General features: G+C 71.7%; 111 protein-coding genes, 1 pseudogene and 1 riboswitch (1 of these 113 only partly in view). Of the genes and pseudogenes, 38 read left to right on the top strand and 74 right to left on the bottom strand.

Translation table 11 applies throughout. The features are described 5' to 3' along the window. Positions 1–179 precede the first annotated feature (179 nt). From C6N31_RS04820 to C6N31_RS04810, 3 genes are all read right to left on the bottom strand, one after another. Entirely contained in the window at positions 180–668 is a 489-nt protein-coding gene (locus C6N31_RS04820; RefSeq protein ID WP_381587654.1) for a DUF2752 domain-containing protein, read from the bottom strand. Between the two features lie 92 nt (positions 669–760). Then, the gene (locus C6N31_RS04815) at positions 761–970 is read right to left on the bottom strand and encodes an HGxxPAAW family protein (RefSeq protein ID WP_138358680.1); all 210 of its coding nucleotides are present in this window, start codon (positions 968–970) and stop codon (positions 761–763) included. A 135-nt stretch (positions 971–1,105) separates the two neighbouring features. Then, positions 1,106–1,849 (bottom strand): TIGR02234 family membrane protein, encoded by a 744-nt coding sequence (locus C6N31_RS04810; protein WP_381587651.1) that lies wholly within the window; start codon positions 1,847–1,849, stop codon positions 1,106–1,108. A 283-nt stretch (positions 1,850–2,132) separates the two neighbouring features. Between C6N31_RS04810 and C6N31_RS04805 the strand changes: the two genes are divergently transcribed. Continuing rightward, positions 2,133–3,440, top strand: a complete 1,308-nt coding sequence (locus C6N31_RS04805) for a S53 family peptidase (protein ID WP_138356916.1) — start codon at positions 2,133–2,135, stop codon at positions 3,438–3,440. A 76-nt stretch (positions 3,441–3,516) separates the two neighbouring features. Here C6N31_RS04805 and C6N31_RS04800 read toward each other — a convergent pair whose 3' ends face one another. From C6N31_RS04800 to hisI, 7 genes are all read right to left on the bottom strand, one after another. Next, a complete protein-coding gene (locus tag C6N31_RS04800; RefSeq protein WP_138356917.1) occupies positions 3,517–5,040 on the bottom strand; it encodes an anthranilate synthase component I in 1,524 nt (507 codons plus the stop codon). A 36-nt stretch (positions 5,041–5,076) separates the two neighbouring features. Further along, positions 5,077–5,760, bottom strand: coding sequence for an enhanced serine sensitivity protein SseB C-terminal domain-containing protein (locus tag C6N31_RS04795; protein ID WP_138356918.1), 684 nt, complete (start codon positions 5,758–5,760; stop codon positions 5,077–5,079). Further along, the gene (locus C6N31_RS04790) at positions 5,757–6,110 is read right to left on the bottom strand and encodes a hypothetical protein (RefSeq protein WP_138356919.1); all 354 of its coding nucleotides are present in this window, start codon (positions 6,108–6,110) and stop codon (positions 5,757–5,759) included. Before C6N31_RS04790 ends, C6N31_RS04795 begins: the two co-directional genes overlap by 4 nt. An 8-nt stretch (positions 6,111–6,118) precedes the next feature. Next, entirely contained in the window at positions 6,119–7,942 is a 1,824-nt protein-coding gene (locus C6N31_RS04785; protein WP_198357164.1) for a putative T7SS-secreted protein, read from the bottom strand. Further along, the gene (locus C6N31_RS04780; protein ID WP_138356921.1) at positions 7,939–8,589 is read right to left on the bottom strand and encodes a hypothetical protein; all 651 of its coding nucleotides are present in this window, start codon (positions 8,587–8,589) and stop codon (positions 7,939–7,941) included. Before C6N31_RS04780 ends, C6N31_RS04785 begins: the two co-directional genes overlap by 4 nt. Continuing rightward, complete coding sequence (locus C6N31_RS04775; RefSeq protein WP_138356922.1) at positions 8,586–8,885, bottom strand: hypothetical protein; 300 nt, start codon at positions 8,883–8,885, stop codon at positions 8,586–8,588. Before C6N31_RS04775 ends, C6N31_RS04780 begins: the two co-directional genes overlap by 4 nt. A gap of 131 nt (positions 8,886–9,016) precedes the next feature. Beyond that, a complete protein-coding gene (gene hisI / locus C6N31_RS04770) occupies positions 9,017–9,400 on the bottom strand; it encodes a phosphoribosyl-AMP cyclohydrolase (RefSeq protein ID WP_138356923.1) in 384 nt (127 codons plus the stop codon). Positions 9,401–9,751: 351 nt separating this feature from the next. Here hisI and C6N31_RS04765 point away from each other — a divergent pair, with 351 nt between their 5' ends. Together C6N31_RS04765 and C6N31_RS04760 are read left to right on the top strand one after the other, a co-directional pair. Then, positions 9,752–10,432 (top strand): hypothetical protein, encoded by a 681-nt coding sequence (locus tag C6N31_RS04765; protein WP_138356924.1) that lies wholly within the window; start codon positions 9,752–9,754, stop codon positions 10,430–10,432. Between the two features lie 33 nt (positions 10,433–10,465). Further along, a complete protein-coding gene (locus C6N31_RS04760; protein ID WP_138356925.1) occupies positions 10,466–11,098 on the top strand; it encodes a TIGR03085 family metal-binding protein in 633 nt (210 codons plus the stop codon). A 40-nt stretch (positions 11,099–11,138) separates the two neighbouring features. Here the strand turns inward: C6N31_RS04760 and C6N31_RS04755 are convergent, their stop codons facing one another. Next, positions 11,139–12,026 carry a LysR family transcriptional regulator gene (locus C6N31_RS04755; protein ID WP_138356926.1) on the bottom strand — a complete coding sequence of 296 codons (888 nt, stop codon included), beginning with the start codon at positions 12,024–12,026 and terminating at the stop codon, positions 11,139–11,141. Positions 12,027–12,120: 94 nt separating this feature from the next. Here C6N31_RS04755 and C6N31_RS04750 point away from each other — a divergent pair, with 94 nt between their 5' ends. Genes C6N31_RS04750 through C6N31_RS04740 form a run of 3 tightly spaced genes read left to right on the top strand, consistent with a single transcriptional unit; the run spans position 12,121 to position 15,513 of the window. Beyond that, positions 12,121–12,825: a succinate dehydrogenase cytochrome b subunit gene (locus C6N31_RS04750; protein ID WP_138356927.1), complete on the top strand. Its 705-nt coding sequence runs from the start codon at positions 12,121–12,123 to the stop codon at positions 12,823–12,825. 1 nt (position 12,826) lies between these two features. Continuing rightward, entirely contained in the window at positions 12,827–14,773 is a 1,947-nt protein-coding gene (locus C6N31_RS04745) for a fumarate reductase/succinate dehydrogenase flavoprotein subunit (RefSeq protein ID WP_138356928.1), read from the top strand. Continuing rightward, on the top strand, positions 14,770–15,513 hold the full coding sequence (locus C6N31_RS04740) for a succinate dehydrogenase/fumarate reductase iron-sulfur subunit (protein ID WP_138356929.1): 744 nt from the start codon (positions 14,770–14,772) through the stop codon (positions 15,511–15,513). Before C6N31_RS04745 ends, C6N31_RS04740 begins: the two co-directional genes overlap by 4 nt. Before the next feature lie 13 nt (positions 15,514–15,526). On the opposite strand, the gene hisF is transcribed toward C6N31_RS04740, so the two are convergent. The 8 genes from hisF to hisD are packed head-to-tail and all read right to left on the bottom strand — an operon-like array spanning position 15,527 to position 21,255. Further along, on the bottom strand, positions 15,527–16,282 hold the full coding sequence (gene hisF, locus C6N31_RS04735; RefSeq protein ID WP_138356930.1) for an imidazole glycerol phosphate synthase subunit HisF: 756 nt from the start codon (positions 16,280–16,282) through the stop codon (positions 15,527–15,529). Beyond that, entirely contained in the window at positions 16,279–16,686 is a 408-nt protein-coding gene (locus C6N31_RS04730) for a RidA family protein (RefSeq protein WP_138356931.1), read from the bottom strand. Before C6N31_RS04730 ends, hisF begins: the two co-directional genes overlap by 4 nt. Next, on the bottom strand, positions 16,683–17,414 hold the full coding sequence (gene priA, locus C6N31_RS04725) for a bifunctional 1-(5-phosphoribosyl)-5-((5-phosphoribosylamino)methylideneamino)imidazole-4-carboxamide isomerase/phosphoribosylanthranilate isomerase PriA (protein WP_138356932.1): 732 nt from the start codon (positions 17,412–17,414) through the stop codon (positions 16,683–16,685). The genes C6N31_RS04730 and priA overlap by 4 nt, the downstream gene beginning before the upstream one ends. Positions 17,415–17,436: 22 nt before the next feature. Beyond that, entirely contained in the window at positions 17,437–18,072 is a 636-nt protein-coding gene (hisH, locus tag C6N31_RS04720) for an imidazole glycerol phosphate synthase subunit HisH (RefSeq protein WP_138356933.1), read from the bottom strand. 9 nt (positions 18,073–18,081) lie between these two features. Then, entirely contained in the window at positions 18,082–18,234 is a 153-nt protein-coding gene (locus C6N31_RS04715) for a CG2302 family histidine operon protein (RefSeq protein ID WP_187144832.1), read from the bottom strand. Beyond that, positions 18,231–18,824 (bottom strand): imidazoleglycerol-phosphate dehydratase HisB, encoded by a 594-nt coding sequence (hisB, locus tag C6N31_RS04710; RefSeq protein WP_138356934.1) that lies wholly within the window; start codon positions 18,822–18,824, stop codon positions 18,231–18,233. The genes C6N31_RS04715 and hisB overlap by 4 nt, the downstream gene beginning before the upstream one ends. Continuing rightward, a complete protein-coding gene (locus tag C6N31_RS04705) occupies positions 18,821–19,942 on the bottom strand; it encodes a histidinol-phosphate transaminase (RefSeq protein WP_244809131.1) in 1,122 nt (373 codons plus the stop codon). Before C6N31_RS04705 ends, hisB begins: the two co-directional genes overlap by 4 nt. After that, positions 19,939–21,255: a histidinol dehydrogenase gene (gene hisD, locus C6N31_RS04700; protein ID WP_138356935.1), complete on the bottom strand. Its 1,317-nt coding sequence runs from the start codon at positions 21,253–21,255 to the stop codon at positions 19,939–19,941. Before hisD ends, C6N31_RS04705 begins: the two co-directional genes overlap by 4 nt. A 132-nt stretch (positions 21,256–21,387) precedes the next feature. Here hisD and C6N31_RS04695 point away from each other — a divergent pair, with 132 nt between their 5' ends. The 3 genes from C6N31_RS04695 (at position 21,388) to ybaK (ending at position 24,367) form a co-directional block, all read left to right on the top strand. After that, positions 21,388–22,956: an oxidoreductase gene (locus C6N31_RS04695; RefSeq protein WP_138356936.1), complete on the top strand. Its 1,569-nt coding sequence runs from the start codon at positions 21,388–21,390 to the stop codon at positions 22,954–22,956. Positions 22,957–23,061: 105 nt separating this feature from the next. Next, positions 23,062–23,784, top strand: a complete 723-nt coding sequence (locus C6N31_RS04690; RefSeq protein WP_138356962.1) for an LON peptidase substrate-binding domain-containing protein — start codon at positions 23,062–23,064, stop codon at positions 23,782–23,784. 76 nt (positions 23,785–23,860) lie between these two features. Then, the gene (gene ybaK / locus C6N31_RS04685) at positions 23,861–24,367 is read left to right on the top strand and encodes a Cys-tRNA(Pro) deacylase (RefSeq protein ID WP_138356937.1); all 507 of its coding nucleotides are present in this window, start codon (positions 23,861–23,863) and stop codon (positions 24,365–24,367) included. 178 nt (positions 24,368–24,545) lie between these two features. Here the strand turns inward: ybaK and C6N31_RS04680 are convergent, their stop codons facing one another. The 4 genes from C6N31_RS04680 to C6N31_RS04665 form a co-directional block, all read right to left on the bottom strand. Beyond that, positions 24,546–25,328 carry a hypothetical protein gene (locus C6N31_RS04680; protein ID WP_307811227.1) on the bottom strand — a complete coding sequence of 261 codons (783 nt, stop codon included), beginning with the start codon at positions 25,326–25,328 and terminating at the stop codon, positions 24,546–24,548. Between the two features lie 69 nt (positions 25,329–25,397). After that, complete coding sequence (locus C6N31_RS04675; protein WP_138356964.1) at positions 25,398–26,222, bottom strand: ABC transporter permease; 825 nt, start codon at positions 26,220–26,222, stop codon at positions 25,398–25,400. 67 nt (positions 26,223–26,289) lie between these two features. Further along, a complete protein-coding gene (locus C6N31_RS04670) occupies positions 26,290–27,315 on the bottom strand; it encodes an ABC transporter ATP-binding protein (RefSeq protein ID WP_187144833.1) in 1,026 nt (341 codons plus the stop codon). Positions 27,316–27,419: 104 nt separating this feature from the next. Then, on the bottom strand, positions 27,420–28,685 hold the full coding sequence (locus tag C6N31_RS04665; protein WP_198357163.1) for an NYN domain-containing protein: 1,266 nt from the start codon (positions 28,683–28,685) through the stop codon (positions 27,420–27,422). Between the two features lie 210 nt (positions 28,686–28,895). On the opposite strand from C6N31_RS04665, the gene C6N31_RS04660 reads away from it, so the two are divergent. The 5 genes from C6N31_RS04660 to C6N31_RS04640 all read left to right on the top strand — a co-directional run bounded on the left by C6N31_RS04660 (position 28,896) and on the right by C6N31_RS04640 (position 33,487). Beyond that, positions 28,896–29,057 carry a hypothetical protein gene (locus tag C6N31_RS04660; protein WP_187144835.1) on the top strand — a complete coding sequence of 54 codons (162 nt, stop codon included), beginning with the start codon at positions 28,896–28,898 and terminating at the stop codon, positions 29,055–29,057. A gap of 329 nt (positions 29,058–29,386) precedes the next feature. Next, positions 29,387–30,703 carry a DUF2252 domain-containing protein gene (locus tag C6N31_RS04655; protein ID WP_138356939.1) on the top strand — a complete coding sequence of 439 codons (1,317 nt, stop codon included), beginning with the start codon at positions 29,387–29,389 and terminating at the stop codon, positions 30,701–30,703. 59 nt (positions 30,704–30,762) lie between these two features. Further along, positions 30,763–31,425: a hypothetical protein gene (locus tag C6N31_RS04650; RefSeq protein ID WP_138356940.1), complete on the top strand. Its 663-nt coding sequence runs from the start codon at positions 30,763–30,765 to the stop codon at positions 31,423–31,425. 48 nt (positions 31,426–31,473) lie between these two features. Continuing rightward, a complete protein-coding gene (locus C6N31_RS04645) occupies positions 31,474–32,274 on the top strand; it encodes a thioredoxin domain-containing protein (RefSeq protein WP_138356941.1) in 801 nt (266 codons plus the stop codon). Positions 32,275–32,482: 208 nt separating this feature from the next. After that, positions 32,483–33,487, top strand: a complete 1,005-nt coding sequence (locus tag C6N31_RS04640) for a zinc metalloprotease (protein WP_138356942.1) — start codon at positions 32,483–32,485, stop codon at positions 33,485–33,487. Between the two features lie 4 nt (positions 33,488–33,491). Here the strand turns inward: C6N31_RS04640 and C6N31_RS04635 are convergent, their stop codons facing one another. Further along, a complete protein-coding gene (locus C6N31_RS04635; RefSeq protein WP_138356943.1) occupies positions 33,492–34,109 on the bottom strand; it encodes a dienelactone hydrolase family protein in 618 nt (205 codons plus the stop codon). Between the two features lie 51 nt (positions 34,110–34,160). Here C6N31_RS04635 and C6N31_RS04630 point away from each other — a divergent pair, with 51 nt between their 5' ends. Next, the gene (locus tag C6N31_RS04630; RefSeq protein WP_138356965.1) at positions 34,161–35,267 is read left to right on the top strand and encodes a mechanosensitive ion channel family protein; all 1,107 of its coding nucleotides are present in this window, start codon (positions 34,161–34,163) and stop codon (positions 35,265–35,267) included. A 16-nt stretch (positions 35,268–35,283) separates the two neighbouring features. On the opposite strand, the gene C6N31_RS04625 is transcribed toward C6N31_RS04630, so the two are convergent. The 5 genes from C6N31_RS04625 to C6N31_RS04605 form a co-directional block, all read right to left on the bottom strand. Continuing rightward, a complete protein-coding gene (locus C6N31_RS04625) occupies positions 35,284–36,864 on the bottom strand; it encodes a Na+/H+ antiporter (RefSeq protein WP_138356944.1) in 1,581 nt (526 codons plus the stop codon). Positions 36,865–36,934: 70 nt separating this feature from the next. After that, positions 36,935–37,384, bottom strand: a complete 450-nt coding sequence (locus tag C6N31_RS04620; RefSeq protein ID WP_138356945.1) for a GNAT family N-acetyltransferase — start codon at positions 37,382–37,384, stop codon at positions 36,935–36,937. Further along, positions 37,384–38,325, bottom strand: coding sequence for an RluA family pseudouridine synthase (locus tag C6N31_RS04615; protein ID WP_138356946.1), 942 nt, complete (start codon positions 38,323–38,325; stop codon positions 37,384–37,386). Before C6N31_RS04615 ends, C6N31_RS04620 begins: the two co-directional genes overlap by 1 nt. 92 nt (positions 38,326–38,417) lie before the next feature. Further along, positions 38,418–38,999, bottom strand: a complete 582-nt coding sequence (lspA, locus tag C6N31_RS04610; RefSeq protein WP_244809133.1) for a signal peptidase II — start codon at positions 38,997–38,999, stop codon at positions 38,418–38,420. 110 nt (positions 39,000–39,109) lie between these two features. Continuing rightward, on the bottom strand, positions 39,110–39,703 hold the full coding sequence (locus C6N31_RS04605) for a TraR/DksA family transcriptional regulator (RefSeq protein ID WP_232484791.1): 594 nt from the start codon (positions 39,701–39,703) through the stop codon (positions 39,110–39,112). Positions 39,704–40,271: 568 nt separating this feature from the next. Between C6N31_RS04605 and ileS the strand changes: the two genes are divergently transcribed. After that, the gene (gene ileS / locus C6N31_RS04600; RefSeq protein WP_138356948.1) at positions 40,272–43,409 is read left to right on the top strand and encodes an isoleucine--tRNA ligase; all 3,138 of its coding nucleotides are present in this window, start codon (positions 40,272–40,274) and stop codon (positions 43,407–43,409) included. Positions 43,410–43,698: 289 nt separating this feature from the next. Here the strand turns inward: ileS and C6N31_RS04595 are convergent, their stop codons facing one another. From C6N31_RS04595 to mraZ, 16 genes are all read right to left on the bottom strand, one after another. After that, positions 43,699–44,871, bottom strand: a complete 1,173-nt coding sequence (locus C6N31_RS04595) for a DivIVA domain-containing protein (protein WP_138356949.1) — start codon at positions 44,869–44,871, stop codon at positions 43,699–43,701. A gap of 49 nt (positions 44,872–44,920) precedes the next feature. Continuing rightward, the gene (locus C6N31_RS04590) at positions 44,921–45,205 is read right to left on the bottom strand and encodes a YggT family protein (protein ID WP_138356950.1); all 285 of its coding nucleotides are present in this window, start codon (positions 45,203–45,205) and stop codon (positions 44,921–44,923) included. 62 nt (positions 45,206–45,267) lie between these two features. Then, positions 45,268–45,864, bottom strand: a complete 597-nt coding sequence (locus tag C6N31_RS04585; protein ID WP_138356951.1) for a cell division protein SepF — start codon at positions 45,862–45,864, stop codon at positions 45,268–45,270. 64 nt (positions 45,865–45,928) lie between these two features. Further along, positions 45,929–46,648 carry a YggS family pyridoxal phosphate-dependent enzyme gene (locus C6N31_RS04580; protein WP_138356952.1) on the bottom strand — a complete coding sequence of 240 codons (720 nt, stop codon included), beginning with the start codon at positions 46,646–46,648 and terminating at the stop codon, positions 45,929–45,931. A 224-nt stretch (positions 46,649–46,872) separates the two neighbouring features. Beyond that, complete coding sequence (ftsZ, locus tag C6N31_RS04575) at positions 46,873–48,093, bottom strand: cell division protein FtsZ (protein WP_198357162.1); 1,221 nt, start codon at positions 48,091–48,093, stop codon at positions 46,873–46,875. A gap of 249 nt (positions 48,094–48,342) precedes the next feature. After that, a complete protein-coding gene (locus tag C6N31_RS04570; protein ID WP_138356954.1) occupies positions 48,343–49,125 on the bottom strand; it encodes a cell division protein FtsQ/DivIB in 783 nt (260 codons plus the stop codon). Positions 49,126–49,217: 92 nt separating this feature from the next. Next, entirely contained in the window at positions 49,218–50,312 is a 1,095-nt protein-coding gene (gene murG, locus C6N31_RS04565) for an undecaprenyldiphospho-muramoylpentapeptide beta-N-acetylglucosaminyltransferase (protein ID WP_138356955.1), read from the bottom strand. A gap of 6 nt (positions 50,313–50,318) precedes the next feature. Continuing rightward, entirely contained in the window at positions 50,319–51,710 is a 1,392-nt protein-coding gene (gene ftsW, locus C6N31_RS04560) for a putative lipid II flippase FtsW (RefSeq protein WP_138356956.1), read from the bottom strand. 59 nt (positions 51,711–51,769) lie between these two features. Further along, positions 51,770–53,197 (bottom strand): UDP-N-acetylmuramoyl-L-alanine--D-glutamate ligase, encoded by a 1,428-nt coding sequence (gene murD / locus C6N31_RS04555; RefSeq protein WP_138356967.1) that lies wholly within the window; start codon positions 53,195–53,197, stop codon positions 51,770–51,772. Positions 53,198–53,211: 14 nt separating this feature from the next. Further along, positions 53,212–54,276, bottom strand: a complete 1,065-nt coding sequence (gene mraY, locus C6N31_RS04550) for a phospho-N-acetylmuramoyl-pentapeptide-transferase (RefSeq protein WP_138356957.1) — start codon at positions 54,274–54,276, stop codon at positions 53,212–53,214. After that, on the bottom strand, positions 54,273–55,685 hold the full coding sequence (locus C6N31_RS04545; protein ID WP_138356958.1) for a UDP-N-acetylmuramoyl-tripeptide--D-alanyl-D-alanine ligase: 1,413 nt from the start codon (positions 55,683–55,685) through the stop codon (positions 54,273–54,275). Before C6N31_RS04545 ends, mraY begins: the two co-directional genes overlap by 4 nt. Then, positions 55,682–57,328 carry a UDP-N-acetylmuramoyl-L-alanyl-D-glutamate--2,6-diaminopimelate ligase gene (locus C6N31_RS04540; protein WP_138356959.1) on the bottom strand — a complete coding sequence of 549 codons (1,647 nt, stop codon included), beginning with the start codon at positions 57,326–57,328 and terminating at the stop codon, positions 55,682–55,684. Before C6N31_RS04540 ends, C6N31_RS04545 begins: the two co-directional genes overlap by 4 nt. Beyond that, positions 57,325–59,343 carry a peptidoglycan D,D-transpeptidase FtsI family protein gene (locus C6N31_RS04535; protein ID WP_198357161.1) on the bottom strand — a complete coding sequence of 673 codons (2,019 nt, stop codon included), beginning with the start codon at positions 59,341–59,343 and terminating at the stop codon, positions 57,325–57,327. Before C6N31_RS04535 ends, C6N31_RS04540 begins: the two co-directional genes overlap by 4 nt. Positions 59,344–59,393: 50 nt before the next feature. After that, positions 59,394–59,870: a cell division protein FtsL gene (gene ftsL / locus C6N31_RS04530; RefSeq protein ID WP_198357160.1), complete on the bottom strand. Its 477-nt coding sequence runs from the start codon at positions 59,868–59,870 to the stop codon at positions 59,394–59,396. Next, complete coding sequence (gene rsmH, locus C6N31_RS04525; RefSeq protein ID WP_187145283.1) at positions 59,867–60,796, bottom strand: 16S rRNA (cytosine(1402)-N(4))-methyltransferase RsmH; 930 nt, start codon at positions 60,794–60,796, stop codon at positions 59,867–59,869. Before rsmH ends, ftsL begins: the two co-directional genes overlap by 4 nt. A gap of 295 nt (positions 60,797–61,091) precedes the next feature. Continuing rightward, on the bottom strand, positions 61,092–61,523 hold the full coding sequence (gene mraZ / locus C6N31_RS04520) for a division/cell wall cluster transcriptional repressor MraZ (protein ID WP_138356148.1): 432 nt from the start codon (positions 61,521–61,523) through the stop codon (positions 61,092–61,094). Positions 61,524–61,821: 298 nt separating this feature from the next. Here mraZ and C6N31_RS04515 point away from each other — a divergent pair, with 298 nt between their 5' ends. The 4 genes from C6N31_RS04515 (at position 61,822) to C6N31_RS04500 (ending at position 67,375) form a co-directional block, all read left to right on the top strand. Then, positions 61,822–62,373 carry a beta-class carbonic anhydrase gene (locus C6N31_RS04515; protein WP_138356149.1) on the top strand — a complete coding sequence of 184 codons (552 nt, stop codon included), beginning with the start codon at positions 61,822–61,824 and terminating at the stop codon, positions 62,371–62,373. A 147-nt stretch (positions 62,374–62,520) separates the two neighbouring features. Continuing rightward, entirely contained in the window at positions 62,521–63,567 is a 1,047-nt protein-coding gene (locus C6N31_RS04510) for an AAA family ATPase (RefSeq protein ID WP_244809135.1), read from the top strand. After that, positions 63,567–64,973, top strand: a complete 1,407-nt coding sequence (locus tag C6N31_RS04505; RefSeq protein ID WP_138356150.1) for a DUF58 domain-containing protein — start codon at positions 63,567–63,569, stop codon at positions 64,971–64,973. Before C6N31_RS04510 ends, C6N31_RS04505 begins: the two co-directional genes overlap by 1 nt. Continuing rightward, positions 64,970–67,375, top strand: coding sequence for a transglutaminase TgpA family protein (locus C6N31_RS04500; RefSeq protein WP_198357159.1), 2,406 nt, complete (start codon positions 64,970–64,972; stop codon positions 67,373–67,375). The genes C6N31_RS04505 and C6N31_RS04500 overlap by 4 nt, the downstream gene beginning before the upstream one ends. A 143-nt stretch (positions 67,376–67,518) precedes the next feature. Here C6N31_RS04500 and C6N31_RS04495 read toward each other — a convergent pair whose 3' ends face one another. The 3 genes from C6N31_RS04495 to C6N31_RS04485 form a co-directional block, all read right to left on the bottom strand. After that, positions 67,519–67,908, bottom strand: coding sequence for an SCO2097 family morphological protein (locus C6N31_RS04495; protein WP_138356152.1), 390 nt, complete (start codon positions 67,906–67,908; stop codon positions 67,519–67,521). A gap of 212 nt (positions 67,909–68,120) precedes the next feature. After that, positions 68,121–68,885, bottom strand: coding sequence for a methyltransferase (locus C6N31_RS04490; protein WP_138356214.1), 765 nt, complete (start codon positions 68,883–68,885; stop codon positions 68,121–68,123). 88 nt (positions 68,886–68,973) lie between these two features. Further along, complete coding sequence (locus C6N31_RS04485) at positions 68,974–69,462, bottom strand: SAV_6107 family HEPN domain-containing protein (RefSeq protein WP_164296269.1); 489 nt, start codon at positions 69,460–69,462, stop codon at positions 68,974–68,976. 176 nt (positions 69,463–69,638) lie between these two features. Here C6N31_RS04485 and C6N31_RS04480 point away from each other — a divergent pair, with 176 nt between their 5' ends. From C6N31_RS04480 to C6N31_RS04460, 5 genes are all read left to right on the top strand, one after another. After that, a complete protein-coding gene (locus tag C6N31_RS04480) occupies positions 69,639–70,403 on the top strand; it encodes an ATP-binding cassette domain-containing protein (RefSeq protein ID WP_198357158.1) in 765 nt (254 codons plus the stop codon). Continuing rightward, the gene (locus tag C6N31_RS04475; RefSeq protein WP_198357157.1) at positions 70,375–72,492 is read left to right on the top strand and encodes a YhgE/Pip domain-containing protein; all 2,118 of its coding nucleotides are present in this window, start codon (positions 70,375–70,377) and stop codon (positions 72,490–72,492) included. Before C6N31_RS04480 ends, C6N31_RS04475 begins: the two co-directional genes overlap by 29 nt. A 34-nt stretch (positions 72,493–72,526) precedes the next feature. Further along, positions 72,527–73,141 (top strand): TetR/AcrR family transcriptional regulator, encoded by a 615-nt coding sequence (locus C6N31_RS04470; RefSeq protein WP_138356155.1) that lies wholly within the window; start codon positions 72,527–72,529, stop codon positions 73,139–73,141. A gap of 293 nt (positions 73,142–73,434) precedes the next feature. Beyond that, on the top strand, positions 73,435–74,034 hold the full coding sequence (locus tag C6N31_RS04465; RefSeq protein WP_138356156.1) for a DUF4126 domain-containing protein: 600 nt from the start codon (positions 73,435–73,437) through the stop codon (positions 74,032–74,034). A gap of 49 nt (positions 74,035–74,083) precedes the next feature. Continuing rightward, positions 74,084–75,550, top strand: a complete 1,467-nt coding sequence (locus C6N31_RS04460; protein ID WP_198357156.1) for a phytoene desaturase family protein — start codon at positions 74,084–74,086, stop codon at positions 75,548–75,550. Between the two features lie 90 nt (positions 75,551–75,640). Here C6N31_RS04460 and C6N31_RS04455 read toward each other — a convergent pair whose 3' ends face one another. The 5 genes from C6N31_RS04455 to C6N31_RS04435 all read right to left on the bottom strand — a co-directional run bounded on the left by C6N31_RS04455 (position 75,641) and on the right by C6N31_RS04435 (position 80,042). After that, entirely contained in the window at positions 75,641–76,447 is an 807-nt protein-coding gene (locus C6N31_RS04455) for a hypothetical protein (RefSeq protein WP_138356158.1), read from the bottom strand. Positions 76,448–76,474: 27 nt separating this feature from the next. Beyond that, positions 76,475–77,392, bottom strand: coding sequence for a methylenetetrahydrofolate reductase [NAD(P)H] (gene metF / locus C6N31_RS04450; RefSeq protein ID WP_138356159.1), 918 nt, complete (start codon positions 77,390–77,392; stop codon positions 76,475–76,477). A gap of 199 nt (positions 77,393–77,591) precedes the next feature. Continuing rightward, positions 77,592–78,251, bottom strand: coding sequence for a thiamine phosphate synthase (thiE, locus tag C6N31_RS04445; protein WP_138356160.1), 660 nt, complete (start codon positions 78,249–78,251; stop codon positions 77,592–77,594). A 69-nt stretch (positions 78,252–78,320) separates the two neighbouring features. After that, entirely contained in the window at positions 78,321–78,686 is a 366-nt protein-coding gene (locus C6N31_RS04440; RefSeq protein ID WP_138356161.1) for an Rv2175c family DNA-binding protein, read from the bottom strand. A 99-nt stretch (positions 78,687–78,785) separates the two neighbouring features. Continuing rightward, positions 78,786–80,042, bottom strand: a complete 1,257-nt coding sequence (locus C6N31_RS04435; RefSeq protein WP_198357155.1) for an NAD(P)/FAD-dependent oxidoreductase — start codon at positions 80,040–80,042, stop codon at positions 78,786–78,788. A 114-nt stretch (positions 80,043–80,156) separates the two neighbouring features. Beyond that, a riboswitch (TPP riboswitch) is annotated at positions 80,157–80,270 on the top strand. On the opposite strand from C6N31_RS04435, the gene thiO reads away from it, so the two are divergent. The 6 genes from thiO (at position 80,267) to C6N31_RS04405 (ending at position 86,085) form a co-directional block, all read left to right on the top strand. Next, positions 80,267–81,427: a glycine oxidase ThiO gene (gene thiO / locus C6N31_RS04430; protein ID WP_138356163.1), complete on the top strand. Its 1,161-nt coding sequence runs from the start codon at positions 80,267–80,269 to the stop codon at positions 81,425–81,427. It overlaps the preceding riboswitch by 4 nt. After that, entirely contained in the window at positions 81,424–81,624 is a 201-nt protein-coding gene (gene thiS, locus C6N31_RS04425; RefSeq protein ID WP_138356164.1) for a sulfur carrier protein ThiS, read from the top strand. The genes thiO and thiS overlap by 4 nt, the downstream gene beginning before the upstream one ends. 4 nt (positions 81,625–81,628) lie before the next feature. Then, positions 81,629–82,459 carry a thiazole synthase gene (locus C6N31_RS04420; RefSeq protein ID WP_138356165.1) on the top strand — a complete coding sequence of 277 codons (831 nt, stop codon included), beginning with the start codon at positions 81,629–81,631 and terminating at the stop codon, positions 82,457–82,459. 174 nt (positions 82,460–82,633) lie between these two features. Further along, positions 82,634–84,622, top strand: coding sequence for a Stk1 family PASTA domain-containing Ser/Thr kinase (gene pknB, locus C6N31_RS04415; protein WP_198357154.1), 1,989 nt, complete (start codon positions 82,634–82,636; stop codon positions 84,620–84,622). After that, a complete protein-coding gene (locus tag C6N31_RS04410; protein ID WP_187144836.1) occupies positions 84,610–85,488 on the top strand; it encodes a deoxyribonuclease IV in 879 nt (292 codons plus the stop codon). The genes pknB and C6N31_RS04410 overlap by 13 nt, the downstream gene beginning before the upstream one ends. An 81-nt stretch (positions 85,489–85,569) precedes the next feature. Continuing rightward, positions 85,570–86,085, top strand: a complete 516-nt coding sequence (locus tag C6N31_RS04405; RefSeq protein WP_138356167.1) for a DUF4396 domain-containing protein — start codon at positions 85,570–85,572, stop codon at positions 86,083–86,085. Positions 86,086–86,093: 8 nt separating this feature from the next. Here the strand turns inward: C6N31_RS04405 and C6N31_RS04400 are convergent, their stop codons facing one another. Next, on the bottom strand, positions 86,094–86,708 hold the full coding sequence (locus C6N31_RS04400) for a sulfite oxidase-like oxidoreductase (protein ID WP_198357153.1): 615 nt from the start codon (positions 86,706–86,708) through the stop codon (positions 86,094–86,096). A 163-nt stretch (positions 86,709–86,871) separates the two neighbouring features. Between C6N31_RS04400 and bfr the strand changes: the two genes are divergently transcribed. After that, positions 86,872–87,351 carry a bacterioferritin gene (bfr, locus tag C6N31_RS04395; RefSeq protein WP_138356169.1) on the top strand — a complete coding sequence of 160 codons (480 nt, stop codon included), beginning with the start codon at positions 86,872–86,874 and terminating at the stop codon, positions 87,349–87,351. Between the two features lie 24 nt (positions 87,352–87,375). On the opposite strand, the gene C6N31_RS04390 is transcribed toward bfr, so the two are convergent. Both C6N31_RS04390 and C6N31_RS04385 read right to left on the bottom strand, forming a co-directional pair. Next, positions 87,376–87,612 carry a (2Fe-2S)-binding protein gene (locus tag C6N31_RS04390; protein WP_138356170.1) on the bottom strand — a complete coding sequence of 79 codons (237 nt, stop codon included), beginning with the start codon at positions 87,610–87,612 and terminating at the stop codon, positions 87,376–87,378. A gap of 126 nt (positions 87,613–87,738) precedes the next feature. Beyond that, complete coding sequence (locus tag C6N31_RS04385; protein WP_138356171.1) at positions 87,739–89,088, bottom strand: class II 3-deoxy-7-phosphoheptulonate synthase; 1,350 nt, start codon at positions 89,086–89,088, stop codon at positions 87,739–87,741. Positions 89,089–89,138: 50 nt separating this feature from the next. On the opposite strand from C6N31_RS04385, the gene C6N31_RS47115 reads away from it, so the two are divergent. Further along, positions 89,139–89,258: a trp operon leader peptide gene (locus C6N31_RS47115; protein WP_498063712.1), complete on the top strand. Its 120-nt coding sequence runs from the start codon at positions 89,139–89,141 to the stop codon at positions 89,256–89,258. Between the two features lie 86 nt (positions 89,259–89,344). Continuing rightward, positions 89,345–91,294 carry an anthranilate synthase family protein gene (locus C6N31_RS04380; protein WP_198357152.1) on the top strand — a complete coding sequence of 650 codons (1,950 nt, stop codon included), beginning with the start codon at positions 89,345–89,347 and terminating at the stop codon, positions 91,292–91,294. Here the strand turns inward: C6N31_RS04380 and C6N31_RS04375 are convergent. The 5 genes from C6N31_RS04375 to C6N31_RS04355 all read right to left on the bottom strand — a co-directional run bounded on the left by C6N31_RS04375 (position 91,278) and on the right by C6N31_RS04355 (position 95,986). Then, the gene (locus C6N31_RS04375) at positions 91,278–91,904 is read right to left on the bottom strand and encodes a uridine kinase family protein (protein WP_138356173.1); all 627 of its coding nucleotides are present in this window, start codon (positions 91,902–91,904) and stop codon (positions 91,278–91,280) included. The two genes, C6N31_RS04380 and C6N31_RS04375, sit on opposite strands and share 17 nt — an antisense overlap. A gap of 121 nt (positions 91,905–92,025) precedes the next feature. Next, positions 92,026–93,054: a 6-phosphofructokinase gene (locus tag C6N31_RS04370; RefSeq protein ID WP_198357151.1), complete on the bottom strand. Its 1,029-nt coding sequence runs from the start codon at positions 93,052–93,054 to the stop codon at positions 92,026–92,028. 102 nt (positions 93,055–93,156) lie between these two features. Continuing rightward, positions 93,157–93,846: a response regulator gene (locus tag C6N31_RS04365; protein ID WP_198357150.1), complete on the bottom strand. Its 690-nt coding sequence runs from the start codon at positions 93,844–93,846 to the stop codon at positions 93,157–93,159. Between the two features lie 69 nt (positions 93,847–93,915). After that, the gene (gene macS / locus C6N31_RS04360; protein WP_138356176.1) at positions 93,916–95,136 is read right to left on the bottom strand and encodes a MacS family sensor histidine kinase; all 1,221 of its coding nucleotides are present in this window, start codon (positions 95,134–95,136) and stop codon (positions 93,916–93,918) included. Positions 95,137–95,203: 67 nt separating this feature from the next. Next, positions 95,204–95,986 (bottom strand): lysophospholipid acyltransferase family protein, encoded by a 783-nt coding sequence (locus C6N31_RS04355; protein ID WP_138356177.1) that lies wholly within the window; start codon positions 95,984–95,986, stop codon positions 95,204–95,206. 150 nt (positions 95,987–96,136) lie between these two features. On the opposite strand from C6N31_RS04355, the gene C6N31_RS04350 reads away from it, so the two are divergent. Beyond that, positions 96,137–96,913, top strand: a complete 777-nt coding sequence (locus C6N31_RS04350; protein WP_138356178.1) for an alpha/beta hydrolase — start codon at positions 96,137–96,139, stop codon at positions 96,911–96,913. Then, entirely contained in the window at positions 96,906–97,478 is a 573-nt protein-coding gene (locus C6N31_RS04345) for a hypothetical protein (protein WP_381588503.1), read from the top strand. The genes C6N31_RS04350 and C6N31_RS04345 overlap by 8 nt, the downstream gene beginning before the upstream one ends. Positions 97,479–97,499: 21 nt before the next feature. Here C6N31_RS04345 and C6N31_RS04340 read toward each other — a convergent pair whose 3' ends face one another. The 6 genes from C6N31_RS04340 to C6N31_RS04315 all read right to left on the bottom strand — a co-directional run bounded on the left by C6N31_RS04340 (position 97,500) and on the right by C6N31_RS04315 (position 102,299). Then, positions 97,500–98,273: an endonuclease/exonuclease/phosphatase family protein gene (locus tag C6N31_RS04340; RefSeq protein WP_381588506.1), complete on the bottom strand. Its 774-nt coding sequence runs from the start codon at positions 98,271–98,273 to the stop codon at positions 97,500–97,502. 5 nt (positions 98,274–98,278) lie between these two features. Further along, on the bottom strand, positions 98,279–99,220 hold the full coding sequence (locus C6N31_RS04335; RefSeq protein WP_138356180.1) for an ROK family glucokinase: 942 nt from the start codon (positions 99,218–99,220) through the stop codon (positions 98,279–98,281). 55 nt (positions 99,221–99,275) lie between these two features. Then, on the bottom strand, positions 99,276–99,707 hold the full coding sequence (locus C6N31_RS04330; protein WP_164296244.1) for a DUF5304 domain-containing protein: 432 nt from the start codon (positions 99,705–99,707) through the stop codon (positions 99,276–99,278). A 64-nt stretch (positions 99,708–99,771) separates the two neighbouring features. Then, positions 99,772–100,962, bottom strand: coding sequence for an ArsA family ATPase (locus C6N31_RS04325; RefSeq protein WP_138356181.1), 1,191 nt, complete (start codon positions 100,960–100,962; stop codon positions 99,772–99,774). 5 nt (positions 100,963–100,967) lie between these two features. Beyond that, a complete protein-coding gene (locus C6N31_RS04320) occupies positions 100,968–101,447 on the bottom strand; it encodes an SRPBCC family protein (protein ID WP_138356182.1) in 480 nt (159 codons plus the stop codon). 90 nt (positions 101,448–101,537) lie between these two features. Then, positions 101,538–102,299, bottom strand: a complete 762-nt coding sequence (locus C6N31_RS04315; RefSeq protein WP_138356183.1) for a metallophosphoesterase family protein — start codon at positions 102,297–102,299, stop codon at positions 101,538–101,540. Between the two features lie 203 nt (positions 102,300–102,502). On the opposite strand from C6N31_RS04315, the gene C6N31_RS04310 reads away from it, so the two are divergent. Continuing rightward, the gene (locus C6N31_RS04310; RefSeq protein ID WP_164608067.1) at positions 102,503–104,299 is read left to right on the top strand and encodes an AMP-dependent synthetase/ligase; all 1,797 of its coding nucleotides are present in this window, start codon (positions 102,503–102,505) and stop codon (positions 104,297–104,299) included. 65 nt (positions 104,300–104,364) lie between these two features. On the opposite strand, the gene C6N31_RS04305 is transcribed toward C6N31_RS04310, so the two are convergent. Next, positions 104,365–105,501 carry a glycosyltransferase family 4 protein gene (locus C6N31_RS04305; RefSeq protein ID WP_138356185.1) on the bottom strand — a complete coding sequence of 379 codons (1,137 nt, stop codon included), beginning with the start codon at positions 105,499–105,501 and terminating at the stop codon, positions 104,365–104,367. A gap of 65 nt (positions 105,502–105,566) precedes the next feature. Continuing rightward, positions 105,567–107,141 carry a DUF2079 domain-containing protein gene (locus tag C6N31_RS04300; RefSeq protein WP_244809137.1) on the bottom strand — a complete coding sequence of 525 codons (1,575 nt, stop codon included), beginning with the start codon at positions 107,139–107,141 and terminating at the stop codon, positions 105,567–105,569. A 97-nt stretch (positions 107,142–107,238) separates the two neighbouring features. Between C6N31_RS04300 and C6N31_RS43575 the strand changes: the two are divergent. Then, positions 107,239–107,628, top strand: a pseudogene (locus tag C6N31_RS43575) (hypothetical protein); the annotation flags it as partial. 62 nt (positions 107,629–107,690) lie between these two features. On the opposite strand, the gene C6N31_RS04295 reads toward C6N31_RS43575, so the two are convergent. The 5 genes from C6N31_RS04295 to C6N31_RS04275 form a co-directional block, all read right to left on the bottom strand. Then, positions 107,691–108,827, bottom strand: coding sequence for a M48 family metallopeptidase (locus tag C6N31_RS04295; RefSeq protein WP_198357149.1), 1,137 nt, complete (start codon positions 108,825–108,827; stop codon positions 107,691–107,693). After that, positions 108,824–110,053, bottom strand: coding sequence for a hypothetical protein (locus C6N31_RS04290; protein WP_138356186.1), 1,230 nt, complete (start codon positions 110,051–110,053; stop codon positions 108,824–108,826). The genes C6N31_RS04295 and C6N31_RS04290 overlap by 4 nt, the downstream gene beginning before the upstream one ends. 62 nt (positions 110,054–110,115) lie before the next feature. Further along, complete coding sequence (locus C6N31_RS04285) at positions 110,116–111,162, bottom strand: C40 family peptidase (protein WP_138356187.1); 1,047 nt, start codon at positions 111,160–111,162, stop codon at positions 110,116–110,118. A 198-nt stretch (positions 111,163–111,360) separates the two neighbouring features. Next, positions 111,361–112,386 carry a C40 family peptidase gene (locus C6N31_RS04280; protein WP_138356188.1) on the bottom strand — a complete coding sequence of 342 codons (1,026 nt, stop codon included), beginning with the start codon at positions 112,384–112,386 and terminating at the stop codon, positions 111,361–111,363. A gap of 308 nt (positions 112,387–112,694) precedes the next feature. Further along, on the bottom strand, positions 112,695–113,933 hold the 3' portion of the coding sequence (locus C6N31_RS04275; RefSeq protein WP_198357148.1) for an NYN domain-containing protein. Its footprint extends 138 nt past the window's final position; the window shows 1,239 of its 1,377 coding nt (coding positions 139–1,377); its start codon lies off the right edge, out of view; it ends in the stop codon at positions 112,695–112,697.

Below are 113,933 nucleotides of genomic sequence, written 5' to 3'. Positions count from 1 at the left end.
AGGGCGGAGGGCGCGCATCCGGTCGATCCCGGTCCCACTACCTGGACAAATGCGGCCACCGGGGGTATCCGTCCGCCCTGCGTGGCACGGTTCCTCCGGCCGCCAGGGGGGCGGACCGGACAGCAGATGGCCGGTTCCTGCCATCACCCGGCGTACCGGGGCGCTGGAGCGCTGGAGCGCTACGGGGCGAGCGCCGATCCGAACGGAAGGTTCCGGGCGACGCTGAAGAACAGCGCCACCGCGCCGATCGCCCACCAGTACGCGGGCCGCATCCGGATCTCGAACGGACGGCCGCGCAGCGTCCGCGACAGCCACACCACCCAGACCACGGCGAAGAGCACATAGGCCGCCACCGCCAGCGCGTTCAGACCGAGAGCCGCGCCGAAGTCACCGTGCGCGACCGCGTGGGCGCTGCGCAGCCCGCCGCACCCGGGGCAGTAGATCCCGGTGTACTTCAGCAGCGGGCAGACCGGGTAGTGGCCGGGGGTGTTCGGGTCGACCGCTCCGACGTACGCGAAGGCGGCGACGACTCCCGCCAGCACCCCCAGCGGGACGGCGGCCCGCCGCAGCCGGCCGGCGGGCGGCGCGGGCTCCGGGGCGGACCACGGCTCGTGATGCGGCGCGGCGGTGCCGGCGGGCGGCGGCACGGCGGTCAGCTTGTCGGTCACGTGCCTGATTGTGCCCCGGGACGTACGAAGGCGCAGCCCCGGATCAGCCGGGGCCGCGCCTGTCGTGCGTGTCGTGCCGTTGGAGCCGGACGTCAGCTGTGGGCGGGCTTCCGGGGCTGGCCCAGGCCCATCGCGCGCATCACGAGGCCGACGACGCCGCCGAGCAGGACCACGACCAGGCCCGCCCAGAATCCGAGCGGCTCGGCCATCACCATGAAGGCACCCGAGACGCAGAATCCGATGAAGGCGATTATGACGCCGGTCCAGGCGGCAGGGGTGTGGCCGTGGTTGGTGCCCGCCATGAGTGCTCCCATTATGTTCTCGGTCGGGGAAGTTGTCCTCGTCCATTCTTGCGCGCTCCCGGAGCGCCTTGTGCACGGGGGTGCGGCGTGGGCCGGCCCCAGGTCGGCCCCACGCCGGCCCCCGGTCAGCCCCGGTCAGCCCCCGGTCGGGTCCTCGCCGCGGTCGAGGGCCTTCCACAGCTCCTCGGGGCGCTCGGGGTCCGGGGCGGGGCGCTGCGCCTTGCGGGACGGCAGGCCGGTGGCCCCGTCCCGGTCGTAGCGGTTGGACATCCCCGGCCAGTGGCGGCCGCGCAGCACGGCCAGCATTCCGGCCGCGAGCAGCAGCGCTCCCCCGGCGGCGGCGGCCCATGGCCATGTGGTGGAACTCTCACCGACGACGGTCGTACTGGCCAGCGTCGTGGCGGCCGTGGCGGCCGCGTCCAGGGCGGAGCCGGGGCCGTCGGTGAGGGCTGCGGTCACGATGCCCGCGCCGCACAGCACGAGCAGTCCCGAGACGACGGCGCGGCCGATCCCGCGGACGGCGAACACGGCGACCAGCGCGGCGAGGCCGACGAGCGCGAGCGCGCCGGGCACGCCGGTGATCTCGCTGCCGGAGACGGTGAGCGCCACCGAGCCCTCGGCGTACTTCGCGGTCCCGTGGGCCCAGGTCTTGCCCGCCGCGAGCAGCGTGAGGGCGGCGCCGGCGACGCCGAGCAGCAGCGCGAGGGCCAGGCTGCGGCGGCCCGCGGCGCGGGTGCGCGCCGGCGGCCCCGTCACCACGGGGTCGGCGGCGGGTTCCGGGGCGGGCGCGGTGGGTTCCGGGGCGGTCCCGGGCGGAACCGGGACGGTCGCGGTGGTCGCGGATTCTTCGGCGGGGCGGGGCTGGGGCACGGCAGTCACGTAGACCACTATCGCGCGTCGGCCCGCGGGCGGCACAGGCGGGGGACCGATCAGGGACAGACCACCACGAGTCGATTTCATGCACCGACCAGCCCATGAGTGAGCAAGTTTTCACCCATGCGATCACTGCCGAAAGCAAAGCGGAGGTAGAGACTCCGTCTGCCGTCTTGTTGACGTGCGCCCGTCACCATACGTTCGCGCCGATCCCCCGTGCGACCACCTCGCTCCAGCGGATCAATTCCCCCCGCACAGCCCCCGGTTTACCGCCACAGGAGGCAGTACGTTGCGCACAACCCTTACTCCGGCGTCGCTTCGGCGCGCCGGACTCTCCCTCACCGCCGTCGCGGCACTGGCCCTGGCGGGCTTCGCCATCGCCCCGTCCGCCGACGCGCAGCCGGTCGCGCGGACCGCCGCGACCGCCCGGAACGTCGCAGTGAACGCGGACCAGGCCGTGCACACCGCGCGCGCCTGTGCCCTGCCCAAGGCGGGCGAGATGGCGTGCAAGGCGCTCCGCGTCACCAGCGGCACGGTGCACACCACCAACGTCCGAGGCACGACGATCACCCCCAATGCGGCCGCCGCCCCCACAGGTTACGGCCCGAGCGATCTTCAGAAGGCCTACGGGCTGACCTCCGCGGCGGCCGCCAACGGCGCCGGGCGGACGATCGCGATCGTCGACGCCTACGACGACCCGAACGCCGAGGCGGACCTCGGCGTCTACCGCGCGCACTACGGACTGCCGGCCTGCACCACGGCCAACGGCTGCTTCAAGAAGGTCAGTCAGACCGGCAGCACCACCGCGCTGCCCACCGCCGACGCCGGCTGGTCGGAGGAGATATCCCTCGACCTCGACATGGCCAGCGCGATCTGCCCCAAGTGCAAGATCCTGCTCGTCGAGGCCAAGACCCCCTCGATGGCGAACCTCGGCACCGCGGTGAACCGTGCCGTCACCCTGGGCGCGAAGTACGTCTCGAACAGCTACGGCGGCGGGGAGTCCTCCTCCGACGCCTCCTACGACAGCAGCTACTTCAACCACCCGGGTGTGGCGATCACGGTCAGCGCCGGTGACTCCGCCTACGGCGCCGAGTACCCCGCCGCCTCCAAGTACGTGACCTCGGTCGGCGGCACCGCCCTCAAGACCGCCTCCAACGCCCGCGGCTGGACCGAGACCGTCTGGTCCACGAACAGCACCGAGGGCACCGGCTCCGGCTGCTCCGCCTACGACGCCAAGCAGTCCTGGCAGCAGGACACCGGCTGCGCCAAGCGGACCATCTCCGACGTCTCGGCGGTCGCCGACCCGGCCACCGGTGTCGCGATCTACGACTCGTACGGGATCGCCGCCGGCTACTACACCTTCGGTGGCACCAGCGCCTCGGCGCCGATCATCGCGGGTGTGTACGCCATCGCCGGCGCCCCGTCGTCCGGTTCGTACCCGACCTCGTTCCCGTACGCCCACACCTCGGCGCTCAACGACGTGACGAGCGGCTCCAACGGCAGCTGCTCGGGCTCGTACCTGTGCACCGCCAAGGCCGGATACGACGGCCCGACGGGACTCGGCACCCCGAACGGCACCTCGGCCTTCACGGGCTGACGGCCCCGTGAAGCACGGCGGGGCGGCCCGATCCGGGCCGCCCCGCCTTCGCGTTTTCCCACCGGCGTTCCCGCGGTCACGCCTGCGCGTCGGTGTGCAGCCGGCTCGCGGTCGCCACCGCGCGCAGCACCGCCGCCGCCTTGTTTCGGCACTCGGTGTCCTCAGCGACCGGGTCCGAGTCGGCGACGACACCGGCGCCCGCCTGGACGTACGCGGTGCCGTCGCGCAGCAGCGCGGTGCGGATGGCGATCGCGGTGTCGGAGTCGCCGGCGAAGTCCAGATAGCCGACGCAGCCGCCGTACAGACCGCGGCGGACCGGCTCCAGCTCGTCGATGATCTGCATCGCGCGCGGCTTGGGGGCGCCCGAGAGGGTGCCGGCCGGGAAGCAGGCCGTCAGCACGTCGAAGGCGGTGCGGCCCTCGGCCACCCGGCCGGTGACGGTCGAGACGATGTGCATGACGTGGCTGTAGCGCTCGACGGACATGAAGTCCACGACCTCGACGCTGCCCGGTTCGCACACCCGCCCCAGGTCGTTGCGGCCCAGGTCCACCAGCATCAGATGCTCGGCACGCTCCTTGGGATCCGCCATCAGTTCCTCCCCGAGCGCCGCGTCCTCCTGCGGGGTCGCACCGCGCGGCCGGGTGCCGGCGATCGGGTGCACCAGCGCCCGGCCGTCCTCGACCTTGACCAGCGCCTCGGGGCTGGAGCCCACGACGTCGAAGCCGTCGAAGCGGAACAGGTACATGTACGGACTCGGGTTGGTCGCCCGCAGCACCCGGTACACGTCCAGCGCGCTCGCCGGACACGGGGTCTCGAACCGCTGCGAGGGCACCACCTGGAACGCCTCGCCCGCCCGGATCCGCTCCTTGATGTCCTCGACGGCCGCCTGGTAGGCCGCCGATCCCCAGCGCCCGGTGAACTCCGGCAGCTCCGAGGCGGGCAGCTCGACGGCGGCCGACCCGGCCGGCCGGGCCAGGTCCGCGGCCATCGCGTCCAGCCGGGCGACGGCGTCGGCGTACGCCTCGTCGATGCCGGTGGCCAGGTCGTTGTGGTTGATCGCGTTCGCGATCAGCAGCACGCTGCCGTCCCAGTGGTCCAGCACCGCCAGGTCCGAGGTGAGCAGCATCGTCAGCTCGGGCAGCCGCAGTTCGTCCTCGCCGTGCTCGCCGATCTTCTCCAGGCGGCGCACGATGTCGTAGCCGAGGTAGCCGACCATCCCGCCGGTGAACGGCGGCAGCCCGCCGCCCGCGTGCAGGTCGCGCGGGGTGTGCAGGGTCTCGACCGTGACCCGCAGCGCCTCCAGCGGATCGCCGCCGGTGGGCACGCCCACCGGCGGGGTCCCCTGCCAGTGCGCCTGCCCGTCGCGCTCGGTCAGCGTCGCGGCGCTGCGCACCCCGACGAACGAGTACCGCGACCACGAGCGGCCGTTCTCCGCCGACTCCAGCAGGAACGTCCCAGGACGCTCGCCCGCGAGCTTGCGGTACAGCCCGACCGGGGTGTCGCCGTCCGCCAAAAGCCTCCGGCTGACGGGGATCACCCGGCGGTCCTCCGCCAGCTTGCGGAACGTTTCGAGGTCGGGCGCGACAGTAGCGGTGGTCATAGCGGCAGCGTAATGGGCCTGCGGGCGGGCGCCCGCTCAGCCCCGCAGATCCGGCCGGACGTACGCGGGCTCGACGTCGGCGAGAACGACGGCGCGCAGGTCCTCCGGAACGTCGCCGAGGGCCACGATCTGCATCGGGTCGGCCAGGGCGATGTCGGCCGCGGCGGCCATCACCGCGTCCGCGGCCGCGGTGTCGGCTCCGGGCACCGCGTCGACCTCGTACACCACCAGGATCTTCTCCCGGGCGTCCGCGACCCGGTAGCGCGTGAGGTACAGCCGCCGCACCGCGGCCAGCGCCTCGATCCGCGGCAGTGCGGCGGCCAGCAGCCGGGGCTGCGGGTCCGCGGACGCCTTGACCTTGATGTACGCGCCGGCCGGGAACGGCAGGCCCGCCGCGATCACCACATCGCGCTCCTCGGCGGCCACGTGGATCGGCGAGGCGGCGCGCGGATCGATGATCAGCCCGGCCGCGGGCGGCAGTTGGGCGAGCAGTTCGGGAACGGTGATCTGGAACAGCCGGTAGCCCTCGGGCAGATCGCGCCGGATCTCCTCCGGGTCGGTGTACGCGACTGCGCACAGCGCTCCGGAGACATCCGTGTAGAGCGGTTCCGGGCCGCGGTCGCCCGTCCGCACACCGATCAGCACGACGCTGTCGGCCAGCCGGTAGATCAGCGGGGAGACCTCGATCGGCCGGGGACCCTGTTCGGCGTGCTCGCTCATAGCTCGATCTCCGCGTTGACGGCGGGCAGGTCCTTGGACAGCGGCGCCGAGATCCCGAGCCTGTTCAGGTTGTCGCTCAGGAACATCCTGGCACCGAGGCCGTTCGGCTGCGCCTCGACGGTCATCAGTTGAATGCTGGGGGGAAAGATGAACGTCTCCCTGAGCCGGGCCACGTGGAAGGGCTTGTCAAAGGTGAGTTCCCAGTCCCCGAAGTGCGGGTCGACGACATACCAGTACTTCTTGACCCGGTTTCCCCAGGACACCTCGGCGGCCACCAGCGCGTCCAGGTGCGCCCACTCGGTCCCGCCCGCACTCGAAGCCGCGATACGCAGCCGGGGGTCTTCCGTCATCTCTTCGCTCACCTGCTCGGCTCGGTGATTCTGGCGCCGTGGACCGCTCCTTGGGTGATCCCGCCGACGATGGTGATACCGCCCCGGGCCGTAGCGGCCGTGACGTTGTTGGTCAGGATGGGCGAGCCGGGCACCCGGTCGAAGTTGTTCAGCGGGATGTTCTGCCCGGGACCGACCGTGGCGACACCGTTCGGCGCGACCGGCAGGACGTTGCCGCTGTGGTCGATGACCGAGATGGCGCCGGAGTCGATGTGCGACATCACGTCGGGAACGAAGTACTGCGGCAGGCCGCCTCCTCCGAACTGCGGGTTGGCGTTCGCGTAGGCGCCGGCCGCCGGCACGTCGGAGTTGAACCGCAGGGTGACGCCCTCGGTCCGGTACTCATGCAGGATGAAGCCGCCCTTGTCGGACGGTCCTACTTGAACTCCCTTGCTGATCTCGGTGGAATCCGCGCCCAGTGACGCCATCGTCCCCTCCGGCATCACGAATCCGGTGATGCGCGGGTGCAGCGCCTCCGTGTTGGTGCCTGCCGGGATGACGGTGTCGTGCCACAGGTCGATCCCCGGGTAGCCGCCCGAGCCCTGCCAGGCGCGCGCTCCCTGGGACGGCAGTTCCGACGCCGCCTGGGTGCCGCCGCGCCAGCCCTGGAGACCCTCGGAGAGGCTGGACCGGAACGAGCCGAAGAGCCCCGCCCCGTCACCGAAGCCGGCCCCGAACCCGGTCAGCGCGCCGGAGGCCCCGTACCGCAGCTCGGTGGCCATCGACGTCAGCTTGCCCAGTGCGGTGAACGGCAGGGCGCGCAGCAGTCCCGGGATGGCCGAGCGGCCCTTCCACAGGGCCATCGCGCCGGTGCCGATGCCCTTGATCGCACCCCATCCGGCACCCAGCAGATGGCTGCCCACGCCGAGCAGCCCCTCGGCCGCGAAGGCGCCCTTCAGCGCGCCCAGCGAGGTGAGGCCCTTCGTCATGGGAATGCAGCTCAGCGCCGCGAGGGCCACATCCCACAGGGTCGCTTTCCCCTGGGTGTACTTGGCGATGGTGTCCGCGAGCACCAGCAGTGCCGCCGCGAAGACGATCCACGCGATCGGGCCGCCGATGATGAGCGCGATGATGCCGCCGACCGCGACCACGATCTTCGCGACGACGATGACGCCGTTCCACGCCTTGGCGGCGAGGTCCCCGAGCTTGTGCCAGAACGAGTCCGGCGGGATGCCCGCGTCGGCGGCCTCGTGCAGTGACCTGCTCGCGGTGTCGGCGGCGGTGTTCCGCAGCTCCGCCGCCTGCCCGGCGAGCCGCTTGGCGGCGTCCAGCTGTGCCTGGGGACCGCTGAGCTGCGACTGCAGGGACGTGACCTGGCCCTGGGCGGCGGTGTGCTTGCGGGCCTGCTCCTTGACCTGGTCGGGGTCGGGCGGGGCGACCGCCTTGTCCAGCGTCGTGAGCGAGCCGTTGGCCGTGACGAGCTGCGCGTGCAGGCTCTTCACCTGGTCGTAGACCTGGCGGCCCTGGGAGAGCGCCCGGTCCGCCTGGCTCTGCGCCGAGTCGAGGGACGTCGCGTAGCCGTCGAGTGCGTCGGCGGCCAGGTGGTGGGAGTGCGCGACCTTGTCGAGCTGCCCGGGGAACTTGCCGATCGCCTCTTTGAAGACGTCACCGGCGGCGCCCACCCACGTCATCGTCGCGTGGTCACCGGCGAGGGCCCGGACGTTGCGGGACGCGGCCTCCGCGTCGTCGGCGATCCGGCGGGTGGTGGTGGCGAGTTGGCGGACCCGGAAGACGTCCCCCGGGGTCGGGTCCTCGTGCAGGTCGAGGATGTACCAGTCGGCCGGGCGGCTCACGATGTGGTCTCCACGAGGTCGGCTGCGCGGAACAGGCGGAAGGTGGAGCTGATCGCGTCGAAGACGTCGAGCAGCGCCGGCGCCACCTCCACGGCGGGACTGCTGCACGAGACGATGGCGACGCGGTTCACGTCCCGCAGCGGTACGAAGGTCTGCATGGTGACGACGCGCATCGGGCGGCCCGACTCGTCCTCGATGTCCTCGACCCCGTGGCTGCGGGCGGCGGGCCCGGCGTCCGGGAGTTCGACGGTGGACAGCTCGGTCCAGGTGTCGCCCTCGGCCTTGGCCGTCTTCGCGGTGAGCGGTGCGAGCAGCGGGGACAGCCGGTCCTCGGCGTCGCTGCTCGCGTCGACCGGCCCGGCGACGAAGGAGACGGTGACGCAGGCGGGCAGCAGGCCGTCCGCGACCGATTCCGCCATCACCGCGCAGTAGACCGCGCCGGCGTTCCAGGCGGCCGCCGCCTGGTTGCGCAGCAGCCGGACGATGTCGGAGCGGCGCTCGCGCAGTTCGGGCAGATCGGTGAGGCGCCGGCTGACGAGGTCGGCCGCCGAGGCGGCGCGGGTCGCGGGGCGGACGTCGACCTCGAACCAGCTGCCGGGGACGCGCAGGGTGTAGCCGACGCCCGTGTCGAACCTGGGGCCGCTCACTGCGGTGCCTTGGTGCCGTCGCGCAGCTGCTTGGCGAGGTCCTCGTCGACCTTGGTGTAGGCCTTCACGGCCTCGGTGACCATGGAGGACAGGACGCCGGCCGTGTTCTCGACATGGCCGCGCCCGTCGCGCCAGCGCTTCTCGAAGTGGTGCATCGCGTCGCGGACCCGGCCGTCGCCGTAGTCGGAGTCGAAGGAGTCGATCACCGAGTGGCTGGATTCGAGCCCCTGTTTGATCCGGGTGAGCTGGCCGGTGAACGCGTCCAGTGCCCCCAGGTCGTACCCCAGGTCCGTCATCGAACCCTCCCATCGATCCGCGGACCGACAGCTTGCCACAGTGGCCGATAACGTTTACGGCCAGGCCGGAAGGTCACCGGGATGGTGGGACGGACCGGGACGGACGAGGGCGGACCCCCCGCATCAGGGGGTCAGGGGCCCAGCGGCAGCGGGTCGGCGTCGAAGCAGGTGCGGTCGCCGGTGTGGCAGGCGGCACCGGTCTGGTCGACCTTGACGAGCAGGGTGTCGCCGTCGCAGTCGAGGGCGACGGACCTGACGTGCTGGACGTGCCCCGAGGTGTCGCCCTTGACCCAGTACTCGCCACGGCTGCGGCTCCAGTACGTGCAGCGGCCGGTGGTGAGCGTGCGGTGCAGCGCCTCGTCGTCCATCCAGCCGAGCATGAGCACCTCGCCGGTGTCGTACTGCTGCGCGATGGCGGGGACGAGCCCGTCGGCGGTGCGCTTGAGGCGGGCGGCCACGGCCGGGTCGAGCGGGGAGGACGGGGACGCGGGAGACGGTGCGGCGGTGTCGGGCATGCCTCTATTGTGCCGCCGGTCCTTCCGGCCTTTTGCGCCGCCCAAAAGGTGCGTTCGGTGATGAACGCGGCAGGTTCACCGACCTTGATTCCCTAGTCGCTCGCTGTTGTCACCCGTATGGGGCATCCTTCGTGCATGGGTTTTCCTCCGCCTCCGCCGAACGGTCAGCCGCCACCAGGGCAAGGTGGCGGCTTCGGTCCGCCGCAGAACTTTGGTCCGCCGACACCACCTCCTCCGCCGGGTGACGGCTACGGCTATCCGCAAGGCGGCCAGGGCGGTTACGGATATCCGCAGGGTGGTGGCCAAGGAGGCCAGGGCGGCTACGGCCCGCCCGGTCCTCCCGGACCGCCGGTGCCCCCCGGCGGCTACGGCTATCCGCCGGGTGGCGGCGGCTATCCTCCGCCGCCCGGTGGCGGCAACAACAACGGCCGGAACGCGGCGATCGCGATCGGTGCGGTGGTCGTCGTCGGGGCGATCATCGGCGGCATAGTCCTGGCCAGCAGCGGTGGCGACGACAAGAAGCCGGACGCGCTGACGAGCTCCAGCTCGTCGTCGTCCACCTCCGCGTTCCCGACGCCGACGGTGACGCTGCCGACCGACCTGCCGACGCTCGACATTCCCACCGACCTGCCGACCACCGGCTCCACCAGCAGCAGCCCGACCCCGGACCTGGTGCCGTACGTCGTGCTGAACCCGGGCAAGTGCTTCGACCACCCCGGCCTGGACAGCAGCGTGTCCGTCGTCACGACCCGCTCGTGCAGTTCGCCGCACGACGGCGAGGTCGTCGCGAACGAGACCCTGACCGGCAGCTTCACCACCGAGACCGAGCTCCAGAGCAAGGTGCTGAAGCTGTGCGAGCCGGACGCCAAGAAGCGTCTCGCCCGTATCCCGGCCGACGGCAAGACCTATTACTACTACGCGCTGTACCCGTCGCTCATGACGTACCAGATCCAGAAGAAGGACACGATCTCCTGCTCGCTGACCCTCAGCAACAAGGTCGACGGGAAGAAGCTCACCAAGGCCCTGCCGTAGCCGCGCGGCGAGGAGTGGACCTAACCTGACGTCATGTCGACTCATGCGCAGCGTGAACGTCTGCTCCTCGCCGATCTGCTGGAGAGCGCCGGGGCGGGTGCTCCGACGCTCTGCGACGGCTGGACCGCCCGCGATCTGGCCGCGCACGTCGTCATCCGCGAACGCCGCAGCGACGCCGCCGCCGGGATCGTGATCCCGCAGCTCGCGGCCCGGATGGAGCGCGTCCGGCAGGAGTTCGCGCGGAAGCCGTTCGAGGAGCTGGTGCAGCTCATCCGCACCGGGCCGCCGCGGATGTCGCCGTTCTCCCTCAAGCAGGTCGACGAGGCGGCCAACACCGTCGAGTTCTTCGTCCACGCCGAGGACGTCCGCCGCGCCCAGCCGGAGTGGACTCCCCGCGAGCTGGACAGCGTCTTCTCCGACGCCCTCTGGAAGCGCCTGGAGCGCATGGCCCGGGTCGCGGGCCGCAGGTCCCCGGTCGGGCTGGTCCTGCGCCGCCCCGACGGCCAGACCGCCGTCGCCCACAAGGGCACCCCGGTCGTGACGGTCACCGGTGAACCGGGCGAGCTGACGATCTTCGCCTTCGGCCGCCAGGAGGCCGCGCGGGTCGGGACCGAGGGGGACAAGGCCGCCGTGGCCAAGGTGTACGACACCAAGCTCGGCCTCTAGACCGGGCCCGTCGCGCAGCCGCCGGCGGGCCCGGAAGCAGTCACCGGTCCCGTGTGGCGTCCAGCAGGATGCGGCGCAGTTCGCGGGCGGCGCGGGGCGGGGAGACGTCGCCGCGGTGCGCGACGGAGATGGTGCGGTGCAGGCCCGGGGCGGCGAACGGAGTGATGCGCAGGCCGGAGCGCTCCGCGACCATGCTGGGGACCACGGCGAGGCCCAGGCCGGCCCGGACGAAGCCGAGAACCGCGTCCATCTCACCGCCCTCGACGGAGAAGGACGGCTCGAAGCCGGCCGCCCGGCAGGCCGCGAGGGTGTACTCCCGCAGGTCGTAGCCGCGGCGGAACATCACCATCGGACGGCCGCGCAGGTCCTCGATCCGCAGCTGCTTGCGGCGCACCGGAGCGGGATCGGCCGGCGAAGAGACCGCCACCAGTTCCTCGCGCAGGAGCTCCTCGGTGGCCAGGGCGGGAGCCTGGACGGGGAGCGGGGTGATGATCAGGGCGAGGTCGAGCTCCCCGGCGGCCAGTACCCGCACGAGGTCCTGCGAGCCGTCCTCGTGGACCACCAGGTCGACACCGGGGTACCGCCGGTGGAAGTCCTTCAGGACATCGGGGACCAGGCTGGCGCACAGGCTCGGCGGCGCCCCGAGCCGCACCCGGCCGCGCTGGAGCTGGGCCACCTCCTGGACCTCGCGGCGCGCGGTCTCGGCGTCGGCGAGGATCCGGCGGGCCAGCGGCAGCAGGACCTCCCCCGCGTCGGTGAGGGTGATGTGGCCCCGGGCGCGGTGGAACAGCTCGGCGCCCAGTTCCCGTTCCAGCGCCCGGATCTGCTGCGACAGCGACGGCTGGGCCACATGGACGCTCTCGGCGGCGCGGGTGAAGTGCCGCAGGTCCGCGACGGCGGCGAAGTACTGGAGCTGGTGCAGCTGCATGGTGCCAGCCTAGATCGCCGCATAGGCATTGCCTATCGAAAGCAGCCGCATCATGTCTTGGACGGATGGCGGCGCCCGGCCTAGCGTCCTGTCCATGGCACTGGCGACACGTACGGAACGGCGACCATCCCCCGCGGCGGCCCTGTGGCGTTCGACCGTCGGCAAGAAGGCGGTCATGGCCGTCACCGGGGTGGCGATGCTGCTGTTCCTCGTCGGGCACATGCTCGGCAATCTGAAGATCTTCTTCGGCGCCCCGGAGTTCAACGCCTACGCGGCCTGGCTGCGCACCATCGGCGAGCCCGTGCTGCACTACGGCTGGTTCCTGTGGCTGATGCGGCTGGGCCTGGTGGCGGCCGTCGTGCTGCACGGCGTCGCGGCGTACCAGCTGAGCCGGCGGGACCGGGCCGCCCGGCCCGCGAAGTACGCCCACCGGCGGCAGCGCGCCAGTTACGCCACCCGCACCATGCGCTGGGGCGGCGTGATCCTCGCGCTGTTCATCGTCTGGCACATCCTGGACCTGACGACGCTGACGGTGAATCCGCGCGGCCAGGCGCACCACCCCTACGAGAACATCGTCGCCGACTTCCGCAACTGGTACGCCGATGTCTTCTACATCGTGGCGATGCTCGCCCTCGGCCTGCACATCCGGCACGGCTTCTGGAGCGCCGCGCAGACCCTCGGCGCCAACAACGCCCGGCGGGACCGCGCGCTGAAAGCCCTGGCCAACGCCCTGGCGCTCGTCCTGACCTGCGGATTCATCGCCGTGCCCGTTGCCGTCATGACTGGAGTCGTGAGCTGACATGACCGACTACTCGCGCTGGACCACCGGCGAACCCGTCGTCGACACCAAGGCCCCCGAAGGCCCGATCGCCGAGCGCTGGGACCGCCGCCGCTTCGAGGCGAAGCTGGTGAACCCGGCCAACCGCCGCCGGCACACCGTCATCGTGGTCGGCACCGGGCTGGCCGGCGGCGCGGCCGGCGCCACGCTGGCCGAACAGGGCTACCACGTCGTGCAGTTCTGCTATCAGGACTCGCCGCGCAGGGCGCACTCCATCGCCGCGCAGGGCGGCATCAACGCCGCCAAGAACTACCGCAACGACGGCGACGCGGTGCAGCGGCTGTTCTACGACACCGTCAAGGGCGGTGACTTCCGCGCCCGGGAGTCCAATGTGCACCGCCTCGCGCAGGTGTCGGTGGAGATCATCGACCAGTGCGTCGCCCAGGGCGTCCCGTTCGCCCGCGAGTACGGCGGTCTCCTCGACACCCGCTCGTTCGGCGGCGTCCAGGTGTCGCGGACCTTCTACGCCCGCGGGCAGACCGGCCAGCAGCTGCTGCTCGGCGCGTACCAGGCGCTCACCCGGCAGATCGCGGCCGGCACGGTCGAGATGCACGCGCGGACCGAGATGCTCGATCTGATCGTGGTCGACGGCCGGGCGCGCGGCATCGTCGCCCGCGATCTGGTCACCGGCCGCATCGACACCTACTTCGCGGACGCGGTGGTGCTCGCCTCCGGCGGCTACGGCAACGTCTTCCATCTGTCGACCAACGCCAAGAACTCCAACGCCACCGCCATCTGGCGGGCCCACCGGCGCGGCGCGTACTTCGCCAATCCCTGCTTCACCCAGATCCACCCCACCTGCATCCCGCGCTCCGGCGACCACCAGTCGAAGCTGACGCTGATGAGCGAGTCGCTGCGCAACGACGGCCGGATCTGGGTCCCGAAGGTGCGGGGCGACGAACGTCCGCCGAACGCGATCCCGGAGGAGGAGCGGGACTACTACCTGGAGCGGCTCTACCCGGCGTTCGGCAACCTGGTGCCCCGCGACATCGCCTCGCGCGCCGCCAAGAACGTGTGCGACGAGGGGCGCGGCGTCGGACCCGGCGGGCAGGGCGTCTATCTGGACTTCGCCGACGCCATCGCCAGGACCGGCCGCGCCGCGGTGGAGGAGAAGTACGGCAACCTCTTCGAGATGTACGCGCGGATCACCGCCGAGGACCCGTATGCGGCGCCGATGCGGATCTATCCCGCGATCCACTACACGATGGGCGGCCTGTGGGTCGACTACGACCTGCAGACCACGGTGCCCGGTCTCTTCGCCATCGGCGAGGCCAACTTCTCCGACCACGGCGCCAACCGGCTCGGCGCCAGCGCCCTCATGCAGGGCCTGGCCGACGGCTACTTCGTCCTGCCGGCCACCCTCAACGACTATCTGGCCCGGCACCCGCACGACACCGTGGACCCCGCGCATCCGGCGGTCGCCGAGGCCGTCGCCGACACCGAGGACCGGCTCAACCTGCTGCTCGCCGTCAACGGCGACCGCACCCCCGAGTCCTTCCACCGCGAACTGGGCGAGCTGCTCTGGGACGAGTGCGGCATGGCCCGCACCGAGACCGGGCTGCGCAAGGCCCTGAACCGCATCCCGCAGTTGCGCGACGAGTTCTGGCGCCGGGTCAGGGTGCCCGGCTCCGGCGCCGACCTCAACCAGTCGCTGGAGCAGGCCAACCGCATCGCCGACCATCTGGAACTCGCCGAGCTGATGTGCCTGGACGCCCTGCACCGCGCCGAGTCGTGCGGCGGCCACTTCCGCGAGGAGAGCCAGACCCCGGACGGCGAGGCCGCCCGCGACGACGAGTCCTTCGCGTACGCCGCGGCCTGGGAGTTCACCGGTATCGGCCGCGCCCCCGTCCTGCACCGAGAAGACCTGGTCTTCGAGCACGTCCACCCCACCCAGCGGAGCTACGCGTGAAACTGACCCTGCGCATCTGGCGGCAGACCGGCCCCGACGAGCCGGGCCGGATGACCACCTACGACGTCACCGGCATCTCCCCCGACATGTCGTTCCTGGAGATGCTGGACCATCTGAACGAGGAGCTGATCCTCGCCGGTGACGAGCCCGTCGCGTTCGACCACGACTGCCGCGAGGGCATCTGCGGCGCCTGCGGCATGGTCATCAACGGCCGGGCGCACGGCCCCGAGCGGACCACCACCTGCCAGCTGCACATGCGGCACTTCACCGACGGCGACACCATCGACGTCGAGCCGTGGCGCGCCGCCGCCTTCCCGGTGGTCAAGGACCTCGTCGTCGACCGGTCCGCGTTCGACCGCATCATCGGCTCCGGCGGCTACATCACCGCGCCCACCGGTGCCGCCCCGGAGGCGCACGCCACCGCGGTGCCCAAGCCGGTCGCCGACACCGCCTTCGAGCACGCCGAGTGCATCGGCTGCGGCGCCTGCGTGGCGGCCTGCCCGAACGGCTCGGCGATGCTCTTCACCTCGGCGAAGGTCGTCCACCTCAACGTGCTGCCGCAGGGGGCGCCCGAGCGCGAGTCCCGCGTGCTGGACATGGTCGGGGCCATGGACGCCGAGGGCTTCGGCGGCTGCACCAACACCGGTGAATGCGCCACGGCCTGCCCGAAGGGCATCCCGCTGCCGTCCATCGCGGCGATGAACCGCGAGTACCTGCGGGCGCTGAGCAAGGGCAGGTGAACGGACGGACTCCTCAGCGGACGGGGTGACCGGCCTCGCGCAGCGCGTTCTTGACGTCCCCGATGCGCAGGTCCCCGAAGTGGAAGACCGATGCCGCCAGCACCGCGTCGGCGCCGACCGCCACCGCGGGGGCGAAGTCGGCGAGCTTGCCGGCGCCGCCGGAGGCGATGACGGGGACGGTGACGTGCTTGCGGACGGCCTCGATCATGGCGAGGTCGTAGCCGTCCTTGGTGCCGTCGGCGTCCATCGAGTTCAGCAGGATCTCCCCGGCGCCCAGTTCCGCGGCCCGGTGCGCCCATTCGACGGCGTCGATACCGGTGCCCTGCCGGCCGCCGTGCGTGGTGACCTCGAACCCGCCGGACGCGTTCCGCCGGGCGTCGACGGAGAGCACGAGCACCTGTCGGCCGAAGCGCTCGGCGATCTCCCGGATCAGGTCCGGGCGGGCGATGGCGGCGGTGTTGACGCCGACCTTGTCCGCTCCGGCGCGCAGCAGCTTGTCGACGTCGTCCGTGGTGCGGACGCCACCGCCGACGGTGAGCGGGATGAAGACCTGTTCCGCGGTACGGCGCACCACGTCGTAGGTGGTCTCGCGGTCGCCCGAGGAGGCGGTGATGTCGAGGAACGTCAGCTCGTCCGCGCCTTCGGCGTCATAGAGCTTCGCCATCTCGACGGGGTCGCCCGCGTCCCGCAGGTTCTGGAAGTTGACACCCTTGACGACCCGGCCGTTGTCCACGTCCAGGCAGGGGATGACTCGGACCGCGAGGGTCATTCAGGGGCTCCTCGATACGCTTCGACCTCGACCTCGACCAGCACCCGCGAGTCGACGAAGCCGTTGACGACGACCATCGTCGCGGCCGGCCGTACATCGCCGAACAGTTCCTTGTGGGCGCGGCCGACATCCTCCGCGTCCCGGGCGTGGCTGAGGTACATCCGGGTGCGGATGACGCTGTCGGCCCCGAGGCCGAACGGCTCCAGCGCGGCGATCGCGTTGCCGAAGGCGAGCAGCGTCTGCTCGTACGGGCTTCCCTCGCCCCGCACCACACCGCCGACCAGTGGCATGGTGCCCGCGACGATGACCCGGTCCCCGGCCGCGACGGCACGGGCGAAGCCCATGGTCTCCTCCCAGGGGCTGTGGTCGGACTGCACGCGGCGAACTGCGGGGGATTCGGTCATCGTGAAACGGCCTCCAACGCCTCTTCCAAGGTGAACGCCTTGGCGTAAAGGGCCTTGCCCACGATGGCGCCTTCGACACCTTCGGGTACCAACGTGGCGATCGCGCGCAGATCGTCGAGCGACGAGACGCCACCGGACGCGACGACGGGCTTGTCGGTGGCGGCGCACACGTTCTTCAGCAGTTCCAGGTTGGGTCCCTGGAGGGTGCCGTCCTTGGCGATGTCGGTGACGACGTACCGGGCGCACCCTTCGGAGTCCAGCCGGGCGAGCGTCTCGAACAGGTCGCCGCCGTCGCGGGTCCAGCCGCGGCCGCGCAGGGTGGTGCCGCGGACGTCCAGGCCGACCGCGATCCGGTCGCCGTACTCGGCGATGACCTTGGCGACCCACTCGGGCGTCTCCAGGGCGGCGGTGCCGAGGTTGACGCGGGTGCAGCCGGTGGCCAGTGCCGCCGCGAGCGACGCGTCGTCGCGGATGCCGCCGGACAGCTCGACCTTGATGTCCATCGATCCCGCGACCTCGGCGATCCGCGCCCGGTTGTCACCGGTGCCGAAGGCCGCGTCCAGGTCCACCAGGTGCAGCCACTCGGCGCCCGCCTGCTGCCAGGCGAGGGCGGCGGCCAGCGGGTCGCCGTAGGACGTCTCGGAGCCGGACTCGCCATGGACGAGGCGGACGGCCTGGCCGTCGCGGACGTCGACGGCGGGAAGGAGTTCGAGGCGGTTCGTAGCCATAGGAAGTGACGTCCTAGAGGTTCTAGAGGTGGTCGAGCCAGTTGGTCAGCAGCTGGGCACCGGCGTCGCCGGACTTCTCGGGGTGGAACTGGGTGGCCCACAGCGGGCCGTTCTCCACGGCGGCGACGAACGGTTCGCCGTGCGTGGCCCAGGTGACCTTCGGGGAGCGGATATGGGGGTTGGTGACCTCCAGCTCCCACTCCCGCACCGCGTACGAGTGCACGAAGTAGAAGCGGGCGTCGGCGTCGAGACCGGCGAACTGCCGGGTGTCCTCGGGCGCCTTGACCGTGTTCCAGCCCATGTGCGGGACGATCGGGGCCTGCAACGGCTCGACCGTGCCGGGCCACTCGTCGCAGCCCTCGGTCTCGGTGCCGTGCTCCACCCCGCGCGCGAACAGGATCTGCATCCCGACGCAGATCCCCATCACGGGCCGGCCGCCGGACAGCCGCCGGCCGATGATCCACTCACCGCGGACCGACTTCAGCCCGGCCATGCAGGCGGCGAACGCCCCGACGCCGGGCACCAGCAGCCCGTCGGCGTTCATGGCCCGGTCGAAGTCACTGGTGATCTCGACGTCGGCGCCGACGTGCGCCAGCGCGCGCTCGGCCGAGCGGACGTTGCCGAATCCGTAGTCGAGGACAACCACGCTCTTGCTCATGGCGGCCCCCTACAGCGACATCAGGCCGGCACCGAACGCCATGAGCGCACCGATGCCGAGCAGGACGATGACGCCCGTCGGAAGCTTCTGCTTCCAGAAGGAGTAGACGCCGCCGGCGAGGAAGAGCCCGAGGACGATGTAGACGGTCGATGCGGTGTTCACAGTGCGCCCTTGGTCGAGGGGAGGATGCCGGCCGCGCGCGGGTCACGCTCGGAGGCGTACCGCAGGGCGCGGGCCAGGGCCTTGAACTGGCACTCCACGATGTGGTGCGCGTTGCGGCCGTACGGGACGTGGACGTGCAGCGCGATCTGCGCCTGCGCGACGAAGGACTCCAGGATGTGCCGGGTCATCGTCGTGTCGTACGAGCCGATCATGGGAGCCATGTTCTCGGGCTCGGTGTGCACCAGGTAGGGACGGCCCGACAGGTCCACGGTGACCTGGGCGAGCGACTCGTCCAGCGGCACCGTGCAGTTGCCGAAGCGGTAGATCCCGACCTTGTCGCCGAGCGCCTGCCGGAAGGCGGCGCCGAGCGCGAGGGCGGTGTCCTCGATGGTGTGGTGGGTGTCGATGTGCAGGTCGCCCTCGGTCTTGACCGACAGGTCGAAGAGTCCGTGGCGGCCGAGCTGGTCGAGCATGTGGTCGTAGAAGCCGACACCGGTGGATACGGAGACGTCGCCCCTGCCGTCCAGGTCGATCTCGACGACGACGGACGTTTCCTTGGTGGTGCGTTCCACACGGCCCACGCGGGTCATACGGTCTCCTTCTGCATTGCGCGAACCGCGTCCAGGAACGCGTCGTTCTCCTCCGGGGTGCCCGCGGTGACCCGCAGCCATCCCGGTACACCGTTGTCGCGGACGAGCACGCCGCGGTCGAGGATCGCCTGCCAGGCGGCGTGGCTGTCCGCGAAGCGGCCGAACTGCACGAAGTTCGCGTCCGAGTCCGTGACCTCGCAGCCCAGGGCGCGCAATTCGGTGACCAGTCGGTCCCGCTCGGCCTTGAGCTGCTCGACGTACCCCAGCAGCGTATCGGTGTGCTCCAGCGCCGCGAGCGCGGTGGCCTGCGTGACGGCCGACAGGTGGTACGGCAGGCGCACCAGCTGGACGGCGTCGACGACGGCCGGGTCCGCGGCGAGGTAGCCGAGCCGCAGCCCTGCCGCGCCGAACGCCTTCGACATGGTGCGGCTGACGACCAGGTTCGGCCGGCCCTCGATGAGCGACAGCAGCGACGGCCGGTGCGAGAACTCGACGTACGCCTCGTCGACGACGACCAGCGACGGCCGGGCGGCCTGCGCCGCCTCGTACAGCGCCAGTACGGTGTCGGCTTCGACGGCCGTGCCGGTGGGGTTGTTCGGCGAGCAGATGAAGACGACGTCCGGCCGGCGCGCGGCGATCTCCGCCACGGCGGCGTCCACGTCGATGGTGAAGTCCGCGCGGCGCGGCCCGGAGATCCACCCGGTGCCGGTGCCGCGCGAGATCAGCGCGTGCATCGAGTACGAGGGCTCGAAGCCGATCGCGCTGCGCCCGGGTCCGCCGAAGGTCTGCAGCAACTGCTGGATGACCTCGTTCGAACCGTTGGCCGCCCACACCTGCTCTTTGGTGACCCCGTGGCCGGCGGTGCGGCTGAGGTACGCGGCCAGCTCGGTGCGCAGCTCCACCGCGTCCCGGTCCGGGTAGCGGTTCAGCGCCCTGGCGGCCTCGGTGACCCGCTCGCCGATCCGCCGCACGAGGGCCTCGGGCAGCGGGTACGGGTTCTCGTTGGTGTTCAGCCGCACCGGGACGTCGAGCTGCGGCGCGCCGTAGGGGGTCAGGCCGCGCAGCTCGTCACGGATGGGCAGATCGTCGATGCCGATGCCGGAGCCCGTGCGGGTCACTGGGGCACCTGCCAGTCGAAGCGGGCCCGGAGCGCGGCGCCGTGCGCGGGCAGGTCCTCGGCGTCGGCGAGCGTCACCACGTGGTGGGTGACCTCGGCGAGCGCGTCGCGGCTGTAGTCCACGACGTGGATGCCGCGCAGGAACGATTGCACGGACAGGCCCGAGGAGTGGCAGGCGCAGCCGCCGGTGGGCAGTACGTGGTTCGAGCCGGCGCAGTAGTCGCCGAGCGAGACCGGGGCGTACGCGCCGACGAAGATCGCGCCGGCGTTGCGGACCCGGGCGGCGACGGCGGCGGCGTCCGCGGTCTGGATCTCCAGGTGCTCCGCGCCGTAGGCGTCGACGACGGCGAGGCCCTGGTCGATCGTGTCGACCAGCACCACGGCCGACTGCCGGCCGGCCAGCGCGGCCAGGATGCGCTCGCTGTGCTTGGTGACACCGACCTGCGCCGCCAGCTCCATCTCGACCCGCTCGGCCAGCTCCACCGAGGTGGTGACCAGCACGGCCGCCGCCAGGGTGTCGTGCTCGGCCTGGCTGATCAGGTCGGCGGCGACGTGCACCGGGTCAGCGGTGGCGTCGGCGAGGACGGCGATCTCGGTCGGACCGGCCTCGGCGTCGATCCCGATCCGGCCCTTGAGCAGCCGCTTGGCCGACGCGACGTAGATGTTGCCGGGACCGGTGACCAGGTTGACCGGACGGCACTCCTCGGTGCCGTACGCGAACATCGCGATGGCCTGGGCGCCGCCGGCGGCGTAGACCTCGTCCACGCCGAGCAGCGCGCAGGCGGCGAGGATCGTCGGGTTGGGCAGGCCGCCGAAGTCCTTCTGCGGGGGCGACGAGACGGCGATGCCCTCGACGCCGGCCTCCTGGGCCGGGACCACGTTCATGACGACGGACGACGCGTAGGCGGCCAGTCCGCCCGGCACGTACAGCCCGACGCGCTCGACCGGCACCCAGCGCTCGGTGACCGTGCCACCGGGCACCACCTGCACCGTCGTGTCGGTGCGGCGCTGCTCGTGGTGCACGATCCTGGCCCGCCGGATCGACTCCTCCAGGGCGGCGCGGATCTTCGGGTCCAGCTCCTCCAGGGCGGTCGCCAGTGCCACCGCGGGCACCCGGACGCGCTCCAGGGTGACGCCGTCGAACTTCCGCGCGTAGTCGATCAGCGCCGCGGTCCCACGATGGCGTACGTCCTCGCAGATGGGCCGCACCTGGTCCAGGGCGGCTTCCACGTCGAACTCGGCTCGGGGCAGCAGGTCGCGGTCGATGCCGTCCTCCGGGAAGGCGGCACCACGCAGATCGATTCGGGAGATCACCCTGTCAAGTGTAGAGAACGCTGTTCTCAGCCGTTCTCCGGTTCCACTCCCTGATACGTCCCCGGCCGGTGATCACGCCGGGCTACGGTTCCGTGTGTCGCACGGTGCGACACGGAACCGGGAGGGGACGCGGTGACCGAGCCGTCGGGGATCAGGGCGCCGGGTGACTGGACCGAGCCGGAGAAGGATCTGTGGACCGCCTTCCGCCGGGGTGTGGTGCACGATCTGCGCACCGGCATCCCCGAGCGGGACGACCCGGCCACCGACCGGGCCTGGGGCCCGGAGCGGACGGTACGCGCCGAGGTGATCGCCACGCTCCTGCTGGACGGACCGCCCGCCGAGCCCGGCCGGGTCGCGTGCGTCAAGCTCTCCGGGGCCCGCATCAGCGGCCAGCTGAATCTGTCGGGCGGCCAGGTCACCCCGTACGTGGAGATGCACGACTGCCACTTCGACCAGCAGATCCTGCTGCCCGAGTGCCAGTTCACGACGCTGCGCATGGTGCACTGCTCGATCCCCCGCCTGGAGGCGGCCCGCCTCACCACCACCGGTGATCTGCATCTGCCGCAGTGCTCCATCGAGGGCGGCATACGGCTCACCGACGCGCACATCGGCACCGATCTGCTGCTCAACCAGCTCACGGTGGGCCGCGACCGGCACGGCCGGGCGATCGCCGCCGACGGGCTCAGCGTCGCCCAGGACGTCGAGGCCGAGCTGATGGACGTGACCGGCGAGATCAGCCTGCGCAGCGCCCGCATCGGCGGGCGGCTGAGCCTGCGCGGCAGCCTGCTGCACAACCCCTACGGCCGTTACGCGCTGAACGCCGCGCGGGTCACCGTCGAGCACACCCTCTATCTGAGCGCCGGCTGGATGGCCACCGGCGGGGACAGCGGCGGCACCCCGCCGGCCGGGGTGCGGACCCGCAACTTCAGCTGCGAGGGCGCGGTCCGGCTGGACGACGGCCGGTTCGGCAACGCGGTGATCATCACCCGGGCGCGGTTCCGGCTCACCGGCTCCCAGCAGCTGTCGCTGCGGCGGATCCAGACACCGGAACTGCGCTTCACGCTCAGCCAGCCGCCGACCGGCACCGTCTCACTGGCCGGCGCCCGGGTGGGCAACCTCACCGACACCCGGCAGAGCTGGCCGGAGTCCGGCGGCCTGGACCTGGCGGGCTTCAGCTACACCACGCTCAGCCCGGCGGGGGCGTTCCCGCTGCGCGACCGCATCGCCTGGCTGGCCGCCGCCACCCCCGAGTACAGCCCGGAGCCGTACGAGCACCTCGCCGCGGCGCTGCGGGCCGGCGGTGAGGACTCCGACGCGCGCGAGGTGCTGCTCGCCAAGCAGCGGCGCCGCCGTGAGGCGCTGCCGCTGGCCGGCACGCTGTGGGGGTATCTCCAGGACATCACCGTCGGCTACGGGTACCGGCCGGGCCGGGCCGCCGTGTGGATGGCGGTGCTGTGGGCGATCGGCGCCACCTTCTTCAGCCTTCACGCGCCGCCGGCGCTGAAACCGGACGAGGCCCCGCACTGGAGCGCCCCGCTGTACGCCCTGGACCTGCTGCTGCCGGTCATCGACCTGGGCCAGGACAGCGCGTGGAAACCGTCCGGCGGCGCGCAGTGGGCGGCCACCGTCCTCGTCCTGCTGGGCTGGATCCTGGCCACCACCGTCGCGGCGGGCGCCTCCCGGCTGCTGCGCAGGGGCTGACCGGGGCCCGGGCGTGTCGTTACGGGGACGATACGGAGCGACCCGGTGAAGCTTGCGCGGCGAAAGCACCCCGTCCGGCGACCGGAGCAGCACGTACGCTGTCCGATTGTGACCGCTCGCCTTCCGCTCTTCCCGCTGAACTCGGCTCTTTTCCCGGGTCTCGTTCTGCCCCTGCACATCTTCGAGGAGCGGTACCGCGCGCTCGTGGGCGATCTGCTCGCGCTGCCCGAGGACGCCCCGCGCCGCTTCGCCGTGGTCGCCATCAAGGACGGGAACGAGGTGGCACCGACCGGCCCGGACGGGGTGGACACCACCGCCGGGGCCGGGCTCGGCCCCGATCCGGCCAAGTCGCTGTTCCAGGTCGGGTGCATCGCGGAGGCCGCCACCATCGGGGAGCGCGAGGACGGCGGCTTCGAAGTGGTCGCCACCGGCACCACCCGCTTCCGGCTGCTGTCGGTCGACGCGTCAGGTCCGTATCTGACCGCCGAGGTGGAGGAGCTGCCGGAGGAGCCGGGCGAGGGCGCGGGCACGCTGGCCGCCGGTGTCGCCAGGGCCTTCCGCACCTATCAGAAGCGGCTCGCCGGAGCGCAGGACCGCACCCTGGTCGCGGTGCAGGAACTGCCCGACGACCCGTCCGTGCTGTCCTATCTGGTGGCCGCCGCGACGATCTTCGAGACCTCGGCCAAGCAGCTGCTGCTGGAGGCGCCGGACACCGCGGCCCGGCTGGCGGCCGAACTGCCGCTGCTGCGCCGCGAGGCCGCCGTCATCGGCAAGCTCCCCTCGCTGCCCGCCGTCGACCTGACCCGTCAGCCGGCCAGCCTCAACTGACCGCGGGGCCGTCCGGAGCAACCGGCAGGGACCGGCAGGGACCACCGACAGGACCATGGATCGGAGACGGCACGTCATGGCCAGGAAGTCCAAGGCGACCACCGGCGGCACCCCCGCCACCGTCGCGCTGGAGCAGGACGGCGCCGCCTTCACCGTCCACGCCTATGCCCACGACCCGGCGGCCGCCTCGTACGGCGGCGAGGCCGCCGAGGCGCTGGGCACGGCTCCCGAGCGGGTGTTCAAGACACTGGTCGCCGATGTCGACGGGGCGCTGACCGTCGCCGTGGTCCCGGTCGCCGGCTCGCTCGACCTCAAGGCGCTCGCGTCCGCGGTCGGCGGCAAGCGCGCCGCGATGGCCGACCCCGCGGCGGCCGAACGCACCACGGGTTACGTGCTGGGCGGCATCTCCCCGCTGGGCCAGCGCAAGCGGCTGCGCACGGTCGTGGACGTCTCCGCCCTGACCCACACCACGGTGTTCGTCTCGGCCGGCAAGCGCGGCCTGGAGGTCGAACTCGCCCCGCAGGACCTGGTCCGGCTCACCACCGCGATCACCGCGCCGGTCGCCCGGATCCAGCCGATTTAGCGGAACCCCGTAGTCCTTCTGGACGATTGCGCCCGATGCGCGCACGGTGTCCCGGACGGAGCACCCGCGACGAGGGGAGCCGACACCATGTCCCGACGCACCCGCATGCGGAAATGGCGGATCAGGAAGCGCCGCGCCAACCACGGCCGGCGCCCGGCCTAGGGCCAGACGACAGGCCCTAGAACGCAGGGCCCCCGCGTTCAGGGCTCCCGTGCTCAGGACCCCGTTGCCAGGGATCCTGCTCGCCGGATCCCTGGACGGGCGGGTTCCGGTCGGCCGGGTTCCGGTCGGCCGGCGGCGCGAACGGTCCCTGGCCCGGAGCGGGGTGGGGCGCCGGGTGCGGTGCCGGATAGGACGTGTCCCACGACTGCGGCTGCTGCGGTTCCCGCGGCCCGAAGGCGGACGTCAGACAGAGGTGTACGAGCATGGCCGCGGCCGGCCAGGCGACGAGGGCGCCCTTGGCGCGCAGCCGCAGCGGGCCGTCGAAGACGACCTTCGGGCCGACCTCCTTGGCATGGGCGATCAGATCGCTCGTCGGGCCCAGCCAGACCCCGAGGCGCCAGGCGAGCACCGAGCCGAGCAGCCCGCCGACCGCCAGGCCGAGAACGACCCCGATACCGCCGCGCCGCCGGCGCCAGAAGACCAGGGCCGCCGTCACCGCGCCCATGGCGAGTCCCAGCAGCACGAAGGTGCCGTCCGCTCCGACCGCTTCCTCGCCCTCGCTGTCCCTGAGGTAGATGGCCTTGCCGTCGGAGACCATCGGGATGAGGGGCGCGAGCCACAGCCACAGCAGCCCGAGCACGACCCCGGTCACCGCCACCGCGACGGCGACCAGCGCGCCTTCCCGCAGTTCGGCGGTGAAGGCCGCACGTCCATCCTTCGATACGTCGCCGGAGAACGCCGCGCCCGGGTACTGCGGCAGGGGCGGCGGCTGGTCGTGCGGCGTCAGGGGTGCGGTCACCCGCCCATCGTGCCAGGTCATGTGTTCGCCCGCTTCACCGCGGGCTCGCCGACGGGTCCACCGGCGGGTTCACCGGCAGGCGGCCCGGCGGTACGCCCAGGTCGCGGCGGCCAGCGACACCACGCCGACGGCCGCGCACACCGACAGATCCGCGCCCACCATGACCCAGTCCGGATGCGGGTCGAAGGTCCGGGCGAAGGCCTCCACGCCGTACGTGGACGGCAGCAGGTCCCGGACGAGACCGATCGGCGCGGGCATGTTCCCGGCCGGCAGCACGCCCAGCAGCAGCGCCGCCGACATACCCAGCTGACCGAAGAGCGTGGCCAGTTCCTGCTTGGGCGCCAGCAGCCCCAGCGCCGCGCCGAGTCCGGCGAGCGCGGCCCCGGCGAGCGGGATGACCGCCGCCAGCACCCACAGGTTCACCAGCGGCAGCTGGAAGAGCACGCATCCGGTGACCGCCGTGGCGATCGTGCCGGGCACCGTGAACGAGGCGTACGCACCCGCCGCGCCCAGCACCACCGCCGCGGGCGGCACCGGCAGCGTCGCGTAGTGGTCGAGGCCGCCGGAGGCGCGCAGCTGGCCGAAGTACTGGGCGAGCAGGTTGAGCGCGACGAAGGCCACCACCAGCACGCTGGACCCGGCGACCACCGCGCGCGCCGCCTCGGCGTCGCCGCCGTCGACGACCCCGCGCAGCATCACCATGATGCCGACCGATTGGAACGTCGCCACGAACAGCAGCGGGATCCGCGCCACCCGGGCGCGCGACAGCTGCGCCCGGTACACGGCGCCCAGCGCGGGCAGCAGCCGGGCGCGCGGCGCGAGCGGCGCGGCGGCCGGGTCCGCGCGGACGGCCGGGACGGTGCCGGGCGTGGCGCCGGTCGTGCCCGGGACCACGGGCGCGGCCGCGCTCACCGGGCGCCCCGGGGCGTACGGCGGTGCGGAAGCCCGTCGCAGGCAGACGTCATGCCTTGACCAGTCCCTTCTGACGGCCGCCGAGGGCCAGGTACACGTCTTCGAGGCTCGGGGTGGCGAGCGTGAAGTCGTCGAGTGCGGCGAAGGCCTGGCCGCCGGTGATCTCGGCGATCACGGCCCGGGCCCGCGCCTGCGGAAGCCGGAGCGTCCAGCGGCGGCCGGAGATCTGGGCGGCGGGGCGCAGCGCGGCCACCTCGGGCAGGTGCAGTGGCGGCTCGTCGCGCCACACGAGGTCGAGCCTGACCTCGTCCGCGACGAGCACCTTGAGCCCGGCCGGGGTGTCACACGCGATGACCCGCCCGTTGTCCATCACCGCGACCCGGTCGAGCACGGTCTCGGCCTCGATGACGTTGTGGGTGACCAGCACGACCGTGGCCCCGTGCTCGGCGCGGCGGCGGTCGACCGCGGCCCACACCGCCCGCCGGGCGACCGGGTCCATGCCGGTGGTCGGCTCGTCCAGGACCAGCACCTGCCGCTCCCCCACCAGCGTCGCGGCGAAGCACGCCAGCCGCCGCTGGCCGCCGGAGAGCCGCTTGATGGCCCGTCCCGCCAGCTCGGTGAGGCCCAGTTCCGCCAGCACGGCGTCGCGCTCGGCCCGCGCGGTGCGCGCGTCCAGGCCGCGCAGCCGGCCGGTGGTCTCGGCGGCCAGTGAGACGGTCAGCTCGTCCAGGGCGGTGGATTCCTGCCCGAGGTAGCCGATCAGCCGGGAGGCGCGTTCCGGGTGGCGTACGAGGTCGTGCCCGAGCATGCCGATGGCGCCGGAGTCCGGCCGCAGCAGCCCGGTGAGCTGGCGGACGAGGGTGGACTTCCCGGCGCCGTTGGGTCCGAGCAGACCGAAGATCTCGCCGCGCCGGATGTCGAGGTCGATGCCGTCGCTCGCGCGGACAGCAGGGGTCGCGGCGCCTCGCCGGCCACGTCCGGCCGGGTAGGTCTTGACCAGCCCGCGTACGGCGATCACCGCATCGCGGGCGGTGGCGGCTGTGCTGGGCGCCGCCTGCTCCGTGCCCGTACTCACGAGGATCGAGAGTACGCGTCGCGGCGCCCGGTCCGCGCCTCGGGTCCGGTTCTGCCCTCAAATGCCGGACCGGCACGCACCGGTCCCGACCCCGTGTTTACGCCCTAATCACCCGCGGGGGCGTGTTCGGCGACCGTGCGGGCGTCGACCTCGCGCCAGAAGCCCGCCCGGATGGCGTACCGGTCGTGCTCGTCGATCTGGTCGTCCTTGTGCGCGAGCAGTCCGAAGCGCGCGGCGTAGCGCAGCAGCTCGCCGTCGATGCGGTGCGGCACCCGCGGGTAGTGCGTGGACAGGGCCTGCAGGTGGGCGGCGTCGGTGAGGCGGGCGATCCAGCGGCGGGCGAAGACCTGGCCGACCTCGAAGGGGTCGCCGCTGACGGCGGTGATGTCGGCCTCGCGGTCCGCCCAGCGCTGTTCCGCGCTGGTGAGCTGGGCGAGCGTCGGCAGGCCGCTGGTGTCGGGTACGTCAGGGCCGTTGCCGGGGCCGCGTTCCGACCAGGTCTTGTCGGATGACCACCGGAGCGTGGCGTTGGGGACGGGGTGCGGGACCGGTGCCTGCTGGACGCGGCCGAGCCCCGCGAGGTCCTTGGGGGTGGGCACCCCCTTGGCGGCGGCGGCAGCGGCGGCCGCGTCGGGGTGCTCGGTGCCGGCGGGTGCCGGGGCCGAGCCGTTCTTCGCCGGGTGGGAGCCGGGGCGGGCCTCGGGGTGGGCGTCCGGGTGTCCGGTGCCGGCGCCCGCGGAGCCCGAGGGCTCGGGCAGCGGCGCGGACAGGATCGCCTGGATCTCGGGGCGCGGGGTGGGCGGGGCGCAGACGCCGGCGACCTCGCGGGCCCGGATCGCCCGGGTGATCCACTCGCGGTCCAGCACCCGGCGCTCGTCGGCCTCGGCCACCAGGTCCTCGGACTGGTTGTAGTCCCCGTCGGCGGCCTGCACGGCCCACAGGTGGACGGCGACGCCGTGTTCCTTCGCGGACATCATGCCGGGCAGCAGATCGCCGTCACCGGTCACCAGCACCACGTCGGAGCAGGCCCGGTTGCGGGCGAGCTCGGAGAGCTCCGCGTGCATGGCGGCGTCGACGCCCTTCTGCGCCCAGCGGCCGTCGGTCCGGGTCAGCGCGCCCAGCCGGACGGTGACGCGCGGCATGACGCGCAGCCGCCGGTGCTCCGGCTGCGGGACCCGGTCGGGGGCACCGTCGAACCAGTAGATCCGCAGCAGCGGCTGCCCGGTCTCCAGCTCCGCGCGTTCGCGGAGGCCGGCGACCACGGCGGCGTGGTCGACGGTGATTCGCGACCGGGAAGGTTCACCGGCCAGAAGGCTCGCCGCGGCGCCCAGGAGATATCCGGCGTCCACCAGGACAACGCAGCGGTCCATGTTGCACCTCTTCCGGTCGTCCCCCGGCACGGATTTTCCCCGAGTCTGCCCCAATATCGGGACGTTATAAGCCGGAACTCGATCATCGGCGTGGCGGTTTCCGAAATTAAGGGGGTCCTCCCCCACCACCTGCCCGAAATGCGCGCTTCGTACTCGCGTGCAAGCCTGATAGCGGTTCAACGTCCGAGATCCCCTATAGGAGGGACGATCGTGGGTAAGAACAAGAATCGCGAGCGCAAGGCCCAGGAGCAGGAACGCAGCCAGGCTGCGGAGGCCCAGGAGCAGGCGAAGAGCACCGCCGCCCAGGAGCAGGTACTTCCGACCTCGGGGCAGGTCTCCCGCCGCCAGCAGAAGAGGTTCGGTCACAACTGATCACAGGCCGGTCGCACGCGACCGGCCCGGAGCGGTGGCACCCCCGGGCCCTGGGGTACCACCGCTCCTCCTGGTTCTCCGGCCGGCTCCGCGATCGGCACCGCGGCCCGCCCTTCAGGGAACGCACGATCGAATTCCCTTCCCCCGGCATATTCGATGCCGGTATGCGCCACGTATCGCGATATCCGGTCCCGGGTATTTGCGGACGGGTAATTCCCCTCCACCGCCGCCTCTCCCGGTGTGCCGTCCCGCCCCCGCCGGCCGTCGGCCCGCCGCGTAGGCTCGCCCGTTGAAAGATCTCCGGCACGAGCCCTGGAGGGGCGGCAGCGATGCCCATCGCACACACCACCGACGAGCAGCGCGGTGCGAAGATCCTCGACGTCTTCGGCACCACTTTCGGCGAGCTGCTGGCCGCCGATCCGGCCGCGTTCCGCGTCAAGTTCCGCAAGATGGCCGCGTCCGCGTTCGCGTTCTACCGGGGCACGGCGTGCCTGTTCTACTCCGATCTGGAGGACGGCAAGGACAGCGGGCCGTATGTGAACCAGCGCACCGGCCGGGTGTGGATCCACGGCGACCTGCACGCCGAGAACTTCGGCACCTACATGGACGCCAACGGCCGGCTGGTCTTCAACGTCAACGACTTCGACGAGGCCTACGTCGGCCCGTTCACCTGGGACCTGAAGCGCTTCGCCGCCTCCGTCGCCCTCATCGGCTACACCAAGGCGCTCGGCGACGACACGATCAGCGCCCTGGTACGCACCTACGCCGCCGCCTACCGCGCCCGCATCCGCGAGCTGTCCAAGGACGAGAGCCTGCCGCCGCTGACCCTGGACAGCGCGCAGGGCCCGCTGCTCGGCGCCCTGCGGCACGCCCGCTCAGAGACCCGCTTCGGACTGCTCGACTCCATGACCGAGGTCCGCGACTGGGACCGCCGCTTCCGGCCCGGCGGCGGCGCCATCGAGCTGGACGAGGCGACGCGCGAGAAGGTGCTCGCCGCCTTCGGCGGGTATCTGGAGACCCTCCCCGAGGCCAGCCTGGTCCGCCCGGACAGCCACCGCGTCAAGGACGTCGTCGGCCGCCGCGGCATCGGCATCGGAAGCGCCGGGCTACCCTCGTACAACCTGCTGCTGGAGGGCACCACCGACGCGCTGGAGAACGACGTCGTGATCTACATGAAGCAGGGGCAGACCCCGGCGGTCTCCCGGCACATCACCGATCCGGCGGTGCGCGGCTACTTCCGGCACGAGGGCCACCGCACGGTGATCTCCCAGCGCGCCCTGCAGGCGCACGCCGACCCGTGGCTGGGCTGGACCGAGCTGGACGGCGTCGGGCAGCTGGTCGCCGAGGTCTCCCCGTACGCGGTGGACCTCGACTGGTCGGACCTCGACGACCCGGCGCAGATCGAGGCCGTCGTCGCCGACCTCGGCCGGGCGACCGCCGCGATGCACGCCGCCGCGGACGACGAGAGCGGCCACTCGCTGGTGCCGTTCTCCACCGAGGACGCCATCAACGAGGCCATCGAAGGGGACGAGGAGGGCTTCACCGCGATGCTGGTGGACTTCGCCCACTCCTACGGCGCCCGGGCCCGCGCCGACCACCAGATCTTCGTCGACCTGTTCCGCAACGGCCGGATCCCGGGCCTTTAGTCACACAGGTTGGGGTCCCTTAGGTCCCACCTACTTATCGGCATGGCACACTCTCCGCCATGAAGGACATACGACCACCGCTGAGGGCGCTGCGTGCTGCGCTCTTCGCGGCGTTGTGCGTCACTCTCTCCTCCACCTCGCACGTACTGATGTCGCACACGCCCCTGCCGCTGGTCACGGTGGCGGGGGCCTACGGCGCCGTCTTCGCGCTGGCCTACGCGCTCGGCGGCCGGGAGCGCGGCTTCTGGCCCATCGCCGGGCTGCTGGTGCCGCTGGAACTGGCGGTGGACACGCTGTTCACCGCAGGTCAGCACACCTGCTACGGCCCCGGCGGCGGACCGGTCACCGGCTCCTGGCGCTCCCTGAACGAGGCGCTGCTGTGTCACGGCGGCCAGGTCGGCAGCCCGCTGGCGGCCGTCCCCGGGGCGCCCGCCGCCACCGATCCGACGACCGGCCCGTGGCTGCTGCTCGCGACACACATCACCGTGGGCCTGCTCGCCTCCTGGTGGCTGCGGCGCGGCGAGGCCGGTCTGCAGCGCGTCGTGCGCGCGATGGCCGCCGCCGCGTTCCGGCCGCTGCTCGCCGCGGTCGCCGCGCTGCGCACCCCGGCCGCCCGGCTGCGGCTGCCCCGCGCCCGGTCCGGCCAGGCCGGCCCCTCGCGGTTCCGGCCGCTGCTGCACTCCCTCGTACGGCGTGGTCCGCCGTCGCTGGTCGCTCTCTGACCACCGGCTCGCCCACCACACACGTATGGACACGGAGACCCCATCACCATGAGCAGCAGAAACAGCCAGGCCAACAAGCAGGCAGCCCGTGAGCGGCTGCGCGCCGAGCGCGAGAAGCACGCGAAGAAGGCCAAGCTCAAGCGCCAGCTGCTGGTCGGCGGCGCCGTCATCGCGGCGATCGCGATAGCCGGCGGCGTGGCCGTGGCCGTCAACGAGATGAACAAGCCCGGCGAGTGGGAGGCCGCGGCGAAGAAGACCCTGGTCAAGCCCGCCAACACCTCGGGCACCGACGGCACGACGGTCGTCATCGGCGACCCCGCCAGCAAGTACAACCTGGACGCCTACGAGGACATGCGCTGCCCGGTCTGCGCCTCCTTCGAGCAGGAGTCCGGCGCGGCCGTCCTGAAGGGCGCCACGGACAAGAAGTACAAGATCACGTACACCATGGGCACCTTCCTCGACGGGAACGGCGGCACGGGTTCCAAGAACGCGCTCAGCGCGCTGGGCGCGGCGCTGAACGTCTCCACCGACGCGTTCACCCAGTACCACACGCTGCTGTACTCCAAGGATGTCCACCCCGAGGAGACCAAGGACGAGTTCGGCAGCGACGACAAGCTGATCGAGCTGGCCCAGAAGGTCCCCGCCCTCAAGGGCAACAAGACCTTCGAGACCGCCGTGAAGAACGGCACCTACGACAAGTGGGCGCTCACCATGAGCGACAAGTTCAACAAGGCCAAGGACGTCACCGGCACCCCGACGGTCAAGCTCAACGGCAAGGCCATCGAGGTCATCGGGCAGCCCTCCGCCACCGTCATGGCCGCCATCGAAAAGGCGATCAGCGGGAAGTGACCCACCCACAGGGACCGGCCGGCAGGACGCGGCCGGTCCCTTGTCATGTCCGGCGAGCGGACAGCCCGGCCCGCTGAGCAGTGACGGTTTTCGGCCAACCGCTCGACGCCCGGGCCGATTCCCGCCCTGATGCGTACATGGAGATCCTCTATAGCCTCCGCTGCAGCGGTTACCAGCCGCACCAGCCGTCGTGAAGTTGAGGAGAACTATGCGCCCCTCCGTCCGACTCGCCGCCCGACTCACCGGTCGTGTCCCACGCCGCCTGATCGGCGCCGCAGCCATCGCGGGAGCCCTCGCGTTCACCCCGGTGGCCGCCTCGGCGGGTACCGTCAGCGCCCACAAAGCCACCGCGAGGACGCCGTCCGCCCAGCAGTGTGCGGAGGGCACTGCTGGGAACGCCGCAGCCCGCGAGATGCCCGGCGCGACCGCCCACGAGCCCAACGCCCTCACCCCGGCGCAGGCCAAGGCGATGGACCGCGACCTGAAGAACCGCACCGCCTCGCTGCGCCGGTCCGGCGTCAACTCCGTCAAGGCGAAGGCGATCTCGATCCCGGTCTACTTCCACGTCATCCACGACGGCGCCACCGGCAAGCTCACGGCAAGCCAGATAGCCGGGCAGATCGATGTCCTGAACAAGGCGTACGCCGGCCAGGGCGACGGCAACACCACCACCCCGTTCACGTTCAAGCTGCTCAAGACCGACTACACGGACAACGCGGCCTGGTACAATGTCGCCCCCGACACGGCCGAGGAAAAGGCCATGAAGTCCAAGCTCCGCAAGGGCGGGGTGAGCAGCCTCAACCTCTACAGCGCCAACCTCGGCGGCGGGCTGCTCGGTTGGGCGACCTTCCCCGAGTGGTACCCGGGCGACCCGAAGGGTGACGGCGTCGTCATCCTCGACCAGTCCATCCCCGGCGGCACCGTCACCAACTACAACGAGGGCGACACCGCCACCCACGAGGTCGGCCACTGGCTCGGCCTCTACCACACCTTCCAGGACGGCTGCACGGAGCCGGGCGACTACGTCGCCGACACCCCGCAGGAAGGCGAGCCGGCCTTCGAGTGCCCGGTCGGCAGCGACACCTGCACCGCCGAGGGCCTGGACCCGATCAAGAACTTCATGGACTACACCTACGACTCCTGCATGACCCAGTTCACGCCGGGTCAGGTACAGCGCATGAAGGACTCCTGGCTGGCCTACCGCGCCAGCTGACGCCTCAGGCTTCGGCGTCGAGGTCCGCGAGGAAGCTCAGGGCGACAGCCCATGTCTGCTCCGCGGCCTCGGCGTCGTAGTCGTGCAGCTCCGGGTCCGTGTAGAGATGGCCCGCACCCCGGTACCGGTGCACCTCAACATCCGCGCCCGCCTTGCCCATCCGCAGGTACCACGCGTTGAGCCAGTCCTCCGACTCGAACGGATCCGGCTCCGCGACATGCAGCTGCACCGGCAGCTGATCCGTCACCGCGTCGTCCGCGATGTCCGACGTGCCGTGCAGGAGCAGCAGCCCGCGGGCCTTCTCGTCGCCCAGCGCGAGGGTCTGGGCGATGGAGCCGCCGAGCGAGAAGCCGGCGTAGACCAGCCCCTGGTCGGAGTGCGGAGCCGCGGCGGCGACCGCCCGCTGGAGGAGTTCCTCGCGGCCGATCGCGTCCTTGATCTTCATGCCCTCCTCGACGGTGTCGGTCGTCCGGCCGTCGTAGAGGTCGGGGACGTACACCTCGTGCCCGGCGGCACGCAGTCGCTCGGCGGCCGCTCGTACGGCGGGCCGGAGCCCATAGGCCGAGTGGAACATCACGATTTTCACGGGGCTGCCTTCACTCGCTGTCGGGTACGCGTCCATGGTGCCAGTTACCGTCGGGGGACAAAGCAACCGGAGGGAGCGCCTGTGGACATGGAGAACGTGCTGCGGCCGGTGATCGTCATCGGGGCGTCGGTGGTGGTGACCCTGGTCGTCGGCTGGGTCGTGGACAAGACGCTCGTCAAGGTCGACGCCCGGCACCCCGAGACCCCGCTGTGGGGCCTGCTGCGCCGCTGCCGGATCCCGTTCCAGCTGGTGCTGTGCACGGCGCTGCTGCGCGCCTCGTACCCGGCGGCGCATCTCGCCAAGGGCCACCGGGCGGCGGTCGGCCAGTGCCTGAGCCTGGTGCTGATCGGCGCGTGCGCCTGGCTGACGGTACGGGTGGCGTCGGCGGTGGTGGACGCGTCCTACGAGCGGTATGCCTCGACGGCCCGCAACACGGCCAGGGTCCGGCGGGTCCGCACCCAGGTGACGCTGATCCAGCGGGTGGTGACCGCCGTCGTGATCGTGGTGGCGATCGCCGCGATGCTGTTCACGTTCCCCGAGATGCGCACCATCGGCGCCTCGATGCTCGCCTCGGCCGGGATCATCGGCATCGTGGCCGGTGTCGCGGCCCAGTCCACGCTCGGCAACATCTTCGCGGGGCTGCAGATCGCCTTCGGCGACATGGTGCGGATCGGCGACACCGTGGTGGTCGACGGGGAGTGGGGCACGGTCGAGGAGATCACCCTCACCTATCTGACGGTGCGGACCTGGGACGAGCGCCGCATCACGATGCCTGTGTCGTATTTCACCAGCAAACCGTTCGAGAACTGGTCGCGCGGCGACCCGATGATGACCGGAACGGTCTTCTTCCATCTGGATCACTCGACGCCCGTCGACCTGATGCGCGAGCAGCTGCACCTGGTGCTCAAGGAGTGCGAGCAGTGGGACCGGCGGGCCTGGGGCCTGGTCGTCATCGACACCACGCCGACCACGATCCTGGTGCGGGCCCTGGTCACCGCCAAGGACGCGGACGACATCTTCACCGTCCGCTGCGTCGTCCGCGAGCAGTTGCTGGAGTGGGTGCGCCGCGAGCACCCGTACGCGCTGCCGCGGCTGAACACCGCGCCCGCGCCGGGGCTGGACGCGGAGCCGCCGCGCCCGCCGGCCGCCCCGCCCACCTCCGACGACATCGGCCCCGGGCCGGGCGCACGATAACGGCGGAGCACGGAGCTCAGCGCACCGAACGCAGGTCCAGCAGGCGCAGCACCCGGTCCACGATCTCCGGGTCGGAGCCCGGCTCGCTGCGGGCGGCCAGCACCTCGTGCCGGGCGGCGGACATCATCTCGGCCTGCACCCGCTGTATGACCCGCAGCCGCTCGGTGCGCTTGGCGTGCGACTCGCGGCGGTCGTCGTCGACGATGTCGGGCGAGATCCGGGCGCCGAGGTCGAAGGCCCGCCGCTGGAGCATCTCCGACACCTCCTCCTGCAGCGGCTCGACCAGCTCGATCTCCCGCAGCCGCTGCTTGGCGGCCTTGGTGGCGCGCAGCGCGAGCCTCCGCTCCAGATCGTGCTCGGCGTCGATGTTGCCGCGCACCCCGAGCCTCCTGACCAGCCAGGGCAGCGTCAGGCCCTGCAGGACCAGGGTGGCCAGGACGACCGCGAAGGCGATGAACAGCAGCTCGTCACGGGCCGGGAAGGGGCCGTCGTCCGAGGTCAGCGGAATGGCGAGGGCCAGGGCGACGGACGCCACGCCGCGCATCCCCGCCCACCACACGACGACGGTCTCCCGCCAGGTCATCGGGATGTCCTCGTCGTGGCGCTTGTCCCGCCACCTGCGGGCCAGCCAGGCGGCCGGCAGCAGCCACACCAGCCGGACGCCGACGACCACGGCGATCACCAGTCCGGCGTGCGAGAGCATCGAGCCCCAACGGCCGGCGCCGACGGCGAACACGTTGTGCAGTTCCAGCCCGATGAGGCCGAAGGCGACGCCGGTGACGAGGGTGTCGACGATCTCCCAGAAGGTGGTGCCGGCCAGCCGGGCCGTCACATCGTCCGCCCCGACGGCGTGCTCGGCCAGGAAGAGCGCGGTGGTGAGCACCGCGAGGACACCGGAGCCGCCCAGTTCCTCGGCGAGGCCGTACGAGGCGAACGGGACCAGCAGCGTCAGCCCGATCTGCAGGGTCGGGTCCCCGACGATGCCCATCAGCTTGTTGGCGGCCCACCCGAGCGCCATGCCGATCGCGATCGCGACCACGGCGGACAGCACCAGCTCGCCGGCCGCGTGCTCGGCGGAGAACTTCCCGGTCACGGCCGCGGCGATCGCCACGTGGTAGAGCACGATCGCGGTGACGTCGTTGAACAGCCCCTCGCCCTCCAGGATGGAGACCATCCGCCGCGGCAGCCCCAGGCTCCCGGCCACCGCCGTCGCGGCCACCGGGTCGGGCGGCGCCACCAGCGCGCCGAGCGCGACCGCGGCGGCGACCGTCACGCCGGGGACGATCGCGTTGGCGACGACCGCGACGGCCGCCGTCGTGACGAAGACCAGGGCGACCGCCAGCAGGAAGATCGCCCGCTTGTTGGCCGCGAACTGCCGCCACGAGGTGCGCTGCACGGACGCGTAGAGGAGCGGCGGCAGGACGATCGGCAGAATCAGATCGGGGTCGATCTGCACGTTCGGGATCTGCGGCACCAGGGCCAGCACGATGCCGAACAGGGTCATCAGGACCGGCGACGGGAGCCCCATCCGGTCGCCCAGCGGCACCATGACGATGGCCGCGAGCATGAGCGAGAAGAACAGGACGAGCTGGTCCACGGCGGGCGGCTCCTGGGACTCCTGGGACTCCTGGGACGGGACGCCTCAGGGTGCCACAGGCAGTGGGGCGTCAGCCCAGGGAGCGCCGCATGGCGCGGTGCGCGATGCCCGCGTCGGGGAATTCCGGCCCGAACGGGGTGTAGCCCAGCCGCTCGTAGAAGGCGATCGCGTGCACCTGGGACTCCAGGTGGACACCCGCGAGTCCGAGCCTGCGGGCCTCGTCCTCGAGTGCGGCGACCAGCCGGGCGCCGACGCCGGTGCCGCGCGCGGGCTTGAGCACGGCGAGCCGGCCGAGTACCGCGGTGTCCGGGTCGCCGCCGTTCTTGGCGGCGGCGTCGGCGCCCAGCAGCAGCCGTCCGGTGCCTGCGTCCGGGGCCAGCACGTGCACGGCACGGTCGTCCTTGCCGTCCCACTCCAGCTCGGCCGGGACGTTCTGCTCGACGACGAAGACCTCGTGACGGATGGCGTGCACGGCCGCCATGCCCTCGGCGTCCTGCGCCGCGACGACCCGGACGTCCATCAGACGCTGTCCTCCCGGACGACGTCCAGGGCGTGCTGGAGATCGTCGGCGTACGCGCTCTCGAACTCCACCCAGCGGCCGTCCGACGGGTGCTCGAAGCCGAGCTTCACCGCGTGCAGCCACTGGCGGCTCAGGCCGAGCCGCTTGGAGAGGGTCGGGTCGGCGCCGTACGTGAGGTCGCCGACGCAGGGGTGGCGGTGGGCGGACATGTGCACCCGGATCTGGTGGGTGCGGCCGGTCTCCAGCTTGATGTCGAGCAGGCTGGCGTGCCGGAACGCCTCGATGAGGTCGTAGTGCGTGACGCTGGGCTTGCCCTCGGCGATCACGGCCCACTTGTAGTCGTGGTTCGGGTGCCGGCCGATCGGGGCGTCGATGGTGCCGCTCATCGGGTCCGGGTGGCCCTGCACCAGCGCGTGGTAGCGCTTGTCGACGACGCGCTCGCGGAACTGCTGCTTGAGCAGCGTGTACGCGCGCTCCGACTTGGCGACCACCATCAGCCCCGAGGTGCCCACGTCGAGACGGTGCACGATGCCCTGGCGCTCGGCGGCACCGGAGGTGGAGATGCGGTAGCCGGCGGCGGCGAGGCCGCCGATGACGGTCGTGCCGGTCCAGCCGGGGCTGGGGTGCGCGGCCACGCCGACCGGCTTGGAGATCACCACGAGATCGTCGTCGTCATGGACGATCACCATGCCCTCGACGGCCTCGGCCACGATCTGCACGGGCTTCGGCGGCGCCGGCATCTCGACCTCCAGCCAGGCTCCGCCGTGCACCCGGTCGGACTTCATCGCGGGGCTGCCGTCGATGGAGACCTTCCCGGAAGCAGCCAGCTCCGCCGCCTTGGTGCGCGAAAAGCCGAACATACGCGCGATGGCGGCGTCGACGCGCTCGCCTTCTAGGCCGTCGGGTACGGGCAGGGTCCGGGTCTCGGGAAGGGTACTCACCTGGTCGAGTATGACGGACGGCGGTGGCAGCTCCGTCCCGGCGGCCCGGACCCGGTGGCCGACCGGCGGCCCGGCCTCGGCTCAGCCGTGGCTCAGTCGCGGTGCAGGGTGCCGTCCGGGTCGAGTCCGCGGAAGGACAGCAGCACGATCAGGATGCCGCCGCAGACGATCGCGGAGTCGGCGAGGTTGAAGACCGCGAAGTGGGCGGGCGCGATGAAGTCCACCACATGCCCCTCCAGGAACCCCGGCGACCGGAAGACCCGGTCGGTGAGGTTGCCGAAGGCCCCGCCGAGCAGCAGCCCGAGCGCGATCGCCCAGGGCAGGCTGTAGAGCTTGCGGGCCAGCCGGGCGATCACCACGATCACCCCGGCCGCGATGATCGTGAAGACGATCGTCATGCCCTGGCCGAAGCCGAAGGCCGCTCCCCCGTTGCGGATCGCCTCGAGCCGCAGCCAGCTGCCGAGCACGTCGATCGGGGTGTCCCGGTGTTCGAGGCTGGTCACCACCCAGAGCTTGGACAGCAGGTCCAGGGCGTACGCCAGCGCCGCCACCGCGAGCAGGAGGGCGATGCGCCGCTTGCCCCTGGGTGCGGTGGGCGGCGCCTCCTCAGGGGCCCCGGCCGCTGCCGTGGCCTCTTCGTCCCGTTCCTCGATGCCGTGCTCCGCTTCCGTCACGTGCGTCCCTCAGCCCTTGTGCAGCTTGTGCCGGCCAGGCCGGATCCTGGCTGTTGACGAGGGTACGTCACACCCGTGCGCGGGGGTCCCCCCGGCCGAGGGCAGGGGGTTCAGCGACGCTCCTGCTTCTGCTTGCAGTCGATGCACAGGGTGGCCCGCGGGAACGCCTGCATCCGCGCCTTGCCGATCGGGTTGCCGCAGGACTCGCAGCGGCCGTAGGTGCCCTCGTCGAGCCGCTCCAGGGCGTGCTCGGACTGGGCGAGCATCTCGCGGGCGGTCGCCGCCAGCGACATCTCGTGCTCCCTGGTGATGTTCTTGGTGCCGGTGTCGGCGTCGTCGTCACCCGCGCCGCCCCCGGAATCGCGCAGCAGCCCCGCCACCGACGCCTCCGAGGACGCGATCTCGGCCCGCAGCCGCTCGGCCTCCGCGAGCAGCTCGGCACGGGCCTCCAGGACCTCGGAGGCGGACCAGCGGTCCTCCCCCGGCCGTACCGGGAGCACGCCGGGCTCCCCGGCCGCCCGGGAGGCGGGAACCGCGGACGTGACCGTACCGGCCACCGTCTTCTTCGCAACCACCTTTTTGGCTCCCGTCTTCTTCGCTGCCGCGGTCTTCTTCGCCACGACCTTTTTCACGGCCTTCTTGGCGGCGGTGGCCGCCTTCTTCGCCGGTGTCGTCTTCTTGGCGGCGGTCTTCTTCACGACCATGGCCGCGACCCCTTCACATTTTGTGATCTTGCTCGCGAATCGTGCCGGAACGGTAAAACGGCTCCGGACCCGCGGCAACGGGGCACGCCGCTTGATCCCCCCGTCGCGCCCGGTGGGCCGACAGGTCTGCATCCTGTGTGCCCAGGTGTTCCACCAGGTATTCCGGTATTCACCGGTAGTGACGCCGGACGGCCGGACTTCGGTTGTCTTCATCCGGCCATTCGGGTCAGCGGGACCCGGCCCGCCGACCCGCGGAACCGGGCCGACACGGCGGCCCCGGCCCCGTACACTGGCCGCAGCGAAAGGCGTGGAAAGGGACGAGTAGCGCCGCACGCAGCCAAGAGCGACCCGGGGACGGTGGAAGCCCGGGGGTGTGCGCGACGCGAAGATCACCCCGGAGCCGCCGGAGGAAAGCCGCAGGGCGAGTAGAACCGGCATCGCGGCCCCAATCAAGGGGGTCCAGGGGGCGCCGCCTCCCGGGCCAAGAAGGGTGGTACCGCGGGAGCCCAGGCTCTCGTCCCTTCGTCGGAACACGGAAACACGTGACAGTCCGCCGGAGGCACCACCGATGACGCCGCAGTACCGCCAGGTACCCGCCCAGGTCGACCTGCCCGCTCTCGAGCACGAGGTGCTCGGCTTCTGGAGCGAGAACAAGATCTTCGCCCGCTCCCTCGACCAGTCCGAGGGGCTGCCCGAGTGGGTGTTCTACGAGGGCCCGCCGACCGCCAACGGCATGCCGGGCGCGCACCACATCGAGGCCCGCGTCTTCAAGGACGTCTTCCCCCGCTTCAAGACCATGCGGGGCCACCATGTGACCCGCAAGGCCGGCTGGGACTGCCACGGCCTGCCCGTCGAGCTGGCCGTCGAGAAGGAACTCGGCTTCACCAGCAAGCAGGACATCGAGGACTACGGCATCGCCGAGTTCAACGCGAAGTGCCGTGAGTCGGTGACCCGCCACACCGACGCCTTCACCGAGCTGACGAACCGCATGGGCTACTGGGTCGACCTGGAGGACGCCTACCGCACCATGGACCCGGAGTACGTGGAGTCCGTGTGGTGGTCGCTGCAGCAGATCTTCGACAAGGGCCTGCTGGTCCAGGACTACCGCGTCGCCCCCTGGTGCCCGAAGGACCAGACGGGCCTGTCCGACCACGAACTGGCGCAGGGCTACGAGACGATCGTCGACCCCTCCGTCTTCGTCCGCTTCCCGCTCACCTCGGGCCCCCTCGCGGGCGAGGCCGCCCTCCTGGTCTGGACGACCACCCCCTGGACCCTGGTCTCCAACACGGCCGTCGCGACCCACCCCACGGTCACCTACGTGGTGGCGACCGACGGCGACGAGAAGCTGGTCGTCGCCGAACCGCTGCTGGAGAAGGCCCTCGGCGAGGGCTGGACCGCCACCGGCGTCAGCTTCACCGGCGCCGAGATGGAGCGCTGGACGTACGAGCGGCCCTTCGACTTCGTCGAGATCCCGGACGCGCACTACATCGTCAACGCCGAGTACGTCACCACCGAGGACGGCACCGGTCTGGTCCACCAGTCCCCCGCCTTCGGCGAGGACGACCTCAAGGTCTGCCGCGCCTACGGCCTCCCCGTGGTGAACCCGGTCCGCCCCGACGGCACCTTCGAGCCGGAGGTCCCGCTCGTCGGCGGCGAGTTCTTCAAGAAGGCGGACGAAAAACTGGTCGCGGAGCTCCAGCGCACCGGCCGCCTCTTCCGTCACGTCCCGTACGAGCACAGCTACCCGCACTGCTGGCGCTGCCACACCGCGCTGCTCTACTACGCGCAGCCGTCCTGGTACATCCGCACCACCGCCGTCAAGGACGCGATGCTGCGCGAGAACGAGAAGACCAACTGGTACCCGGACTCGGTCAAGCAGGGCCGCTTCGGCGACTGGCTGAACAACAACGTCGACTGGGCCCTCTCGCGCAACCGCTACTGGGGCACCCCGCTCCCGATCTGGCGCTGCGAGGAGAACCACCTCACGTGCGTCGGCAGCCTCTCGGACCTCTCCACCCTCACGGGCACCGACCAGAGCGGTCTGGACCCGCACCGCCCGTACATCGACGAGATCACGTTCCCCTGCACCTCCGAAGGCTGCTCGCTGGAATCGGTCCGCGTCCCCGAGGTCATCGACGCCTGGTACGACTCGGGATCGATGCCGTTCGCGCAGTGGGGCTACCCGCACCGCAACAAGGAGATCTTCGAGAAGAGCTACCCGGCGCAGTTCATCTCCGAGGCGATCGACCAGACCCGCGGCTGGTTCTACACGCTGATGGCCGTCGGCACCCTGGTCTTCGACCGGTCCGCCTACGAGAACGTGGTCTGCCTGGGCCACATCCTCGCCGAGGACGGCCGCAAGATGTCCAAGCACCTGGGCAACACCCTGGAGCCCATCGCGCTCATGGACCAGCACGGCGCCGACGCCGTCCGCTGGTTCATGGCGGCCGGCGGCTCGCCCTGGTCCGCCCGCCGGGTCGGCCACGGCACGATCCAGGAAGTGGTCCGCAAGACCCTCCTCACCTACTGGAACACCGTCGCCTTCCAGGCCCTGTACGCCCGTACCGCCGGCTGGACCCCCAGCGCGAGCGACCCGGCCCCGGCCGACCGCCCGCTGCTGGACCGCTGGCTGCTCGGCGAGCTGCACGCTCTCACACGTGACGTCACCGAATCCCTGGAGTCGTACGACACCCAGCGCGCGGGCAAGCTGCTCTCCTCCTTCGTCGACGACCTGTCCAACTGGTACGTCCGCCGCTCGCGCCGCCGCTTCTGGCAGGGCGACGCCGCCGCGCTGCGCACCCTGCACGACGTGGTCGAGACGGTCACCCGCCTGATGGCCCCGCTCACGCCGTTCATCACCGAGCGGGTCTGGCAGGACCTCGTCGTCCCGGTCACCCCGGACGCCCCGGACTCCGTCCACCTCACCTCGTGGCCGGTCGCCGACGAGTCCGCGATCAACCCGACCCTCTCCGAGCAGATGCTGCTCGTCCGCCGGCTGGTGGAGCTGGGCCGCGCGACCCGCGCGGAGTCGGGCGTCAAGACCCGCCAGCCGCTCTCCCGCGCCCTGGTGGCCGTCGCCGGCTTCGACTCCCTCGACCCGGCCCTGCACACGCAGATCACCGAGGAACTCAACGTGCTCTCCCTCGCCTCGCTCTCGGAGGTCGGCGGATCCCTGGTCGACACGACGGCCAAGGCGAACTTCCGGGCGCTCGGCAAGCGCTTCGGCAAGGGCGTCCAGGACGTCGCGAAGGCCGTCGCGGCCGCCGACGCGGCAGCGCTCTCCGCAGCGCTGCGCGACGGCACCGCCACCGTCGAGTTCAACGGCGAGCAGATCCCGCTCTCCCCGGACGAAGTGATCATCACCGAGACCCCGCGCGAGGGCTGGTCGGTGGCGTCCGACTCCGGCGCCACCGTCGCCCTGGACCTGGAGATCACCCCGGAACTCCGCCTGGCGGGCCTGGCCCGCGACGCGATCCGGCTGATCCAGGAGGCCCGCAAGAACTCGGGCCTGGACGTGGCGGACCGCATCGCCGTCCGCTGGCACTCCGCCGACAACGACCTGACCACCGCCCTGACCGAACACGCCACCCTGATCGCGGACGAGGTCCTGGCCACGGACTTCGCCCCCGGCGACCCGGACCGGACCTACGGCCAGCCCTTCACGGACGACCAGCTGGGCCTGACCTTCCACCTGCGCAAGCAGTAGAAACCACGGAGGCCGCCGCCCACCACACCAAGTGGGACGGCGGCCTCCGCCATATCCGGGCTCGAACGCGAGGGGCCGGGACCGCAGGCGTGGAGGGTCCGAAATGCTGCCGAGCTACTTGTGGGCCGCCAGGCCCTCACTAGTCGATTTCGGACTCCCACGCCGGAGGGCCCGGCCCCGCAGCCACCGACGCACCGGACGACGAAAACGGGCCGGGCCCCAAGGGAGAAATCCCCAGGGGCCCGGCCCGATGCCCGCCGCAGGCGCTGACGCGCCGAGCGGCAGGCGACTAGTTGTCGTCCTCGTCGATCAGGAAGCCACGCATCGGCGTAGGCGCCTGCTGCAGCGGCTGCGGGCTCTGCGGCCGCACCGGAGCCATCGGCTGCGTCATGGCCGGAGACATCTGCTGCTGGCCGCCGTACGTCGGGTTCGGGCCGCTGTGGCCCATGCCCTGGTTCCCGTACGACGGGTTCTGGCCGGTGTTGTGACCCATCGCACCGGCACCGGCCGGAGCCATGCCACCGCCCATCGTCCCGCCGCCCATGGAGGACGGAGCGGGCAGCGACGCGGCGGCCGGGGCACGCGGCGGAGCCAGCGAGTCGTCCGCCTGGGTCTCCAGCTGGCGCAGCTGGCTCTCCAGGTAGGACTTCAGACGGGTCCGGTACTCACGCTCGAAGCCGCGCAGGTCTTCGACCTTGCGCTCCAGCGTGGCGCGGGCGGACTCCAGCGAGCCCATCGCTACGCGGTGCTTCTCCTGCGCGTCCCGCTCCAGGGCGTCAGCCTTGGCACGGGCGTCCCGCTCCAGGCCCTCGGCGCGGCTGCGTGCCTCGCCGACGATCTTGTTGGCCTCGGAACGGGCCTCCGCGATCGCCTGGTCGGCGGTCTGCTGCGCCAGCGAAAGAACCCGCGCCGCGCTGTCGCCGCCGGGCGACTGCTGCTGCATGGGGTGGCCCTGCTGCTGCATCGGATGCTGCTGCTGCATGGGGTGCTGCTGCTGCATCGGGTGCTGCTGGCCCATGGAGTTCTGGCCCATCGGACCCTGACCCATTTGGTTCTGGCCCATCGGACCCTGACCCATGGGGCCCTGGCCCATCGGACCGGGACCGTGCTGCTGGGCGCTCGGCCCGGCAGGCAGCTGCAGTGCGCCGGACTGCTGCTGGGGCTGCCCCATCTGCTGGGGCGGACCCATCTGCTGCGGCGGCACGGGCTGCGGTCCGGATATGGCCGCGGGGACCGGACGGTCCTGAGACTCCGGCTTGCGCATGCCCTGCTGCTGGTTCTGGGCGGCGGCTCGGGTGGCCGCGGCCAGTTTGGCCCGCAGGTCCTCGTTTTCTCGTAGGAGCCTGGTCAGCTCTCCCTCGACCTCATCGAGGAAGGCGTCGACCTCGTCCTCGTCATAACCTTCTCGGAGGCGGACGGTCGTGAACTGCTTGTTCCGCACGTCCTCGGGGGTCAGCGGCATCTCTTCACCTCAACGTGATCGTCGACATATCGGGAGTCCGCATCGTTCATCACAGACTCCCGACAACGCGGAGCAGGATGAGCACGATGATCATCAATACGAAGAAGGACAGGTCGAGCGCCACGCCCCCGAGACGCAGCGGCGGAATGAACCGCCGCAGAAGCTTGAGTGGCGGATCGGTGACAGTGTAGGTGGCCTCAAGGACCACCACCATCGGCTTCCCAGGTTGCCACGAGCGCGCGAACTGGAAGACGTAATCCATCACCAACCGGAAGATCAGCACGATCAGGAAGCACATCAGCACGATGTAGAGCACCTGTAGTGCGTAGCTCATCGCGCGTCCCTCTCCCCTGCTCGCCTTCGGCCTGGTGGCCGGATTTCCTCGGTGTGTGGTGCTCAGCTCTGGTTGAAGAACCCGCCCTCGGCGATGCGGGCCTTGTCCTCCGCCGTGACATCGACGTTAGCAGGCGACAGCAGGAACACCTTCTGCGTCACCCGCTCGATGCTGCCGTGCAGGCCGAAGACCAGGCCGGCGGCGAAGTCGACAAGACGCTTTGCGTCCGTGTCGTCCATCTCCGTCAGATTCATGATCACCGGTGTGCCCTCGCGGAAGTGTTCCCCGATGGTACGGGCTTCGTTGTACGTGCGGGGGTGAAGTGTGGTGATCCGGTAGGGCTCACGCTCGGACACGACCTTGGGCATGATCACCGGTGCGTTCTTCTCCATGCTGTGACGTTCGGGTGTGATGGACGCCACTGGGGCGATCCGCGGTTCGCGGGGCGCCGGCGCATGGACGAGTCGTGCCGGTTCGTCCCGTTGTGGCTGGTGCTGGGCGAGCTCATTGTGCTGATTGTGCTGGCTGCGTGGCCTGTGGTTGCGCTCAGGCTCCGGCTCGGGTTCGAACTCGTCGTCGGGATCGAATCCCGGGCCGTCGTACCCGTCGTCCTCCACGAGGCCGAGGTAGACCGCCATCTTGCGCATCGCGCCGGCCATGCTCTGCGTCCTCTCAGCGGGGAAAGACCATATTTATTGCTGTGGTCCGACTTGTTTGGTGACGTTACCGGAGCCCGGGACGGACTCCGAGTACCGCAGTACCGACGCGTACATGTGTCGCTCCCGCCGCCACCGCCTGCTCCAGGTCGGCGCTCATCCCTGCCGAGACCATGGTGGCAGCCGGATGGGCCGCGCGCAGGCCGGATGAGATTTCCGCCAGCCGATCGAAGGCGGCGCGGGGTTGGCCCCGGTACGGGCCGTCGAGCGGAGCGACCGTCATCAGCCCGTCGAGCCGGAGGCCCGGCGCCGCGGCGATCGCGTCGGCGAGGCCGCCGACGACGTCGGGCGCGACTCCGCCCCTGCTGCCCTGGGTTCCTGACTCGGTGTCAAGGGCGACCTGGACCAGACAGCCCACCTCGCGGCCGCGGGCGACCGCCGCGGTGGACAGCGCGCCGACCAGCCGGAGCCGGTCGACGGAGTGCACGACATCGGCGTAACCGACCACGGAACGGACTTTATTGGTCTGCAACTGACCCACGAAATGCCAGGTCAGCGGCAGATCCGCACACGCGGCAGCCTTCGGGGCGGCGTCCTGGTCGCGGTTCTCCGCGACCTGCTGAACACCGAGTTCCGAGAGAAAACGCACATCGCTCGCGGGGTAGGTCTTGGTGACCACCACCAGCGTCACGTCCTTGCGGTCGCGGCCCGCCGCGTCGCACGCGGCGGTGATGCGCTCCTCGACCCGGGCCAGATTCGCGGCCAGTTGGGCCTTGCGATCCGTCACTGCCTCGCTCACGTTCCTTCAGTCGATCCGATGATACGAACATGGGATATCTCACCCATAGCCGTCTCGAATCGGGCGAGTTGGGCGGATACACAGCGAACGGCGCTCATCGCGCCCCTCCGTAAAGAGGGACGAAATGCGCGCCGTTCACCGAGGGGCCGAACCCGGCCACTTCACGAACAAGGGGACAAGAAGGTCACATCACCCAGGGAACTGAGGGAAGCTCACTTCAGGAAATCGGGTACGTCCAGCTCCTCGGCCGCGGAGTCCTGGTACGGACGGGCCGGCGGCACGTGCGGCGGGGTGACCGGGGACGGCGGGACCTCAGCGACCGGCTCCGGCTCCTCGGCACGGACCGGCACACTGCCGAGACCGCCGTAGGAGGTCGGGCGCGGGGCCTCGGCCTGGCTGCCGACCCGGGCAGGTCCGGTGGCGGGAGTCTCCTCGCGACCGCTGTACGCGCCGAGCACCTTGTCGCGGTTGCCCTTGGGCGGCGGCTGGCCGCCGTCGAAGCCGGCCGCGATCACGGTGACCCGGACCTCGTCGCCGAGCGCGTCATCGATGACCGCACCGAAGATGATGTTGGCCTCGGGGTGCGCGGCCTCGCTCACCAGCTGGGCGGACTCGTTGATCTCGAACAGGCCGAGGTCGGAGCCGCCGGAGATGGAGAGCAGCACGCCGCGGGCGCCGTCGATGGACGCTTCGAGCAGCGGCGAGGAGATGGCCATCTCCGCGGCCGCTACCGCGCGGTCGTCGCCACGGGCCGAACCGATGCCCATCAGGGCGGAACCTGCTTCGGACATCACGGACTTCACATCGGCGAAGTCCAGGTTGATCAGACCCGGGGTGGTGATGAGATCGGTGATCCCCTGCACGCCGGACAGCAGCACCTGGTCCGCGGACCGGAACGCGTCGAGCACGCTGACCTGGCGGTCCGAGATGGACAGCAGCCGGTCGTTCGGGATCACGATGAGAGTGTCGACATTTTCGCGGAGACCGGCGATGCCGTCCTCGGCCTGGTTGGCGCGGCGACGTCCCTCGAAGGTGAAGGGCCGGGTGACCACACCGATCGTCAGGGCGCCCAGCGAGCGGGCGATATGCGCGACCACGGGTGCGCCGCCGGTACCGGTGCCGCCGCCCTCGCCCGCGGTGACGAAGACCATGTCTGCGCCCTTGAGCACTTCTTCGATCTCTTCGCGGTGGTCCTCGGCGGCCTTGCGGCCGACATCGGGGTTCGCGCCGGCGCCGAGGCCGCGGGTGAGTTCGCGGCCGACGTCGAGCTTGACGTCGGCGTCGCTCATCAGGAGGGCCTGCGCATCGGTGTTGATCGCGATGAACTCGACGCCCTTGAGACCGACCTCGATCATCCGGTTGATGGCATTGACGCCACCGCCGCCGATTCCGACGACCTTGATGACTGCGAGGTAGTTCTGCGGTGCTGCCACGTCGAAGGCCTCTCGCCTCGAGTTACGTATGCCTGTGGGACGGTCGGTACGTTCGCCGGTGCTGCCCCGAACCCTAACGCTGAGGTTTAGGGTTACCAGTATGCCTGTCCCATGCGTTCCTTGGGACAGGACACTAAGTCGACAAGCGGTGTGCGTTCAACGAACACGCCGAACCTCCCGTTTTTCTTTTGACCCTATGTGATCACGGCCCGGTCGGGCGAACCAGGGGGCGAACCGGGATACTCGGCGTCAACTTCCCGATGCCGCAGGGGCGCTGGGAGCACTTACATCGAATCTGTTCGCGTTTTTCGCCGCCTTCATCAGAGCGATCAGCACCGACGCCTTCTGCTCACCCTCTTCGGAGCTCCCCCACACCACCGTCCGGCCGCCGGAGAGTTCGACGGTGACGCTGTCATAGGACCGCATCCTGATGACACGGGCATCCTTGCGGACGGAATCGGGGAGACTCGCGGAGACTTCGACGGCCGCCCGCAGCAGGCTCTTTGTTCCGAAGTGGAGAAGGCTCGGAGACTGATCCGGAGTCAATTCCACGAGGGGCGCACCGGCCGGCGCGGTGACGACGGTGGCGAAACGTACGCCTTCCGCGTCCACTTCGATGAACTTTTCGCCGCTCTTGAGTACCGCGGACGGCGTTCTCTCGGTCACTTTCAGGCCGATGCCGTGCGGCCAGTCCCGTTCGACGGTCACCTCGGCGATCCGCGGCAGGGCGGCGAGCAGCCGGTGTTCGACGGCGCCGGTGTCGACCGAGGCGAGCGGTCCCCCGAGCGGTACGGCCGCGGCGGCGCGCACCTCGTCGGCGGTGAGCACCTTGGTGCCGCTGACCGTGACGTGCTGCGCCCGCAGCCAGGACGAGCCATAGACCAGCCATGTCCCGGCGGCGGCCAGCACGGTGACGAGGACGAGCAGGATCAGCACGGCGCGGCGCGCGCGCTTGCGGCGGGCGGGCGTGCGACGCGGGGGGGCGGTCGGCTCCGCCTTCCCGCCGCGTTCCGCGGTGGTCGGTCCGGCCATGCATTCGCCCCTTCCTGCGCCCTGGCCGCCCCCGGAACGTGACCGGGGGCCGCCCCTGGGCGGGCTTGCTGTCCAAGCCCGCCGGGGGGCTCCTATCCTGCCCGGCGGGCGGCGATCGCCTCGTACACCATGCCGACCAGCAGGTCGTCGGCGTCGGGGCGGCCGAACTCGGCGGCGTGCCGGGACATCTCGTACAACCGGTGCGGATCGGTCAGCACCGGGAGGACGTTGCCGACGACCCAGTCCGGGGTCACCTCGGCGTCGTCCACCAGCAGCCCGCCGCCCGCCTTGACCAGCGGCTGGGCGTTGAGGCGCTGTTCGCCGTTGCCGATCGGCAGCGGGACGTAGGCGGCCGGCAGGCCGACCGCGGACAGCTCGGCGACGGTCATCGCGCCGGCCCGGCAGAGCATCATGTCGGCGGCCGCGTAGGCGAGATCCATCCGGTCGATGTACGGAACCGGGCGGTAGGGCGGCATTCCGGGCATGTTGTCGGGGACCGGGAGTTCGTTCTTCGGACCGACCGCGTGCAGGATCTGGACGCCGGACTGCTGCAGTCGCGGGGCGACCGTGGCGATCACCTCGTTCAGCCGGCGGGCGCCCTGGGAGCCGCCGGAGACCAGCAGCGTCGGCAGGTTCTGGTCGAGTCCGAAATAGGCCCGTGCCTCGGCGCGCACGGCGGCCCGGTCGAGGGTGGCGATCGTCCGGCGCAGCGGGATGCCGATGTAACGGGCGTTGCGCAGCTTGCTGTCCGGGCTGCTGACGGCGACGCCGTGGGCGTAGCGCGAGCCGATCTTGTTGGCGAGGCCCGGGCGGGCGTTGGCCTCGTGGACGACGATCGGCACACCGAGCCGCTTGGCGGCGAGATAGCCGGGCAGCGCGACGTAGCCGCCGAACCCGACGACCACATCGGCCTTGGTGCGTTCCAGGATCTGCTCCGCGGCCTTGATGGTGCCGCGCAGCCGTCCGGGGACGGTGATCAGTTCGGGCGTGGGGCGGCGTGGCAGCGGAACGGCCGGGATCAGCGCCAGTTCATAACCGCGCTCCGGGACGAGCCTGGTCTCCAGGCCCTTCTCCGTGCCGAGCGCTGTGATTCCTACGGTCGGGTCCTGCCTGCGCAGGGCATCGGCGAGCGCGAGCGCAGGCTCGATGTGGCCGGCGGTCCCCCCACCGGCGAGTACGACATGCACCGAAATTCACCGCTTCCCGGACGGCCGTCCTTTGACGAACCGTCTCATCGTCCGTGACATCACCCCGGGTCCGCGCACGGCCAGTGCCGCTCGCGCCCCGGGCTCACTCCTAGCGAAGGAGATGAGCAACCCGATCGCGAACATCGTCGGCAGGAGGGCCGAACCTCCGTAGGAGAACAGCGGAAGCGGGACTCCGGCGATCGGCAGCAGGCCGAGCACCGCACCAATGTTGATCACGGCCTGAGCCGTGATCCAGGTTGTCACGCCACCCGCTGCGAACCTGACGAAGGGGTCCTCCGTACGACCGGCCACGCGGATACCCGCATAGCCTAGGGCCGCGAAGAGGGCGAGAACCGACAGCGTCCCCGCGAGACCCAGTTCCTCCCCGGTGACGGCGAAGATGAAGTCGGTGTGCGGCTCGGGCAGTTCGCCCCATTTTTCCATACTCGCGCCCAGTCCGGAACCGAACCAGCCACCGGATGCGAGGGCGTAGATCCCGTGCACGGCCTGCCAGCACTGGTCGTTGGTGCCCGGATCGCTGGCGGCGATGCAGCCGAGCCGTGACATCCGGTTGGGGCTGGTCTTGATGGCCAGGAACGCGAGGAAGGCGGCGCCGGAAAGTACTCCCACGAACAACCGGGTGGGGGCGCCGGCCAGCCAGAGCAGGCCGAAGAGAATCGCGGTGAGGATGACCGTGGTGCCCATGTCGCCGCCGAGCATGATCAGGCCGAGCACCATGAATGTCACGGGCACCAGGGGCACCAGCAGGTGCTTCCACTGGATCAGCAGGTTCTTGTCGCTCTTGCGGGCCAGCAGGTCGGCGCCCCACAGGACGAGTGCGAGCTTGCCGAATTCGCTGGGCTGCAGCTGGAAAGGCCCGCCGAGAGAGATCCAGTTGGTATTGCCGTGGACCGTTTCCCCTATTCCCGGCACCTGGACCAGGCACATCAGGAAAACGGCGCCGAGCAGCAGCGGATACGCCAGCGCGCGGTGCAGCTTGACGGGCATACGCGCGGCGGAGATCAGCAGCACGGTGCCGATGGCGGCGGCCAGCAACTGCTTGCGGAAGTAGTACGTGGACGGGTAGCCGTAGCGCAGCGCCTGGATCATCGACGCGGAGTAGACCATCACCAGCCCGAGAACGGTGATGAGCAGGCTTCCGCCGAGGATCAGGTAATACGCGGTGAGCGGCCGGTCCCAGGCCGCCTGGAGGCGGTCGTGGAGCCTGCGTGCGCCCCCCAGGGGGCCGGACCGCCGGGTCCTGGCCTCCTTGCGTGCCGGGGCGGGTACGGCGGGCCTGGCGGGGCCCGCAGCGACGCGCTTGGCGGGCAGCACGCGGGCCGCCCCTTCGCGGGAACGGCGTTCCACGCCGCGGGCGGCGGAACGGTCTGCCGTCATGCGTCCCCTCCAGTGGTACAGCGCCGGGGGTCTACGACTTGGGGAGCGGGGACGCCCGGCTACTTGTCGTGCCCCGCGCTCTCGGGTACCAGGGCCCGCACGGCCTCGGCGAATGCCTCGCCACGCTTGCCGTAGTTGGTGAACATGTCCATGGAGGCGCAGGCCGGTGCCAGCAGAACCGTGTCACCGGGCCGGGAGAGCTCCCTCGCCGCCTCCACCGCCGCGGCCATCGCCCCAGTGTCGGTCCGTTCCAGGTCGGTGACCGGGACCTCAGGGGCGTGTCGCGCGAGCGCTTCGCGGATCAGCGCGCGGTCGGCGCCCATCAGCACCGCGCCGCGCAGCCGCGGGGCGGACCTGATGACCAACTCGTCGAACGTGGCGCCCTTGGCGAGGCCGCCGGCGATCCACACGATGGACTCGTAGGCGGCCAGCGAGGCCTCGGCGGCGTGCGTGTTGGTGGCTTTGGAGTCGTCCACGTAGGCGACCTCGTCGACGGTCTCCACGAGGGCGATGCGGTGGGCGTCGGGCCGGAAGGCGCGCAGCCCGTCGCGTACGGCGGCCGGTTCGACGCCGAAGGCGCGGGCCAGCGCCGCGGCGGCCAGCGCGTTGGCGATGTTGTGCGGGGCGGGCGGCTGGACGTCGGAGACTTCCGCGAGCTCCTGGGCGTTCTTGTGCCGTCCCTCGACGAAGGCGCGGTCGAGCAGGATGCCGTCCACCACGCCGAACTGGGAGGGACCGGGGCTGCCGAGGGTGAAGCCGATCGCGCGGGCACCCTCCTCGACGTCGGCCTCGCGGACCAGTGCCTCGGTCGCCGGGTCCGCGGTGTTGTAGACGCAGGCGACCTGGTTGCCCTCGTAGATCCGGCCCTTGTCGGCGGCGTACGCCTCCATGGAGCCGTGCCAGTCCAGGTGGTCCGGCGCGAGGTTGAGGACGGCCGCGGAGTGCGGCCGGACACTGGGCGCCCAGTGCAGCTGGTAGCTCGAGAGCTCGACGGCCAGGACGTCGTACTTCTCCTCGCCGAGCACGGCGTCCAGGACCGAGACGCCGATGTTGCCGACGGCGGCGGTCCGCAGGCCGGCGGCCTTGAGGATGGAGGCGAGCATCTGGACGGTGGTGGTCTTGCCGTTGGTGCCGGTGACCGCCAGCCACGGCGCGGCACTCTCGTCCCGCAGTCGCCAGGCCAGCTCCACGTCGCCCCACACCTCGACACCGGCCGCCTCGGCGGCCGCGAAGAGCGGGCTCGTGGGCTTCCAGCCCGGTGCGGTGACGACGAGCCCGGTGCCTTCGGGGAGGGTGTCGCCGTCGCCCAGGCGCACGGTGACGCCCAGCTCCCGCAGCCCCTCGGCCTCGGTCCGCTCCCGCTCGCCGTCGCCGCTGTTCACGACGGTGACGACGGCGCCCAGGGCGTGCAGTGCCCGTGCGGCCGGGACGCCGGAGACGCCCAGGCCCGCGACGGTGACGCGGACGCCCGCCAGTTCGGTCGCCACCGGGTGCGGCGCTGTCACGAGGCGGCCACCCAGCCGGCGTAGAACAGTCCGAGGCCGATGGCCATGCACATGCCCTGGATGATCCAGAAGCGGACCACGACCAGGACTTCGCTCCAGCCCTTGAGTTCGAAGTGGTGCTGGAGTGGCGCCATCCGGAAGACCCGCTTGCCGGTGAGCCGGAAGGAGCCGACCTGGATGACGACGGAGAGCGTGATGAGGACGAACAGGCCGCCGAGGATCGCGAGCAGCATCTCGGTGCGCGAGCAGATCGCCAGACCGGCGAGCGCGCCGCCGAGGGCCAGCGAGCCGGTGTCGCCCATGAAGATCTTGGCCGGTGAGGTGTTCCACCACAGGAAGCCGAAGCACGCGCCCATCAGGGCCGCGGCGACGACCGCCAGGTCGAGTGGGTCCCTGACCTCGTAACAGGCGCCGTTGGCACTGAGCGGGGCGCCGCACCACTGGCCGTACTGCCAGACGCCGATGACGGTGTAGGCGGCGAAGACCATCACGGACGCACCGGTGGCCAGACCGTCGAGGCCGTCGGTGAGGTTCACGCCGTTGGACATCGCCAGGATCATGAACAGCGCCCAGATGACGAAGATCACCGGGCCGATGGTCCAGCCGAAGTCCTGGGTGAAGGACAGCTTGGTGGAGGCCGGGGTCTGGCCGCGCGAGTCCGAGAAGTTCAGCGCCAGGACCGCGAACGCGATGCCGACGATGAGCTGGCCGCCCAGCTTCGCCTTGGCCCGCAGGCCCAGGCTCCGCTGCTTGACGATCTTGATGTAGTCGTCCAGGAACCCGACCAGGCCGAGGCCCGCGGTCAGGAACAGCACCAGCAGACCGGACATGGTCGGCCGCTCGCTGGTGATGACCTTGGTCGCGGCATAGGCGACCAGGGTCGCCAGGATGAACGAGATGCCGCCCATCGTCGGAGTGCCGCGCTTGCTGTGGTGCGCCTTCGGACCGTCGTCACGGATCATCTGCCCGTAACCCTTGCGGGCCAGCAGCCGGATCAGCAGCGGGGTGCCGATCAGCGACAGGAAGAGACCGAGCACACCGGATACGAGAATCTGCTTCATCGCGCGGCGACCTCACCTTCGGTGCCGTCGAGCAGCGCCAGCGCCACGCGCTCCAGTCCGACCGACCTAGATGCCTTCACCAGCACGACGTCCCCCGGGCGCAATTCGCTGCGCAGCAGGTCGATCGCCGTCTCCGCGTCGGACACGTGCACCGACTCCTCACCCCACGAACCCTCGTTCTTGGCGCCCATATCCAACCAGGCGGCTTCCAAGCCGCCCACGGCCACGAGCTTGCTGACGTTGAGCCGGACGACCAGTCGCCCGACCGCGTCGTGCTCGGTGAGGGACTCCTCACCGAGTTCGGCCATCTCGCCGAGCACCGCCCACGTACGGCGCCCGCGCCCCATGGCGGCGAGCGCGCGCAGAGCGGCTCTCATGGAGTCGGGGTTCGCGTTGTAGGCGTCGTTGACGACCGTCACGCCGTCGGGCCGCTCGGTGACCTCCATACGCCAGTGCGAAAGGGTTCCCGCGGCGGAGAGCGCGGTGGCGATCTCCTCGACGGGCATGCCCAGTTCACCGGCGACGGCGGCCGCGGCGAGCGCGTTCGACACGTGGTGCTCACCGTACAGGCGCAAGGTCACTTCGGCGCACCCGGTGGGTGTGCGGAGTGTGAAGAGCGCCTGACCTCGGTCGTTGAGCCGGACATTCTCCCCGCGGACCTCGGCGTCGGGCCCTTCGCCGAAGAGCACGACGCGGGCCGAGGTGCGCGAGGACATCGCACGCACCAGCGGGTCGTCGGCGTTGAGGACCGCCACTCCGCCCTGTTCCGCGGCGGGCAGCGACTCGACGAGTTCGCCCTTCGCGATGGCCGTCCGGTCCCGGCCGCCGAACTCGCCGATGTGCGCGGCGCCGACGTTCAGGACCACGCCGATCCGCGGCGGGGTCAGCTCCGTCAGATACCGGATGTGGCCGATGCCGCGGGCGCCCATCTCGAGCACCAGGTGCTGGGTGGACTCCTCGGCGCGCAGCGCGGTGAGCGGCAGCCCGATCTCGTTGTTCAACGAGCCGGGTGTCCACACCGTGGGAGCGTGCCGTTCCAGCAACTGGGCCATCAGGTCCTTGGTGCTGGTCTTGCCGGCCGAACCGGTGAGGGCGACGGTGGTCGCGCCGAGCCGGGCGATGACGGTCCGGGCGAGGGCGCCGAGCGCGGCCACGACGTCGTCGACGACGATCGCGGGCACGCCGACGGGGCGGGAGGCGAGTACCGCCACCGCTCCGTCCTTCACGGCGCCCACCGCGTAGTCGTGGCCGTCCACGCGCTCGCCGGCGAAGGCGGCGAACAGCGCGCCGGGCACCACCTCACGGGAGTCGATGACCACGGGGCCCGTCACGCGCGTCCCTGGTTCCGGTATGTCGTGCATGCTCCCGCCGACCGCGTCAGCGACCTCGGCGAGGGTGAGTGGGATCACAGCTGTTCCTGGTCCTTCTCGATGGCGGCGCGCAGTACTTCCCGGTCGTCGAAGGGGCGTACCACTCCGGCGATGTCCTGGCCCTGTTCATGGCCCTTGCCCGCGACCAGCACGATGTCGCCGGGCTCGGCCCGGGCTACCGCGATGGCGATGGCGGCGGCCCGGTCGGGCTCGACGATGACGTGCCCGCGTTCGTGGGCGGGTACTTCGGCTGCTCCGTTCAGCATCGCGGCGAGGATCGCGAGCGGGTCCTCGGAGCGCGGGTTGTCGGACGTCAGTACGGCGGTGTCCGCGAGCCGCGCGCAGGCGGCGCCCATCGGGCCGCGCTTGTGCTGGTCGCGGTCGCCGCCGCAGCCGAGCACGGCGTGGATCCGGCCCTCGGTGGTCTTGCGCAGGGCGCGCAGCACGGACTCGACGGCGTCGGTCTTGTGGGCGTAGTCCACGACCGCGAGATACGGCTGGCCCGCGTCGACACCTTCCAGCCGGCCGGGCACCCCGGGGACGGCTGCGACGCCGTCCGCGGCGGTCTGCGGGTCCATGCCGGCGATGACCAGCGCGGTGATCGCGGCGAGGGTGTTGGCGACGTTGAACGGGCCGGGCAGCGGGGCGGCGGCCCGTGCCGTCTCGCCCTTGGGCCCGGTCACGGTGAAGGTGCTGCCCAGCGGGCCGGTCTCGACGTCCGTGGCACGCCAGTCGGCGTCCAGGTCCCCCTCGGCGGAGAACGTGGTGATGGGGACCCCGGCCTCGGCGACGAGCCGGCGGCCGTACGCGTCGTCCAGGTTGACGACGCCGACCCGGCTGCGCTGCGGCGTGAACAGCCGCGCCTTCGCCTGGAAGTAGTCCTCCATGTCCGTGTGGAATTCCATGTGCTCGGGACTGAGGTTGTTGAAGACCGCCACGTCGAAGACGGCGCCGTCCACCCGGCCGAGCACCAGCGCGTGGCTGGAGACCTCCATGACGACCGACCGGACGCCCCGCTCGTGCATGACGGCGAAGAGCGCCTGGAGGTCGGTGGCCTCGGGGGTGGTGCGCTCGCTCTTGATCCGCTCGTCGCCGATCCGCGACTCGACGGTGCCGATGAGACCGGTGGCCTTGCCGTGCACGGCCCGCAGACCGCCCTCGACGAGATAGGCGGTGGTGGTCTTGCCCGACGTTCCGGTGATGCCGATCTGCAGCAGGTCCTCGCCCGGTTCGTCGTAGATCCAGGCGGCCAGCGCGCCCATCCGGGCACGCGGGTCGTCCACGGTCAGGACCGGCAGACCGGTGGCCGCGGCACGCTCGGTGCCCGCTGGATCGGTGAGGATCGCGACGGCGCCCAGGTCCGCCGCCTGGACGGCGAAGTCGGCGCCGTGGAAGCGGGCGCCCGGCAGTGCCGCGTAGACGTCGCCGGGGCGGACCGCCCGGGAGTCGTGGGTGATGCCAGTGGCGGGGGCGCCGTCCGCGGGCGGCTCCGCACCGAGCCGCGCGGCCAGCTCCGCCAGCGCTTTGGGACGGACTGCGGACGGGCGGGGCGCGCCCGGCTGCTTGAGGGGGGACTGATCAGCTTTTGGCACGGCGGTGAGGTTACCGGGCTGGCCCCGGTCGGGGCCAAAAGACCCCCGGTCCCGGCCGGGGCGGTCGCCGTCGGATGTGATCGTTGTCACCTCTTCGATGGGTCGAACTCGACGGGCAGGTGCGGCGCCTCCGCGCCCGAGGGCGCGGCCTGCAGGGATTTGAGGGCGAATTCCATGACCTGCTTGAAGACCGGGCCGCAGATCTGCCCGCCGAAGTAGCTGCCGCTGGTCGGGTTCTGGATCACGCAGGAGACGGTGACACGCGGGTTGTCGGCGGGCGCGAAGCCCAGGAACGAGGCCGTGTACCCCTTGTACCGGCCGGTGACCGGGTCCACCCGGTTGGCCGTGCCGGTCTTGCCCGCGACCCGGTATCCGGCGATCTGCGCCTTGTTTCCGGTGCCCTGTTCGTCGCCGACCACGGACTCCAGCATGGTCGCCAGCGTCTTGGCGGTCTTCTCGCTGACCACCCGGGACGTCTTGGGCGCCTCGGACGGTACGAAGCGGCCGTCGGGACCGGTGATGCCGCGGATCAGGCTGGGCTCCACGCGGACGCCGCCGTTGGCGACCGTCGAGTAGACCGACGTGGCCTGCAGCGCGTTGAGCGACAGGCCCTGGCCGAACGGGATCGTGTACTGCTGGGAGGCGTTCCAGTTCTGCGGCTTGGCCAGGATCCCGCGGGTCTCGCCGGGGAAGCCGAGCCCGGTGGGATCGCCGATCCCGAACTTCTTCAGATACGAGTACAGCACCGCGTTCGCCTGCGCCTGGGTCCTGCCGAGCTGGCCGGTCGCCAGGATCGTGCCGATGTTGCTGGACTTGGCGAGCACCCCGTTGAGGGTCAGCGACCAGGTGCCGTGGTCGATGTCGTCGTGGAAGATCCGGTCGGCGCGCGGCAGGGTGCCGGGGACCGTGACGTGGGTCTCCGGGGTCGCGACGCCCTGGTCCAGGACCGCGGCCATCGACATCAGCTTGCTGACGCTGCCGGGCTCGTAGGCGTCCTGGACGGCCGCGTTGCCCAGCGCGTTGGCGCTGGCGTGGGTGAGGTCGTTCGGGTCGTAGCCGGGGGCGTTGGCCATCGCGAGGATCTCGCCGGTGCGGGTGTCCTGGACGATGACGTAGCCGCGGTCCGCCCGGGATTTCTGCACCTGCGCGGTGATGGCGCTCTGCGCCGCCCACTGGATGTCGCGGTCGATGGTCAGCTGCACGTCCGAGCCGGGCACGGCGGGGTGCTCCTGGACTCCGGCGGTCGGCACCTGGCGGCCGCTGGACTGGGCGTAGCGGATCTTCCCGGCCTCGCCCGCGAGCTCCTGGTCGAGCATCGCCTCGAGACCGCCGCCGCCGGCGCCCTCGCCGTTGACGAAGCCGATCACTCCGGCCGCGAGGTCGCCGCCGGGGTAGATCCGCTTGGTGTGCGGATCACTGAAGATGCCGGCCAGTACACTGCCGCCGCCGCCCTTGGTCTTCGCGGCCTTGTCGTTCAGCGCCCGCTTGAGGTCCTTGATCTGGTTCCAGACCTGCGGGGACTGCTGCCTGGCGATGACCTGGTAGCGGGAGTTCGGGGTGGCGAGCTTCTTCGCGATGGTCCTGGCGTCGCCGCCGACGATCGGCGCGAGGAGCTCGGCCGCCTGCGCGGGCGCGTCCGCGGTCTTCGTCTGGGCGGAGGTGAACAGGAACGGGTCCGCGGTGATGTCGTACGCGTCGACGGTCGTCGCCAGGTCGGTGCCCGACCGGTCGGTGATGGTCCCCCGGTCGGCGGCGACGGTGTGCGAGACCCAGCGGTTGACGGCGGCCTTGGCCGCGTACGCGGGCGCGTCGACGGCCTGCACCTGCAGCAGCCGGACGACGAACGCGAGCATCACCAGCGTCAGCGCGACGCTGACGAGCCGCAGCCGGGGCCTGGGGCGGCCCAGCCGCAGCGGGGCCGGGGGGCGTGGCGGGCGCGGGCGGCGGGCGGCGGGCCGGCGGACGTCGCCCGGGGCGGGACGGCCCGGTCTCCTGGCGTCCTGCGACCGCTGCGAGCCCTGTCCGGCCGCTCCCGGCGCCCCGGCCTTCCGCGGCCCGCCGGGGCCCGGCAGCCGCCCGCGCTGCGGGCGCCTCGGCTCACTCATGCGCACCGTCCCCCGGAGCGGTGCGCAGGATGCGGGGACTGGTCACGAGGTCACCTGCCGGTGGTCTGGGACGTCTGGGAGCCGTGGGGGGTCGGCGAGGGCGCGCCGCCGGACGGCTTCGTGGCGGGGGTGCCGTTCGTGGCGGGGGCGTTCGTGGTGGGGGCCGTGCTGGACGGCGCCTGGGTGCGGACGGGTGCCGCGGTCGGCGCGGCCTCGGCCTCGGTGGGGTCGCCGCGCACGGTGCCGTCCGGGTTCAGGAAGGCGGGGTTGCCGCCGGGCACCATGCCCAGCTCGCGGGCGCGGCGGTCGAGCGCGTCGGGCGCCTTGTACCGGTCCACGTCCTGCTGGAGCGCCTGCTCCTCGTCGGTGTACGTGGTGGTGTCCTTCTGCAGCCGGTTGAGCTCGAAGGAGTCCTGGTTGACGGCCCCGTTCAGCAGGAGCAGCGAGATGAGGCCGCCGGCCAGCAGCGCCACCACCAGCAGGACGAAGGGCGCGCGGGCCGCCGTGGCCGACCGGGCCGCCCTCACAGCGCCTCCTCGCGGATCCGTTCCGCGCCCCGCAGCCGGGCCGGGGTGGCGCGCTTGTTCTCCGCGATCTCCTCCTCGGTCGGCAGTTCCGCGCCGCGGGTGAGCAGCTTCAGCCGGGGCTGGTACTGCTCGGGCACCACGGGCAGGCCGGGCGGGGCGGTGTTGGCCGCGCCCGCCGCGAACGCCTGCTTGACGATGCGGTCCTCCAGCGACTGGTACGACAGCACGGCGATCCGGCCGCCGACCGCGAGGGCGCCGATCGCCGCGGGGATCGCGCCCTCGACCGCGGCGAGCTCGGCGTTGACCTCGATGCGCAGCGCCTGGAAGGTGCGCTTGGCGGGGTTGCCGCCGGTGCGCTTGGCCGCCTGCGGGAGCACCTCGCGGATGAGGTCGACCAGCCGCGCGCTGTTGGTGAACGGTTCCTTCACACGCTGTTTGACGACCGCGTCGACGATCTTGCGGGCGTACTTCTCCTCGCCGTAGGTGCGCAGGATCCGCACCAGGTCGCCCGGCGGGTAGGTGTTGAGCACCTCGGCGGCGCTGATGCCGGTCGTCTGGTCCATCCGCATGTCGAGCGGGGCGTCCTGCGCGTAGGCGAAGCCGCGGTCCGCCTCGTCCAGCTGCATGGAGGAGACGCCGAGATCGAACAGCACGCCCTGGACCTTGGGGATGCCGAGCCGGGCGAGGACGTCCGCCAGCTCGTCGTAGACCGCGTGCACCAGCGTGGCCCGGTCGCCGAACGGCGCCAGCCGCTCGGCGGAGAGCTTGAGCGCGGCGGGGTCGCGGTCGATGGCGACCAGCCGGGCCGACGGGAACGTGGTCAGCAGCGCCTCGCTGTGGCCGCCGAGCCCCAGCGTCGCGTCCACGACCACGGCGCCCGGTGCGGCCAGCGCGGGAGCCAGCAGGTCCAGGCAGCGGCGCAGCATCACGGGCACATGCTTCGCGGGGGTGGCCTCGGCGGACTCGCTGGACCCGGTGGGCTCGGTGGTGGCGGGGTCCTCGGGGGCGCCATGCGGCTCGGACTGCGGGGCGGGGACGGCGCTCATGGGGCCCTTCTCGGTTCTTCGACTTCTTCGACTGCTTCGACATATGGCCTGGTCCCCGCCCGCTCGGGAGGGAAGTGACCCTCTGGCGCCGGGGAAGTAGTGCCAGTGGAGCCGGAGAGCGGGAGGAGGCCGAGCCATACGTACACCGTGGTGACGCTGCGAGTAGGGGCCGGGGTCACAGTAATCCGGTCGGAACCTCCTCGGACAGGGCCGAAAAGGTGTCTTCCTGCGCCGCCAGGTAGCGGTCCCAGGCCTGGGCGGACCACACCTCGACCCGGGTGTTGGCGCCGATGACCGCACAGTCGCGGTCCAGCCCGGCGTACTCCCGCAGCGGCTGCGGGACGGTGATCCGTCCCTGCTTGTCGGGCACCTCGTCGGTGGCTCCGGCGAACAGCACCCGCATGTAGTCCCTTGCGGGCTTGGACGTCAGGGGCGCCCGGCGCAGTTCCTCGGTGACGGCCTGGAATCCGCGCAGCGGCCATACGTACAGGCAGCGCTCCTGACCCTTGGTGATCACCAGGCCCTGGGCGAGCTGCTCCCGGAACTTCGCGGGCAGGACGAGGCGGCTCTTGTCGTCGAGTCGCGGCGCGTACGTTCCGAGGAACACCCACACCTCCCGCAGCCGGGCCCGCCGGGGCCCTGTCGGTAACCGGACGGGATCCCCGTCGGGAAACCGGGACCCCTGTCGAGAACGGGAGCTGCCCCTACCTGCGGCGGGGAGACCCCATTTCGCGCCACTTTACTCCACTAAGCCCCACGGTCAACGCAATCAACGGCCCGCGCGCCTCACCCCCAGGGGCGAGGGGCACGACGCCTGTGGGTTACCTCACACAGCGGCCAATTGACCGACTTTTTCCCGCCCCTGCAGCAGGTGGGACGGGTCCGCGCCCTCTAACGTCAGTCACATGTCGATATCCGCAGCGCAGCCATCCGGACCCGGCTCCGAGCCCGCCTCCGAATCCGCCTCCGTCATCGACCGGCTCGTGGGCGCCAACGAGCGCTACGCCGTCGCCTTCCACGACCCCGGCATGGATGCCCGGCCGGTCCTGGGCGTCGCCGTCGTCGCGTGCATGGACGCCCGCCTCGACCTGCACGCCGCACTGGGCCTCGACCTGGGCGACTGCCACACCATCCGCAACGCGGGCGGTGTCGTCACCGATGACACCATCCGCTCGCTGACCATCAGCCAGCGGGCTCTCGGCACCCGTTCGGTGGTCCTCATCCACCACACGGGCTGCGGCCTGCAGAGCATCACCGAGGACTTCAGGACCGAGCTGGAGCACGAGGTCGGCCAGCGTCCGACCTGGTCGGTCGAGGCGTTCACCGACATCGACCAGGACGTACGCCAGTCGATGGCGCGGGTGCGTACGTCCCCGTTCCTGGCGCACACGGACGATGTACGCGGTTTTGTGTTCGACGTCCACACCGGTCTGATGCGGGAAATCACGGCCAAGTAACGGCAGGCGAGTGACGCGGGGCGCTGTTCAAGGGAACAATGCAACGTGCGGCACCCCCTCGCCCGTCAGGGCGCGTGGTGCACCGCATTCGGGGAGGGGCCGGTCCGTGGTTGGCCGCGCCCCAATGAACAGGCCGAGGAGAACCGGGTGACGACCTATGACGCGCGAGCCAGCCTCAGCGATCTGACCACGACGGCGGAGCGGGTGCGCCGGTCCGTGGAGAACGTGATCGAGGGCAAGCCCGAGGTCGTACGGCTTTCGCTGACCGTGATGCTGGCAGAGGGGCACCTCCTGATCGAGGATGTGCCGGGGGTCGGGAAGACGATGCTGGCCAAGGCGCTCGCGCGGTCCATCGACTGCTCGGTGCGGCGTATCCAGTTCACGCCCGACCTGCTGCCCTCCGACATCACCGGAGTGAGCGTCTTCGACCAGCAGCGGCGGGACTTCGAGTTCAAGCCGGGGGCGATCTTCGCGCAGATCGTGGTCGGGGACGAGATCAACCGGGCCTCGCCGAAGACCCAGTCGGCGCTGCTGGAGTCGATGGAGGAGCGGCAGGTCACCGTCGACGGCACCACGTACGAGCTGCCCAACCCGTTCATGGTCATCGCCACCCAGAACCCGGTGGAGATGGAGGGCACCTATCCGCTGCCCGAGGCGCAGCGCGACCGCTTCATGGCCCGGGTGTCGATCGGCTACCCGAGCCCGGAGGCCGAACTGCAGATGCTCGACGTGCACGGCGGTACGCCGCCGCTGGACGATCTGCAGCCGGTGGCGCACGCCCACGAGATCGTGAAGCTGATCGAAGCGGTGCGGACGGTGCATGTGTCGGACCCCGTGCGGCGCTACGCCGTCGCCCTGGTCGGTGCCACCCGGCACCACCCGGACCTGCGGCTCGGCGCCTCGCCGCGCGCGACCCTGCACCTGGTGCGGGCGGCCCGCGCCTCGGCGGCGCTGGACGGCCGGGACTTCGTCCTGCCGGACGACGTGCAGACGCTCGCCCCCGCGGTACTGGCGCACCGGCTGCTGCCGACCGCGCAGGCACAGCTGAACCGGCGGACGCCCGAGCAGGTCGTCGCGGAGATCCTGCAGCGCACACCGGTCCCCGACCCGTCCGCCTCCCCGGCCACGGCGGCGTCCGCAGCGCAATGGCGGCAGGCGCAGAGCGCCCAGCCGCCCGGCGTCCGGGGCTTGTGATGTCCACCGACCCGCAGGCCGCGGGAGGTTTCCGTACGGCGTTGTCGGGGCTGACCACGCGCGGACGGTCCTTCTTCGCGGCCGGGGTCGCGGCGGCCATCTGCGCGTATGTGCTGGGGCAGCCGGACCTGCTGCGGGTCGGGCTGCTGCTGGCGGTGCTGCCGCTGGTCTGCGTCGCGGTCCTGTACCGCACGCGCTACCGGGTGGCGGGCAGCCGGCGGCTCGCGCCGTCGCGGGTGCCCGCGATGTCCGAGGCGCGGGTGCACCTGCGGGTCGACAACGTCTCGCGCATCCCCACCGGACTGCTGATGCTGCAGGACCGGGTGCCGTACGTGCTCGGGCCGCGGCCGCGCTTCGTGCTGGACCGGGTGGAGCCGGGCGGCCACCGCGAGGTGTCCTACCGGGTCCGCTCCGATCTGCGCGGGCGCTATCCGCTGGGGCCGCTGCAGTTGCGGCTGACGGACCCCTTCGGCATGTGCGAGCTGACCCGGTCGTTCAGCGCGTTCGACACCCTGACCGTGGTGCCCCGGGTGGAGCCGCTGCCCGCGGTCCGGCTCGCGGGCGAGGCGTCCGGCTACGGCGACAGCCGCACCCGCTCGCTGTCGCTGGCCGGCGAGGACGACGCTATCCCGCGCGGCTACCGGCACGGCGACGATCTGCGGCGGGTGCACTGGCGCTCCACCGCGAAGTACGGCGAGCTGATGGTGCGCCGCGAGGAGCAGCCGCACAAGGCCCGCTGCACCGTGCTGGTGGACACCCGGCGGCTCGCCTTCTACGGCGCCGGACCCGACTCCGCCTTCGAATGGGCGGTGTCCGGAGCGGCCTCGGTCTCGACGCACATGCTGGAGCGCGGCTACTCGGTGCGGCTGCTGACCGACACCGGCAGCAGCGTCCCGGGCCCCGAGGGCGGTTTCGGCGGCGACTCCTCCGACACCGCAGGAGTGCTGCTCGACACCCTCGCGGTGGTCGAGCACTCGGACGGCGGCGGGTTCTCCCGGGCGCACGACGTGCTGCGGGTCGGCAGCGAGGGGCTGCTGGTGGCCTTCCTGGGGGACCTGGACGAGGAGCAGGCGACGATCGTCGGACGGATGCGCCAGCGGGCCGGCGGCGCGGTGGCGTTCGTCCTGGACAGTTCCGCATGGGCGTCACGCGACGCCGTGGACCCGTACCCCGAAGTACCGGCGGCCGGCGGCGGCCCCGCGGCCTCCGGCTCCCCCGGTGGCTCCGGCGTGAACGGCGGCGACGGTCCGGGCACGGCCGCGGACACCGGTGCCCGGCGGGCCGTGCGGATGCTGCGCGAGGCCGGCTGGACGGTACTGCCGGTGCCGCCGGGCGAGGGACTGCCCTCGCTGTGGCAGCTGGCGGACCGGTACCGCTCGCGTGAAGAGGCGGGAGCGAGCTCATGAGCGGACGCGCACGGCTGACGGTCTGCGCCGCGGTGGCGTCGATCATGGCGGCCTGCTCCCTGCTGCCGCTGGCCACCCCGACCGGCTGGATCCTGCAGGCGGCCTTCCTCGTCACGCTCCAGTCCTGCGTCGGCGCGCTGGCCCGGCGGGTACCGCTGGCCAGGCCGCTGACCGTGCTGGCGCAGGCCCTGGTCAGCCTGCTGATACTGACCATGATGTTCGTCTCGAAGCAGGCGGTCGGCGGCATCCTGCCCGGGCCCAAGGCGTTCGTGGGGCTCGGCGACCGGCTCGGTGACGGACTGCGGGACGTCAGCCAGTTCGCCATCCCCGCCCCGGTGACCCCGGGCATCCGGCTGCTGCTGGTCGCCGGTGTACTGGTGATCGCGCTGGCCGTGGACGCGATGGCGGTGACGTACGGCAGCGCCGCCCCGGCCGGGCTGCCGCTGCTCGCGCTGTACTCCGTCGCCTCCGGTCTGGCCGGCAGCGGCAGCCGCTGGCTGTGGTTCCTGATCGCGGCGGCCGGCTATCTGCTGCTGCTCCTCGCCGAGGGCCGGGACCGGCTGTCGCGCTGGGGCCGGGTCTTCGGCGGCGGTCCGCCGTCCACCGGCTGGGCGGGCGCTTCGGGGACCCGGTCCGAGGGCTCGGTCGTGGCACCGGTCCGCACCGGCCGCCGGATCGGGGCGATGGCCCTGGGCATCGCGCTGATCGCCCCCGCCGTGCTGCCCTCGCTGGGCAGCGGGCTGCTCGACCCGTCGGGCACCGGCACGGGCCCCGGCTTCGGCGGTGCCAACTCCTCGTCGGTCAACCCGGTGGTGGCGCTGCAGGACAGCCTCAACCAGCCGACCAACCGCGAGGTCCTGTCGTATCGCACGAACGCGCCCAGCACGACGGACATGTATCTGCGCATCGTCGCGCTCGACAAGTTCGACGGCACGCAGTGGCGTTCCTCCGAGCGCCCGGTGACCGAGATCCCCGAGGTGTTCCCGGTCCCGGCCGGGCTGGGCCCCGAGGTGAAGTCGACCGAGGTCGTCACCTCGCTCGCCGCCGACGGGAACTACGCGCAGAGCTGGCTGCCGCTCCCCTACCCCGTCGAAAAGCTGAAGGTCGACGGCCGCTGGCGGTTCGACAAGGAGGGGCGCACGGTCGTCGGTGACCGCAAGCAGACGACCAAGGGCGTGAAGTACAAGGTCACCAGCCTGCTGGTGCAGCCGACGGTGGCGCAGCTCGCCACGGCACCCGATCCGGCGGCCACCTTCAAGCAGGAGTACACCCAGGTCCCGGACACCCTGCCGGAGGTGGTCAGCAGGACCGCGCTGGAGGTGACGCGCGGTGCGGCGAACCCTTACGAGCAGGCCGTGGCCCTGCAGAAGTACTTCCACTCCGGGGACTTCCGGTACAGCACGCAGGTCCGCTCGGGCACCGGGGTCGACGCGATCGCCAACTTCCTCCGGGACAAGCAGGGGTTCTGCGTCCACTTCGCCTTCACCATGGCGGCGATGGCCCGCACCCTGCACATCCCGGCCCGCGTCGCGGTCGGCTTCGCGCCGGGCAACGGGCCCCGGTCCGACGGCAGCGTCTCGGTGGGACTCCAGGACGCGCACGCCTGGCCCGAGCTGTACTTCGAGGGCGTCGGCTGGACCCGCTTCGAGCCCACCCCGTCCCGCGGCACCGCCCCCAGCTACACGGTGGACCAGCCGTCGAACCCCGGCGGCGGCCCGGTCGTCCCGGAGCCCGGCAAATCGGCGGCACCGAGCGTAGGCGCCTCGGCCTCGGCGAGCTGCTCGGTCAAGGACAAGGCGCTGGGCGACTGCACCCCGGTCGGCCAGGACACGGGCAGCGGACCGACCGACACCGGGATCAGCGCCGGCCGGCTGGCGGGCATCGCCCTGCTGGCGCTGGTGGTGGTCGGTGCGCCCCTGCTGCCGCTGCTGTGGCGCCGCCGTGAGCGGTCCCGGCGGCTCGGCGTCGGCCACGGCCAGGCGGACGGTGCCAGGACGCTCGCGGCCTGGCGGGAGCTCGTCGACACCGCGTGGGACTACGGGATCCTGCCCGACGACTCCGAGACACCGCGCCGGGCCACCGCCCGGCTGGTGCGGGAGGGCGAGCTCGACGAGGCGGCGGCGCTGGCCGCCGGACAGGTCGCGGCCGCCGTGGAGCAGGTGCTGTACTCGCCCAGGCCGCGGCCGGTGGCCGGGCTGGCGGCGGATGTGCACCAGGTACGGGCCGGGCTGCACCGGACGGCCGGGCGGCGCGGACGGCTGCGCGCGGTTCTCCTGCCACGTTCGGCCGCACGGGTGATCTGGCGGCTGTCGGAGCAGTGGTCGGTGGCGACGCGGCGCTGGTCGGCGGCCGTCCGGCGGGCCGCGGACGCGGTCCGGCGGCCGTCACGGCAGGCGTCCTAGGCCCGGCAGCGCGGGTACCGGGCGTCCGGGCCTACCGGGGCCGGACATGACGAGGGGCGCGGAACCGGTTTCCGGTTCCGCGCCCCTCGTCGTCATTCTGAGAACTGTTGAGAACCCTCTGCCTGGGCGGCGGCCGGGTGGGCCTAGCTTTCCTGCCCGTCCCTGCGGCGCTGCCAGCGTTCCTCGATCCGGTCCATGACCTTCCCCCTGCGACGGGGGTGGCCTCGGCCGGTGGTTGCGGCGGGCTGCTGCTCACCGGGTTTGCCGGCCTTCCGCCAGCCCGTGACCGCGAGCACGGCACAAGCCAGCATGACGAGGAAACCGACCACACTGATCCAGGGCTGCTGCTTGATCATTCCAGCCATCAGCAGCGCGATACCCACCAGGAAGCCCGCTACGGCTTGGTAGACGCGCCGCCGAGTATAGGTGCGCAGCCCGCTTCCCTCAAGCGCCGACGCGAACTTGGGATCTTCGGCGTACAGCGCTCGCTCCATCTGCTCGAGCATGCGCTGCTCGTGCTCCGAGAGCGGCACGGAGTCCTCCTACTCGTCGGTCGCGGGGGCGACCGGTCCGACCCTTATTCAAGGATAGGCAGGGATTCGCCCCCGTGAAACCCGCCCCACTACGCCAATCCGACGGGGGCTTCATTCCCCGTCCGCCGTTACGTCATGCCAGCATACGGTCCTGAACGGCTGACCGGGCGGCCTGTGACCGACTACTCCTGGCGCTGTGTCCGGTGGCCGGGTCAGCCGCGGTCCGCGAGGACGTGCAGTTGAGTGGCGATCGAGTGGAACGCGGGCTGCTCCGCGGCGGCCAGTTCCAGCTTGAGCAGCGCTTCCAGGGCGCCCGGCTCGGTGTCCACCAGCACGCCCGGGACCAGGTCGGCGAAGACCCGGACGCCGTGCACCGCGCCGACCCGCAGGCCGGCGTCGGAGACCAGGCGGGTCAGCTGCTCGGCGGTGAAGCGGCGCGGGAGCGAGTCCCCGTCGCCCCATCGGCCGTCCGGGTCCCCTATGGCGTGCTGGGCCTCGGTGAAGTGGCCGGCGATGGCCCGGGCCAGCACGGCGCCGCCGCGGCCGGCGGCCAGCAGGCTGAGCGCCCCGGCCGGGCGGAGCGCGCCGACGGCGTTGCGGATGCCCTCGCCCGGGTCGTCGACGTACTCCAGGACACCGTGGCACAGCACGACGTCGTAGCTGCCGGGCTCGACGACGTCGAGCAGGCCGTGGGTGTCGCCCTGGACGCCGCGGACCCGGTCGGTCACCCCGGCTTCGGCGGCCCGGCGTTCCAGCGCGAAGAGCGCGTCCGGGCTCGGGTCGACGACGGTGACCCGGTGGCCGAGGCGCGCCACGGGCACCGCGAAGTTTCCGGTGCCGCCCCCGGTGTCGAGCACGTCCAGCGGCTCTTCGGCGTCGCGGCCGCCGGCCTTGGCCTGCCGCTCCAGTGCGTCGCGCAGGACCTCCCAGACCACGGCGGTACGGAGGGACGCTCGGGGGCGGATCGGATCCACCACTCCTTCACGGGACATGGCGGGCGGCTCCTCGCGGACGACTGGCTGGAACGAGCGACTTCACTCTATCCGTGCGGTACCCCATGGCCGATCAATTGGCCTTCTGCTGCGGCAGGGCGGGCGGCAGGCCGTCGCGCAGTTCAGCGGGCAGGGTGGGCTGGAGCACCAGCATCCGTTCCACCAGGCGCAGGAACATGCCGGCGGCGCGCAGCAGATCGTCCGCGTCCCGCCAGGTGGCGGCGCCCTCGATGCCGGCTTCGGCGCGCGCCCGGCGGCGGGCGCCGTACTCGAACATGGCGCTCCATTCGCTGAGCTCCGGCGCGACTTCGGGCAGCACCTCCCAGGCGCTGCGTATCCGCTGTCGCCGCCTGGGGCCCGGCTCGGGCCGGCCCCGCACGGCCAGCACCGCGGCGGCGGTCCGCAGTGCGGCGAGGTGGGCGGTGGCGTAGCGCTCGTTGGGGGTTTCCAGGACGGCCGCCTCGTCGAGTCCGAGGTGGGCCTGGGTGAGCAGGTCGAGCGCGGCGGGCGGAGCCGCCGCACGGCGCAGCACGGGATGGATGTCGCTTACGTGAGCAGCCATGACGAGCCTCCTGTCTTCGTACGACACATAGTGGGGCACACCACTGACAATCGGCCCTGACCTGCGGAAATGCCCTTAGCACAGGTGTTCGCCCACCCCTGCGGCGGGCCCCTCCCCGCGATGCTGCATACTTGTCTTTTGTACTGACCAGTCAGTTCAAAAGAGGAGAGTGACTCGTGATCACCGCGGAGGGGTACGGGCTGCGCGGCCCGCGTGGGCGGGTGTTCGGGGAGGTGTCGTTCAGCGCGCCCGCCGGCACGCTGATCGCCGTCGAGGGCCCGTCGGGCACCGGCCGCACCTGCCTGATGCTGGCGCTCACCGGCCGCATGAAGGCCACCGAGGGACAGGCGGAGGTCCACGGACACCCCCTCCCCCGGCGCATGCCCGCTGTACGCCGGATCAGTGCTCTCGGTCCCGTCGACGGCATCTCCGCCCTCGAACCGGCCCTCACCGTCGCCGAGCATCTGCGCGAGAGGGTGCTGCTGCAGCGCAGGTTCGCCTCCCGCGCCGCGCGCGACCGCGCCGATGTGGCGGCGGCCCTCAAGGCCTCGGGGCTCGACCTGGACTCGCTGGTGAAGGGCGAGCGGACGGCCGTACGCGATCTGGAACGGCTGGAGGCACTGCGGCTGGGCGTCGCCCTCGCACTGCTGCCACGCCCGCAGGTGCTCGGGATCGACGACGTCGACCACAAGCTCGGCGACACCGACCGCGAGCTGGCCTGGTCGATGCTGCGCTCGGTCGCCGACGCGGGCACCACCGTCCTCGGCGTCTGCACCAGGGCGCCCGGGGACGCGCTCGTGGTCCCCACCCGGGCCACCGGGACCGCACAGGACACCACCGCCGACCTGACCGCCGACCTGACCACCGACCGGACCGCCGACGCGACCGAAGAGACCGAAGAGGTGGCTGTCGATGCGCGCACCGAAGCTCGCCGCGCTTGAGCTGAAGAAGTTCGGCCGGGGCCGGCTGCCGCGGGCGGCCATGGCCGCCCTCCTGCTGCTGCCGCTGCTCTACGGCGCCCTGTACCTGTGGTCCTTCTGGGATCCGTACGGGCGGCTCGACAAGATCCCCGTCGCCCTGGTGAACGCCGACCGCGGCGCGACCGCCGGCGGCAAGAAGATCGCGGCGGGCGACGAACTCGCCGCCAAGCTGCACGACACGGCCACCTTCGACTGGCAGGAGACGGACCCCGCCGACGCCACGAAGGGCCTGGAGAACGGCTCGTACTACCTGACGCTCACCATCCCCGCCGACTTCAGCGAGCGGATCGCGTCCAGCTCGGGCAGCCACCCGGAGACCGGCGCCCTGCAGGTGCGCACCAACGACTCCAACAACTACATCGTCGGGCAGATCTCCCGCAGTGTGTTCTCGCAGGTCAGGGCGGCCACCTCGGCCGGCGCCTCGCGCGGCTTCTACGACCGGATCTTCGTGTCGTTCGCCGATCTGCACGACAAGACGCAGCAGGCCGCGAAGGGCGCGTCCGACGTGGCCGGCGGCGCGGGCAGCGCCGAGCAGGGCTCGAAGGAGCTCGGCTCCGGCATCCGCAAGGCCGAGCAGGGCGCGGGCCGGCTCGCCGCGGGCCTCAAGGACGCCAGGAAGGGCAGCGGCGACCTGGCCACCGGTCTCACCACGCTCGACTCCGGCGCGGGCCAGGTCGCGTCCGGCACCCAGCGGCTCGTGGACGCGGTGAACGGCGCCTCCGACAAGATCGCGTTCGTGAAGGCCCACACCCGGGAGATCGGCGAGGTCTCCCGGGTCGTCGCCGACGGATCGCAGGCGATCAAGGACCATCTGGACACGATCGCCGCGCTGGCACCGGACGCCGCCAAGGCGTCCAGGACCGCCGCCGACCTCGTACGGCAGCAGTACACGAAGCAGTGCGCCGCAACCCCCGCCACCGGAGACTGCGTCGCGCTGAAGCGCGCCGCGGACAAGGCGGCCGAGGCCGCGACACTGGCCGAGCGGCTCAACGCGCAGGTCAGCGGCCCGGCGTCGTTCGACCAGCTCGCCACCGACCTGGGCAAGCTGCACGACTACGCCCAGGAACTGGCCGCCGCCGCGCCGCACCTGTCCTCGGACATCAACGGCGCAGTGAAGGACATCAACCGGCTCAACACCGGGGCCCACCAGGTCGCCTCGGGCGCCCACACGGCGGCCGGCGGCGCCCGCACCCTCGACAAGGGCATCGGCACCCTCTCCCAGGGCGCCGACACCCTCAGCGGCGGCATGTACCAGCTCGCCACCGGCAGCAACCGCCTCACCACCGGTCTGACGCAGCTCTCCACCGGCAGCGGGCAGCTCGCCACCGGTCTGCACGAGGGCGTCGACAAGATCCCGGACTACGACGCCCAGGAGCGCGACGCGCGCACCGCGGTGATGGCCGACCCCGTACAGCTCGCCTCGCAGTCCCTGCACCAGGCGTCCAACTACGGCGAGGGGCTCGCCCCGTACTTCATCCCGCTCTCTCTGTGGGTCGGCGCGATGGTCGGCTACATGCTCTTCCAGCCGATGAACCGCCGGGCGCTCGCCGCCGGGGCCGCGTCCTGGCGGATAGCGCTGGCTGGCTGGCTGCCGGTGGCCGCGGTCGGGGTGGCGCAGGTGCTGGCGCTGATGTCGGTGCTGCACTGGGTGGTCGGGCTGCAGATGGCCCGCGCCGCCGGCACGATCGGCTTCCTGCTGCTGGCCGCGGGCTGCTTCGCCGCCATCATCCAGTTCCTGGGCGCCCGGTTCGGCCCGGCCGGACGGGTGCTCACCCTGGCGATGCTGATGCTGCAGCTGACCTCGGCGGGCGGCACCTATCCGGTGCAGACCAGCCCCGGCTTCTTCGGTGCCATCCACCCGTTCCTGCCCATGAGCTACGTCGTCGAGGGGCTCCGCCACCTGATCACCGGCGGCGACCTCTGGCCGGTCTGGCGGGCCTGCCTGGTGCTCCTCGCCTTCACCGGCGCCGCACTGGCGCTCACCACCCTGACCGCCCGCGCCAAGCAGGTGTGGACCGTGGACCGGCTGCACCCGGAGCTGACCCTGTGAGCCGGGGCCGTCCCGGGCAGGGACAATCGACGCCATGACCACCGCACGTCGTCAGGCCACGCGGCAGAAGCTCTACGAGGCCGCCGTCACACTCATCGCCGAGCAGGGCTTCTCCGCCACCACGGTGGAGGAGATCGCCGAGCGGGCCGGCGTCGCCAAGGGCACCGTCTACTACAACTTCGCCAGCAAGAACGAATTGTTCGAGCAGCTGCTCCAGCACGGCGTCGGGCTGCTCACCGTCTCGCTGCGGGACGCCGCCGACGAGGTGGCGGCGCGCGGCGGCACCCGGGTCGACGCGCTGGACGCGCAGATCCGGGCCGGGCTGGCGTTCATCGCCCGCTACCCGTCCTTCACACAGCTGTACGTCGCCGAGCTGTGGCGGACCAACCGCGCCTGGCAGGACACGCTGATGCTGGTCCGCCAGGAGGCGGTCGCGGTGGTGGAGAAGGTGCTGCGCGAGGCGGTGGACAACGGGGAGCTCAGCGACGAGATCGACGTACCGCTCACCGCGTCAGCGCTCTTCGGGATGGTGCTGGTCGCCGCCCTGGACTGGCAGGCGTTCCAGTCGCACCGCAGTATCGACGACGTGCACTCCGCCCTGTCCCGGCTGCTGCAGGGCCGGGTCAGCGGCGACTCACGGCGGACCTGACGGTACGAGATGGTTGAGCGGACATGAGTGAGCGCTGTTCTGGCACGTCCCGATCCCCCTTCGGACCGTGCCAGAACAGCGCTACCCGTGCACCCCCGTTGCGTCCGGGCCGCCCCTGCTCCGCCGCCCCGTGTCGGCGGTACCGGCACCGCGCCCGTCCGTGCCCCTACCTTCCCCCGAACGGGGGCCGCGGCCCATCCGCGCTCCTACTCAAGTCTTCGTCTAGGTACCAGTACTCATAACTGCGTGGTTTCGCCTCCGCTCCCTGTGGACGGTTCGCTACGATCCGGACCATGTCGGTACTTCCGCTCGTGTTCACCAGCGGCTGGGCGAGCGGGATCAACGCCTACGCCGTGGTGTTCCTGCTCGGCCTGATGGGCGCGACCGGGGTCACCGACGAGGTACCCGCGTCCCTGGAGCGGCCCGATGTGCTGATCGTCGCCGGGGTGCTGTTCCTGTGCGAGGCCGTCGCCGACAAGATCCCGTTCGTGGACTCGGCGTGGGACGTGGTGCACACCGTCATCCGCCCGGTCGCCGGAGCGGTGGTCGCGGCGCTGCTCGCCGGGCAGAACGGTTCGCTGCCGGAGCTGGCCGCCGCCGCGATCGGCGGCTCGACGGCGCTCGCCAGCCACCTCGTCAAGGCCGGTACGCGGATAGCGGTCAACACCTCGCCCGAACCGGCCAGCAACATCGTCCTCAGCCTCGCCGAGGACCTCGGTGTCTCCGCGATCATCGTCTTCGCGCTCTTCCATCCGCTCGCCGCCGCGATCATCGCGGGCACGATACTGGTGCTCGGCATCATCACGGTCGTCTTCCTGTTCTCCCGGATCCGCCGCTTCCTGCGCCGCTGGAAGGCCCGGCGCGCGGAGAAGCGGCTGGTCGCGCCGACCTGAGACGACCTGCCGGACGGCGCTGTCGGTGCCGCCCGATACAGTCCCTGACATGGCACGGATCGCGGTAATCGGCGCGGGTATGGGCGCAATGGCGACGGCGGCCCGGCTGGCCGTCGGCGGCCACCGGGTGGCGGTCTACGAGCGCTCGGCGACGTACGGCGGAGCCGTCGGAAGGTTCGCCCGGGACGGCTTCACCTTCGACACCGGCCCTGGTCTGCTCCAACTGCCCGCCGTCTACCGCGATCTGTTCGTCAAGACCGGCAAGGAACCGCTGGAGAGCCGCGTCGGCCTGGCGCAGGTCGATCCGGCGAGCCGGCATCTCTTCCCGGACGGCACGGCCGTGTCGCTGCCGAACGCCACCCGCGCGGGCGTCATCAGCGCGCTGGACGGCGCGTTCGGTGCGGGCGCCGGTGAGCGCTGGAGTGAGGTGACCGGCCGGGCCCGCGAGGTCTGGGAGGCCACCCGCCGCCCGCTCCTGGAGGACGCCCTGGCGGCCGACACCACCCCGCTGGGCCGCGACCCCTACCCCGCCGTGCGGCGCGGGCTGTTCCGCCGCGGCGCCCCGTCCCTCGCCTCCGTCGCCGAACGCGAGCTGGCCGACCCCAGGGCGGCCGCCCTGCTGACGAGTTACGCCCTCGCGTACGGCTTCGACCCGCGCACCGTCCCGGCGAGCGCCACCGTGCTGCCGTACATGGAGCAGACCTTCGGCGCCTGGTACGTGAGCGGCGGTATGCGGGCCCTCGCCGACGCGGTGTACGAGCGGTGCCTGGCGCGCAAGGTCGAGTTCCACTTCGGCGCCGAGGTCCTCGGGGTCAGGACCGCGGAGGACGGCCGGGCCTGCGGTCTCGACCTCGCCGACGGGCGGCGGATCGACGCGGACACGGTGGTCGCGGGAGCCCCGCTGCCCGCTCCCGGGGAGCCCCACGCCGCAGGAGGCATGCCCGGCAGGTTCGTGGTGTGCCTGGCGCTGCGGGGTCCCCGACCGGCGGGCACCGCACACCGCACCGTGGTGCACGCGGCGGACGGCCGCGCGGAGTGGGAGTCCGTCTTCTCCGGCGCCGGGCCCTGTGACTCCCCGACCGTGACGGTGCTGCGTCCCGACGACCCGTCGACGGTCCCCGACGCGTCGCACGAGGCGGTGACCCTCCAGGTCACCGTGGCGACGACGGCCGGCGGGGCGGACTGGGCGGCGCCCGGCGCCGCCGCGGGCTTCGCCGAGCGGGTCGTGAAGGCCGCAGAGGCGGCCGTTCCGGGTCTGCGCGAGCGGGAGTTGTGGCGTGAGGTGCGCACCCCCGCCGACACCGAACGGGAGACCGGCGCCCCGGGCGGCGCGGTGCCCGGCCCCGCCCTGGCGGGCGCGGGCGGTCTGCATCTCCACCCGGCCAACCGCTCCGCCGTCCCCGGGCTGTACTCCGTGGGCGGCTGGTCGCACCCCGGCGGCGGCCTGGCGCACGCCGGCATGTCGGGCGCGATCGTCGCGGACCTGATCGCGGGCGGCCCGGGCGGCAGCCGCTAGGGCCATCCGCCCAGGACCGGTCAGGACCGAGCAGCGGTCCCAGGGCGTGTTGCGAAAGTCCCGCCTGGCCCACGACGCCTGGCACGCGCCCTAGTAGCGGTAGGGGTCGTACGGATCCGCGTACTGCGACTGCTCGTACTGCGGTTGCTGGGGCTGCTGCGGGATGTACGCCTGCTGCTGCGGCTCGTTGAACTGCGGCTCGGTGGACTGCTGCTGCGGGACCCAGACACCGCCGGGCGGCGTGTCGTAGCCGAACTCGTGGTCGTACTGCGGGGTGTACTGCTGCTGGCCCGGGTCCTGGTACGGAGCCGCGTAGGCGGGGTCGTAGTCCTGCTGACCGCCCCAGGCGTACGCGTCCGCCGCCGCGGGCTGCGGCTGCTGCTCGCCGCCACCGCCCCAGCCCTCGTAGCCCTGGGCGCCGTAGCCCTCGTAGCCACCGCTGGTGTACGGGTCGGGGGTGTAGGACGACTGGCCGTCGTAGATCCCGTACTCGCCGGTGTCGTCGAGCACCGGCATCGCCTGGTAGACCGTCGCCAGTTCGGGTCCCTCGGACACCTCCTCGATGGGGCTGACCTCGAGGACGGGCTCGCCCGCCCCGGCGCCCGCACCGCGGGTGCCCTTGCGGCGGCGGCTGGAGCCGGGGCTGCCGCCGAGCGCCCAGCCGGTGGAGAAGCCCTGCCGGTAGGACATCGTCACGAACGTCTGGCCGGTGCCGAACGCGATGGCGCCGACCGCGATGACGATGGCGTTGCGGAGCGAGACACCCCCGACGACTCCCAGGAATCCCGCGAAGGCGAGCAGCCGCCAGCGCAGCCGCGCCTTGTACTGCAGCAGCACCTCACCGAGCAGCCACAGCGCGACCACGCCGAACGCGATGTAGAGCAGCGTGTAGCCCATGTCCGCACTTCCTCACCTTACGAGCGGTCACGACCTCTGGTGCAGACCGAGATTCTCGTAGATTTCCAGCGACGCCGTGGAGTGGTTAAGAGTAATGAAGTGGAGTCCGGGGATGTCCTCGGCCATCAGGCGCCGGCACATCTCGGTCGTGAACTCGATGCCGATCGCCCGCACCGCCGCCGGATCGTCCTTCACCGCGAGGATACGGTCCGCCAGCTCCGGCGGGAAAGGCGCGTTGCCGAGCTGAGCGAAGCGCTCGATCTGTCGCACGTTGGTGACCGGCATGACCTCGGGAATGATCGGGGTCGTGCAGCCGGCGGCGGCCACCCGGTCACGCAGCCGGAAGTAGTCGTCCGCGTCGAAGAACATCTGGGTGATCGCGAAGTCGGCCCCGGCGCGGCACTTGTCGACGAAGTTCCGGGTGTCGGACTCCCAGTCGCTGGAGCGCGGGTGCATCTCGGTGAATGCCGCGACGCCGACGCAGAAGTCGCCGGACTCCTTGATGAGCCGGACCAGGTCGGCGGCGTACAGCAGGCCCTGGGGGTGCTTGACCCACTCGCCGAGCGGGTCGCCGGGCGGGTCGCCGCGCACCGCGAGGATGTTCCGGATCCCGGCGTCGGCGTACTGCCCGATGATGTTGCGCAGCTCGGCGATCGAGTGGTTGACCGCCGTCAGGTGCGCGACCGGGGTCAGGGTGGTGTCGGAGACGATCCGGTCGGTGGCGCGGACGGTGCCCTCACGGGACGATCCGCCGGCTCCGTAGGTCACGGACACGAAGGTCGGCCCTACCGCCTCGATGCGGCGGATGGCGTTCCAGAGCGTCCGCTCGCCCTTCTCGGTCTTCGGCGCGGCGAACTCGAACGAATACGACCGCTCGCCGGACGCGAGAAGTTCACGAATGGTGACCGCGTGATCGGTCCGGGTGGAAGCTGTCCCAAGGGCCATACCCGAAGGGTATCCGCGCCTCGCGACCGCCCGTAACCAGGACGGGCGATTTATCCGCTTGCGCCCCACCCTCGTCCATCCTTTGGACACGCGCTGGTGACGCGCGGGGTACGGAGTGGACGCCTGTCGGACACCCGGTGGCCGATCACGATCGGTCAGAGCGTGACCGGGCCGTGGCGGGGCGCATCAGGGGGAGGGGTCAGCCGTCGTACGAGGTGACGATCTTCGCCAGTGCGGCCGCCGCGGCGGCCGGGTCGTCGGCCTCGGTGATCGCCCGGACGACGACGATCCGCCGGGCCCCGGCCTCCAGCACCTGCTCGACGTTGGCCAGGTCGATCCCGCCGATCGCGAACCAGGGCCGGTCGGTCTCCAGCGAGGCCGCGTACCGCACCAGGTCCAGGCCCGGCGCGTGCCGGCCGGGCTTGGTCGGGGTGGGCCAGACCGGTCCGGTGCAGAAGTAGTCCGCACCGGGCTCCGCGGCGGCCGCCGCGGCCTCGGACTCCGCGTGGCAGGACCGTCCGATGACCACGTCCTCGCCCAGGATCGCGCGAGCGGCGGGTACCGGCAGGTCGCCCTGCCCCAGGTGCAGCACGTCCGCGCCCGACGCGTGCGCGACATCCGCCCGGTCGTTCACCGCGAGCAGTTTTCCGTGCCGGCGGCACGCGTCGGCCAGGACCGCGAGCGCGTCCAGCTCGTCGCGGGCCTCGATCCCCTTGGCGCGCAGCTGGATGACGTCGACGTCCGAGCCGAGCACCGCGTCCGCGAACTCGGCCAGGTCGCCCCGCCCGGTCCTGGCGTCGGTGCACAGATACAGCCGGGCGTCGGCGAACCGCTCACGGACGGTGTTCGGCGTGGTCATGGTGCGCTCCCCCTCGGTGCTGCGGGTCCTGACTGCGTTACGGGCCTGCGGGCAGGCGGCTGAGGGGATCTAGAAGGCGAGCGCCTGGGCGCGGCGCTTCACCTCGGTCCCGCGGTTCTCCTTCAGTGCCTGGATGGGCGTGCCGGGCAGCGTCGGGTCCGCGGTGAACAGCCACTCCAGCACCTCTTCGTCGCTGAAGCCGTTGTCCTTGAGGACCGTCAGCAGGCCGGGCAGCCCCTTGACGATGCTTCCCTCGCCGATGAAGTCGGCGGGGACCATCAGGACCCGGTTCTCACCGCGGCGGATCGCCAGGAACAGCTTCTCCTTGATCATCGGGCGGACCCGGGTGATGGGCACACCCAGTCGCTCGGCGACCTCGGGGAGGTTCAGCCAGGAAGGTACGAGGGCATCAATCGTTGCGTCGATCTCGGTCACGGGACAAGCGTGCCATCCCTGACGGGCACCCGCGTACCGGTTCGCCGCCGCCGGGCCTGACGGTTTGACCACAATTGACGCGCAGGCCCGGTTTTGGCCTCAGACGCCCGCGGGGCTGTTGCCGGGGGTGGCCTGTACCGCGGTCTTGAGCGGGACCGCGGGGTCGGTGACGAGGCCCGGGTCGAGATGGGCGCCGCGTTCGATGAGCTTGCGGCCCTGAGCCAGGTCGCGCGGGCGGCCGACCGCGAGCAGCGCCGCGAGCACGCCGTCCCGCAGCCAGCAGACGGACCAGGCGGGCCCGGTCAGGTCGCCGCGCAGCAGCATCGTGTCGGTGGCGGAGTGGTGCCCCGCGTACTGCACGAAACGGCCGAACTGCTCGGACCAGAAGTACGGGACCGGGTCGTAGACCTCGTCGCCGCCCAGCACATTGGCGGCGGCGGCGCGCGGCCCCTGGACCGCGTTGTCCCAGTGGTGGACGAGCAGCCGCTCGCCGAAGCGCGCGGACGGGAAGGACGCGCAGTCCCCCACCGCGAAGACATCGGCGACGGAGGTCCGCAGCCGGTCGTCGGCCAGCACGGAGCGGTCCGGTCCCAGCTCGACGCCGGAGCCCGCCAGCCAGCCGGTGGCCGGCCGGGCGCCGATGCCGACGACGACGGCCCCGGCCCGCAGCCGCCTCCCGTCGGCGAGCAGCACCGCGCCGGGCTCGACGGCCGCTACCGCGGTCCCGGTGATCAGTTCGGCGCCCGCGTCCGCGTACCAGCCGCGCATGTGGTCGGTGACGGAGCCCGGCAGGACTCCGGCCAGCGGCCGGTCGGCCGCCTCGACGACGGTCACCGCGCAGCCCGCCTGGCGGGCCGCCGTGGCGAACTCCGCGCCGATCCAGCCCGCCCCGACCACGACGACGTCGCGCTTCTCGTCGAGCACCGGCCGCAGCTCGGCGGCGTCGTCCAGGGTGCGCAGCATGAAGACGCCCGGGATGCCCTCGCTGCCGGGCAGTGCCACCGGGTGGGCGCCGGTGGCGAGCACCAGCCGGTCGTACCGGACCAGGCCCTCTTCGGTGGCCACGTGCCGTTCCGCGGCGCTCAGCGCGCTCACGTGCCGGCCGAGCAGCAACTCGACGCCGAGGCCGTTGAAGTCCACGTCGAAGGGCGAGCCCTCGGCCGTGCCGAGGAGTACGGACTTGGACAGCGGCGGGCGGTCGTACGGTGCGTGCGGCTCGGCGCCGATCAGCGTGATGTCGCCGCGCCACCCCTGTTCCCGCAACGACACAGCGGTCTGCACTCCGGCCATCCCGGCCCCGACGATCACTGCGCGCTCGGCGCTTGGCTGGCTCACACGATCACCGTAACGCCCCATTGATTACCGGCAGGCCACCAGTGCGAAATCCGATCCCCCTGTCTCCGCACTCCCCTCCCGCCCGAACGGTGCTCCCTTACCGCCGTTCGGGCCCGCGTACTAGGGTGGCGGGGCTAACGCACTCGCGGGAGTCCGGACGTACCGGGCTGAGAGGGCGGCTGACCGGCCGCCGACCGTACGAACCTGATCCGGGTCATGCCGGCGAAGGGAGGAGCGGGACACTCATGCATCCATCTCGCCACCGCTACGACGTACTGGTCGTGGGCGGCGGAATCATCGGACTCGTCACGGCCTGGCGCGCCGCGCAGCGCGGGCTGCGCACCGCGGTCGCCGACCCGGCGCCGGGCGGCGGTGCCGCGCATGTCGCGGCCGGCATGCTGGCCGCCGTCACCGAGCTGCAGTACGGCGAGCAGACGCTGCTCGACCTCAACCTCGCGTCGGCCCGCCGCTATCCGTCCTTCGCCGCCGAGCTGGAGGACGCCACCGGGCTGGGCCTCGGCTACCGGCGGTGCGGCACGCTCGCCGTCGCCCTGGACGCCGACGACCGCGCCGACCTGCGCGAACTGCACGCCTTCCAGACGTCGCTGGGCCTGCAGTCCGAGTGGCTGTCCGGCCGGGAGTGCCGCCGGCTGGAGCCGATGCTGGCGCCCGGTGTGCGAGGCGGACTGCGTGTCGACGGCGACCACCAGGTCGATCCGCGCCGGCTGGCCGCCGCGCTGCTGCGCGCGGCCGAACTCGCGGGCGTGGCACTGCACCGGAGTTCGGTGGCCCGGATCGAGACCGTCCGGGACCACGCCACCGGCGCGGTGCTGGACGACGGCACCGTGCTCGCCGCCGAGCAGACCGTGCTCGCGGCGGGCAGCCGCAGCGGCGGTCTGCCGGGCATCCCCGAGCACGCCCTGCCGCCGGTCCGCCCGGTCAAGGGGCAGATCCTGCGGCTGCGCATCCCACCGGGCTACGCGCCGTTCCTCTCCCGCACGGTGCGGGCCGTGGTGCGCGGCGGCCAGGTGTATCTCGTGCCGCGCGAGAACGGCGAGCTCGTCGTGGGCGCGACCAGCGAGGAACTCGGCTGGGACACCACGGTCACCGCGGGCGGCGTCTACGAACTGCTGCGCGACGCCCACGAACTGGTGCCGGGGCTCACCGAACTGCCGCTGGTGGAGACCCTCGCGGGCCTGCGCCCCGGCTCCCCCGACAACGCCCCGCTGCTCGGCCGCAGCGCGCTGCCCGGTCTGCTGCTGGCCACCGGCCACCACCGCAACGGTGTGCTGCTGACCCCGGTGACCGGCGACATCATGGCCGAGCTGCTCACGACGGGCTCGGTGCCGGAGTCGGCCCGGCCCTTCTCCCCCGCACGCTTCACGCTTCAGGAGCAGCCCGCATGACCGTCTCCGTCAACGGTGAGGCCCGCGAGATCACCGAGGGCCTGACCCTCGACCGGCTCGTCGCCTCCCTGACCGCCGCCCCCTCGGGCGTCGCCGCCGCTCTCAACGAGACCGTCGTCCCCCGCAGCCGCTGGACCACCACCGCACTCGCCGACGGCGACCGCGTCGAGGTCCTCACCGCCGTCCAGGGAGGCTGATCCCGTGCCGCACCCCCCGCACACGGCCGGTGCCGCCGACGACACCCTGCGCATCGCCGGCGTCCCCTTCACCTCCCGGCTGATCATGGGCACCGGTGGTGCGCCCAGCCTGGAGATCCTCGAACAGGCGCTGCTCGCCTCCGGTACCGAACTCACCACGGTGGCGATGCGCCGCCTCGACCCGGCGACGAAGGGCTCCGTGCTCTCCGTGCTGGGCCGGCACGGCATCCGGGTCCTGCCGAACACAGCCGGCTGCTTCACCGCCGGCGAGGCCGTCCTCACCGCGCGGCTGGCCCGCGAGGCGCTGGGCACCGACTGGGTCAAGCTCGAGGTCATCGCCGACGAGCGCACCCTGCTGCCCGACACCGTCGAGCTGCTGGACGCCGCCGAGACGCTGGTCGACGACGGATTCACCGTCCTGCCCTACACCAACGACGATCCGGTGCTCGCCCGCAAGCTGGAGGACGTCGGCTGCGCGGCGATCATGCCGCTGGGGTCGCCGATCGGCTCCGGGCTCGGGATCCGCAATCCGCACAACTTCCAGCTGATCACCGAGCGGGCGGGCGTCCCGGTCATCCTCGACGCCGGGGCCGGCACCGCGTCCGACGCGGCGTTCGCCATGGAGCTGGGGTGCGCCGCCGTCATGCTGGCGTCGGCCGTGACCCGCGCCCAGCAGCCGGTTCTCATGGCGGAGGCCATGCGGCACGGGGTGGCGGCGGGGCGGCTCGCGTTCCGGGCCGGACGCATCCCCCGCCGGCAGTACGCCGCCGCGTCGTCCCCCGTCGAGGGCGTCGCCGCGTTCGATCCGGAGCGGCCCGCCTTCAGCGGGACCTGATCCACGACCCGCTCCGGGCGGCGGATCCGGGCCCCGGTCCGGGATCCGATCCGCCGCCTGGAGCGCTCCCACCGGGGCGGACGGTCACGGTTGCGTCCCGGATCGCTACGGGCGGGACACAGTACGGCCGCGTTCGGCGAGACGGGTCGGCGGCGGCTCGTAGACTTCCGTGTCGTGGATACGACCCTGCAGGATCCCCTCGTCGGGCAGACGCTCGATGGCCGCTACCGGGTCGAGGCGCGCATCGCCGTCGGCGGTATGGCCACGGTCTACCGGGCTGTGGACACCCGCCTCGACCGGGTGCTCGCGCTGAAGGTGATGCACCCCGGGCTGGCGGCCGACGCCGGTTTCGTCGACCGCTTCATCCGCGAGGCGAAGGCGGTGGCCCGGCTCGCGCACCCGAATGTCGTCGGCGTGTACGACCAGGGCACGGACGGCACGTTCGTGTACCTGGCCATGGAGTACATCGCGGGCTGCACGCTGCGCGACGTGCTGCGCGAGCGCGGCGCCCTGCAGCCACGGGCCGCGCTGGACATCCTGGAGCCGGTGCTGGCCGCGCTCGGCGCCGCGCACCGGGCCGGGCTCATCCACCGGGACGTGAAGCCGGAGAACGTCCTGATCGGCGACGACGGCCGGGTGAAGGTCGTGGACTTCGGCCTGGTCCGGGCGGTCGACACCAACACCAGCGTGACGACCGGCTCGGTGCTGGGCACGGTCTCGTACCTCGCCCCGGAGCAGATCGAGCACGGCACCATAGACCAGCGCACGGACGTGTACGCCTGCGGCGTGCTGCTGTACGAGATGCTGACCGGCGGGAAGCCGCACACCGGCGGTACGCCGATGCAGGTGATCTTCCACGTGCTGAACGAGGACATCGTCGCGCCGTCCGAGGCCGTCCCCGGGCTGGCGCCCGTGCTGGACGCGCTGGTCGGCCGGGCCGCCGCGCGTGACCCGCAGCTGCGGCCCGCCGACGCCGTGGAGCTGCTCGCACAGCTGCACACCACCCGTCAGGCGCTGAGCCAGGAGCAGCTGGACCTGGTGCCGCCGCGGGCGGTGCCGGACGCTCAGGAGCCGCAGGACGCCGTTCCGGGCACCGGCTGGCTGAAGGACTCCCAGGGCGCGCCGGGCGACGAGGAGCAGACCAGCGTCATCTCCCGGCCGGTCCTGCCGGCCGAGGAGGAGCTCAACCGCACGAGCGTTCTCCAGCTTCCGCCGCCGCTGCCGCCGGTTCCGGCCGGCCCGCCGGGACCGTCGGGGCCCGCGGGGCACCGTACCGCCCGGCGCGGCCCGCGGCGCGGTGTGCTCGCGGTGATCGTGGCGGCGCTGCTGATCCTCGGGGTCGGCGCCGGCGTCTGGTACATCAGCGACGGCCAGTTCACCAAGGTCCCGGCCGTTCTCGCGCTGTCGCAGGCGGACGCGCAGCAGAAGCTCGACCACGCGGGGCTGCACACCAAGGTCACCACCGGCTTCAGCCTCACCGTTCCCCGCGGCCAGGTGATCTCCACCGATCCCGGACCGGGCCGGCGCGTCCGCAGCAACGCCGAGGTCACGCTGGCCGTCTCCAAGGGGCCGCAGGAGGTCCACGTACCCGATGTCACGGGCAAGACGCTGGCCGTGGCGCAGGAGCAGATCAAGGGCGCGGCGCTGACGCCGGGCACGGTGACGCAGGAGTTCACGGAGGACGTACCCAAGGGCGCCGTGATCTCCACGGACCCGCCGGCCGGTACGAAGCGCTCGCCGGACGCCGTCGTGTCGATCGTCGTCAGCAAGGGCGCCCCGGTGGATGTCCCCGACGTGGTCGGGGATTCGGTCGCCGACGCCCAGCAGGCGCTGCAGGACGCCGGGCTGAACGTCGTGCTCGCCCCGGACAAGGTCTTCTCGGACGTGGCCGACAAGGACAAGGTGGCCCTCCAGACGCCGGGCAAGGGCACCCAGGCCGGCGCGGGCGACACCGTCACGATCACGATCTCCAAGGGACAGCAGCTCTTCGACGTGCCGGATGTGAAGGGCAGGAGCGCGGGCGACGCGAAGCAGATCCTCAAGAACGCCGGCTTCGACATCCGGGTGATGCACGCGTTCTTCGGCGACACCGTGTTCAGCCAGTCGCCGGAGGGGGGCCAGCAGGCGCCCAGGGGCGCCACGATCACCGTGTGGGTCCGGTGAACCGCAATCCCGTCGGCGGCCATGTGCAGGTGGCCGGCGGCCTCGCGACCGTCGGGCTGGCCAACGCCGAGCGGCTGACGGCCGAGGCCGTCCAGGTCTTCGTGGCCAACCCGCGCGGCTGGGCCACCCCGCCCGGCGATCCGCGGCAGGACGAGCTGTTCCGCGCGGGCCGCGCCGCCGGGTCGGTGCCCGCGTACGTCCACGCCCCGTATCTGATCAACTTCGGCTCGGACACCCCGGCGACGGTCGAGAAGTCGGTGGAATCACTGCGCCACTCGCTGCGCCGGGGCCGGGAGATCGGCGCGCTGGGCGTGGTGGTGCACACTGGGTCCGCGACGGGCGGGCGGCCCCGCTCGACCGCCCTGGCACAGGTGCGGGAGCACATGCTGCCGCTGCTCGACGAGCTCACCCACGACGACGACCCATGGCTGCTGCTGGAGCCGACCGCGGGCCAGGGCGCTTCGCTCTGCTCGCTGATCGAGGACCTGGGCCCGTACGCCGACGCCCTCGACCGGCATCCGAAGCTCGGGGTCTGCCTGGACACCTGCCACGCCTTCGCGGCCGGGCACGACATGGCGGCGCCCGGCGGGATGAAGCTGCTGCTCGACGAGCTGGTGGACACCGTCGGCGAGGGCCGGCTGAAGTTGATCCACGCCAATGACTCCAAGGACGTGAGCGGCGCCCACAAGGACCGGCACGAGAACATCGGGGCCGGCCACATCGGTGCCGAGCCGTTCCGCGAGCTGTTCCGCCACCCGGCCACCGCCGGGGTTCCGCTGATCATCGAGACACCGGGCGGGCCCGAGGGCCATGCCGCGGACGTGGCGCTCCTGAAGGCGCTGAGGGACGGTCCGCAGGACGGATAACCCCTTACGGGAATACCCCCTGGGGGTATACGGTTGGCTGCAGAGCAACCAACCGGCGATTCCTGATGGGGGTGGAACGTCATGCAGCACGACCACACGACGCACCAAGAACACACGCACCACGAACCACAGACCGGCCACGAAGGGCATGCCGCCCACGGCTCCGCGTCCTGGCGCATGGCGGCGACGGCGACCCTGCACTGCCTCACCGGCTGCGCCATCGGCGAGGTCCTCGGCATGCTGATCGGCACCGCGCTCGGCTGGCACAACGTTCCGACGATGATCCTGGCCATCGTGCTGGCCTTCGCCTTCGGCTACGCGCTCACCATGCGCGGGGTCCTGCGCGCCGGACTCGACCTGCGCGCCGCGTTCCGGGTCGCGCTCGCCGCCGACACCGTCTCCATCATCTTCATGGAGCTCGCCGACAACGGGACGATCATCGTCTTTCCCGGCGCCATGGACGCGACCCTGTCGGACGCACTCTTCTGGGTGAGCCTGGCGCTGTCGTTCGTCGTCGCGTTCCTCGTGACCACACCGGTCAACAAGTGGCTGATAGGCCGCGGCAAGGGCCACGCGGTCGTCCACCAGTACCACTGATCAGGCGGTCAGAGCTCCGGGCCGTCCCCGGGCTCCTCCTGGTAGGAGTAGCGCTGCTCCGACCAGGGGCTGCCGACGTTGTGATAGCCGCGCTCCTCCCAGAAGCCGCGGCGGTCGGCGGTCATGTACTCCACGCCCCTGACCCATTTGGGCCCCTTCCAGGCGTAGAGGTGCGGGACCACCAGCCGGGCCGGGAAACCGTGCTCCGCGGTCAGCGGTTCGCCGCCCTTGTGGGTGGCGAATATCGACTTGTCGTCGGAGAAGTCCTCGATCCGGAGATTCGAGCTGAAGCCGTACTCCGCCCACACCATCACGTGCGTGACGCTGGGGGCCGGGGGCGCGAGCCGCAGTACCGTCGCGGCGGAGACCCCGCCCCACTCCATGCCGACCATGCTGAACTTCGTCACGCAGTGGAAGTCGGCCTTCACGATCGAGTACGGCAGCGCCGAGAACTCCTCGTGGTTCCAGCAGTGTTTGTCCCCGTCGGCCGTGTTCCCGAAGACCCGGAACTCCCACCGGTCCGGCTTGAAGCGCGGCACGGGACCGTAGTGGGTGACCGGCCAGCCCCGCTGTAGCCGCTGCCCCGGGGGAAGCTCACCCGCACGGCTTTCGGACTGACCCATGACTCCATGGTGACAGACCGGACCCAGTGCTTCTGACCGGGCTGGGCCCGATTCGGGACCGCCGGTCCCCACCGGATGTAAGCGTGCACTTACTGGATCAGCCGTGCCCGCAGTGCAAAGATGCGGCCATCTTGTCGATTCCCTTTGGAAGGACGGCGTTGCCATGCAGGGCGACCCCGAGGTCATCGAGTTCCTCAACGAACAGCTGACCGCAGAGCTGACCGCGATCAACCAGTACTTCCTGCACGCGAAGATGCAGGAGAACTTCGGTTGGACGAAGCTCGCGAAATACACCCGCTCGGAATCCATCGACGAGATGAAGCACGCGGAACTGCTGACCGACCGCATCCTCTTCCTCGACGGCCTGCCGAACTACCAGCGGCTGTTCCATGTACGGGTGGGCCAGACGGTCACCGAGATGTTCCAGGCCGACCGCCAGGTCGAGGTCGAGGCCATCGACCGCCTCAAGCGCGGCGTCGAGGTCATGCGGACCAAGGGCGACATCACCTCGGCGAACATCTTCGAGTCGATCCTCGCCGACGAGGAGCACCACATCGACTACCTCGACACCCAGCTCGAACTGGTGGAGAAGCTGGGCGAGCCGCTCTACATCGCGCAGCTCATCGAACAACCGGAGAGCTGACGCCGGTCCCGCGCAGCGGACAGCTCAGGCCGCTTCGGCCATCGGCTCTTCCGTGGCGGCCAGCTGCGCAGCGGCCGGCCGGGCCACCGGCGTCGACGTTCGGCCGAGCAGCGCCTGGATGCGCTTGACGCACGACCCGCAGTCGGTGCCGGCCTTGCAGGCCGAGGCGAGTTTGCGGGGGCTGCAGGCGCCGGAATCCGCGTGCTGCTTGACCTGCTGCTCGGTGATGCCGAAGCAAGAGCACACGTACACGCGGTTCACCCCTCTCGGGCGCCTGGGCTGAGGTTACCCTTACCTTACCCGGCACGTCCGTCGGTGAAAAGCGGCAAGGGGCGCGGATCTGTGTGATCCGCGCCCCTTGTGCCGTCTTCCGGCTGTCCGCCAGGACTACTGGCCCCGGTACATCTCCGCGACCAGGAACGCCAGGTCCAGCGACTGGCTGCGGTTGAGCCGCGGGTCGCAGGCCGTCTCGTACCGCTGGTGCAGGTCGTCGACGAAGATCTCGTCGCCGCCGCCCACGCACTCGGTCACATCGTCGCCGGTCAGCTCGACGTGGATGCCGCCCGGGTGGGTGCCGAGGCCCTTGTGGACCTCGAAGAAGCCCTTGACCTCGTCGAGCACGTCGTCGAAGCGCCGCGTCTTGTGGCCGGACGCCGCCTCGTAGGTGTTGCCGTGCATCGGGTCGGTCACCCACGCCACCTGCGCGCCCGAGGCCGTGACCTTCTCGACCAGCGTCGGGAGCTTGTCGCGGACCTTGTCCGCGCCCATGCGGACGATGAACGTCAGCCGGCCCGGCTCACGCTCCGGGTCCAGCCGGTCGATGTACGTCAGCGCCTCTTCCGGCGTCGTCGTCGGGCCGAGCTTGATGCCGATCGGGTTCCGGATCTTCGAGGCGAACTCGATGTGCGCCCCGTCGAGCTGCCGGGTGCGCTCGCCGATCCACACCATGTGGCCCGACGTGTCGTACAGCGAGCCGGTCCGCGAGTCGACGCGGGTCAGCGACGACTCGTAGTCCAGCAGCAGCGCCTCGTGCGACGCGTAGAACTCCACGGTCCGGAACTCGGCGGGGTCGGTCCCGCACGCCGCCATGAAGTTCAGCGCGTTGTCGATCTCGCGGGCCAGCGCCTCGTAGCGCTGTCCGGACGGCGAGGACTTCACGAAGTCCTGGTTCCAGGCGTGCACCTGGCGCAGGTCCGCGTAGCCACCGGTGGTGAAGGCGCGCACCAGGTTGAGCGTCGAGGCGGACGCGTTGTACATCCGCTTGAGCCGCTCGGGGTCCGGGACCCGCTCCTTCTCGGTGAAGGCGAAGCCGTTGACCGAGTCACCGCGGTACGTCGGCAGCGTCACGCCGTCGCGGGTCTCGGTCGGCTTGGAGCGCGGCTTCGAGTACTGGCCGGCGATCCGGCCCACCTTCACGACCGGCACGGAGGCCGCGTACGTCAGCACCGCACCCATCTGCAGGAGCGTCTTGAGCTTGTTGCGGATCTGGTCCGCGGACACGGCGTCGAAGGCCTCGGCGCAGTCGCCGCCCTGCAACAGGAACGCCTCGCCACGGGCGACAGCCCCCAGGCGGGTACGCAGCTGATCGCACTCGCCGGCGAAGACGAGAGGCGGATACGACTCGAGCTCCGCGAGCACATTGCGCAGCGCCTCGGAGTCGGGGTACTCGGGCTGCTGCGCCGCGGGAAGGGATCGCCAGGTGTTTCCACCGGCTGCGGGGTTAGCGTTCACGGTCACACGACCACACTACGGGGTGACGACAGGCGGAATCCGACGCCGCCCATTGGATGAGACGAGCCCCACTGCGCCGTCCCCCGTGCGTTAGGGTTCTGAACATGTTCGCGCAACAGCACACCAACTGGTGGTGGCCCGCTCAACCGGCGGCCCACCTCATCGCGCGTACGTAACGACTCACCGCGAAGGCCGCCCAAGGGGCGGCCTTTTCTGTTTCCCGGCCGCTCCCTCCGTTGTCCCACCATCGGAAGGACCCGCCGTGCATCCCGTCTCCGGCACCGAAGCCACCACAGCCACCGCCCTCGTCGAGCGGCTGCTCTCCCCCGGTTGCCCACCGTTCGCCCTGCTCCGCCGCCGCACCCCGGGCCGCGAGACCGACCTCGTCGAAGTGCTCCTCGGGCCCGTCACCGAAGCCGGCCGGCTGCGGGACATCACCCTGCCGGACGGTGCACCGGGTGACGGCCCGGCGCTGGACGCGCTCGCGCTCGTACCGTTCCGGCAGATCCGCGAACGCGGCTTCGACGTGCGCGACGACGGGACGCCGCTGGCCGTGCTGCGGCCCGACGAGACGTACGAGCTGCCGCTGGCGGACGTCCTCGCCGCGCTCCCGGACCAGGAGGTGACGGTCGACGAGGGTGCGTTCGACGTGGACGACGACACCTACGCCGGGATCGTCGAGCGGGTGATCGAGGACGAGATCGGCCGCGGCGAGGGCGCCAACTTCGTGATCCGGCGGACGTTCCGGGGGCAGATCGCGGGCTACGGGCCGCGCTCCGCGCTCGCCCTGTTCCGGAAGCTGCTCAGCGGTGAGCGCGGCGCGTACTGGACGTATGTCGTGCACACCCCGGACCGCACGCTGGTGGGCGCCAGTCCCGAGGTGCATGTGCGGATGGCGGGCGGCACGGTCGTGATGAACCCGATCAGCGGCACCTACCGCTATCCCGTCACCGGGCCGGACCCCGAGGGGCTGCTCGCCTTCCTCCACGACCCCAAGGAGGTGGAGGAGCTGACGATGGTGGTCGACGAGGAACTGAAGATGATGTGCACCGTCGGCGACCTCGGCGGTGTGGTGGTCGGGCCGCGGCTCAAGGAGATGGCCCACCTCGCGCACACCGAGTACGAGCTGCGCGGCCGCACCACCATGGATGTACGGGACGTGCTGCGCGAGACGATGTTCGCCGCGACCGTCACCGGCTCCCCGGTGCAGAACGCCTGCCGCGTCATCGAGCGGTACGAGCCGGGGGGCCGCGGTTACTACGCGGGCGCGCTGGCCCTGATCGGACGGGACGCGGCCGGGACCAGGACGCTGGACTCGCCGATCCTGATCAGGACCGCGGACATCGACCCCGGCGGGCAGCTGAAGGTGCCGGTCGGCGCGACGCTGGTCCGGCACTCCGACCCGCGCGGCGAGGTCGCCGAGACGCACGCCAAGGCGGCCGGGGTGCTCACCGCGCTCGGAGTGCGGCCGGCCCCCGAGCACGCTCCCGAGCCGGCGTACCGGCTGGCCGACGACATCAGGGTGCGGGCCGCGCTGGACGCCCGGCGGGCGAACCTGGCGCCGTTCTGGCTGCGGATGCAGGTCGAGCCGTCCCCGGCCGACCGGCGCGCGCTGTCGGCGCACGCGCTGGTGATCGACGCGGAGGACACCTTCACCGCGATGCTCGCGCATGTGCTGCGCTCGTCCGGGCTGGGCGTCACCGTACGGCGCTACGACGAGCCGGGCCTGCGGGAGGCGGCGCTGTCCCACGAGGGTCCGGTCGTGCTCGGCCCCGGACCCGGCAATCCGGCGGACGCCACCGACCCGAAGATGCGCTTCCTGCGCACCCTCGCCGCCGACCTGGTCAAGGGCCACCGGCAGGGGCTGCTCGGTGTGTGCCTGGGCCAGGAGCTGCTCGCGGCGGAACTGGGGCTGGACATCGTGCGCAAGGACGTCCCCTTCCAGGGCGCCCAGGAGCGCATCGACTTCTTCGGCCGGCCGGAGACCGTCGGGTTCTACAACACCTTCACGGCGCGCTGCGACGACGCGACCGCCGAGGAGCTCGCCACCCACCGGGTGGAGCTGAGCCGTGACCCGGCCACCGGTGATGTGCACGCGATGCGCGGGCCGGGGTTCGCGGGCGTGCAGTTCCACCCCGAGTCGGTGCTCACCCTGAACGGCACCGCGATCGCGGCGGAGCTGCTGGCGGCCGTGCTCACGCCGTCTCGCTGAACGCCGAGGCGTCCAGCACGGGATCGGCGAGCACCGGTCCGATCAGCATCATCACCTCGGCGATCATGCGGAACTCGTCGGCGGTGCCGTCGACCACCAGGTCGGCCAGGGCCCGGGAGGGGGCGACATGCGCGGCATGCCGCTCCCTCCCGGTCTCCAGGTAGTTCAGCAGCGACAGCCGCGGGTCCTGCCGCTGGACGTCGATCTTGCGGAGGATCTTGCGGGCCAGCCGGATGTCGTCGGGGGTGTCGACGTACACCCGCCAGGTCGCCCGGCCGGCGACCGACGGCAGGGTGAGGGCGAACAGGCCCTCGACGACGACCAGCCGGTGCCGGCCCGAAGTGGCCGCGGCCTCGATCGCCGCGACCACCGCGAGCTCGTCGATCGAGCCGGGATGGTTCCAGTCCAGGACCTCGGACCCGCTCGCGCTGACCGTGCGCACCCCGCGCACGGTGTCGTGCGCGGGCACGTAGAAGTCATCGAGGTGGATCAGACCGATGGTCTCGTGATGGTGCAGCGACAGCGCCTCGGCAAGGGTTGACTTGCCCGATGCGGTGCCGCCTGCGACCGCCAGTACAGGTGTGCGCCACCTGTTCGTCACACCCGTCATACCGGGCGCTCCTCATGTGCTCAAAGGGGGAAAACGAAGCGGCCGGACAAGCCGGGTGGACGGAGAATAAGGCGCACTGATCGTCTGCTGCAAGCAGTGATGTTCCCCTGATGTTCAAGGTTCAGCCAAAGAGGACCCCCGCCTCCGTGTAGAGCTTCGGATCGACGGTCTTGATCCGGGCGGTGGCCTCCGCGATCGGCACCCGGACGATGTCCGTACCGCGCAGCGCGACCATCTTCCCGAAGTCCCCTTCGCGCACCGCGTCGATGGCGTGCAGCCCGAACCGGGTGGCCAGCCAGCGGTCGAACGCACTGGGCGTTCCACCGCGCTGGACGTGCCCGAGCACCGTGGTGCGGGCCTCCTTGCCGGTGCGCTTCTCGATCTCCTTGGCGAGCCATTCGCCCACGCCGGAGAGCCGGACATGGCCGAACGAGTCCAGGGTGCCGTCCTTGAGCACCATGTCGCCGTCCTTGGGCATGGCGCCTTCCGCGACGACCACGATGGGCGCGTAACGGATCTTGAACCGGCTCTCCACCCATCCGCAGACCTGCTCGACGTCGAAGCGCTGTTCCGGGATGAGGATGACGTTGGCCCCGCCGGCCAGCCCCGAGTGCAGGGCTATCCAGCCGGCGTGCCGGCCCATCACCTCGACGACGAGGACACGCATGTGCGATTCGGCAGTGGTGTGCAGCCGGTCGATCGCCTCGGTGGCGATGTTGACCGCCGTGTCGAAGCCGAAGGTGTAGTCGGTGGCGGACAGGTCGTTGTCGATGGTCTTGGGAACGCCGACGCACGGAATGCCGTGCTCGTCGGAGAGGGTCGCGGCCACCCCCAGGGTGTCCTCGCCACCGATCACGATGAGCGCGTCGACGTCGAAGGCGGCGAGGTTCTCCCTGACCCGGCGGATACCGTCCTCGACCTTGAGCGGATTGGTGCGCGAGGAACCGAGGATGGTGCCGCCGCGCGGCAGGATGCCCCGCACGGCGGGGATGTCGAGCGGCACGGTGTCGCCTTCGAGGGGACCGCGCCAGCCGTCCCTGAAGCCGATGAACTCGTAGTCGTACTCCTGGACACCTTTGCGGACGATCGCCCGGATGACCGCGTTGAGACCGGGGCAGTCACCACCACCGGTCAGTACTCCGACCCGCATGGACTCTTCCCTTCGCCAGCACTGCGTTGCATTGCCTTAACGGGAACCAACTCGGGCAACGCTAGCGTGACTTGGGTCACATGCGGGATGGGGCGAACGGGGTCATTCGCCGTCGAGACCGCGCTCGATCGCGTATCGCACCAGTTCCACCCGGTTGTGCAGGTGCAGCTTGCCGAGGGTGTTCTGCACGTGGTTCTGCACGGTGCGGTGCGAGATGACGAGCCGCTCGGCGATCTGCTTGTAGCTCAGGCCCTTCGCGACCAGCCGCAGCACCTCCGTCTCACGGTCCGTCAGCCGAGGCGCCTCGGGCTCGTCCGAGGACGTGGGGGCCGGGTCGGAGGCCAGCCGCCGGTACTCGCCCAGGACCAGCCCGGCCAGCCCCGGGGTGAAGACCGGATCGCCGATCGCCGTCCTGCGGACCGCCTCCACCAGCTCGTCACGGCCGGCGGACTTCAGCAGATAGCCGGTGGCACCGGACTTCACGGCCTCCAGCACGTCCTCGTGCTCGCCGCTCGCCGACAGCACCAGCACCCGCAGCGCGGGATTGTCCGCGACCACGTCCTTGCACACCTGCACTCCGGACATCCCCGGCAGGTTGAGGTCCAGCACGATCACCTCGGGCATCGCCGCCCTGGCCCGGCGCACGGCCTCCGGCCCGTCGCCCGCCGTCGCCACCACCTGGTAGCCGGCCTCGGACAGGTCCCGCGCGACCGCGTCCCGCCACATCGGGTGGTCGTCGACCACCATCACCTTCACGGTGTGGTCCTGCTCGGGTTGGGTGTCCCCCGCCATGTGACTGCCTCTCGTCCGGCCGAATCTCCGTGCCGGGGCAACTCTACAAACGCGGCGGATACGCGGAGCTCAGGGCGTGGGGCGCTTCTTGGGGAGCCGGAGTTCGACCTCGGCGCCCTGGCCGGGGGTGGTGATGAGGGACGCGGTGCCGCCGAGGTCGCGGAGCCGGCCGCGGATGGACTGGGCGACGCCGAGCCGGCCCTCCTGTTCGGCGTCGGCGAGCCGGCCTTCCGGGATGCCGGGGCCGTCGTCGCGGACGCTGACGAGGATCTCGCCGGGCTCGTCCTCCAGCAGGATCCAGGCGTGGGCCTGCTCCCCGGCGTGCGTGCGGACGTTGTCGAGGGCGGCGCCGACGGCCGCCGCGAGCTCGGCGGCGGCGTACGCGTCGACCAGGACCGGGGTCCCGGGTGCCGAGATCGTCACCTGCGAGCTGCCGTAGGGCGTGAGCAGGGCCCGTACGTCGCACGGGCCGAGTGCCGCGTCCGCGGCCTCCTGGTCGGCCTCGGCGGCGCCGGTGCGCGAGCGGAGCGCCGCGAGCAGCCGGCCACGGCGGACCGCGGCGGCGTTCTCGGGGTGCCGGGGGTTGGGGACGAAGCCGTCGGAGACCAGCGCCCGCAGCGCCGACTCCTGCTCACCGGCCATCCGGCCGAGCGCCGCGGCCTCGCCGCCCGCCTCGCTGCCCCGGCGCTGGACCATGGCGAGCACCTGGAGCACGTTGTCGTGGATGTCCCGGGCGAGCCGTTCCCGCTCACGGGTGGCCGCCTCGATCTGCAGCGCCCGCGCGAGGGTCCGCTCGCTGGCGCGGGCGACCTCGACGACATAGCCGATGGCGATGCTCGCCACCCACACCAGCAGGACGTTGTGCAGGCTGTCGCGGGCGAAGGAGCCGCGCTGGACGACGTTGGCGACGCCGACGAGCGTGGAGGCGACCGCGGCCCAGCGCCAGCCACCCTTGATCGCGAAGGCGAGGACGGATCCCGCCGTCCAGATGGACGGCAGCGTCGGGGCGCCCTCGACGATCCGCAGATGCGTGTCGGCGACGGGGGTGAGCAGTATCCCGGTCAGCGCGATGGTGAGGTCGGCGAAGAGGAAGCGCTTGGTGCACCGTTCGGCGGACCGCACCCGCCCCAGGGTGAGGAACGTCCAGACGGTCAGCACCGTCATGTACACGGCGGCGACCAGCGGGTGCCGGTACTCCCCGTAGGCGTCGCCGAACAGGGCCAGCGCATAGCCGAGGGTGAGCACGCGGTACGCGATCAGCGCACGCCACAGCGGCTGCTCGACGGACATCCGGATCGCCTTCGCCGCCACCGCTCCCCCTCCCCCCACGGCCCGCCCGGGGCCCGTCCGGCCGGTCCTAGGACCCGGCCGGCCCGCCCTTGTCCTGGGCCGCCTTCTCGGCGGCTTCCCGCTCGGCCTTCTCGGACTTCTCCAGCTCGGCCTGCCGCTTGGCCTCCTCCGCGATCTGGCGCTTCGCGGCGGTGGCGTAGATGTCCACGTACTCCTGGCCGGACAGCTTCATGATCTCGTACATGACCTCGTCGGTCACCGAGCGCAGGATGAAGCGGTCGCCCTCCATGCCGTGGTAGCGACTGAAGTCGAGCGGCTTGCCGATCCGGATGCCGGGACGCACCGAGACCTTGGGCAGCACCTTGCCGGGCGGCTGCACCTTCTCGGTGTCGATCATCGCGACGGGGATCACCGGCGCTCCGGAGGCCAGCGCCACCCGGGCCAGGCCGCCGGGCTTGCCCCGGTAGAGCCGGCCGTCGGGGGAACGGGTGCCCTCGGGGTAGATGCCGAACAGCTCACCGCGCTCCAGCACCTGGATCCCGCTGTTGATCGCGGCCTCGCCGGCGCCGCGCGCGCCGGAGCGGTCCACCGGGAGCTGGCCGACGCCCTTGAAGAAGGCGGCCGTCAGCTTCCCCTTCACGCCCGGGGACGTGAAGTACTCCGCCTTGGCGATGAAGGTGACCGGCCGGTCGAGCATCGCGGGGAGGAAGAAGGAGTCCGAGAAGGAGAGGTGGTTGCTGGCAAGGATCGCCGGCCCCTCCTTGGGGATGTTCTCAATGCCTTCCACCCAGGGGCGGAAGGCGAGCTTGAGCGGCGAACCGATCGCGAGCTTCATCGCGCCGTAGAACAACCGAGGACCTCCTGTAGCTGACGCAAAGACCTTAACGCCAGTTCGGCCCCCGGCACTCCCCGCGTCCACGCGACGGGGCTTACCGGGGGGTATCCGGGCCGCGTACGCTGAACTCCTGCCACCCTCCCCGCGGCGAACAGGAGTCCCACGGTGCCGCTCATGCCCGGAGCCGAGCCGTACAGCCACGACGGTGGCGAGACCGGTGTCCTGCTCTGTCACGGATTCACCGGCACACCGCAGTCCATGCGCCCCTGGGGCGAGTATCTGGCGGCCCGCGGCCTGACGGTGTCCGTGCCGCTGCTGCCGGGTCACGGCACCCGCTGGCAGGACATGCAGCAGACCGGCTGGCAGGACTGGTACGCCGAGGTCGACCGCGCGCTGCGCGAGTTGTCGGCCCGCTGCTCGCAGGTCTTCGTCTGCGGCATGTCGATGGGTGGCGCCCTGACACTGCGGCTCGCCGCGCTGCACGGCCACTCGATCAGCGGCATCGTCCTGGTGAATCCTTCGGTCAAGGCCGACAGCCACCAGATCAAGGCGGTTCCGGTGCTGCGCCATCTGGTGCCGTCGGTGCCGGGCATCACCAGCGACATCGCCAAGGAGGGCGGCCTGGAGGTCGGTTACGACCGGACGCCGCTGCACGCCGTGTACTCCCTCAGCCGCTTCTGGAAACTCGTCAGAGCGGGGCTGCCGCAGGTCACGCAGCCGTTGCTGCTGCTGCACAGCCGGGTGGACCATGTGGTCCACCCGTCGAACACCGCGGTCGTCCTCAGCAAGGTCTCCTCCAGCGACGTCACCGAGATCGTGCTGGAGCGGAGCTACCACGTGGCGACGCTGGACCATGACGCGGAACAGATCTTCGAGGAGTCCTACGGATTCATCCGGCGCCTGGCGCCCGCGGTGGACAAGGAGGTAACGGCCAGTGGCTGAGCGCGAGGAGGACCAGGTTCCCGACGAGACCGCTCCCGACGCCCCCGAGCCGGCCGTCGCGGACCCCGCCGACGGGGCGGCCCGTGCGCCGCTGGACGAGGACGCCGCCTGGGCCGAGCTGGTCGCGGGCTTCGACGACGAGCCCGAGCCGGGCACCGCCTCCTGGCCCGACGCCGAGAACCTCTCGCCCGCCCGGCCCGACGACCCTGCCGGCGACAGCGACCCGGACGCCGGGTCCGGCCCGCCGACCCGCAGCATCGTCGTCCACCCGGTGATCCACGGCCCGCGCGACTACACGGCCCATGAGGACGAGGACGAGGGCCACTACGTACCGCCCGAGCCCCCGCCGCTTCCGCAGGCCGATGTCACGACCAAGTTCGCCTGGCTCGCGGTCCTGGGCGGGCCGCTGCTGCTGATCGTGTTCATCCTGCTCCAGCAGGAGATCACCTGGTGGGTCATGACACTGGGCGTCGGCGGCTTCGTCGGCGGCTTCTGCACCCTCGTCACGCGGCTGCGCACGGGCGAGGACGACGACGAGCTGCCCGGTGGCGGCGCGGTCGTCTGACCAGGCCGTTTCCCGCGCGGTTCAGCCGCCGGGGATGACCGACGGGGCCGCGGCCGGGATACGGAACGCGGCCAGCAGCGGCAGGTGGTCGGTGGCGGCCAGCAGGTCCGCCGGATCGACACCGGGAAGGCCCTGCGGCACCCCGCACCCCAGCACCTCGACGCCCTGCGTCGCGAAGATCGCGTCGATGCGTTGGTAGGGGTTGTCCGGCACCGAGGTGAACTCGCTGCCCCACGGCTTGGTGGCCCAGGCGTCCTGGAGCTCCGCCGACAGCCGGCCGAACGCACGGCCGTCCGGATGATCGTTGAGATCGCCGCCCGCCACGGCATACGGCTCGCCCATTTCCGCGAGCCGTTCCAGCAGCAGCGCGGACTGTCCGTCGCGTTCCGCCGCGCTGAGGCTGAGATGGCAGCTGAGCACGGAGAGCCGGGCGCCGCCGATCCGTACGACGGCGGTGGCGAAACCACGCTGGTGCAGACCGGGGGTACGCGGCAGCAGGATGTCCTCGGTGCGCTCGACATGGGCGCGCAGCGAGGAGAGGATCATCGGTCCCGCGGCGGTGGCGCCACCGGTGACGATGACCATGTTGCACTCATGGGCGAGCCAGGCGGCGGCCTTGCGCCAGCGGAAGAAGCGCGGCGCTTCCTGCAGGAGGACGAGGTCGGGGGCGCAGGCCTGGATGACCCGGGCGAGCGCCCCCCTGTCGTCCCGCATGGAGCGGATGTTGTAACTGAGCACGCGGACCACCGCCGAGTCACCCGGCTCGGTGGTCGAGGGCGGCAGGTCCGCGAGCACGGTCGTCAGCCCTGGCGGGCCAGGTCGGCGGCGCCGACCAGTCCTGCCTTGCCGCCGAGCTGCGCGGCGAGCACCTGGGCATGCGGCCGGTACTGGCCGCCCACCAGCCAGCGGCGGAAGGACTTGCGGATCGGGTCGAGCACCAGCTCGCCCTCGTCCGAGACCCCGCCGCCGACGATGAACGCCGACGGGTCGAAGAGCGAGGCCAGGTCGGCCAGGCCCGCGCCCGCCCAGCGGGCCAGCTCACGGAACGAGTCGATCGCCACCGGGTCACCGCCCCGCGCGGCCTCGCTGATGTGCTTGCCCTCGATGGTGTCGGGGTTGCCGTCGCCGAGGGAGAGCAGCAGCTCCGCGTTCTCCGGCGTGGCCGCGGCACGCTGCTTCGCGTAGCGGACGAGAGCGCGCCCGGAGGCGTACTGCTCCCAGCAACCCTGGCTGCCGCAGCCGCACAGCAGCCCGTCCGGCACCATCCGTACGTGGCCGAACTCGCCCGCCACACCGAACCGGCCGCGGTGCAGCTTGCCGCCGATGATGATGCCGCCGCCGAGGCCGGTGCCGAGGGTGATGCACACGACGTCGTCGTGACCCTGGCCCGCACCGAACTTGTATTCGCCCCACGCCGCCGCGTTCGCGTCGTTCTCGACGATGACGGAGAGGCCGACGCGCTGCTCGACCTTGTCCTTGAGCGCTTCGTGCCGCCAGTTGATGTTCGGGGCGAAGAGCACGGTGGCACGCTTGTCGTCCACGTAGCCGGCCGCGCCGATGCCGACCGCGTCGACCTCATGGCCGGTGCTGACCGTGCGCACCGCGTCCGCGATGGCGTCCACGACTGCCTCGGGGGTCGCCGGGGTCGGCACCTTGCACGTCTCAAGAATCGAGCCGTCCTCATCGACTACGCCGGCCGCGATCTTTGTGCCGCCGATGTCGACGCCGATGGTGAGTCCCATGTGTCCCTCAGTTTTCGGTCGATCCCCGCTTCAGCCAACCGTACCGGAGGGGAGGTCAGTCGAGGTCGATGTGCTCACTGGTTGAGCCGGTGGATGAGTCGGGCGGTGTCTCGGAAGCGCGGTGTCCGGCGGCCGTGTCCTTGGCGGTCCACCGGGTCTCGTGTCCCGCGACGACCGAGCGGTACGCGGCGAGCAGCTCGACGCCGGCCGAGGACAGATGCTCGAAGACCTCGGGGTTGCGCTCGCGGATGGGCTCGACAACCGACTTGACCTGCGAGATCACCGTCTGTGCGGCGAGTGTCACCGCCGGGTTGCGGAATTCGGCGAGCTTCTCGGTCACGGCCTCGGCGAGCCGTCGCAGCTCTTCCGTGGCGCTGCCGACGCCCTGTCCTGCCTGCTCACGCCGCCTGGCGTTCTCGGCGGCGGTGTCCTCCGCGCTGGCCTTGGCCCACGCGTCGGCGTCGGGCCGGTCGGTGGTCTCGCTCATGACGGTCTCCCTCGCGGCACTCCGGGGTTGTTCTACCGAAGGTACCCGAATGGACGCACTGCGTTCAGCGCGGCCAGAGGTCGGGATCCGGCGCGAACCGGACCTCCAGGGCTCCGTCGCGCAGCGCCGCGCCGTCGACGGTGCAGCGCCGCAGGGCGGAGGGCAGCGGGAGGATCCGGCGGAAACCTTCCGCGTCGACCACGAGTTCGTCACCCCGCCGGACCAGTCCGAGACCCTCACGGGTGGCCCCGGGCAGCGGCAGCCGCCAGCGGAAACGGTCCTCGGCGCCGGGCTGGTCGGTCACGCTCCACGGATCGGCCGCGCGCCCGTCCGTCCCGTCCGGCTCCGCCCCGGGACCCGGCGGTACGGCGCCGAGCGCGCCGAGGTCGTCGGTGCCGCGCGGTTCCCGTCCCAGGTGCGGCAGTTCATGGACCGCCGTACCGGTTCCGGCCAATTCGGCCCGCAGCGCGGCGAGTTCCTTGTGCTGGACGCCGGACAGGTCGGCGAGCCAGGGGTCGGGCGAGTGGTCGGGCAGCAGCCGGTTGGCGACCACGGCCTCCAGCCGGTGCCCGAAGAGCGCCAGTCCGGTACGGGCGGTCCTGACCGCGTCGGCCGCGGCCGCGCCGGGCTCGACGACCAGCCGTACGGTCGTGCCCGCGGCCTCGATCACCGCCTGGGCGGCGGCGAGTTCACGGTCGACGCGCTCGGCGGCCTCGTACGCCCACTGGGCCGGCATCGGCACGCCCGCGAGCTGGGCGAGCACCGGGCGCAGCGCCCTGGCCGCCTGGCGCTGGACGGGGACGAGCCGCCGCAGGTAGCGGCGCAGCTGCTCGGGGAGGGCGAGGGCGGCGAGCGCCGCGGGGGTGGCCGGCAGGTCGACGACAACCACGTCCCAGCCGGCGGATCCGTCGGCCGATTCGCGCAGCGCGCGCAGCAGGGCCAGCGAGTCGGCGCCGGGGAGTTCGGTGAGTTCCTCGGGGTCCAGCGGTTCGGCGCCGAGCAGGTCCAGGAGGGAGCCGAGCCGGGACTGGACGTCGCGGGCGTCGGCCCGGAACGTCGCCTGGGTGTCTATCCGGTGGGCGCGCAGACCGGGCACGGTGGTCCGGTCCCCGTCGAGTACGGCCTCCAGTGACGTGCCACGGTCCGTGGACAGCAGCAGGGTGCGGGTACCTTGCCGGGCCGCGCTCACCGCCGTGGCGGCGGCCGCCGTGGTGCGGCCGGCTCCGCCGGGGCCGGTGACCAGGACCGTGCGCACGGCGCTCAGCTCTTGTCGGGCGGACTGTCGGGCGCGCCGGCGGGCGGACCGGATTCGACGCGCTTCTTCAGACCGGCGAGTGCGCGGTCGATGATGACCTTCTCGGCCTTGCGCTTGATCATGCCGAGCATCGGGATCTTGACGTCGACCGTCAGCTGGTAGGTGACCTCGGTGCGCGCGCCGCCGTCCAGCGGGGCGACGGCGTACGAGCCGTCCAGGGTGCGGAGCATCTGGGACTTGACCAGCGACCAGTGGACCTCGCTGTCGCCGACCCAGCGGTAGGCGAGCGTGTGGTCGTCCTTGATCGCCCCGGCGTCCAGCAGCAGCCGGACCCGCTCCGCGCGGCCCTCGGCGTCGGCGGAGAGGATCTCCGCCTCCTTCACCTCACCGGTCCACTCGGGATAGCGGGTGAAATCGGCGATGACGCCCATGACGTCGGCCGGGGCCGCCTCGATGGTGATGCTCGACTTGGTGTGTTCCGCCATCGCTGTGGCCCCTCCGGGACTTCGCGCCGTATGTCTGGGTCTGCTGGTGCAGGCTACCGCCTGCCGGTCGAACAACTGTCACCCCGGCACTCACCACTCCAGGGCCCATGGCCTGCGGGTGGCGTTGAAGTGTCCGACGTTGACGCACTCGGTCCTGCCGATCCGCATCCGCGGGACCAGCGGCTGGTGGACATGGCCGAAGAGGGCGTACTTGGGGCGGGTGGTGCGGATCGCGTCGAGCAGCGCCTCGCTGCCGCGTTCGAAGCGGCGGGCGACGGTGTCGTAGCAGAGCTCGGGAACGGCGGGCGGGATGTGCGAGCAGAGCACGTCGACCCGCCCGAGCGCCGCGACCTTCCCGGCGTACTCGGCCTCGTCGATCTCGTACGGGGTGCGCATCGCCGTCCGCAGTCCGCCGCCGACGAAGCCGAAGACCAGGCCGCCGATCTCGGCGGTGCCGCCGTCCAGGACCGTGGTGCCCTCGGTGGCGTACTCCGACCACAGCGCCGGAATGTCGACATTGCCGTAGGTGGCGTACGTCGGCGCGGGAAAGGCCGCGAAGAGTTCCGCGTACTGCTTCCGTACGGCGGTCTCGATGGCGCCGCGCCGGTCGATGCCCTCCCACAGCTCGCGGTCGAGGGCGCGGGCCTCCTCGAAGCGCTTGGCGGTCCGCAGCGCGACCATGCGCGAGGCGTTCGCCGCGCCGAAGAGGTCCGGGAAGATCCCCCGTGAGTGATCGGCGTAGTCCAGGAAGAGCACGAGGTCGCCGAGGCAGATCAAGGCGTCCGCACCGTCTCCGGCCCTGGCCAGAGCCTCCGCCGCACCGTGCACATCGCTCACCACATGGACCCGCATGGCCGTCAGCCTATCGCCGGTTACCTGCGGGTTACCGGCGCTCTGGACTACTGTTCGCGGAGCGGTTCAGCCGCACTCCTGGGTATGTGATGCATAAAACATCTGTACTGCACCCCTATCGCGAAAGCTTTACCGGTGGGTAACGTCCAGGCCGTCCAACTATCCCTCCGGGTGCGCCGTCGCGCCGATGAGGAGCACCAGCCTTGCGTGAGTTCAGCCTTCCGGCCCTTTACGAGGTCCCCGCGGACGGCAACCTGACGGATCTGATCCGCCGCAACGCCGCTCAGCACCCAGCTGTTCCGGTGATCGCCCGCAAGAACGCGGGCGGCGAATGGCAGGACGTCACCGCCACCGACTTCTTCTCCGAGGTCAGAGCCGTCGCCAAGGGACTGATCGCATCCGGCGTGCAGCCTGGCGACCGGGTCGCCCTGATGTCGCCCACCCGGTACGAGTGGACGCTCTTCGACTTCGCGATCTGGAGCGCCGGCGCGGTCGCCGTGCCCGTGTACGAGACGTCCTCGGCCGAACAGGTCGAGTGGATCCTCGGAGACTCGGGCGCGGTGGCCTGCATCGTCGAGTCCGGTACCCACGAGGCCGCCGTCGCCTCGGTGCACGACCGGCTCCCCGAGCTCAAGCACATCTGGCGGATCGACGCCGGTGCCGTGGAACACCTGGTGTCCGTCGGCGCCGACATCTCCGAGAAGGTGGTGGACGAGCGGGGAGCGACCGCCGTCGCGGACTCCCCCGCCACGATCGTGTACACCTCCGGGACCACCGGCCGCCCCAAGGGCTGTGTGCTGAGCCACCGGGCCTTCTTCGCCGAGTGCGGCAATGTGGTGGAACGCCTCGCCCCGCTGTTCAGGACCGGCGAGTCCTCGGTGCTGCTGTTCCTGCCGCTCGCGCACGTCTTCGGCCGGCTGGTCGAGGTGGCGGCCGTGATGGCGCCGATCAAGCTCGGGCACGTCAGCGACATCAAGCACCTCACCGACGAACTGGCCGCGTTCCGGCCGACGATGATCCTGGGCGTGCCCCGGGTCTTCGAGAAGGTGTACAACTCGGCGCGGGCCAAGGCGCAGGCCGACGGCAAGGGCAAGATCTTCGACAAGGCCGCGGACACCGCGATCACCTACAGCCGGGCGCTGGACTCCGCCGGCGGCCCGTCGGTCGGCCTGAAGTTCAAGCACAAGGTCTTCGACCGGCTGGTCTACAGCAAGCTGCGCGCCGTCCTCGGCGGCCGCGCCACGCACGCCATCTCCGGCGGCGCGCCGCTGGGCGAGCGGCTCGGGCACTTCTACCGGGGCATCGGCTTCACCGTCCTGGAGGGCTACGGCCTCACCGAGTCCTGTGCGGCCACCGCGTTCAACCCCTGGGACCGTACGAAGATCGGCACGGTCGGCCAGCCGCTGCCCGGTTCGACGGTGCGGATCGCCGACGACGGCGAGGTGCTGCTGCATGGCGAGCACCTGTTCTCCGGCTACTGGAACAACCAGACGGCCACCGCCGACGCGGTCTCCGACGGCTGGTTCCACACCGGTGACCTGGGCACGGTCGACGAGGACGGCTATCTGTCCATCACCGGCCGCAAGAAGGAGATCATCGTCACGGCCGGCGGCAAGAACGTCGCCCCCGCCGTGATCGAGGACCGGATCCGGGCCGACGCGCTGATCGCCGAGTGCATGGTCGTCGGTGACGGCAAGCCGTTCATCGCCGCCCTCGTCACCCTGGACGAGGAGTTCCTGCCCCGCTGGGCGGAACAGCACGGCAAGGCCGGCCGCAGCGTGGCCGAACTGGCCGAGGACCCGGAGCTGCTGGCCGCCGTGCAGCACGCGGTGGACCAGGGCAACGCGGCCGTCTCCAAGGCCGAGTCGGTGCGCAAGTTCCAGATCCTGCCGAACCAGTTCACCGAGGAGTCCGGCCATGTGACGCCGTCGCTGAAACTGAAGCGCAACGTCGTCATGAAGGACTTCGCGGGCGAGATCGAGGCGCTCTACCAGCACTGAGCGCACGCACGGAAAACGGCTCCCCCGGACCTCTTCCAGGGGAGCCGTTGCGCGTCAAGTGCCCTTTACAGCAATGACTTCAGACGTTCCGCCAGCAGATCCCAGCGCCACGCCTCCTCGACCCAGCGCCGGCCGCGCTCGCCCATCCGCCGGCGCAGCTCCGGGTCGCCCAGCAGGGTGACGATCCGGTCCGCCGCCTGCGCGGGCGAACCTCCGGGCACCACCCAACCGGTCTCGCCGTCCAGCACCGCGTCCGGGGCGCCGCCCGAATCGCCCGCCACCACCGGCAGTCCGGTCGCCGAGGCCTCCAGGTAGACGATTCCCAGGCCTTCGACGTCCAGCCCGCCGCGGCGGGTCCTGCACGGCATCGCGAAGACGTCGCCCGCGCCGTAGTGGGCGGGCAGCTCCTCCCAGGGCACCGGTCCGGTGAAGCGCACGGAGTCGGTGACGCCGGTCCGCGCCGAGAGTTCGGCCAGGTCCTTGGCGTACGGTCCGCCGCCGACCACCAGCAGCACCGCGTCCGGCACGGCGGCCAGGATCCGCGGCATCGCCAGGATCAGCGTGTCCTGTCCCTTGCGCGGCACCAGCCGCGAGACGCACACCACCACCGGCCGGTCCGCGAGCCCGAGCCGGGCCCTTACCGCGGCGCCGCCCGAGGCCGGGTGGAAGGTCTTCTCGTCGACACCGGGCGGCAGTTGCACCATCCGCGCCGCCGCGGCGGGCGTGAGCGCCTTCGCGATCCGCGACCGCGTGTACTCGCCCAGGTACGTGATGGTGTCGGTGCCCTCGCCGATCCGGCGCAGCAGCTGCCGGCTGGCGGGCAGTTGGGCCCAGCCCGCTTCGTGGCCGTGCGTGGTGGCGACCAGCCTGCGCGCGCCCGCCCGGCGCAGCGCGGGGGCCATCAGCCCCAGCGGCGCCGCCGCTCCGAACCACACCGACGAGCAGCCGTGCTCGCGCAGCAGCCCGGCCGCGCGCCGGGTCACGCCGGGGGTGGGCAGCAGCATCGTCGTGCGGTCGCGGATGACCGGGAACGGCTGTTCGGCGTCGAAGCGCTCGACCTCGCCGCCGTCCGGCCCTTTCCACGTCGAGGCGTACACGACCACCTGTCCGGGATCCAGCCGCAGCGCCATGCTGTGCACGAAGGCCTGGATGCCGCCGGGCCGGGGCGGGAAGTCATTGGTGACGATCAAGGTCTTGTCCATCGCCGCCGAGAGTAGCCGACCGGTGCCGGTCCCTGCCGGTCCGCACCGGTCCCCGCCCCTGGGTGTCAGGAACGGACTTCCGGTTCCTTGACGGGCACGCTGTCGTCGCCCGGCACCCGCGCGCCGGGTACCGGGCGGCCGGGGTCGGTCCGGTGCAGCAGGACGACGCCGTCCTTCGCCCACAGCACGGTGTAGCCGTTGTCGAGCAGCAGCAGCACGCGGTCGCGCTGGTCGTCCACCGTCGTGAAGGGGAACATCTTCCGCACCGTCTGGAGCAGCACGTACTCGGCGTCGCGCGGGGTCTCGTCCGCGATGACGACCTGGGCGCGGCGGGTCAGCCGGGGCGCCGCGTTGTTGTCGGCCTCGACAGTGGCCCCCGCCGGCACCAGGCGCACGCCCTCGGCGAGCGCCCGTTCCGAGGGGCTGGGCGTCCAGGCGGCCGGCAGCAGCAGATTGCCCAGACCGCACACGACCGAGATCAGCAGTGAACAGGCCACCGCCACCGGCGTCCAGCGAGCGACCGGCCGCCCGGTGTGTCTGCGGTGCAGCCGGGCCGCCGTCTCCACCGCGGCCACCAGCAGGACCGGCCACAGGAAGGCGTCGTAGTGGTGGGTGGTCGCCCAGTGGCTGGGGTTGTCGGAGAAGAGCCGCTCGGCGAGCAGCGGGACCGCGCACCAGAAGGTGGCGGACCCGAGCGGCAGCAGGAGCAGCGGCCCCAGCAGCCACAGCAGGAGAACCGGTTTCGCCGAGTGGTCGACGGTCACCGCGAAGGCCGCGATCGGATCGGTCAGGAAGCGCAGCGCCGCGGACCCCATGTCCGGGCCGAGGGCGCTGTAGTTCCAGTAGTAGCCGGGCACCCCGCCCATCGCCGGTATCAGCACCCGGATCGCGAGCAGCGCCGCCACCGGCCCCAGCACGAACAGCGTGAGCCCGGTACGCACCGCCGGCCGGTCCCCGTCCCGGCGGCCGCGGCCGATGAGGACGGCCCCGTACGCCGCCGCGAGCAGCCCCAGGTCCTCCTTGGTGCAGCACAGCAGGACGGCGCAGACCAGCACCGCGCCGTAGCGCCGGGCCAGCCCGCGCTCCAGCATCAGCAGGGTCAGCGGGACGGCGAAGGCGACCTCGTGGAAGCCGACCCCCGAAGCGCGCAGCAGCGGCCAGCCCAGCCCGTGGACCAGGCAGCTCAGGTCGGCGGCCCTGCGGACGGTGGCCTGCGGCGCCTCGGCGAAGCAGTGCCCCGCGATCCGCCGCACGACCGGCACGCCGGCCGCGAAGAGCGCCGCCTGGGCGCCGATCAGCATGCGGGGGTCGTCCCACACCCAGTACAGCGGGGCGAGGAGGGCGAGGACCGGCGAGAAGTGGTCACCCAGCAGGGAGAAGCCGGGCGGGAACTCGTGGTGGTAGTTCTTGATGGGCGAGCGCGGCAGCTGGAAGTGGGAGTACGCGCGGACCGCCTGGTCGAATATCCCCAGGTCGAACCCGCCGATCCGGACGGTCGCCCACTGCTGCAGCCCCACGGCCAGCACGGCGGCGAAGCAGAGCACGGTCAGGGCGACCGTGCGTATTCGGTCCTGCTGCCGCGCGATCGGCGCGGCTGCCGCGCTCTCGCGCGCGGACTGCGATGCGACGAGCTGTGCCACCGTTCGACGCCCTCCCTCGTGAACGAGCCTTCACCCTACTGGGCGCCGCCGCCGCGTCGTGGGCTCCCTCCGGTCACTCCGGCCGCATGACGCACCGGTGAGCACCGCACAGGTCAGCAGGAAGCCCGTCGTCCTCGTGTGGGCGCTGACCCGCGGTGCGCTGCTGCTGTGCGTCTTCCACGTCGTCGCCCTGCCGGGCCCGGATGTCACGACCGATGTGTCCGTGATCTACCAGGGCTGGTACCAGATCCTGCGCACCGGCACCTTCCCGCTGGACGACGTGACCTGGCAGTATCCGCCGGCCGCCGCCCTCGTCGTGCTCTCCCCCGCGCTGCTGCCGTTCCTGGGCTACGCGGCGGAGTTCTTCTGCCTCGTGTGCGCCGCCGACGCCGCGGTGTTCGCGGCCCTGCTGCGGGCCGGCCGGGGCCCCGGCCGGCGGCTCACCGAGGCCTGGGTCTGGGGGATCCGCTCCCCCGTCAGCGCACCGCCGGAATCCGCACCCCCGCGCTCACCTCCCGTTGACGTCCCCACCGCCCGGGGCGCGTGGCACTACCGCGCCGCCGCGATCCGTTCGGCAGACGTCGGATGCGTACCGAACAGCGCATGCAGCACCCGCGGCGGCTCCGGATCCGCGATGTTCGCCACCGCCAGCCGGCGCTGCATCGCGATGAACCCCGCCGGATCCCCCGTCAGCCGCAGCGCGTGCGCGTCGGCCCGGCGTTCCACCCGGCGGCTCAGCGCACATCCGAACGGCCCCGCCAGCGTCGACCCCACCGCGGCCACCGCCGCGAGCAGCATCATCGAGCGCGGGTCGGAGAAGCGGGACACGCCCGCGGCGTCGAGGAGCGGCTGCCGGCTCACCACCGCCGCCAGCACGCACACCCCGGCCGCCGCCCCCAGCGCGCCGAGCACCGTCCCCCGCGCCACATCCCGGTGCTTCACATGGCCCAGCTCGTGCGCCACGACCAGCTCGACCTCGCGCGGCTCGGCGGTCGTCAGGAGCGTGTCGTAGGCGACGATCCGCCGCGTCCGGCCGAAGCCGGAGACGTACGCGTTGAGCGCGGTGGTGCGCCGGGAGGCGTCGGCGACGAGGACATCGCGTACGGCGATCCCGTCGCGCGCCGCGAGGGCGAGGAGCGCGTCGCGCAGCGGACCCGGTTCCATCCGGGCGAAGCGGTTGAAGAGCGGTTCGAACACGACGGGGGCCAGCCACGAGAGGGCGACGGTGACGGCGGCCGCACCGAGCGCCGTCCAGATCCACCACCGGGAGGTGGTCCCGGCGAGCGCGTAGACGGCGAAGAGCGCACCCAGCGCGAGCGGTACGGAGACGAGCAGCCCGCGCAGCACATCCACCGCCCAGCCGCCCCACCCCTGGGTGACCAGCCCGAACCGGGCCCGTACGATCCGCACCCGGGCGGCGAAGGGCAGCGCGACGAGCTGTCGCAGCAGCACCAGGGCGAGCCCGCCGCCGACGATCCGCGCGGCCCAGGAGTCGCCGAAGAGACCGACGAGGCCGGCGCCGGCCGGGGTCAGCCCGAGGACGAGAAGGAGCAGGAGGGAGGCCAGCCGGCCGGCGAGGGCGGGCGGCCACTGCCCGCGCCGCAGCGCCCGTCCCCGCGCGATCTCCTCAGGGGTGAAGTCCGCCTCCGGCACCCCGTCACCGTCACTGCTCCCACCGGTCGTCATGCCAACTCCCGCTGTACATAGGCGCGCCAGCGCGCGGTGAAGTCGTCGAGGCCGGTCCCGAGGACGGCCCGTAGGTGCGTGTCGAGGGGGCCGCCGGTGCCGGCGGCCCGGTACAGCTCGGTGAGTTTCGCGTCGCCCCAGTCGGCGGCGATCAGCCGGCAGGCGAGCCACGCTCCCTCGTACGCCTGCGCCAGACCGCCGGCCGTCGTCCCGAAGCCGGCGTCGGACGGCAGGTTCCGCGGGGCTCTGCCCGCGGCCACGTCGCGGCTCAGTTCGGGCGCGTCCTGGCGGGCGGTGCGGCCGCTGCCGCGGTAGCCGACCCAGTCGGCGAACCCCTCGGTGAGCCACAGCGGGGTGGTCGCGGTGGTGGCGGCGCGGGTCGCGACATGGGTCGTCTCGTGGGTGAGCACGACCTGGCGGCCGAACGCGGAAAGCTCCCCGAACGCCTCGGGGTTGATGATCACGCGGTCGGCCGGCGCCCCGGAGGATCCGCCGAGTTCGCCGGTGGTGACGGCGGCGATGCCACGGTAGGTGTCGGGGGCCCCGTGCAGCAGCGCGGCCATCCGCGCCAGCGAGGACGGCGCTTCGACGACGACGCGGCCGCTCCAGCCGTTCCCCCAGGCCCGCCCCACCGCGGGCACCGCACGGTCGGCGGCGTCGGCGTAGGTCCGCAGCGCCGCGGGCCCGTCCGTCCCGAGCACGAGGCTGTGCGCTCCGCGCACCACCCGCACCGGGCCCTGGTCCCACAACTGCTGGGCGTCGTGCCGGTCCCCGGCGACGTACCAGCGGCCGCCGCGCCGGACGAACGTCAGATCGGCGTCCGAGGTGACCGCCGAGGTGTCGTACCCGGTCAGCCGGTAGCCGACCTGGACCCGCGCCAGAGCCCGGTCACTGCCGCCACCACCGGCGTCGGCACCGACACCCGTCACCCGGTACGACCACGAGTCGAGCGGCACCTGCGCCAGGTTCCGGAACACCTGCCGCTGCCGGTCCCGGAATCCCGGGTCGACGTCCGCGAGGAACGCCGTCTCGTCGTGGTGCAGCAGCGCCGCCGCATGCCGGTCGAGCACCGACTGGACGGCGGGAACGCCCGGGCCCGCGGGGACGACGGCAGCACCGCTCCCGCCACCGCCGCACCCGGTGAGCAGCGCCGGCAGGGTCAGCACGACGAGAACCACCGCGCGCCACAGCGCGGCGGTCCCGGGTCGCGTGCGCGCTGCCGCCATACGCCCGATCGTACGGGCGCCGCCCCGTGGCCCGGGTCAGGGCCGGGTGGCCGACGGGCAGGTCAGGGCCGGGTGACCGCGGAGATCGGCATCATGTTGACCGGGTCGTAGCGCACCCGCGCGCCCGGGTACGGGGCGTGCACCACCCGGCCGCCGCCGACGTACATCCCCACATGGCTCGCGTTGTCCCGGTAGATCACCAGGTCGCCGGGGCGGGCCTGGTCGAGCGGGACCTGGTGGCCGGCGTGCTTCTGCTCCTGCGAGGTCCGCGGCAGCGACACCCCGGCCTTCCGGTAGGAGTACTGCATGAGGCCGGAACAGTCGAAGGACGACGGGCCCGTGCTGCCCCACACATAGGGCGAGCCGATCGCCGCCCGCGCGGCGGCCACGGCCATCGCGGCGCGGGACGAGGAGGCCGGCAGATCCGGCATGTCGGGTACGGAACGGCTGGAGCGCGACGTCCGGTCGTCCAGGCCGCGGACGAATCCGGCGCGCTGCGCGGCCGGCATCTGGTTGAGGAGCCGTTGCGCCGCGCCGAGTTTGCCCTGCACGCTGCGCTTGCGGTCCTTCATCGTGGACCTGGCGCGTTCCAGGTCGGCCAGCTTGGCCGCCGCCATCGAACGCTTCTGCTCCAGCGAGCGCTGTGCTTCCTGCAGTTGCGCCAGATCGGCGGCCTGGTGGTTGCTGATCCGCTCCAGCGCCTCGGCCCGGTCGAGATAGCTGTCGGGATCGGAGGAGAGCATGAGGGCCATCGTCGGGTCGATGCCGCCGCTGCGGTACTGGGCCCCGGCGATCGCGCCGAGGTCGTCCCGCATCCGGTTGACCCGCTCCTGGCCCCGGGCGGCCTGGTCCTGGAGGGAGGCCACCTCGTGCCGCAGCCGGGTGGCGCGCTCCTGCGCCGCGTTGTACTGCTCGGTGGCCTGTTCGGCCTGCTGGTAGAGCCGTCCCACCCGGGACGACGTGTCGGTCGCGGGACCCGCCGGGTCGGCGGCCGCGACCTGGGCCGCCGCGCCTCCGGAGAGCGCCGCCGCGGCGGCCGCCGCGGAGAGCACGGTGACGCGGGAGGTGCGGGTGAAGCCGGGTTGCGGGGACCGCCGATGTGTTGCCACGGCTGAGACAGTAGTCAGACCATCACGCTGAGTTCAAAGACCGCGCGGCCGTGACGGGCGGGCGGCCTTCTCGATGCCCAGGTCACTGCCGCTCGGCCGTCAGCGGTCACCCTCCGATATCACTCGAATGAACCACGCCGCCGGCCGGAGGAGACATGATTCCGGCCGGGCGGGAGAGTGCCGGGAGAACGAACCGGATCAGATCCGTACGCCGAACTGGAACGGCATGTTGCCGATCGCCTCGTAGCGCACGTACGCACCCGGCTTGGGAGCGTGCAGCACCATGCCGTTGCCGGCGTAGAAGCCGACGTGGTGGCGGTCGCCGAAGAAGATGACCAGGTCGCCGGGGGCCAGCTGGCTCATCGTCAGGTGGGTGCCGTAGTTGGCCTGGTCCTGGGACATCCGGGGGATGTTGACACCCGCCTGCGCGTAGGACCACATGGTGAGGCCGGAGCAGTCGAAGGTGTTGGGACCCGTCTTCGCCCACTCGTACGGCATGCCGATCCTGGTCTTCGCGGCGGCGAGCGCGGCGGCGGCACGCTGCGAGGGCGCGGGAACGTCGCCCAGGTTGGGCCGCTCGTTGCTGCGGCTCGCGCGGGCGTCCTGGTCCGCGATGGCCGCACGCTGCTGCGCGGTCAGCGAGTTGAGCACCTTCTGGGCCGCGGCGAGCTTGCTCTGGGCCGCGTTCTTCTGCTTGCCGAGTTCGGTGCGGGCGCTCTCCAGCGAGGCCATCTTGGTGGTGGCCTCGGCGCGCTGCTGGTCCAGGGTGCGCTTGACTTCCTGGATCTGCTTGAGCGACTCGGCCTGCTGGGCGCTCACCTGGTCCATCATGGATGCCTGGGACAGGTAGGTGTCCGGGTCCGCCGACAGGAAGAGCTGGAGCGTCGGGTCGATGCCGCCGGTGCGGTACTGGGCACTGGCCATCGCGCCGAGGCCGTCGCGCAGGGTGTTGAGCGTGCCCTGTTCGCGCGCCACCCGGTCCTGGAGGTCGCCGACCTCCTTCTGCAGCTTGCCCTGCTGCTCCTTGGCCCCGTTGTACTTCTCGGTGGCCTGCTCCGCCTCGTCGTACAACTTGTCGACCTGGGACTTGACGTCCTTGATGTCGGGCTTGGCGGGGGCGGCGTTCGCGGCCTGGGAAGTGAGGGCGACGGCTGCGGCAGCGGTAGCGGTGAGTACGGTCACCCGCATGCGGCTTGTCGGCTTGGGACGACGGTGGGACGCCACGAAGGCGAGCTCCTTCTTCCTTCAGCCGCCTACCCGGTTGGTCGGCGGTCCCCCCTGCGCCCGGTCGTTCGGCCGCTGGACCCACGGTTTTCGTGGTGCGGCTTGATCGACGGCGCGGAGGTTCGAGCCCCGACCATAGTGACCTTCCTGTGATCGGTTCAAATCCTTGTAGGTAAAACTTCGATCGCGACACGTTTTCTTTACGAAGATCGAACGTGCAGTAGTGTTCATCTGACGCTGAGTTGATCGCAGATGCGCATAAGGGACACCGGAGTGCGAGGCACACCGGTAAGGGAGCGGACCGGAGTTCAGCCGCGCGCGAGCCGCCTGAGGAGCAGCGTCGAAGCGACGGGCCGCGCACCGGCCTTGGCGACGCCGTCGGCGACCTCACGGTCCGCGGAGACCACCACGACGACCCGCCCCGGCGGTTCCGCCCGGACCAGGCGGCGGATCAACTCGTCGGCGGTCTCGCCCGCCTTGCTGAACATCACCCGCACCCCGCGCGGCGGCGCCAGCAGCACCGGGGCGTCCAGATCGGCCCCGTCGAAGACACAGGTGACCTCGGCGCCGCTCTGCGCCGCCAGCACCGCGAGGCCGCCGAGCAGCCGCAGCCGCTGCTTCTCCAACGGCAGGGACGGATAACCCGTCTTGGTGACGTTGTAGCCGTCGATCACCAGGTGCGCCTGCGGGAGGGCCAGCAACTGGTCGAGCAGGGCCGGGTCGTTCTCGGACAGGGCGCGCTGCGCGATGTCCTTGGGGCTGATCGTGCCGGGCGCGACCGCTTCGACGGTGTCGGCCGGCCGGACGCCCATGGTGTCGCGCGGTGGCAGCGCCAGCTCGCGGCGCAGCCCGGTGGCCGCGTCCAGCACGGTGTCCAGCAACAGCCGCAGCCGTACGCCCTCGGCGCTGCGGCCCTCGCGCACGGACCTGCGGCCCGCCTCCAGAGCGGCCTCGGCCTCGGTGACGCGGGTCCTGAGCCGGCGTGCCTCGTTCTCGGCGGCGGCCTTGTCCGCGGCGGCCGCGGCCCGGACCTCCTCCAGCTCGGTCTCCACCTTGCGCAGCGCCGCCTCGGCACGCTTCATGTCGCTGACCGCGCTGCGCAGCCTGCGCTGCGTCGTGTCGATCTCCCTGCGGGCAGCCTCCAGCTCGCCGCGGCCGCGGGCGGCCTCGTCACGGGCCTGCAGCTGGAAATCGGCCAGCTCGTCCCTGAGCTGCTGCAGTTCGCGGGTGGTCTCGCCGTCGGCCCGTTCGGCCAGCGCGCGCTGCGCCTCCTCGCCGGCGGTCGCGACGATCTTGGCCCAGCCGGCCGGGCGCAGCAGATAGGCGGCGGCGGCCACGTCGAGCGGGTCCGCGGCGGGCGGCGGGGTGCCCGCCTCCAGCGCCTCGGCCAGCTCCGGCTGGGACTCACGCAGCCGGGCGGCGATCTTCTGCCGGAAGGCGGGATCGGTCTCCAGGGCGGTGGCCAGCGCGGTCGCCGCGAACTTGGCGCGCCGCGACGGGGTGAACCGGGCATAGGGCCGCAGCGGGGACGGCAGTTCGGCGAGGGT

The organism is Streptomyces fildesensis, from assembly GCF_016107395.1.
Taxonomy (GTDB): Bacteria; Actinomycetota; Actinomycetes; order Streptomycetales; family Streptomycetaceae; genus Actinacidiphila; species Actinacidiphila fildesensis.
Note: the sequence above shows the minus strand (reverse complement) of the source record. Positions and strands in the feature narration are given on the sequence as shown.

Bases quoted from the DNA above. Each gene is read 5' to 3' on its own strand.
- C6N31_RS04795 (WP_138356918.1), bottom strand. From the start codon at position 5,760: ATGAGCGAGCACGCCGAACAGGGTCCCCGGCCGATCGAGGTCTCCCCG.
- C6N31_RS04640 (WP_138356942.1), top strand. From the start codon at position 32,483: ATGCGCCCCTCCGTCCGACTCGCCGCCCGACTCACCGGTCGTGTCCCA.
- C6N31_RS04405 (WP_138356167.1), top strand. From the start codon at position 85,570: ATGCAGCACGACCACACGACGCACCAAGAACACACGCACCACGAACCA.
- C6N31_RS04290 (WP_138356186.1), bottom strand. From the start codon at position 110,053: ATGGCGGCAGCGCGCACGCGACCCGGGACCGCCGCGCTGTGGCGCGCG.
- C6N31_RS04485 (WP_164296269.1), bottom strand. From the start codon at position 69,462: ATGGCTGCTCACGTAAGCGACATCCATCCCGTGCTGCGCCGTGCGGCG.
- C6N31_RS04585 (WP_138356951.1), bottom strand. From the start codon at position 45,864: ATGGCCGGCGCGATGCGCAAGATGGCGGTCTACCTCGGCCTCGTGGAG.
- C6N31_RS04535 (WP_198357161.1), bottom strand. From the start codon at position 59,343: ATGAGTGAGCCGAGGCGCCCGCAGCGCGGGCGGCTGCCGGGCCCCGGC.
- C6N31_RS04665 (WP_198357163.1), bottom strand. From the start codon at position 28,685: ATGGACCGCTGCGTTGTCCTGGTGGACGCCGGATATCTCCTGGGCGCC.
- C6N31_RS04330 (WP_164296244.1), bottom strand. From the start codon at position 99,707: ATGAGCGAGACCACCGACCGGCCCGACGCCGACGCGTGGGCCAAGGCC.
- hisH (WP_138356933.1), bottom strand. From the start codon at position 18,072: ATGAGCAAGAGCGTGGTTGTCCTCGACTACGGATTCGGCAACGTCCGC.
- C6N31_RS04570 (WP_138356954.1), bottom strand. From the start codon at position 49,125: ATGGCCGGACCGACCACCGCGGAACGCGGCGGGAAGGCGGAGCCGACC.
- ybaK (WP_138356937.1), top strand. From the start codon at position 23,861: ATGGCCAGGAAGTCCAAGGCGACCACCGGCGGCACCCCCGCCACCGTC.
- C6N31_RS04760 (WP_138356925.1), top strand. From the start codon at position 10,466: ATGTCGACTCATGCGCAGCGTGAACGTCTGCTCCTCGCCGATCTGCTG.
- C6N31_RS47115 (WP_498063712.1), top strand. From the start codon at position 89,139: ATGAGACGAGCCCCACTGCGCCGTCCCCCGTGCGTTAGGGTTCTGAAC.
- ileS (WP_138356948.1), top strand. From the start codon at position 40,272: ATGACGCCGCAGTACCGCCAGGTACCCGCCCAGGTCGACCTGCCCGCT.
- C6N31_RS04620 (WP_138356945.1), bottom strand. From the start codon at position 37,384: ATGGACGTCCGGGTCGTCGCGGCGCAGGACGCCGAGGGCATGGCGGCC.
- C6N31_RS04465 (WP_138356156.1), top strand. From the start codon at position 73,435: ATGTCGGTACTTCCGCTCGTGTTCACCAGCGGCTGGGCGAGCGGGATC.
- C6N31_RS04775 (WP_138356922.1), bottom strand. From the start codon at position 8,885: ATGACGGACCTGGGGTACGACCTGGGGGCACTGGACGCGTTCACCGGC.
- C6N31_RS04295 (WP_198357149.1), bottom strand. From the start codon at position 108,827: ATGACGACCGGTGGGAGCAGTGACGGTGACGGGGTGCCGGAGGCGGAC.
- hisI (WP_138356923.1), bottom strand. From the start codon at position 9,400: ATGCCCGACACCGCCGCACCGTCTCCCGCGTCCCCGTCCTCCCCGCTC.
- mraY (WP_138356957.1), bottom strand. From the start codon at position 54,276: ATGAAGCAGATTCTCGTATCCGGTGTGCTCGGTCTCTTCCTGTCGCTG.
- C6N31_RS04455 (WP_138356158.1), bottom strand. From the start codon at position 76,447: ATGGGCTACACGCTGCTCTACATCGCGTTCGGCGTGGTCGCGCTGTGG.
- C6N31_RS04500 (WP_198357159.1), top strand. From the start codon at position 64,970: ATGAGCGGACGCGCACGGCTGACGGTCTGCGCCGCGGTGGCGTCGATC.
- C6N31_RS04745 (WP_138356928.1), top strand. From the start codon at position 12,827: ATGACCGACTACTCGCGCTGGACCACCGGCGAACCCGTCGTCGACACC.
- C6N31_RS04630 (WP_138356965.1), top strand. From the start codon at position 34,161: ATGGAGAACGTGCTGCGGCCGGTGATCGTCATCGGGGCGTCGGTGGTG.
- C6N31_RS04635 (WP_138356943.1), bottom strand. From the start codon at position 34,109: ATGGACGCGTACCCGACAGCGAGTGAAGGCAGCCCCGTGAAAATCGTG.
- C6N31_RS04800 (WP_138356917.1), bottom strand. From the start codon at position 5,040: ATGACCACCGCTACTGTCGCGCCCGACCTCGAAACGTTCCGCAAGCTG.
- priA (WP_138356932.1), bottom strand. From the start codon at position 17,414: ATGGCTACGAACCGCCTCGAACTCCTTCCCGCCGTCGACGTCCGCGAC.
- C6N31_RS04815 (WP_138358680.1), bottom strand. From the start codon at position 970: ATGGCGGGCACCAACCACGGCCACACCCCTGCCGCCTGGACCGGCGTC.
- C6N31_RS04470 (WP_138356155.1), top strand. From the start codon at position 72,527: ATGACCACCGCACGTCGTCAGGCCACGCGGCAGAAGCTCTACGAGGCC.
- C6N31_RS04645 (WP_138356941.1), top strand. From the start codon at position 31,474: ATGAGCAGCAGAAACAGCCAGGCCAACAAGCAGGCAGCCCGTGAGCGG.
- bfr (WP_138356169.1), top strand. From the start codon at position 86,872: ATGCAGGGCGACCCCGAGGTCATCGAGTTCCTCAACGAACAGCTGACC.
- C6N31_RS04505 (WP_138356150.1), top strand. From the start codon at position 63,567: ATGTCCACCGACCCGCAGGCCGCGGGAGGTTTCCGTACGGCGTTGTCG.
- C6N31_RS04375 (WP_138356173.1), bottom strand. From the start codon at position 91,904: ATGACGGGTGTGACGAACAGGTGGCGCACACCTGTACTGGCGGTCGCA.
- C6N31_RS04320 (WP_138356182.1), bottom strand. From the start codon at position 101,447: ATGGCGGAACACACCAAGTCGAGCATCACCATCGAGGCGGCCCCGGCC.
- C6N31_RS04305 (WP_138356185.1), bottom strand. From the start codon at position 105,501: ATGGACAAGACCTTGATCGTCACCAATGACTTCCCGCCCCGGCCCGGC.
- thiS (WP_138356164.1), top strand. From the start codon at position 81,424: ATGACCGTCTCCGTCAACGGTGAGGCCCGCGAGATCACCGAGGGCCTG.
- C6N31_RS04400 (WP_198357153.1), bottom strand. From the start codon at position 86,708: ATGGGTCAGTCCGAAAGCCGTGCGGGTGAGCTTCCCCCGGGGCAGCGG.
- macS (WP_138356176.1), bottom strand. From the start codon at position 95,136: ATGTCCGTCGAGCAGCCGCTGTGGCGTGCGCTGATCGCGTACCGCGTG.
- C6N31_RS04370 (WP_198357151.1), bottom strand. From the start codon at position 93,054: ATGCGGGTCGGAGTACTGACCGGTGGTGGTGACTGCCCCGGTCTCAAC.
- C6N31_RS04650 (WP_138356940.1), top strand. From the start codon at position 30,763: ATGAAGGACATACGACCACCGCTGAGGGCGCTGCGTGCTGCGCTCTTC.
- hisB (WP_138356934.1), bottom strand. From the start codon at position 18,824: ATGACCCGCGTGGGCCGTGTGGAACGCACCACCAAGGAAACGTCCGTC.
- C6N31_RS04605 (WP_232484791.1), bottom strand. From the start codon at position 39,703: ATGGTCGTGAAGAAGACCGCCGCCAAGAAGACGACACCGGCGAAGAAG.
- metF (WP_138356159.1), bottom strand. From the start codon at position 77,392: ATGGCCCTTGGGACAGCTTCCACCCGGACCGATCACGCGGTCACCATT.
- rsmH (WP_187145283.1), bottom strand. From the start codon at position 60,796: ATGCTGCGCCGCTGCCTGGACCTGCTGGCTCCCGCGCTGGCCGCACCG.
- C6N31_RS04365 (WP_198357150.1), bottom strand. From the start codon at position 93,846: ATGGCGGGGGACACCCAACCCGAGCAGGACCACACCGTGAAGGTGATG.
- C6N31_RS04730 (WP_138356931.1), bottom strand. From the start codon at position 16,686: ATGACCGAATCCCCCGCAGTTCGCCGCGTGCAGTCCGACCACAGCCCC.
- C6N31_RS04790 (WP_138356919.1), bottom strand. From the start codon at position 6,110: ATGACGGAAGACCCCCGGCTGCGTATCGCGGCTTCGAGTGCGGGCGGG.
- ftsW (WP_138356956.1), bottom strand. From the start codon at position 51,710: ATGACGGCAGACCGTTCCGCCGCCCGCGGCGTGGAACGCCGTTCCCGC.
- thiE (WP_138356160.1), bottom strand. From the start codon at position 78,251: ATGACCACGCCGAACACCGTCCGTGAGCGGTTCGCCGACGCCCGGCTG.
- C6N31_RS04435 (WP_198357155.1), bottom strand. From the start codon at position 80,042: ATGGGGCGTTACGGTGATCGTGTGAGCCAGCCAAGCGCCGAGCGCGCA.
- C6N31_RS04335 (WP_138356180.1), bottom strand. From the start codon at position 99,220: ATGGGACTCACCATCGGCGTCGACATCGGCGGCACAAAGATCGCGGCC.
- C6N31_RS04655 (WP_138356939.1), top strand. From the start codon at position 29,387: ATGCCCATCGCACACACCACCGACGAGCAGCGCGGTGCGAAGATCCTC.
- thiO (WP_138356163.1), top strand. From the start codon at position 80,267: ATGCATCCATCTCGCCACCGCTACGACGTACTGGTCGTGGGCGGCGGA.
- hisF (WP_138356930.1), bottom strand. From the start codon at position 16,282: ATGACCCTCGCGGTCCGAGTCATCCCCTGCCTGGACGTGGACAACGGC.
- C6N31_RS04315 (WP_138356183.1), bottom strand. From the start codon at position 102,299: ATGCGGGTCCATGTGGTGAGCGATGTGCACGGTGCGGCGGAGGCTCTG.
- C6N31_RS04755 (WP_138356926.1), bottom strand. From the start codon at position 12,026: ATGCAGCTGCACCAGCTCCAGTACTTCGCCGCCGTCGCGGACCTGCGG.
- C6N31_RS04475 (WP_198357157.1), top strand. From the start codon at position 70,375: ATGCGCGCACCGAAGCTCGCCGCGCTTGAGCTGAAGAAGTTCGGCCGG.
- C6N31_RS04515 (WP_138356149.1), top strand. From the start codon at position 61,822: ATGTCGATATCCGCAGCGCAGCCATCCGGACCCGGCTCCGAGCCCGCC.
- C6N31_RS04750 (WP_138356927.1), top strand. From the start codon at position 12,121: ATGGCACTGGCGACACGTACGGAACGGCGACCATCCCCCGCGGCGGCC.
- C6N31_RS04590 (WP_138356950.1), bottom strand. From the start codon at position 45,205: ATGAGCTACGCACTACAGGTGCTCTACATCGTGCTGATGTGCTTCCTG.
- C6N31_RS04460 (WP_198357156.1), top strand. From the start codon at position 74,084: ATGGCACGGATCGCGGTAATCGGCGCGGGTATGGGCGCAATGGCGACG.
- C6N31_RS04595 (WP_138356949.1), bottom strand. From the start codon at position 44,871: ATGCCGCTGACCCCCGAGGACGTGCGGAACAAGCAGTTCACGACCGTC.